The following is a 115,343-nucleotide window of genomic DNA, read 5'->3' as shown; positions in this document are numbered from 1 at the left end:
TGCACCCGCGAGCCCGCGATCGAAGTCACGTTCACGATCGATCCTGACGCGGCTCTTAGCTCGTCAAACAAACCCTGCGCCAGCAGGATCGGGGCCACCAAATTGAGATGGAACACCCTCATCCAAGTCTCGGTTGACGTCGTCAACGACGTCATCCGATCGCCAGCGGGCGTTTTCGGCGAGACACCGGCATTGTTCACTAGCGCGTGCAAAGGTGCACCGGCCAAGCGCTTCTTGACCTCAGTGATCGCGCGCGGCAGCATTCGATGATTGCTGAGGTCGATCTGGACATGATCCTCGTCCCCTGCGTGCCAGGGACATCGCTCGCCGTCGAACGGTTGACGCGCGCAAGAAATGATGCGCCAGCCCGCCTCCGAGAACAGCTTGGCCGTGGCATGACCAATTCCGCGCGATGCTCCGGTGAGCAACATCGCCTTCTGTTCTCCGCCATGAACGCGGGCTTTATCGGCGTGAAAGGGGCAACCCAAATGTGTTTCCGGCAACGAGCCTGTGATCAGATCGTCATTTGGCAGATCGAGACCCACGCCCGCCTCCTCTCCTGTTGCGCGCCGCACGCGTAGCAGGATTTGGGCCACCGCGATGCAGGTAAATCCGCTTCCGTTTTGCGTCCTAATGTCGCGCACGCGGAATGCTTGGCGGGTTCAAGACACGGTGCGTTTGCTTTGTGACAGTGATGGTGCATCAGCTACGTAATGTCACGAGCACACTCGCCTGCGTCAAGACAAGGTTGCAAGCCGCACGTTATCTCCTGATTGCACAGGCGGAAGAGCCAGCGGAGGCCAGCGCCTCTTGTCGAAGCAACGATCGATCAGGATAGCGGCCACGGCCAGTAGCCGCGTCAACTCGAAAACTGACGTTACAAGCTTCGTACGTTAGATTTGCCGGCAACTGATGCTGACTTCATCGCGCCCTGCTCTGCTGTGTCCAAACACTGGCACATCGCCGGGCGGATTGATTCCGGACCACGACCTGGCGTGCTGAATGTTTCCCCAAAATAGTGGATCTCGAGAGCGCCCGTCGCACCTGCGAGCGCCCGACCGCCAAGACGGAATTCGCCGGCTGAACGGCGAATCTTTCGATATGTTCATCCGCGATCGACCACCGATCAGCTTCGACTTGTGGGTCCGCCCGAGGCGAAGACGAGATGTGTTCCACTTGTTTAACGCGGCTGCAGCGCGTTGGCGCCATTGTTGTCGACGTCGAGCTTCTGCGGAAGGCATTCGGCCGCCGCATCGTTCTGTTCTCCGCTGGAAGTTTGCGGCAACGCATCCTTTTGGACTGACAATTGCCGCTCCGAAAAGAACTGCCAGTACTGCTGGATGCAAAGAGCGGCTATCAGATCGATCAATCGAGCTACGACTTTCATGAAGCTACGAGATCTTTCGATTCTTCTTCAATCAAGATCAATCGGCTCGGATCATTCAAATCGAATTCTATAACGCGTGGGGCAAAGAGACGCGCATAGCGCGTGAAGGCGCTCGTCGGGGGAAAGCGGATCACGGTGTCGCAGCGCGCAAGGAGATACATTTCGATGAGGGCAGAAAAGCCGCCCTCGGCTCCGAGCGCCGCGTTGTGCAATGGGCCGGCCTGAGGCGCCTGGAATCGTTTGGGGATCGTGAAAACATCAGGGAATATAGTCGAAACCTTCTCAAGGACGAGCGCGCTGTCCGTGCACAGGAAAGCCCTCACGGGTTTTGCGTGGGGTAACCCCATGGCCTTATCAATGGCGTTACAGACCTGTCGCAAGGCGCGCTCCGGGTCAGCCCAGTAGGGAGCATGCCCCATGATATCCTCGCCGTTGCCATGCCGGACATGGATGCCGATTACGCTGTACGATTCAAAGTTCTCGCGGTAGATAGCATCAATCCGAGCCTGAATTTCAGGTCGTGGCTTGATGCTTCGAAAGATTTCTCGTTCGGCCTCCTGATCACAGCGCCACATCAGGCAGGCGTCACACACAACCGTGTTAGCCTCACTATCTTTCTGACTTTGGAACAGTTGATCGAGTTCGTCGCGTTCCCGGAAAATCTGCTCGTCCGGGCGATAGACGCAATCGATGGATGGCTTGTTCCACCATGCCGGGAAGAATGGTCCCGGAAATGAACACTGGTTAATCTCGTCACCGCAAATCACCCGCACGCCAGCAATGTCTTGAACCGGTTCGAAGAAGACTGGAAAGGCATTGGTGAATGGCTCATCGAGATAACAAGACCCCCGCCAATCAATGGCTAGCGTCCGTCCCGTCTTCTTTGCAAAGCGCCAGGCTGCCGCCAGTGACCACAAGCAATCGCCGAACCCCGTACGTCGCCGGGAAACTACGAACCGGTCATTCCTCGAACCGCTAAGCATCTGCATTTCCTCTTCCCGGGCTCCTGGTTGGACAATAGACGTCATCGCAGACATCTCACGTATCATCTCGTCCGAGGCCATGGCCTGAAATCGCGGTGCCGGCGAGCTGCGTCGGTAGAACTTCATAGCAGCGCTATCCCTGGTGAGCCGCGTTCTTTCAACAGTTTGCGTATTTTCTTCAGCGGTGTTGCGTCGACGTACCCGATTTCAGGCGGATGCCCGATGCCACCCTCTGCGCTGGATAGCCTGGCCCCCTCACATGCAAGTATAGCCATGGCCATTGCTCATGAGTTCGGGCTGTGTTTCGTTTTGCACTTTATTGTGCCCTCGAGCGCGCGGAGGATGCAGGCGAACGCCCCGCACCTCCCACACGAGCCGCAATTCCTTCACGAGATCTTCACGCTTGGCCTGGTCCAGCATGGTTGCATCGAAAAGACAGCTGAGCGACGCCTCGCCCTCGATCCGCATCAAGATCTCGAACAGCTCATGTGAGATACGCATACTATTGTCGGCGGAATGTCCCGTGCGGATCTCGCACACCGTTTCCTGGCGATCTGGCGCTGTGTAGGATCGAACACGATGAAGGGATGCATACGGCGGCAATGACACGCCCAGTGCACACCAATCCTGCAGTGATGCTGGCCGCTTCCTGACGAGGAAAGGGCCAACAACAAGTCCGTCCAGGTCAGTCGTCAAGAACGTGGTGATCGCATCTGACACGGACTGCACGATCGGCTCGGCATTGTTGTTAAACGAGGTATTTAGAAGTATCGGAATGCCCGTTCGCTTCTTGAACGCACTAATTACATCCCAGTAGGTGGGGTTTGTCCTTCGCGATACTGTCTGCAGCCGAGCGGTCCCATCAACGTGGGTAATCGCACCGAGCACGTTACGCTTGGCTTCACGCACACGAACCACGAAATTCATGAAGGGGAGCTGCCGCGTGCCGTCCGGCAGCTCAAAGAACTCGCTCGCATCCTCCTCCAGTACAGATGGCGCAAAGGGGCGATAGCCCTCGCGCTTCTTGACCATGGCGTTGATGCGGTCCTTGTTTTCCGCAGGCCTCGGATCCGCAAGAATGCTGCGGTTGCCAAGCGCACGTGGGCCGAACTCAGAGCGGCCCTGAACCCAGCCGATTACAGCACCATTTGCCATCCAGTCTGCCGCACTGGATGCTATGTCATCACTTCGTTGAATGTCGAGGTGGCCTGACCATGCGTTGAGCTCATGTTCTACGGCTTGCTCGCTCCCGAGATCAGGCCCCCAATAAACGTCCGGCAGTCGCTCGCGCGGCGCTGGCCTCCCCAGTTCGTTTGAGACCATCAATGCAGCGCCGAGTGCGCAACCGGCGTCGTGCGCGGCGGGCTGAACAAAGATGTCATCAAATAGCCCGGAATAAAGCAGCTTACCGTTCAGCGTGCAATTATGGGCTACCCCGCCAGCCAGGCACAAGCGTGTCATGCCCGTCGCTTCACGATGGTGCCGCAGGATGTGAAACACGATCCGCTCAAGCGCTTCCTGCAGCGAAGCGCTGACATCTCGATGTTGTTGGGTGAATGGCATTCCTTTTCGCCGAACCTGGATGTTACGGACCAGGGCGGGGCCGATACGATCCAGGTGAACGCGATAGCCACCGCTGTCCAACAACTCGTAGAACTGCGCGAAGAGCTCGCGATAGCGAGCGGGATCACCATACGGTGCAAGCCCCATCACTTTGTACTCGTCGAACAACCCGTAGCCGAGATGTCGGATCGTCTCAAGATAGAACAGTCCCAGGGAGTTATGTTCCGGGAAGCTAACAAGTCGCGCAATTTCAGTGCCAGACCCCGCCGCCAATAAGCCCGAGAGAAAATCGCCACCGCCGTCGATCGTAAAAACGAGACTTTGCTCGAACCCGGACATGGCAAACGCGCTCACGGCATGTGCCTCGTGGTGATTCACGAAGGAAAGCCGAGACGGATCGATCTCGGCGCCGAACTCCCGTGCCAGCAGCTGCCGCAGCAACAGTTTGGGGTCCAAGGGAACGGGCTGAGAAACAGAAAGACGCTCGAGCATGGTTTTGCAGTAGGCTTCAGTCGCGTAGAACGCGATACGGTCGATCTCGCCGAGCGAGACTCCTGCGGTAGAAAGGCAGTATCGGATCGAATTGCTCGGGAACTTGTTGGAGTGCTTGACGCGGTTGAGGCGCTCCTCTTCGACAGCAGCAATTACGCGGCCATCCTGCACAAGAACCGCAGCGCCATCGTGAAGAAATGTAGTCGGCAGCTCCGGAGAGCTCTCATAGACTTTATCAAGACCGCCACTCACTCCCAGGCACAACATCCCGTTCTCCATTTGAACATGACGGGAAGGCTAACTGCCGCCCCACCGATCTAATCTGTACAGTCGCGCCCCGCCGGGCGCGCGTGCCAGACAGCACAACACAACTTTGCTAGGTCCGTCTCGGCGCCTAGCGACAGGCGCTCAGAAGCAAGGCTGCTAGCCCCCGACACCGATCGATCGAACAGGCGGCCGTAGAACTGGCTCGATTGCGGCCTCTTAAGGCCATTGCAGAAGCTGCTCTAATAGACGAGGTGACCCCCGAGCTACGGCAGAAGCATCGTGACACTGCATCGATTTGACTTTGTCCGTTTCGCCCAACTCACGTCAACGCAGCAGGCGGCGCCGAAATAGTGCTGTCGACGCGAAAAAGGGCAAAACCGCGTAAACGCAGAGCGCACCTACGTGCAGGGCAGCACTGTCGGCACCGCGCTCAAGCATCGCTGGGCGAATAAGGTCGACCGAATGTGCGAGAGGCAATAAGCCGACGAAGTGCCGAAATGAGTCGGGCAGTTGGCTTGACGGAAAGACCACGCCGCACAGAAACACCATAGGAGTGAGGACAAGTGTCTGGTAAAACACGAAGTAATCGTAACTTGGCGCAAGGGATATGACGACCATCGCCAAGCTGGCGAAGACAAGGCCAGTAAGGGCGATTGTTGGCATCGCATAGAGAATGGATAGCCATGATGCGTAACCGAGAGCGGCGGCGACGATCGCGATCGCTGTTCCGGCCAGAACGGACTTACTGGCCGCCCACACCAGTTCACCTAGGACGATATCGCCAAGCGTTAGCTGAGTAGAGAGAATTGCTTCCCAGGTGCGCTTGGCGTCCATGCGTGCAAAGGCTGCATACATGGTTTCAAAGGTCGCCGACGTCATGGCGCTGGTCGCGACCATGCCTGCCGCCAGGAAGGCGATGTACGAAGTCCCCTCAACGCGCCCCAGGATCAGTCCAAGGCCAAAGCCGAGGCCAAACAGATTGGTTAGAGGATCTGCGAGGTTGCCGAGAATCGATGCAAGTGCGACTTTCTTCCATGCGAGGAAGTTCCGACGCCATACCGCGATCCAGTTGTACGCGTTAGCGGGCATCACCGCCGCATAACTTTCACCCATCGCTCACTTCTCCATCTCGCGCCCGGTCAGCCGCAAAAACACGTCTTCGAGATTCGGGGGGCGCTGCAGAATACGAAGGCTCGCATGCCCACGCAGTTGCTCGCGCACCTGCTCCGGATATGGCGCATAACAAAAGAGCGTTTCTCCACTCACTTCGACGCGCCGCGCATACGGCCTGATCAGCTCGCGGAGGTGATGTGGATCACCCCCATAGATTTCGATCACTTTGCAGCCAATATGCTCATCGATCAGGTCGTCTGGCTTGCCTTCGGCGATCTTGCGTCCACCCTCGAGGACACACAGCCGATCGCACAAGCGTTCGGCCTCTTCCATGAAGTGAGTGGTCAAGAGAATCGTCTTGCCCCGCGCAAGCAGAACTCGGAGACGTTCCCAAATCAGGTGGCGGGCGTGCGGATCCAAACCAGTCGTCGGCTCATCCATCACGAGCAAATGCGGGTCATTGATTAGCGCACGCGCCAGCGTCAGCCGCCGTTTCATGCCACCGGACAGCGCGGCAACGCGCGTGTCCGCTTTGCTCTCGAGGCGTGCGAACTCGAGCAGCGAGGGGGTGACCGCCTCGATCTTGCAAGCGCTCATGCCGAAGTAGCGGCCAAACACCAGCAAATTCTCTCGTACGGTGAACTCGAGTTCAAGATTATCGAATTGCGGCACCACGCCGATACGCACACGTGCGACACGAGCGCGTGCAGGCACAGGCTCATTGAGCACCGTAATCTTTCCTCCGTCCGGCGAGATCATGCCAAGCAGCATGCGCGCGATCGTGCTCTTGCCGGCTCCATTCGGCCCGAGAAGGCCAAAGCACTCTCCGCGCGCGACCGAGAACGACAGCTCATTGACGATGACCTTGTCGCCAAATGATTTTCTCACGCCGGCAAGGTCGATTGCTACGGTGGACATGATCACTCTTAGGCTGAGAGAAGTCGTTCGTCCGACAATGGCTTCCCTACCACCGTTTTGGTCCAGAGCAGGCCGTCGCACCACACATGCTCAACGCGTCCCCAGTGGCAGGCCGCGGCAGCATCCGGGAAGAATCCACGCCCGTGGAGGTTAGCACTGGTATTGCAGAGCAGCGGAATGCCGGTAAGCTTCTCAAATTCGACGAGAAGCTCGGCGATTTTGTGCGGAGAGTTGCGGGAGATTGTCTGCAGCCGCGCCGAACCGTCGAGATGGACGACAGCGGGGACCTTGTCGCGCCATTCCGCGCGGGTCTGGTGATCGAACAGCATGTAGGGATCTGGCGTACCTGGGCTGAAAATCTCCGGCGCCCGATCCTCCAGACAGATCGGCGCAACCGGTCGGAAGTGCTCGCGACGCTTGATGTCGTTGAGATGATCCTTCATTGCCAGGCAGGTCGGGGCTGCAAGAATGCTTCTGCCGCCCAACGCCCGCGGGCCAAGTTCGGCGCGCCCGGAAAGGAAGATGACCGGCTTGTCGTCCGCGAGAATCGCCGCAAGTTCACGCAGACTGCACGGCGCCGCCTCCCAATCCGGCGGAAGCTCGCTGTCGTGCAGGGCCGGACCACTGTAGACTGACCATTCCAATGGCCCGAAGCCATTTTGCGCCGCCATCGCACCGCAAGCAGCGCCGATCGCCGAGCCGCTGTCATTCGGAAACGGCGGCACCCAAACATCATCGAACAATCCAGTCGCACGAAGCGCGCTGTTCCACTTGATATTGAGACCGCAGCCGCCGGCAATACATAGATTTCGCGCTCCCGGAAGCGACGAGTGTTGCAGCAGAACCATCGCCATTTCCTTGACAAGAAGACGTTCCACGAACACATGAAACGACGCAAGGACGTCCTCCGCTCGCTTGGCCGTCAGGCGCAAAGCGCTTGCCTCGAAGAAGTCGTGCAGAGCTGCAAGAGACGCTTCCGGATTGTTGATCTCAGCGCGGTAGCGACGTGCCTGCTCCGTGTCAGCGGCGAAGCGCTTTTCATAGAGCTCCTGAAACACTGCGACGATGCTTTCGTCGACAGAGCCAAGCGCGATGTAAGCCATCAGCTTGCCGGCGATGCCCAAATCCCAACTGGAGCGGTTCGGCTGCCTGTATGGGCCGAAGTGAAGGCCCGCGGCAGCATAGGCATGTCCGATCATCGGAAACAGGCATGCAATGAGCCGTGCCCCCCGAGGTTCCACATAGTAAAGACGTGGAAAGATGCAGCCGTCCCATACCAGACAGAACGCGGGTTTTCCCGCACCTGCAAAGGGACTGGTGCTATATGCTGACGCGACGTGGCCTGTGACGTGCGGGTAGCTCTTATATGGAAACACCTTGTCTCCGAGGATCAGGCCAAAGCCGTCGACGGAATCAAGAAGGCCCTCAGCATGGCGCTCGACATATGGCGCCCCCTTCAGCGCGATCGGCACAGCTCCACTTAGGACCTGGAACTGCGACTCAATCTCCCCATCCCAGCCGTCGATGACGAACTGATCGATATCCCGCGGATCCAGGCCATGCTCCGCCAAGGCGAGCACGACTGCATCGAGATTCTCGACGGATTGGTAGCGTGGACCGTTGCCGCACTTCTCTTGCTCGGTGCAAAAGACAAGCCGCCCGTCCTCGATGACAGCAATTGCCCCGTCATGGGTTAACTTGATGCCGCAGATGCGCATACGATCCCCTAGTCTAGTGGCCGACGTTTGATTGTTCTGACGAGTGACCCGGCTTCCGGAACCGGACTATCAAGGAGTCTTCGTTGATTGACTCGGTGTGGCAGTGCAGACGTTCGACCTCCGATAGGCTCTCGTTGAAGACGGCGATCGCCGTTTCGGCACCAGCAGCATGCCCCCACCGTTGACATGTGGCATCAGGTGCGGACCCGAATATCAGAGCCCCATTTGGTGCTAGGATCCTCACCAGGTTGCGGATAGCCGCTTGCATCTCGACAATGTCCTTGAGGTAGTAAAGAACCTCGGCCACGACGATCAAATCGAACTGTTCAGTGGTCGAGAACCGCTGAATGTCGCAGGTCACCCACGTGATATGTGACCACTTCCTGGTCCGTAGTCGCGCTCGCTCGATCGCCTGCGGCATGACATCGACCACGGTGAGTCGTTCGCATAGCGGAGCCAGCATGTCCGTGAATGCACCGGCTGCACATCCTACTTCGAGGCCACACGAAACATCTCCGTTGCAACCCGACATCCGGAGCATTTGAGCGTATCGCTCCTGCTCGAAGGCACTACTGTCGAGACGCCATGGATCGTCGGCAGCCAACTCTCGCTCTAATTGCTGATGGTTTGCGTCCACGGTCATGAGCCAATTACCTACTTGCAGGCAGTCGAACGATCGCTACCGCAAACACTCTTTGTTGCCGTCAGGCTCGATGGGCTCTGGGAAACCCTCGCCTTACGACTTATACTAGACATTTCCCATTTACTTGCAGCACTTCGTCCAGCGTTCGGGTGCAGAATGACAGATTGCTTTTCCCCATCGGCCGGCACGTTGGCGACCTTGCGCGAGAGCCAATCGCTGTTGCTCAATGTACAAAGCGCATAAGCCTTCAAAGGAAGTAAGAGAAAGATATTGATCGGTGTGTGGAGCGAGAAGCCGAGAAACCGCAGTTCGCGAGCACGAATGGCTGCCACACTGCACCGCACCATTGTCATTGCTGCAATCGTCAATACCGTCCACCAGGGTACAGAGCCTGCCATTAGGAGCTGCGCGAGCGCAGCGAGTGATGAAAGGGCGAGAAGCAACGGGCCGAGATTTTGCCCGATAACGTCTAGCGTCAGATAGCCATCGAGCTCTGGCAGCAGGCGCAATGCGAGGAACGTGTCCCGGAAGGTACTGCGGGCCCAGCGGAGTTGCTGACGTAGATATGGCCCAAGGCGGTCCGGGACGACTGTTGCTGCGATCGCGTCCGAGACGTATTCGGTTCGAAAGCCCGCCTTGAGCATGAGGATCGTTAGATGGCGATCCTCGCCGAAATCGCTCGGCTTCCCTCGAAAGAATTGCGCTTCATATTGATCAAGAAGCAAGGCGAGCGCGGAGCGACGATACATGGCACATGGGCCGCAGCAGCACATGACCGCACCGAAACGCGCCTGCGCCGCGCGCTCTTCGTTGCATGCTAACCAGTATTCCATATCGATCAGCCTGGTCAGCCAGGTTTGGCTGCGATTGCTCGCTATCAATTGACCCATGGCCGCACCGGTTTGCGGGTCATGCATCTTCAATACCAGCTTCGTGACAACGTCAGCGGCAAGTATCGTATCCGAGTCGACGTTGAGGACCAGGTCACCGGATGAGCTGCGTATCGCAGCGATCTGCGCCTTGCGTTTTCCAACGTTGTTTGCCAGCAAGATGATGCTGAACCTCGGATCGTTCGCATAGATTTTGTGCACAGGCGCGACAAGGTCGCGATTTGCAGATCCGTCGTCGACCACATAGACCTGTAGCTTTCCAGTGTAGTCTTGACTCGCAAGCGACTCCAGACATTCGGCGAGCGTGATTGGATCTTCGTTGAAGCACGGCACGATGACGTCTACACTGGGAAGGACCACCTCCGATCGTCCCAGGTTGTGCTGCAGCGATGAGTTAATCGCCGGTTGAGCATAAAGCGCTTGCGCGCTCTTGTAGATCGTCGAGAGCAGCGCATAAGACGAAACAGCGACGGCACTGGTTGTAGCGAGCAGGTCCATAGGGTGTCAGTTTTTGCTCAGTGAAGTTGAGGGAGTGGATGGATTACAAACCCGCGCCGTTGTAGTGCCGGGATCAGATGTGACAGGGCCAACGTGGTCTGATCGCGCAGCGTGGCATCAGTGCACGGTCGCTCCTCATCAGGAGGATATCCGTCGTGCAGGAGCACAATTGCACCCGGGCGAACGCTCGCGAGTACTGAATTCACAATTCTATCGACCCCGGGGCGGGACCAATCTCTCGGATCGACCGACCAGTGCACAGCTGTGAGACCGGCGCTCGCTGACACAGCGAGCACCTCTTGCGTCCACATGCCGTAAGGTGCTCGCATGTGCCTAGGTGAGGCCTGCGGGCACGCCGAACGGATCGCCTCGCTCGCCGTGAGAACTTCATCGCGTACCTCCGCTGGTCCGCATCTGGAAAGATCCGGATGGGTCATCGTGTGGTTCGCAACCTCGTGACCTTCCGCGATCATTCGTCGAATGAGTTCAGGTTGTTTGGCCGCGTACGTGCCGATCACAAAGAACGTCGCCGGAATCCCATGTTGCGCCAGCACCTCGAGCACCTCTGGCGTGCAAAATGGATTTGGCCCGTCATCGAACGTCAAATAGACGGGGCGACTTCCGGCCACGTCAGCATAGTCGCAACGGACAGCAGATAGTGGGAGATGCTCTTTCACAACTCAGGCCCATTCCGATCGATGACCGTCCCGGCCGGCCACTCGCCTATCGAGCGTCCAACCGGGAAAACCACCACGATCACGTCTTCGATGCGGGTCGGCGACAAATTGGGATAGACATCCGGATGCGTGGAGCGGACGCGAATGCCGGACATGAGGGTGGCGAGCCCCTGCCTTCCGACCAGTCGGGTCATGTGTTTCTCAAGCGCAGGCCGAACCGTGCCAAAGCCGAATGGAATCCCGAGCTCCTGCAGTGTGGGATACATCACGCGCATTGCGTGGCTGATTCCCAGCCCTTCGAGATCCGGACGCACCGCATACAATCCCAGTTCGGCCACGAGGAGATCGACCCTACCAATCTTGATGAAGCGGCGTAGTAGCCCGAGGTGAGCAGCTATCCCGCGCGCGTCGTAACCAATTACGCGGAGCTCAGGTCTTGCCCCGGCCCAACTTCGGTTGCCCTCAAATGGCTGCGCATTGAACGCACCGGTCGGCCCGTAGCTCTTGCGGAAGAACTCGGCGAGTTCGGCATGATCGGTGAGCCGCAGTTCGTTTTCCCAGCGACGGCTCCACTGCACTTGAGTGCGTGTAGAAGGAGCTTCCGCAGTCCGGGATACGGCAATGTTCATGGCGAGCTTCCTTGTGCCCCAGTGGAATGAAGAGCGGAGATGGTCACTTGAACTCGCTAGTCGCCGAAGCGCTGGTCAACAGTGAAATGCGCTGCTATGACCCGTCGGAGCGCGGCACTCCTCGCCTGCACCGCGCCGTGCGCCTTCGCTCGCGATGAAGATATCGCATGGTTCGCGCTCTTGATCCGGCCAAAGCCCTGCGCGAGATATGCCGAAAGATGCCGACGAGGCGATTGGACTGGCGAGAGCCTGTCTGCACCACGAAGCTTTGCCGCCTCGTCTAGCATCGCTGTCGACGCTTTGACGTCTGAGGGCAGGTCTTCGATGCGCGGGGCCTCATCGATGGCGCATCGGAACGCCATCAAATCACACTGGTTCTTATCCATCTTCGACACGCCCTGAATGCGGTGGATAGGCGAGCCATTTGCAGAGTCGCCTGAATTACTTGGCATCCGCAATCTGCGCCTGCCGTTATGTCGCGACACTAGAATGCGGCTGAACGCGCTCTCAAGTGTACGCGGGTAAACCTGCAATATGGAAAGGGATGGAACACGCATACCAAGGTTTATCGAGGACCGCCTGACGTCTCGATCGAGCGAGCTTCGCACAGAGAAGAAGCGACGCGGCTCGCGCGGCGCGCCCATAGCCGCTCTCGAAACACATGCGGCGCCAGCTCGCACGTCCAGGAGTTGTTCTCTGAGTCCGCGTGAACGAGCAGCAGCCATGGTGATATACTCGATTATTTTTTCCAAACTGATGTTTGCTATCCAACATCCCGCTATTTGGTAAAATCGATAGTTCCGATGGAACACATCCACACGATGGATAGACTTACAAGATGCGGTTCAAGGGACTTGATCTAAACCTTCTCGTTGCGCTCGATGCTCTGATGACGGAGCGCAACCTCACAGCGGCGGCGCGCAAAATTAACCTGAGCCAGCCCGCTATGAGCGCTGCCATCGCTCGGCTGCGTACCTATTTCCGCGATGAACTATTTACCATGAGAGGTCGAGAGCTCGTCCCGACACCTGGCGCGGAGGCGCTTGCAGGCCCGGTTCGCGAGGCGCTGCTGCACATCCAACTCTCGATCATATCACGGGACGCGTTCGACCCGACTCAATCGAGCCGACGCTTCAGGATCATTCTCTCCGATTTCATGACGATCGTCTTTTTGCGCAAGATTGTGGACCGTCTTGCACAGGAAGCTCCCGCGGTGCGCTTCGAATTGCTGCCATTTTCCGATGAACCCGATGAGCTGCTCCGCCGGGGCGAGGTCGACTTTCTCATTCTGCCGGAACTGTTCATGTCGAGCGCGCATCCTAAGGCGACGCTGTTCGACGAGACCCTCGTATGCGTGGGATGCCGCACGAACAAGCAGCTATCGCGGCAACTTACGTTCGAGAAATACATTTCGATGGGCCACGTTACGGCGAAATTCGGACGGGCGCTCAGACCAAACCTCGAAGAATGGTTCTTGCTCGAGCACGGCGTCAAGAGACGCATTGAGATCGTTGTGCAGGGCTTTAGCCTGATTCCGCCCATATTGTTAGATACGCGCCGTATCGGCACAATGCCCTTACGACTCGCCAAACACTTCGAACAGCGGATGCCACTGCGGATCGTCGAACCACCGCTCCCTCTGCCCACATTCACCGAGGCTGTGCAGTGGCCTGCGTTCCACAATACCGACCCGGCAAGCATTTGGATGCGGCGGATATTGCTGGAGGAAGCATCCAACATGGCATCTGGGCCTCAGGAGACTCCAACTCGCAGGCGTTGCTAGAATCATAAGCCGCTCTCGGCAAGTTCCAAATACGCTCCGAACCCTTGGACATGCTCGGCCGCTTTCGTCACTTCAACGTTTCTGGCGCGAAGCGGCCAGAGATGGCGATCGGTTGCGAAGAATTGCCGAGTGGCGAGCGGTGATCTCGCTGGTGAGATTTGGTGCGCTTGCACCTCAAACCGGCGACGCCCGGCACTATCGCGTCAGAACTCGCCTCCACCAGTGCGACAATGTTTGGCTTGCCCGATAAAATCGCTTGAATCGCACCCCGCGTCAGGTTGTAGGTTGGCCGCCGTGCTAACGCTGCGCTACGCGACCGTCGACTGGGCGGTTTGGTGAACTGACGGCGCTGGCCGGACACTGGGTTGAACTGCCATTAACCAACTGATCGGGTCCTGTTGCGTGGCTCGCTGGAAACGGCGAGACCGATCAGCTTCGGGACTCCTGACGGTTTCTGGCCGCCGCTGGGTGGCCTGGCGCCTTGCTCTCCATTGTTGCGGTCATTTTACGAGCGTCTTCTCGCGATCGCAGGATGGAAACGATGTCCATTCGGGCGAGCCAATAGGACCTCTCCAGACGCAGCCGTCACCGCTGGTTGTATGCGCCGCAGTTACGTTCCTGCCGGATAAGAAGACATGCGTTTCAAAGGTCTAGATCTAAATCTTCTCGTCGCGCTGGATGCTCTCATGACTGAGCGCAACCTCAGCGCGGCGGCACGCAAGATTAACCTTAGTCAGCCGGCCATGAGCGCAGCCGTTGCCCGCCTGCGCTCCTATTTCGATGACGAGCTGTTTGGGATGAGGGGGCGGGAACTTGTCCCCACCTCACGCGCGGAAGGACTCGCAGCTCCTGTGCGCGAAGCTCTAACGCGCATTGAGCTCTCAATAATCGCGCGGGACGCGTTCGACCCAGCTCGATCGAACCGGCGATTCAGGATCGGCATTTCTGATTTTATAACAGTCGTATTCTTTCGAAATATCGTGGAGCGCGTCGCGCGAGAAGCGCCTGCCGTCAGCTTCGAACTCGTGACGCTCACCGATGAGCACGATGAGCTTCTCCGCCGCGGCGAAGTCGATTTTGTTATCTTGCCGGAATTATTCATGTCCAGCGTGCACCCCAGGGCGGCCCTATTCGAGGAGAGGCTCGTCTGTGTAGGTTGCTGCACGAACAGCCAACTACTACGGCGGCTTACATTTGATCGGTATATGTCGATGGGCCATGTTGCGGTTAAGCTCGGAGGTGCGCGCAAGACGCTGGTCGAGGAATCCTTTCTACTCGATCTCTGTCTCAATCGGCGGATCGACATTCTCGTGCAGAGCTTCAGCATGATCCCGCCCCTGCTGGTAGGCACGAACCGCATAGGGACGATGCCATTAGGGCTTGTAAAGCATTTCCAAAGAACGATCCCCCTTCGGATTGCCGAGCTTCCCCAGCCATTCCCCGCCTTCACTGAGGCGGTCCAATGGCCCGTGCTTCACAATAGCGATCCGGAAAGCCAGTGGATGCGAGAGATATTGTTGCAGGAGGCTACCCGCATGGCAACTGGACAAGAGACCTCCATCATCTGCACTTCGGAACGACCGGATACTGCCGGAGATTTCGCACGACCCGTCTCGCCGTTGTCGTAAGGACGATCTCAAGATCGTGCGAACCCCACATCCCACGAATGTCTCAACGCACAATTTAGGCTCGCCTCTCTCGAATTCGTGGTCGCTCTATAAAGATCGTCGCAGCGGACGGCTATGATGACGACGTTGTGTAGGTCTTTCGCACGTTGGCATTGGGCTCGACGTGCGAGCGGCGGCTGGACCGTTGGCCTGCTTTTGGAGACAGGGACGCACGTTGCACCTGGCCGTCGGGCGCACCTGCCTCGATACAGCAGAATCGGCGCCGGGCTGTCGTCGTCAACTCTCCGAATCGGTAGTGCTCCCGACGAGCGGAGACGGTTCTTTGCGGTTACCGGGTCGTACCACCACGCACAGTGAGCGTGGTGGTCATCGATCATGCACATGACCACGATCTCTTGCGCTGTCGAAGCAAGCATCGCGCACGCGTGTTGCCCTATCGCATCAGCCTGGAGTACATCGCATCTTCGTCGCTCCGTGCCGCGGGTCTGACTTCTTTTGGCCCTATCGCCGCCAAACGTCTTGACGACGTGCGCTGCCATTACGCAATGACAAACAAGGAGCTGACGTTGGAGCAATGCAGCGGCGTGTTCGATCCGGAAGAGCTTTCCGTCCTGGGAAGCCTTTATGATAGTGCGGTCATCGCGCTACCCCCATCGATGCGAAATCCGGAAAATTGCACTGCAATCGCCAAACTCATCTTGGAGCGTACAGCGGCTGGCGATGCTCAACTGGCATGCCTGACGAACTTGTTGAACACCATTTCCCCTCAGGGTTGATCCCCCGCCATTCTGAGGATAGTCACCACTCTCGCGCTGGAATGGAAGACGATCCAGCTAGAGCTTTGAAATAGCTTGAATCACACGTGACGTCAGGTTGTAGGCTTTGAAATTGAACAACATGAGCAAAGCTACACCACGAAGGCGTCGATGGCGCATTGGCGAACTTGCAGAGGCGACCGGAGTAACGGTACGCACGCTGCATCATTATGAACATACGGGGCTACTAGCAGCCTCAGAGCGTACTGACGGCGGCCACCGGATGTACGACCGCGAAACCGTGCAACGGGTTAACCAGATTCGGGCGCTACGTGAGCTTGGCTTCTCGCTTGTCGAGATCCGCAAAGCTATGGAGGGCACGGCCTCACTCACGGACCTTCTGCGCAAGCATCTAGAGCGGATAGAACTTCAGGTAGCTCGGGCAACTCTGTTGCGAGATCGCCTGCGCAACATGACCATCGACAGTGAGATCCAGGTAAGTGTGGATGACCTGCCTGCTACCTTGAATGCCATGTCGCGGGTCGAGACGCGTAGTCAGAAATCCCGATGCACCTGCAAGCTAGCTGCAGATCGCGAGGAGCGGTGGCGGCAGATTCGCGACGACCTGCGTGATTGTATGGATCGGGGCGAGCCCCCTTGCGGCGATCGGGCAAAAGCTGTCGCAGTTGCAGCCCGCCTGCTGATCAGCGAAATCGCCGGCGCCGATTCACGCGTTTCGATGATCCTGAAGGTACTTGCACGTTTAAGCGCCCCCCGCAGTCTGGCTGGTTGGGATCCCTGCCTCATGCAATATCTCGATCTCGCGCTTGGCGGGTTGGAGGATCAGCCGTACTTTGGCTGATCGGCGGCTCTGATGCTCGCCGACAGTTTTACGGGTTCGAGCGGACAGATCGTCATGGCCTCACCGATCCGGGGCTCCCTGGCGCCTTGATCGAGACTCCCTTCAAACGGGGCTTGAACCGCACGTAAGGTCAAATTGTAGGCTCTTACGTGGTCGCAATCTGGCCGACCTGACGCACGCTTCGCTTGGCTGGCGGCCGCGAGCTGCAGCCACGTCTGATCACAGCTGTTGGCGGTTGGTGAGCATTGGGAGCTCTACAATGTTAAATGGGCATTACGCTTCTGCTGCGAGTGCAGCGCTTCTCTTCTGCGCCCTCGCCTCGGCTGCGTGCGGCTCCGAAGTCAAGATTGCCGTGGCTGGCCCAATGAGCGGAAGCAGCGCTGCGTTCGGCTTGCAAATGCGCGATGGTGCGGCTGCGGCGGTCGAGGCGTTGAACGCTTCGGGCCTACTTCCCGATACCAGGGTGGTTATGAGTGTCGCCGACGACGCCTGCGACCCGAAGCAAGCCGTCGCAGTCGCGAATAAGCTCACAACAGAGCGGGTACGGTTGGTCATTGGTCACTTTTGTTCCTCTTCGTCGATCCCGGCCTCCGACATCTATGCCGAAGCAGGCATCGTTCAGGTCTCCCCTGGCTCGACAAATCCTCAGCTAACAGAACGAGGCCTTCAGACCGTCTTTCGGATCTGCGGCCGCGACGACCAACAGGGCACCGCTGCCGCTGAGTACATTCACAGGAACTACCCTAACGCCAAGATCGCAGTGCTCGACGACAAGAGCACCGCAGGCAAGGGTATTGCCGACGTGGTTGAGGCACAGCTTCAGATGTTCGGTGAACAAGTCATTCGGCAAAGCTACGTAGCCGGCGAAAAGGATTACAGGGCCCTGGTCTCAAGAATGAAGAAGGATGGGGTGCGCGTCGTCTATATCGGCGGCTATCATACCGAAATCGGCTTGTTTGTACGCCAGGCATCAGAGGCAGGAGCGGGCCTCGTCGTCATGGCGAACGATCCGTTGATGACCTCTGAATTCTGGGCCATTACCAGCACCGCTGGAAATGGCACGTTGTTTACCTTCATGCCGGATCCCGCCAGGAATGCCAATGCGGCCGGCGTGGTAGCCGGACTCAAAGCTTCCAACCTGTCCGCTGAAGGCTACACGCTTTACGCCTATGCTGCCGTGCAAGCATGGGCAGAGGCGGTGAACCGGACCGGCTCGCTCAATGCTGCGCGCGTCGCCAGCGCACTTCGTTCACGGGCGATCGATACCGTGATTGGGCCAGTGCGGTTCGATACAAAGGGAGATAATGCGGTTCCTGGTTTTCTGGTTTACCGCTGGCGCGACGGCCGTGTTGAAACTGTCGAGCAGAACTGATTGGCGTCAACGCCGCCTCCCCAAACCCAAAGTGACACGGATGATGAGACGCCCTCAGGACGTTGGAGCAGCGATACTCGCAAGCTCTCTTATTCTTGCAGCTTTCGTAGCGTTCGTCGCGTTCGCTGCAGCCCTCGCAGAGCTACCTGATGTCGACCTGAACGAGACGCTGCGTCCGACCATAGACAAATAGTAGCCTGTCGCGCTGATCCGGCTCGCGGGCACATGACCTCTGAAGCGGCCATCTACAATGGTGCTAGGTTAGGTGGCATGGACATTTCTGCGGCCAAGCGTTGGGGCAGGCGAAGAAGAGGAGAACGCGAAGCTAACGGTGCTTCTGGTCGAGCACATGCTCGGTGAGGAGGCGCTTCGCCACCTCTTTTCAAAGTAACTGCCGGACCGCCATCTACGCATTCTCGTGACCCAATCACACGTGCAACCTCAGATCCACGCACCCAAAGAGAAACGCACTAAGCCGTCAAATGAGGAACAACACCTCTTTGAGCGCGACGGCATGAAGCAACCAGGGCTCGCCGCCCCATATAATCGGAGATTGATCGAGTGAAGAGTGGCCTTCCTTCAAGACTAAGGTGCGGCATTTTCGACCATTTGGATGACGACGGTCGAGATGCCGCACGACAATATGAAGATCGTCTCAAGCTGGCGGAGGCCTGTGATTCTCTGGGCTTCTACGCTTATCACCTGGCCGAACACCATTGCACACCTCATGGCAGAGGGCCCTCGCCGAACCTGTTTCTATCAAGCCTGGCGCAGCGCACCCGGCAATTGCGCTTTGGTCCGCTCGTCCTGTTGCTCAATCTTTATCACCCATTGCGCGCATTCGAAGAGATCTGCATGCTTGACCAGTTGAGCGGCGGCAGGCTCGAGCTCGGGATCGGCCGCGGCTCCCAGCCGATTGAATGGGGCTATTTCGGCATCAGTGCAGAAACCGCACCAGGCCGTTATACTGAAGCCAGCGAAATCCTGAATATTGCACTGAAGGGACATACGCTATCCTATCAGGGACACCACTTTGAGCTGAGCGAAATACCCTTAACCTTGAGGCCTCATCAACGTCCATATCCGCCGACCTGGATCGCTAGCAATCGGGCCGAGTCGGCGCAGTGGGCCGCTGCAAATGGCGCCAATCTGGCGTGCATAGGCCCCGCCTCTGTTGTCCGGAAAGTTACGGAGGCCTACCGCTCCCAACGCGGCCACAATACAACCGCACATGGTCGCGAGCCATTTCTCGGCCTCGCCCGCATGGTCGTAATTGCTAAGTCTGACCAGGACGCTCATGCGGCGGCCAAAACTGCGTATGGACGATGGCTGGAGAGCTTCAAGTTTCTTTACGACCTGAACGCCATTCCGACGCCGCCCGCCCTTCCGCTGACCTTCGATGCAGCACTTGAGAGCGAATTGTGTGTCGTTGGAACGCCAGCTTCCGTCCGGCAGCTTCTTCTTCAGCAGATGGAAGAGGCAGGTGCCAACTACTTGCTTTGCCAGCTTGCATTTGGAAACCTTCCGCTGGAGGTCTCCCTGTACACGGCAACCGCAATCAAAGCTGAAATTCTCGATAGCTTTGGTGGTTAATGTCTACATTGGGGAATCATATGCTTGGCAAAGGAGACCGGCGCACTGAGGTTGTCCGAATCTGGTTGCGATTTTGGTTGTCGTTTGCCCTGGGCGCGAAGGCGATCGTCAGCCTCAATGGGAGCGATCAAGCATTCACTTTTTCTGACTGCGCTTCTTCTTACTTCGGCACATGAAAATCTGCTTTCGAAGAGAATTCTTCGTTGTGAGCGCGCTTTACGCAATGGACTGTCTGCATGGGCGAACTGGCGGCGGTGCCGTCTACGTCAGCAACGGCAAGATTGTCGGGGTCGATGTTGGAAACCTTCGCTATAGTGGCACCTACATCGAGCAGGCGGCCGCATAAAGGGGACTGTCACTTATATGCGCCAACCGGCGGCACGCTTGCAATTGGCGCTCAAGCACCGGCAGACAACAGATGGAGCCTGACGCTCGATTGGCCTGCCAACTTCTCAGATGGGAAGCCACAGGCGCTCATGGTTGAGGTAGTCCGGTACACGTTATACTGGAGAAAATCGGCGATATCTGACCCGCCTGTCGCTTCTATTTGGGAGCGAGCTTTGGCTTAGGGAGTGTTTGCGAGCCTTTATCAACTCATCCGCAGGCGGACGCTCTTCGTCCGCTTCGATCTCGCGGGCCTTTTCAATGAAGGCCAGCGATTGCTCAGGGTCATCCTGCATCTGCGGGAGGCCGGAGCTGGTGGATAGTCGCCGTCGAGATTCCACGGCCTTCTCTTCTTACGCACATCGGTGGAGTTTTTGTGGGACCCTCGTGACATCTGGAGTCCAATCTAGACGTATTCGCTGCGATTTTTTGTCTTCTCTATCATGGCCGGTCATCAACGAATCAGCAGGCTCGCCTAAAGGCCCTCAAACTCACTGAACCAAGACTGCGGGAAAACACTAAATAACCCATTTTCGATGTACGCGATGAGATTACTCGTGTACGCGATCCACGAACTGGATGCGTCCCATCAACACTTTCGATTTTACCAATTTCAGCCAAATACCCCATAAGTCGATCGCCGGTTTCCGGAAAGCACATTTCACGAATGTCGTGTGACCATGGATCCTTCTTGCTATCAGCATAGTCGCAGGCCGATTCAAGCTTCTCGTGGCTGCATCCCTAACGACACCCATCAATCTTTGGAATCGAGACGCGTGCGGCGCAAATCCAGTCGGATGGCCAATCGCAACGTCTCGCGCGCAACGTATCGCGCTGTCGCCTCCCCCTTTGCAATCTTACTAAGGCGCTTCAAGAAGATCGGCTCTCGCGCACACTGCTTGGCCAAAGTAAATGCGTGCGCTGCATAGAATTCGGGCAGTCGAACTGCCCTCTACACCGGTGCGGGCGGGACTTTCCGCCCTGACCAGGCGGGCAGCGTCGACAATCCGCCGCTGTCGCGGCCTTCAGGCAAAGCAGTGCGATCAGCTATCTGACCAGGCTAAGTGCAAGCGACATATCCTCCGGCCAGGACGATGCACTGATGTCGATCGGCGTGATGAGACCAGTCTGGCGATCTTGCTGCCCACGCCCATACGTCGTGTGATCGCGGATTCTCACTCCGCTCGCATGCACAGTACTCGTCGGCGGGCCGCCCCCACATCCACTGCTTACAGACTGACGCCACCCTATCTCATTCTATGCGCCGGCGCTCTTCGACCATATCCCGACGCGGTTATCCCTCGTCTGGCGAGGCCTCCGGTTACGTCTAGATCGCTATGTCAGGCGGCAAGCAATCCCGCAGCAGTTCGGGCCTCGCTTCTCGACTTGCCGTCATCAGCGGTGTCCCCGCTAGCTGGAGTCACTGCCACGGCCCAACGCGCTGGACCGGCTCGACGATCCAATCAAATGACGGGCCATCTACAAGCAGTTCGCAGCGCTCTATACCGTCGATTCCGCCTTTGCGGTCGTTTCGCGGCACATGCCTGCCATCCCCTCCCTTCGGCGACCGTGCGTGCGCACCTTGCCTTGTGCAGCAGCCATTCGTTCTATCGCCGTCTGCCACAACCGTTATTCAGCCTGCTGCCTGCATTTAACCACTTTGGAGCGACACCGTGGAACTTGACCCTTCCAATTCACGCGCAGAGGACCTTGAGGAACGCATCGACCTGCAACTCGACATCGTGGCCGCCCTCATAGGCGAAGAAGGCAACGAGCTCGAAGCGATCCGACTGCTGAACGCACTCACAAACCAAATGATTACGGCGGAAGTGGAGCTCGGCCAGCTAGGCGATACCAGTACCGGGGGCCGCGCCAGCGACCAGCGCACGACGCGACTGTCGCGAGACCGTGGCGTTTTCTACCCAGAAGACCTTCAGGTTTTGGGACGCCTTCTCGATCAGGCCGTGGCAGCATTACCGGCAGTGCTTCGAACTCCCGCCAATCAACTGAAGATCGCGAAACTAATACTGTCACGTTCAGCAGCAGCCGACTGAGATTTCATTTGCCTTTTTCTGCGGTTGATGGCGCGCTTATCGAACGTCCCTGGGCTGACTGCTGCGGCCGTACGTACCGGGGATCGACGACTTGGCGTCTATGCGCACACCGTCCCGTAAGCGCGCCGGTTCCGCTGGCTTTTCCATATCGCAACTGTTCGCCACCATGCTCGAAAGCTGGAGCCTGCACCGAGAGCAGGAGACCACGCGCAGGGCGGAGCAAAGGACGACCGGCCCCGGACACGTATCAGAAAGCAAACAAGCAGTGTTCGGAAAACGCCACACGCTTCCAGAAACGCTTCTTAGCTTGAGACTGCGAATCGAGCGGAACGATCCATTTTCATTGTGGCTTTAGTCGTGATTGGCATGGCGCCGATTTTCCGATTGCAGGAAGAGCCGCAGTTATTGACCGATGCCGAGCAACAAGAGCACTGCGGTAACGAAGTCGCGCGACGCGTGCTCGTTTCAGCCGCTTCAGAATTATTCGAATTGCGCCTGGCAATACGACTGCGGGGTCATCGGAACTTCAACAAACATCTATAGATTCATTGAAGCACCGAGAGCAGCTCGATGTCCGAGCGTCCTGCTGCTCTGATGTCTTACTTGCTGGGACAAGCCACAGGCTCTCGGTTAGCTTTGCCAAAGTACCTCCTTGTATCAGGACGTCGTGGAGTGTTGAGATGGATCAGTTCTTACCGGAGCAAGTGCAGATGACAGATGCTATCGTGAGCGTCGCATTTGATAAGGCCTGGCGCTTTGTTGAGAAGGATCCGTTGCTGGCGCATAATCTCAAGACGGTCCTCCACAGCCGGTTGCGCACTTTCCTTGAGTCTTCGATAAGGAAAGGCGAACGGAATACTTTAAATCTGGCAAACGAGGCGATACGCAGCTTGCGGGCTGAACTGGCGCCGTCGACGGAGCAATAAGGCGCTTGAACCTCTACTGCCATATAAGTTCGCCTTCGTTAAGGCTCTTGGGGACCTTATGCGGCGGGAAAACAACCGGGGCAGAGCGTGCTCGAGCTGACCTTCCTCCACTCACGTTCAGCCCCGCTGAAGACGAGCACGTTCGCGACGACTGTTGCCTATGCAGCTCTTCTAGTGACCCCAGACCAGTAACCTGGAACCCAGAGCAAGTCGGCGACGGGACGGAACAGCCGCGCTAATATTCGCTCGCGCCAGGAAACGCCCTAGCGTTTTCTCTCCTGACCTTGGCTCGGCACGAGCTTGCTCAACTTCAAGCGAGAGCCTCGTCAGGCACAGCCGCATCGGCTTCTTGGCATCGTCGATCGAGGTCTTAGCAGAGGAAAATCGTGCTGCACTTATGATAGGTCGGGAGCCAAAGCGATCCAGGCCTGTGATCGATCATCGCCGCATCGCCCATGACTGCAAGCGGCAGCACGGCCCTCCTGCCGGAAGAATGAGCTTTTGCGCGCCCGAGACGTCTTCGATCAGCGGTCTTCATTTGCCGAACTCTCTGAACAGCGAGCATGCACGGGACGTGTTGGCGCAGACTGGCCTTGTCGCTAGTTAGCGAGAGGGAACGAAACACCTCGCAGCATTGCGTCCCATCACAAGCCATCACGAACGGCTCGTATTCAAAGAAGCATCTGCGCGAAGCGACCACTGTCAGGCCGCAGCATTTCGGCCGAGGCAGTGCATGGCAAGTTGCGCGCGCCACAATCTGACGCGGCGTGCGATTTGACCCTTTTCTTTCGAAGACATGTTGTGCGGCAGTTACAGCAATTCGCGATCATGTTGTTAAACGCACGGCGCTGGGGGCACCGAAAGGAACGACACTCGAATGAAGAATTTTCTGATTCTGACCGCAAGCATCGGCGCACTCAGTGCGGCCGCTCCCGCATTCGGCACGGACCTCGCCGGGCAGCCCGTCCAGGTCAAGGCGCCACCGCTCCGGGTCGCAGCCCCGATTATCGATTGGTCCGGCTACTATATCGGTGTCAATGGCGGCTGGGGAACGAGCCGCAACTGCTGGGATTTCAATGGTGTCACTCCCGAGGGTTGCCATAATTCGACTGGCGGTACCGTTGGCGGCCAGATTGGTTATCGTTGGCACATCTTCAACATGGTCTACGGGATCGAAGGCCAGGGCAATTGGGCCGACTTCAGCGGCTCCAATGTCAGCGCCGCCTTCGCAGCAAACACCATTGGCACCAAGACAGATGCGTTCGGTCTGCTCACCGGCCATATTGGCTACACGTTCAATGCCGTGCTGCTGTACGCCAAGGGCGGTGCTGCGGTGACCAGCAACACCTATCACTTGAACTCGGTGGCTACTGGCACCGAGATTGTAGACAATGATGTGCGTTGGGGTGGCGCGCTGGGCGCCGGTGCCGAGGTCAGCCTCGCGCCCAGCTGGTCAGCTGGCGTCGAGTATACCCACTTGTTCATGCAGCGCAGCAACGTAAGCTTCCCAGCGGCCGTTGCGGCCGATCGCGTCCACCAGGACATCGATCTCATCACGGCACGGCTCAATTACAAGTTCGGCCCTGGGTTTGCCAAATAGTGATCTCGACGCGGTTGCGTGAATCGGGAGCCCCGACCGCGGTCGGGGTTCTTTCTTCACACGCTCCTTCCCCTTCCGAAGCACCAGGTCCGAGTTCGTCTAAGCAGGGATCACCGGCTGGATGGAACGACGCCGCCTGACCTCAACACTGGCGGACGAGGTCCGTCGATTCAACATCTGATGGCACTTTCGGCGAAGCCGCAAATACAACACTCCTTGAGGCAAGTCCGAAACCTCTCGCCGCGTGAGGTTGCGGAGCTCCATAAGCATCGATTAACCTGCCAGAAGCTGAAGCAAGATTTAGCACTTGGTGCTCGTTCCATTCGACTGATGAATTCGAAGAAGATTGAGGCGAATTGCTATAGTGACCGCCTGAATCCGGCTGGTCGCACCGAGCTTTCGCATCGCATTTTTGATATGAAAATTGACTGTATTCTCGCTGATGTTCATGATTTTCCCCATTTCCCAAGACAATTTCCCCCTTGCGAGCCACCTCAAGCAACTGATTTCCCGCTGCGATAGTGCAACGTTTCTTTCGCAATCATTATCGCGGGGCATCGATTAACCTGCCAGAAGCTGAAGCAAGATTGGCGCTTGGTGCTCGTTCCATTCGACTGATGAATTCAAAGAAGATTGAGGCGAACCGCCATAAGGACCGCTTGAATCCGGCTGGTCGCGCCCAGCTTTCGCATCGCATTTTTGATATGAAAATTGACTGTATTCTCGCTGATATTCAGGATCTTCCCAATTTCCCATGACGATTTCCCCTCTCCCACCCACCGCAAGCAATTGATCTCCCGCTGCGATAGTGCAATTTTTCTTTCGCAATCATTATCGCAGGGACGAGCGATGTCGCCATAGGCGGTGTGAAACTGCGACGCCAGCGCGTTGAGATGACCGATGTGATCCTGAGGATCAGCATCGTCGGACGCAGATGCAAACGACACCACGGATACCCGACCCAACGGGCCAAACAATGGCACGCTCATGCCATGCTTCAGGCCCGCCTCTCTCGCCTCGTCCAATACGCGTCTCTCGTCCGGTTGAAGTTGATAGCGGTCGGCGAGTTGGTCCCACAAAAACGGCCGCGATTGCATCGGCGTCCTCCGGATCACCGGATCGATAGTATGGTACTTGTGTTTGAAGTATCGGTCGCACCAGTCCGGCGGCCACTTCACAGCCACAGCCGGAGGTGGATACTCCGCCAGCCGAAGTGGCTCGACGAAGTTGAGAGCGCCGAAAGCGACTTCACTGAACCCTTCCTTGGTGGAACAGCTTACAAGAAGCTCGAACAACGCTCTGAGCGAATGCGTCTGTTTCGCGCATTCGGTGAAGCTAAAGAGATCCGTGATGGGCGCCTCAGAACCTCGATCAAGCTCCCTGTCATTGTGTTCGATTGCGCTTGTTTCAGGCGGAGCCAAATTCAAATCCATGACCTGAACCCTTTGGTTTGTTCTTCGTGAAGTCTGAGCGCCACACCCTGCGTCAGATGCCATTCCCGGATTCGTGCCCTGCCGCTGGCTGCGCCGGCATGATCGTCCCGTCAAACAGCCGAGATACCGCCATGATCCCTGGTCCGAGGCTGAACGGCACGGCGCAATCGAAGCGCCGTTGCACAGGCAAAGTGATTGGTCGAGCTCGCCGATAGCGTACTGGCGAAATCGGAGATCACCGGGCGGTCGTCCGTGTTGATGGCCTGGCAGTGATAGAAAGCCCGATGGCCCTGACGACTCAGCTGGCGAGACGAACCAAACAGCACGAGCGGTCACAGGCCCAGTTCTGTTTAGATTGGATGGCGAGAAACCATGGTCCTGTCCGAAAGACGGTTCGCTTTGTCTCGAGGCCAAGCACGAGGACATGCTGGGCACTAAACTCCGCGATACAGGTAAGGTAGAGCACGCCCATGCGGTTGGCGGTGCCGGACTCGACTTGCGCGTTGTAGGTATCGATTCTCTGCTTGCCGACGAAGACAACAGGAGCGTCATTTTTCTTCCCAATCTTGCGAATTGCCATCGCTAACCGTTGGCTGATGCTCCGCCCTATGACGGCGTCGGGGACGCGATCGATGAGCAACACGGAACAGCCGAAGCCATACTCCTCGCATCATCTCCCGGCGTCTCAGCGGGTCCGTCCGGCAGGTCCGGCGCAAATGAGTCGAAGGGGCAGAAAATGGCCACGTCAAAGACGCAATGGGAGATACTCGCAGTCGCGAGACCCGCTTGATGCAGAGGACACTTTGCATGCGCATCTCCAGAAGGGAGAGGACCCCGGATCGGATCGCACCAGTCCAGCAAGTGTCATACCAACTGCTGATTTCGCGAAAATCACCGCCGGGACAAGGGCTTGAAAGGCGGCCGGTTGGTCGCAAGGTAAGTGCATTGAAGCAATCATGACATTGGGAGGCAAAGGCGACAGCGCCATTTGCGCGAGCCGCAGCACGAGTAGGGGCCAGGAGATCTTTATCAGTATTCTGAAAAGCTGCGCCAATCTCGTTATCGGCTCGCGCATCGACTAAGTCTGCAAGCCATCTTAGTCCAAGTTCGGAGAAAGTTGGGTTAAGTCCGTCCTTGCAGCGCGCTGCTAATGGAGATTGTCAGGGAAGATGTGCTGAGCGCCAGAAAGTTGCAGTCAATTCGAAATGGGCAAGGATGCGGAGGCGCGGCAATGCGCCCCCTCCGCCACGAAGCTGCCACCATCGCGCCGCCCCTATGAAATCAAGCACGCCGAGAGAGTCATCCTTCACCGGTTCTCCGATGAGTTCGACGCCGTTTTACAACAGGAATGGCGCTTGCTGCCGCAATGGTGAGTCGACGCGGTCGTTCTTCGATCCCATCTCCATCTGAAACACGCCGAGACCCTCTCACGCGGTCTCGCTAAAGGCTGCTGATAGAGTCAGGCGGTTTGGGGGCGTGAAGTATTGACATTTGCCGCAAACGTTTCAACAGCGAACTGAAGGCGATGATTGCCACAGATCATATACTGACGTACGTAGCCGTCGCTGTGCTTGATTGTTGCTGCCAACCGTCTTGCGGGGAGTCGTCATCAGCTCTCATTCGCGGAAGATGAGCTTCAGACCCGATCGGCTTATGAAGCACAAACTTTCTCGATCCAGTGTGAATGGGCTGGAATGCCAGGGTGCGATCCCGCCGTCTAATGATCCCGTGCAAGATCTCCGAGCTGGCTTCTGCCTAGATGGCCTCCAGGCCGCCGCGCGAGAACGATTCCTTGTGACGGGATAATCGACGCTTCACCAGGCGGGCTATGTGAAACAGTGAGAGCTGCTGCTGGTGCACCGGATTGATCGCGAGGCCAATGAGGGGCAACTGCAATTGTGCGCGCTCTGCCGGTTCCGCTAGCCGCAAAGGCGATATCAAAAAACAAAAGACATCAAGCGCTGAAGTAATATTGCAGATAGTGTCACGTGTGAGGTTTCTGGCCGGGCTCGCGTTCGCTATAAGCAGGACCTGCAAGTTGTTGTGAGTTGGCGTGCATTGGAGCCGGAACGAGACGCCGCCGAACCAAGGCGCACCCGACGCACTTTGCCGGGTGTGAAAGTGCGCCGGGCTCGCCCCAACATCATCAGTACATCCGTGATGATGCTCGCGGCAATGAGACAAGTAGCGTGGCGGAATTGAGGCTCATTGCGTTTTGTACTTGAACTTCGACAATGTTTTTCGTGAGCTGATCCAAAGGACTTGAATCGCACGCAGCGTCACATTGTACGATCGCGAACTTGGCGCTCTTCATCCAGCAAGCAACGTATTTTCCGTGACACGCCGGCCTTGGACGGGAGGCACCGGTCGAATGCTGCGAGCATGCACATCGATTTTTCCACGAAAAGCCAGTTTGAACGTCTCGGGACAGCCTGCCCGCTCTTGATGATGCCTTTAGATCCCTGTCTTCGTCACAAAACGGCTGCATGTCAGGGAGTACAGAAGCGACGCGCCCTCGGATGAATGATTGACACTGCACACAGCCTAGTCGGAGGACGTCTAGCCGCTTGGGCCGTACTCGTAAGACACGTTCATTCTACCCACAAGACTCCAGATAATCGCCAAGGAGCGACGCTCACTCCCACTGCCGGCCCTAAGGTGGGTTGGCAGCGACATCGAGAGCGGGATCAATCTCAAGAACAGTTAGGCGCGTTTGACATAACGCAAAGACACAAGAGAGGGCACCGGTCAGTTTCACGCTGTTTGCGCATGGGAAAGTTAAGCCTTGCAGACCTCCCTCATAAACAAGTATTGCGATGCTCGCCTGCCTTGGTACACCATCTACCCAACCGTACCGGATTTCTCCGCGATGGTCGGTCCCAAGATTTGTGAGACATGGTTGAGGCGGCTGCCGCCGAACGAACCCGTATCGCTCTACCTCCACGTTCCGTTCTGTCGCTCGATCTGCTGGTATTGCGGCTTCCCTACAGGCCTCACTCGCAGCGAGCGTCCGATCCGCAATTATTTGGCGGCGGTGCGGGATGAAATACGCTTGGTCGCAGAGCAAGCGCCGCCCGCTCTGCCGGTGAGCGACGTGCATTTCGGCGGCGGGACGCCGACCACCATTGCGCCGACTGATCTCCTGGGCTTGATGGAACTCCTGCGTCGCTGCTTCGCGTTCAGCAAATCAGCTACCATCGCCATAGAAATCGACCCGCGTGCGTTCACGGCCGAGATGGCCGAAACGTTAGAAGCGGCGGGGATCAGTCGCGCGAGCATAGGCGTGCAAAGCTTCGACCCCGTGGTTCAAAGGGCGGTCAACCGCGTCCAGAGTGAGGTGCAGACGGCTTCTGTCGTCGAAAGTCTTCGCCAGCATGGGATAAGGCGCATCAATTTCGACCTTCTCTTCGGACTGCCACATCAGACGGTGCGGTCCTGCGTGGACTCCGCGCGGACGGCCCTGGCCATGCGGCCAGACCGGCTTGCGGTTTTCGGCTATGCTCACGTCCCCTCCTATATGAAACGTCAGCGCCAGATCGATGAGACGGCGCTGCCGGATAATGTCGCCCGCGCCGAGCAAGCCGCGGCTATTGCAGATACGCTGGTCTCGGCCGGCTACCGCCTGATCGGGCTCGACCATTTCGCCCTGCCCAACGACGAGCTGGCGCTGGCGCAGAAAGCCGGTCAGCTGCGCCGCAACTCCCTGGGTTATTCAGCTGATACCTGCAAAACCGTAATCGGCTTAGGTCCGTCAGCCATCGGCCGTCTGCGTGACGGTTACGTCCAGAACGAGAGCGCAACCGCTTCCTATGGCCAACACATTCAGGCTGGTCGTCTGGCAACCTCAAAAGGCTACTGTCTCTCCCCCGAAGATCGGCTCCGCGCCGCAATTATCGAGCGTCTGATGTGCGATTTGCAGGCCGACGTACCAGCGATCTGTGCTGCTCACGGATTTGATCCGATTCCTCTTCTCAATTCGGCCGACCGGCTGGGAATGCTTGCCGAAGACGGGATAGTGGACATTGAAGAGGGATTCATTCGGGTCAAGCAGGAACACCGGTTTGTCATTCGTGCTGTTGCTGCCGCATTCGACACTTATCTCGACCGTACCCCCTATTAACTAAGCCGCGCATGTGAGCAGATCCCAAAGATCTAAGCTTTTCTCGACGTAATGATCTGAAGAGGCACCTCCGGCAGACAGGCCAGATTTCGAGGATGCAGCGGCGGTGTCATGACAACAATCTTTCAGATATGGCCTCAAACCGGGAGGGCTGACTAAAAGGAAGCTGATTTGAAGGAGAAGCGCAGCGGATTCCGCCGTTCAGGGCCACGGCTCGATCATGCCGAAAGGGCTCTGCCCCACCTCTCCTTGAGTGCTCTTGATAATGGTGACTGCCTCAGCGCGACGTGCCGTTGGAGACGCCGGCGTCCGCACCGGCTTCGGGAATTTTACGGCTGGAGGCAGCTTTGCGAAGCTATGGTCCACCTCCTCGAGCACAGTTGGACACTCGACCACGCCCGCAGCGTCTCAGACTCAAGGCTCGGCTGTCTTCGGTCCGGCAATCACTGGCGCGCCTCCGACGGAAACAGGTCCATGTGGTTTGGACCGCCCGAAGCGTTTCCTGGCGACGCTCGAAACAGCCCGGGGTGGCGACAAAGGAGGCTCGGAAGCAGCAGAAGGGACAGGTGTTGAACTCTGCAGCGCATCGATCCGCGAAGTCAGCATGGTGATCTGATCCAGGATCCCTTTGAGGACATCCCGCTGGGCATCGATCTGGCGGTTGAGTTCTGCGATCTCATCGCCAGCTTTCTGCTGTGCCCACTTTATCTCGAATAGGGATGCCCTGTCCTCCAGTGACAGGCTCATTGTTGAAGCGACATCCCTGCTTTCCGGCGTCTCGACAGGCTCTTCAAGGTTAGCCCAAAACCAGGCGCCAGCAGCACACGAGCCGACGAGGACAAGCGGGAGCACCAAGACCGGGAGAATCCGTCTTGACGGCCCGTGCAAGAGCGGGCGCAAGTCCGAAGCGGCCGCATGTTCAAGCAAGTCCATTGTTCCTCGCTCAAGATCCCATTACAGCAGGCTTATTTTGTCGACGCGATCGCCCGCGATGCACCCGCGCTCCAGGAGCTGCCAGCGTCGACAATAATCAATCTTGGCGAGCTTCCCGATCGGCTGCGCCTGCTCCTATGAAACGCTCCTTCTTGAGCAACGCAACGCGACAATTTTCGCGCGTTCTCCATGATAGCGCCACCAGCGAGCAATGGTTCTCGTCTTCGTCGGCGATGGCACAGCATTTTCTCATCATTCAGAAGAACCTTGCAGATCGTCTTTTCTTGCCCCGGCACGAATGCAAACCGTCCACTGATCCGGCAGTGTGTTCGATGGACTCCCGCCTCACGCCTTGCCTGACCAGCAACTTCATCTGGGACGGGCCACGTAAGCGCAACGGCTGATCGGCCGAGCCGCAATGGCCGATTGGACTGGCAACCATTGCACCTGATCAACTACCAGTTCCGGCAGGTTGTTCGAGATGACGGGCACGTGCCAAGCGTGACCAACGAACGCCGCGCACATCAAGGATTCGGATGCAAGACAAGTTTTGCCGCGCTGACGGCAACCAGCAACTGCTCGCCGATATCCGCCAGAGCTGCTCGATGGCTGATTCGTCCGGTCTCCCGGGCCATCACGTTGGATGTTGTGGTGTGGTTGCCGCGCGCGCAAATTCAAAGGCTCTTCGGCCTTCAAGCCCGCCGATTGTCTCGTGTTTCGCTGACAACGATACCAATGAAGCGCTTCGTGAAGCCACGCCTCTTGCACGGCGAGCCTTGCTTTCGAGTAGCTGCCGTTTGGTCCAGAAAGCCGCCTTCGATGCAGATGCGCGCCACCGCCTGACTCACAGTGAGCAAGGTGGACATTCGCAATATTCTGGTAGCCAGGACAGCAACCCCCGCGCGCTCGTCGTGAGCATATGCCGAGCCAGCGCTCTCCGCTGGCTCTCGGCGCACCGACGTCATGCACAAGCAAGGTTTCGGACCAGATCATCATCGCGCCGCGAGCTGAGAGATTCAGGAAGCCTGAGTGGCTCTGTTCGGATAGATCGCGTTCTGGCTCGTCCCCCTCGCCCTCGGACGCGAAAGGACGCCGGCGATGCCGCTTGCTGAGGAGCGCTGGCGACGAAGCGGTCCAGACTGCCGCCGCGGAGGGATTCTGGATTGCTTCGCTGCGCTCGCAATGACGATGTGGAAGCAGGCGCGTGGCACACTCCGCCGGGAGCTCACTCTGGGCCAATCAGGCCGCAGTTCAATCTATTCATGTCCGGCAGACATGGACCCGAACTACGCCATGCGTGATTGCCTTCTTGCGACGACCTCGCCTCGAACATACTCGGCTAGGTCAGCACTTTCTTTCAATTTCAGACTAAGGCGAAAGCAATCTGGGCTTGCTATCGCACTTTCGCTAGCGGCTTGTCTGGTCGGCAATTCCGTACGGGCACAAACCGCCAGCGGACTTGATCCTAGTAACCACCCTGTGGATGAGACCCGCAAAAGAGGAAAGACTTCCGACCGGGCCGCAAAGCTCCCGATCGACCTGGTCCGTCAGGCAATCCGCCCTCCTGCCCCGGCGCCAGCAGCAGGTCCCGGAGTGCCTTTGGAGAAGCGCGGCAATGCGGACAGGGCTGCTCAGACGAGACCGCAAAAAACGATCGATCCCTTCCAAAGGTACGACAATCTGCGTGAAAAAGGGTTGTGGTTCCCCATCCCTGGTCCTGCAGATACGATTGATCAGGACAAGGGGGGCGTTAGATCTGCGCTGGCGGACGTCGGCATCGGCTATATCGGGTGGACACATAACTCCTTTGCAAGCAACCAGCTACCGCATGCAGCCAGAAGCACTATCGCAAACCAGCTCTATATGGGCCAGAATCCGACTTTCGCGTCGGCGAACCTCATGATCGTCACCTACGATCTGAGCCGGTTCGGCATTGCCGACGGACAGATTGTCGTAGGAGCCGAGCAGCAATACTGGACGTGGGATCGCCCAGGGCCAAATCGAGTGGGACTCAATACGCTCGCCTACTACCAGACTTTCTTCGACAGGACACTAGAGCTCAAAATTGGCTACCTCAGAAACCAGAATGAATTCACCGGTACATTGTTCGGAGGGATTACAGGATCGAACATGTCTGCCTTGTTCCAGGCAGGGATGAGCACCAATGCCGCGCCCACGCCGGCGGTCAACTTGAAGTACAATTTCGACGATCGCTTGTATAACAAGATCTCCGTCCAGCGCTCAATCAGTCCCGATGGTCCCTATGCCCACATAACGGAGAATCCCACTGGCTTGAACTGGAGCACGGCCAATGCAGGCATCCTTTTCGTCGAAGAAGCCGGCTACAAGAGCAAGGCTGCTCCCGGCTTACCGGACACGTGGCTGCGGGCGGGCATTGGCTTCAACACTAGCCGCTACACGGATTTGGCGGATCCCAAGCAACAAAGGAAGAGCGGAGATAATTTTCACTACATCGCTGCGGACAGGCAGCTCTGGCAGAGTGACGCCCATGGGTCGCCGTCTCGCGGCATCTACGGCGGCTTTTCCGTCATGGGAGCTCCACCTGAGCGCAACAGGATCAGCCGGTATTACGAGCTTCGTCTTTATGCGAAGGGACCTTTTGATAACCGGCCCAGTGATCTGATTGCCCTCGTTGCGACCAACACGGCCTGGAGTACGCTTGCAGTGGATGCTGCTCTGGCTAAAGGCCAGCTTGCGCACCGCGATAGCACAGCAGTCACGGGAACATACATCGCGCATCTCGCTCCGGGGATATATGCAAGCGTCGGACTGTCATACATTCATTACCCGACAAGCATCACACACACGCCCCAAACGGAACACGCGCTCAATCTGTTGGTATCTACGTTGATATTCTTCTGATCATCGCAAGCGCCGTTCTGCTCCGACGTTATCGTGACGCATGGGACCGGACCTTCGCGATCCCCTTGAATCGGCCGCATCTGCGCTAGACCGTTCGAGGGAAGCAAACTTCGTGGAGCAACGACCCAATTTTCGAGGACATTTTCCAGATTGTCTCGCCTTGCATAGACAGCAGGTTCGCAAGGCACGCAACCTACGATGATTTGCGAGAGCCTCCTGATCAGATCTCGGTTACAGCTACTTATCGAATTGAGCGGGGTGGCACTCCGAGCATGAGCTGGGACAGATAAGGAATGTCGCGCACGGTCCAGCGAACCGCTAGCGCGACGGCAACAATCGTTGTCCCGAGAAATGCAGCCACGGCAGACCTCATTGTGGGGTCCCAAAGTTCTCCATACTGTATGGAATCCATGAGACGGAATACCGTACCCTGAATCAAGTACAGCACGAGCGTGCTCGGCCCCAGTTTTTCGGCGATAAAGCGGACCACCCGATTTGAGCGACCAATATTCCAGCATCGAAGCAGGACCTCAATCATTACCACTGAGGCAGCTGCGGAGCCGAGAAACATCAGAAGCACATTTTTTGCCGACTGCAAATCCTGGACCACAGCGAGATTGTTGTAGACATAAGTGTCGGTGCGCCAGGCCAGAAAGCACATCATAGCCGCTATTGAGGCAGACATAATCAAGAACACCCTGTGAGAGCGCATTATGCTCGTCCACCGTTCTCTCGACTGCGCAAATAAGAATCCCAGGCAAAAAAACGGGTACATATACTTTATAAGAGGGAATATGGAAAAAGTCAGAGGCGCAAGCACGACCAGAATGACGGATACGAACAAGGCCCAGGGCAACCAACGATTGAAGATCGAAATAGTTTTAGTGAGGATGAAACAAATGAACGCGGCCCATACGAACCAGTATGTGCCGACGAACTCATTCAGGAACTGCAAAACGGTGTCTGGTGCGCCCGCCGATCGGGGAAACACGGCAAACTTTAATGACTCCAGAAGAGAGCACCAAAACAGCATCGGCACCAGGAGCTGCGTCGCACGACTGCCGATAGCTTGCGTGAACGACTTTGCCAGTAGCGCTCGGCAAGAAAGATAACCGCTTATCGCCATAAAGAGGGGCATGTGGAACATGTAGATCCATTTGAAGCATGCCGAATCCCAAAATCCTTCATTTTGGTAGAGGATATATTGGATCAGGTGACCGGCGATCACTAAAATGATGAGCACTCCTTTGGTGAAGTCCAAAGCGAGATCGCGATCGTGCGCTATCTCAGGCACAACCTTTCCTGTTACATGATCTATCAACATCTCGGCACACTTTATCCAACCAGCCGAATACATGCTGGGGTTGGCCAGCACCTATTGTTAATGGCACGTCGCTGTTGCGTAGTCTCTTTGCATGGAAATCGAGATATCCGATGACAGCGGAGACAATTGTCACCGAGGGTCTACGCTCCAATAGCTGACTGTGCGATAAAGACCGAAAGGAAGGGGGAAACGAGCTATACGATGGTTTATCGATTTTTGTCGCACCAAGCTCGCTTTCATCGGCTTCCCGGGTCCAGCGGGCACTTGCACTCTGCTCCCGAGCGGACCCGGTGTTTGCGGCGCGAGGAGACTTTGCATAGCGGCGCAATAACTGAACTGCGCATGAAGGCTTAAGCTATGCAGGTTGCGAACTACCGCGCCCGCCGAGGAATTTGGGCACTTGTCCATCGCCAGCACGCGGCGCGGTGCTCCGTCGATCACGAATGCGTTCAATCCGTAGTAGCTGCGGTTTTCAAGACAAGAATTGGCGGACTATGTGAAAGGATCAGGGATGCAGAAAGCAGGTCCGGGCATGCACCAAATTCGTAGAATCCGTTGAGCTTGGCAGATTCTGCAAAGAGAAGGCAGGACGGCGGGACGGTTCAGGCCGTGCCCCTGCAACCGATCCATCGCCTGCCAATAGCCTCGCCAACATAGAACGCCTTACGCGAGCTGCCCCGCCGAAAGTCCGATTGCAGCCCTGCTGCCTCTTCAGCCACGTTCAGGATAAATGCGTACGCGCTGGCGGCCGCCTTCGCTTTCCACCAATTCGCCCTTGTAAGGCACTCCGCGGATCTCGAAATAAGTCGGGCGCCCAACTTCGGGCATGATGCCCTGGCCTTCAAGGACGCGGATAAGGTAATCCGGCAGGAATCGCTCTCGGTGCTCCCATCCCCCGCGGATCAGATACCCAAGATCAACAGGCCCCTCACCGGATTGCGCGGCTGACACGATCGGCCGGGGACGATGGAGCGACTGAGACGGGCCAGGTTCATCCGGCTGGCTCACGCGGGGATGATGGATCAGGCGAACATCCCTGCGGCCTCCCGGTCCAAGCGTCGCCGAATAGCGCTCCCCATTGATCACAAACTGACTTGGCCCGAACTGGTTTGGCAGCAGATGGATATTGCCCAATACATCGATCAACACGTCTGAAGCCGTCTGGGAGCCGTGGCGCCAGCCGGTGCCAACGATCGCGCCAATATCCCGCACCTCCGGAGCCGCCCCCGGCGGTCCCGCGAACGACGAGGCGTCTGCAAATTCAGATGCTGGCGCAGAGCGCGCATCGTCGCGCAAGTTGTGAGGTGTGGGTGGATCCAGATCAACGAAGGAGTCCAGACCGCCGTAAATGTTTGACGATCGAGGCCTCACGGACGACGGCGATGCGGGGTCTTGCATCTGTTGCCCAAGCCAGGCCCAGGCTCCCTGGCCGAGGGTGGCCGGTGTAGCAGGAAGCTCGAGTGGCGGATGCGCATGCGCGGCCCAGTGCGGCGCTGGCTCTGGTGAGCTGGGTCCGTGGATCTGCTCGCCAAGCCAGTTCCAGGCTCCGGCGCTCGGCGTCGCCGGGGTTGCGGGAAGCTGCTGCGACGAACCGGCCTGCCAATGGCTGGGCGGCGGTGGCATCAATATGTTGGGCCCGGGGACCTGCTCGCGACGCCAATCCCAGGTTCCCGCGCTCGGGCTACCTGGCGTTGCGGGAGGATCCTGCACTGCATGCGGCTGTCGAGCAGCTTCCCGAGAAGTCTGGCCCGGATCCTCAGGAGGCCTCAATCCAAGCGCCCTGTTCGCCTCCAGGATCTGCTGGTATCGGCCAAGTTTGACCAGATCAGCGTTGATCTTCTTATCGTTGGTTTCGAGCCTGTACTCCTCGAGATCCCGGACAAACGCGGGGGCGGAAAGTCGGCCGGCCATTGGTGGCCTGTCATGGGTCTGCAGCCACTCACTCAGCTTAGACATGCGGCGAGCTTGCCTGTCGATTGTCGCCGGCTCGATCCTGTGTGTCGCCTTTTCCGCCGCCACCCACATGCCGATGAGGGTTGCGTCCGCTCCGTGAGGAGCCAGTCGGCGGAGATCAGGCGCCAGGGCGTTTCCGGCACCTACCTCACGGAGCTTCTTCAAGGCCGCCTTGATGCGCGTGACGCGGTGCTTTGCATAGGTGTCGACGTCCTCATCGAGCTCAGCTTCCAGCTGGTGGTTTTCCACCTCGGGATTGTCCTGCTGCGCGTTATCCAATTCCCGCCTAATTCGATCCGCAATTGAGGGCCTGCCGGCCGTGCTCAAGCGCGCGCTCAAATGGCGCAAATCGGTTGCTGCATTCTTGATCGTGCCGTCGGTGAGTTTACCCGCCGCCTTGTTTCGGAAATCTCTAATGAGCTCCTCATCGGCCGCAGAGACCCCGCGCGTCCGGCCCGGCTGCCTCGCATAATCAATTCGTAAATTCGTCGAAAAGAGGTCAGATTGCCCCGCCTCGCGCGACGACTTTTCGCTGCCACTCCGGCCAAGCGCCTTGCCGATTCCCGACTTGAAGCGTGACCATAATCCGCGGCTTTTTCCGCTCTTGGCCGACGCGGCAGACTCTGGGTCCGGAAAGCTGTAGCGTGCGCTGCTGAACAGATCATCTCGCAAACCAGACTGCGGCACTTGCGTCGAAGCGGGAAGCTGAAAGCTGAGAATGTCTACGTTCCGGCGCGTGTCGCCGAGCGCACCCTCCCTAAAAGCGGAGTGCGGCGGCGCCCGCATCGAACCGCCGAAATCGTCCCGCCGGACTGCTCGACCACCTCCTGCGGGAGGCCGATCAGGCGAAGGTGACTTGCTTTGATCAGACGGACCGAGATGCAAATCCTCCATCCGCTGCTCAAAGTCGCCTTGCTCGCTTGACTCGCCCGATCGCTGCCCCGCCCGCCCCTGCAGCGCGGCGTACTCCCGCATCCAGGCTCCTGAATCGAAGAATGGGTCAACCGGATCCATCCTGCTCTCCTCATGTTTGTATCGACTCTGCAGCAATCCATACGACCTGGATTACGGCGAGATAGCAGCTCGTTCAGATTCTCGATTGTTGTAGCCGCAACCTTTCAAAAAGCTGACGAGATCAGGATATTGCTGCGCGCGAGACCGGCGTCGCATCGGCGCCCGCCTGACGACGGACGGGGTCGTTCCAATTTTGCCGCACCTCTTGGCCGGTCTCGTATTCGAGCCGACGAAATTGGTCGCCGGTGGATCGCCGAATTCAAGCATCACGGCGGGACTCACATAGCTGCTACCAGTCTCAATGGATCATACGTGACGAGCATCTTGTCGTCTTTGGCATCATGTTTGATAGTGAGCTTGTCCTGTTGTAGGCGTTCATTGATGACGCACAACGTCTTTTCCCCGACGCAGACCGGGAGGCGTTCTCGTGCCTTGGAGTTCCATTTTTGCTTTCACTGCAGTTCTGAGGGACCGAATTGTCATCGATTGTGTTTCGCCAGGTTCGGAGCTGTTGCTCGAATGCCGTATGTGAGATCCACGTCCTCCGGGAACCGGCGAACTGCGCCGTAAGCCTTGGAAAGGGACGTTCCGCCCTTGAAGACGAGATTCTCGCCCAGTGGCCACCAGCGCGTTCAGGCGTCAACGACCCAAACATTGTTTTTCGGGAAGATGTGCAGGCCGTCCTGAGTTCGCAGCAGTAACGGTGAGCGCCTCTCGGGATCGGATAGGTTTAAAGTTTATCAGCACGCAGTTTGCTTACGGGCCTCGCAAGCCGAGTTGGCAATGAAGATCCGGCAGACTTCGATTCGCTCACTTCAATCGGGCTTCGTCTTTGACTGAGGGACCAAAAGGTTTCTCGTGCAGTCTCGGGATCGCCGCGCTCGAGCGCGCGCACGACCTCACCGGCACGACGGCTTGCCATCGTAAGCTGCCAACGCGGTGCATGCTTGAACTAGAAAAACTTGCTTGCCACGATGGAGCTCGCGGGAAGCCCCCGAAGTCAAATAAACCTGCCGAACAGTCAGCTACCTCGTCAAACCGAGTTCGTTGGCTGAGCCAGCGCCTGCGCAACCAATAATTTCACCGCTGCGCGCCTTGATCTCCTGAACAACTTTTCGACCGACAGAGCTCTCGTCCCGAAGCGGCTTTCGACGCGACGCAAATGCGCGTCGCCTCGCGCGCGGGAACTTTCGTCGCTCGGCAAGACCGAAAGGCCCTGATCGACGGCAGCGCACTTGCCAAGGTGCAAAAGCACCTTGGCAGCGATGGGTGAGGCTTCACGATCGATCTTTACGTATCGCCCGCAGAGCAATGATAAATTTCTCTGCGGCGGTTTGGGAGCCTCATAGTTTCAGGCCGCGCTCTGCGAGCACACGGTGCATGACCTCGCCTTTGATCTCGCCAGCGATCTCCTTTCGGACTTGGGCGCCGAGAACCCGCTCGGCATCCGGATCGCCTAGAAGACCACGCTCGGCCAGTCGCTGATCCAAGCGGGTTTGAAACTCCCCGCCCATGGCTTCGACGAGCCGGTCTTGCATCGCTTCATATTCGTCCGGAGCGATGCGCCTCAGCACCGTCTCCCAGGGTTGCCAGCGGCTTGCCATGTAGTCGGTGAACTGGCTTGCTTCCCGCCCCCGGACCAGGTTGAGCGCCTCCGTCGCATCATCCTCGCTTACGTGAGAGACCGCCAGGAAGCGCATGTCAGGGGCGACATGACTGAGCTCCAGTGGCTCGCGCAGCCGATGTTGATAGGCCAGGTAGACTTCGATGTCGTCTACGTTCGGGTTGCCGTTGGCGAGCGAGTTGACCCTGTCGCGCGCGATCTCGTCCAACGCCTCCAAGCGGAAGGCGACACGGCCGCGCTGGATCAGATCGCCAAGCCGATCGTCATATACTCCGTCCTCGACGTCAGCGTTGAGGCGCGCGGTCTGCATACCATTCCAGTGCAAGGTGACACGATCCTCGCAGCTCGCGTTGGCCTCGGAAGCCTGCGCAAAGAACTGCTCGCGCAATGTCGGATTGGCGGCCGCCTGCCGCAGATCATCAGCCACTGCCTGCCGAAACCCGTCATTGCCGTAGTTCACAGTGGCTCGCAGCCTCTCCAGGAACTGTGCGTAGTCTTGGGCGCCGGGCTCATCCGCAAAGTGCTGCCATTCGCCCAGCGCGGCCGGGTCGTCTGCGAGCCAGTGTGCGGCAGCCTCATGCAGGGATTGCTGCGCAAGCTGCGGTGGCGCTTCAGCCGCCAGAGCGAGAACATCGTCCGGCAGCGGGTTATCCCAGAAGTCGAGGCTCTCCAGATGCGGGTAGTAGAGGCTATTATGCGGTACACGAGCTTCTAGAACACCTTCAGGCAGGTTGGTCAGCCGGTTACCGCTGACATTGAGTGATTGGAGCGTGCTCGGAAGAGGGTCGGGAAGGTTGGTCAATTGATTGCCGCTGACATTGAGTTCAATGAGCCACGAGGGGAGGGACTCGGGGATGTCGGTCAGCTGATTGCCACTGACCGCAAGCGCGGTGAGCCCGCTCGGGAGAGCGTCCGGTAAGCTGGTTAGCCGGTTGTCGTTTGCGTTCAGGATCTGCAGCCCGGCCGGAAGGTTTGCCGGCAGACTGGTCAACCTGTTATCAGCGACCTCCAGCTCAGAGAGGGTTGCCGGAAGATCGTCCGGCAAACTGGTCAAGCGATTATGGCTAATGAGAAGATGCTGGAGACCGCGTGGGAATATAGCGGGCAGGCTGCTTAGCTCGTTGTGCCTGGCGCGCAGTTCCAGCAACCTTGGCGGCAGCGCGGCAGGCAGAGCGGTCAGCGAGAGGGAGGACAAATCGAGCGAGTGCGAACCTGTGTTATCCGAATTCCTGATTCGTCGGCGCCCCTGTCGCCTATTCTCGGCTTCGCCCTGCCCCTCTTCGGCAACCCAATTGTCCAGGATCTGCGCGCGCGCGGAGGCTGGGGTCCGATACCCTGTCAAGGTTTCGACCAAATTCGCCACGGCACGATTGAAGCCGCCGAGGTAGCTTTCCCGCTCCCCTTCTTCAAAAGTATCCGGGGCGGAACCTGCGCTCCGCTGTGCCTGTCCTATGTCCATCAACTTTCTCCCTCGCCAGAAACTTGAAGAATACGCCTGCCGCTGCGCAAGGCTACGAAGCAGGAGGTTGCCCGCTGCCACAATAATCATTCGAGCGAGCGCACGTGGGTCGGGGCGCCCCCCTCCTGGTCGAAGCGGTACAGCTTCACACGAGTTGGAGGCGGCGAATGGATTAATGCTGCTGCAACGTTTGCTGCCATTTCGTTGGGCGGACAGATCCGGAGGACCGCCAACGCGAAAGCGTTCTGCCCCTAGCACGGTCACCTGTCGATTAGCTGACGAGCCTCGCTGCAGAACATCCAAGTCGCTCGGTTTATCACCAGTGGCAAAGACCAGCGTGGCACCGATTGGGTTGGCAGGTGAAAGGACCGCCGCGGAGTTGAGCGTTCGAGCGACTGCCGCTCTTCGTCTTTCACGCACTCGGCCGAAAAGGCTTCATTTGCCTGCCATTGAGATATCGCACCATCGGCGCGCTGGGCGCGGCGTTTAAGTGCTGCTGCGCACGGGAGATAACTACCCGCGACCGCGATCAATTTCTTGCTCCAAATCGTTTTACCGACTTCTGCCGGCTTTGGTGCCATCGTTGCCCTTACGGCGATAGGGCTGTCAGCTTGTCGAAAGATAAGTGTCCTAGGTCCTAGAGCGTGTTGTCATGGGCTGGGTTGGCTCAGTGTCGTAAGGGGAGTGGAATGGATCCTTTTGAGGCAGGACAGATTCGGCGCGGCGGAGGCACTCCTTCTGCATCTTCCCAACAAGATGGGGCGGAAGGCCGGGGGGCGGCACAATGGGATGCTTTCGTGACGGGCTTCGCAGCAAACTCCGGGCATTCAACCCATGCGGCGGCCGAACAAGACGAGGCGCTCGAGAATTGGGCTGCTGAACCGCACGTGGGTCCTCTCGAGGACCGGGACGAAGCGGCAAGGCGGGTCAATGCTCTGGGTGAAGACGCCATGCTGGATCTCCAGTCGCTGTCCCTTACCAGTCTGCCCAGACTTCCAAGCGAAATTGTCGTGCTCGATGTGCCCTTCAACCGGCTTACCAATCTGCCTGACGAACTCCCCGCTTCGCTCCAGCGTCTTGATGTCAGTGGCAATCAGCTGAGCAGCCTGCCCCCGCTTCCGGGCGGGCTCAGAGGCCTCGACGTGAACTCGAACCGGCTGGAGAGCCTACCTGCCGTCCTGCCTGCCGGGCTCCAATTTCTTTGCGCCAACCACAATCGGCTGCTGAACCTACCTGAAGCCTTCCCGGCTTCGCTCCAATTTCTCCACATCAGCCACAATCAGCTGACGAGTCTACCGGTGGCGCTCCCTGCTATGCTCGAGTTTCTCGACGTAAGCCAAAATCAACTGACGGATCTGCCGCCGGCTCTCCCAGCTTCGCTCCGGTTTCTCGACGTAAGCCAAAACCATTTGACGAGTCTGCCCGAGGACCTGCTGACGGCCTTGGGCGATGGTGGCACCCTAGTTCTGACTGAAAATCCGCTATCTGAGCAGGTGCTGGCGAACCTGAGTACAATCCTAGGCGCGGAGGGTTATGTCGGCCCGACTGTCCACCTTTCGCACGACGACGAAAGTGAATCGTCCGGGACAGACGATGAGCAGGCGGACGCTCTCGCTGAAACAGTTGCAGAATGGCTGAAGGGCAATCCACAGGAGGTCGATCGGGAGGTGCTTGCCGCTTGGCAGAACTTTGCAGAAGAGCCGGGCGCTCGGGAATACGGGCTTTTCCTCGCCAAGCTGTTCGAGTCCGTCAGCTCTGGCAATGAAGGGTTCCGGCAATCGGTGGCCAATGATCTGCGTCAGGCGGCAAAAAACCCCCAATTGCGTGCCCAGTACTTTCAACTGGCATGGGATGCCAACCAGAGCTGCGAGGACCGCAGAACATTAACCTGGAACGGAATGCAGACCGCGCGCCTCATCGCGGAAGTCGAGAACGGCCTCTATGACAACAAGGCACGGCTTGCCGATCTCGTCGAATTGGGGCGCGTCATGTTCCGCATGGACGCGCTCGAGGCGATCGCGCGCGATAAGGCTCACTCGCTCGCCTCGGTCGACAACGTAGAAGACATCGACGCCGTTGAAGTCTTTCTTGCCTATCAGAACAAACTGCGCGAGCGGCTGGGACTACAACACGTCGCGCCGGACATGCGCTTCTTTGAAGTCTCCGGCGTTACCGACTCTGACGTTGACAGAGCAGAGACATCCGTGCGGAACAGGGAGGCGGCGGAATTTGCCGACTATTTGGCAATGGATTGGCAGCCTTGGGACGATGTGATTCGCCGCATCGCACCTGAAGAGCATGCCAAGACGCAGGACCAGCTCATTGGTGCAATGGGAAAGGAGTTCGACAGCCGAATGGAGCAACAGCTCGCCGATCAAGGCCTGACCGGGGCTGAAGCTGGCCTCGTCGAAGATGCCAAGCGAGTGTTGGGTGCCGCAGTTCGCAAAGAGATCGCCCGTGAGATCAAGGGCGCTCTAAGAGACAAGGTGCTCAATGATCTCGGCCTCACCCTGTGAAGCCAGCTTTGCTGCAGGAGGCTGTTAATTCCTGCTACAGTTTCCCTCTGGTGCGCCGGTTTGTGCCCGAGAGCCTTCACGTGATGCGCAGCAAGCGGAGCGGCGCCGATCTAGAAACCGGCGCTGCTCGACTCGTTCCAGCGGGTGTTTCCCGAAAGCGACGATGGCCGATCTCGCGATGAGGCGGATGATCGTCGGCTGCTATCGAGGGCCGCATGGATACGGGCAAATTGTCGAAATCGGAGAGCCGATACGCGCGTTTGTACGGCTTCGGAGCCGGCATGGAAGAATGCCGGACTGCACCGTACTTGCACCGCGCGTATCGGCTGATCGAGGCGCCGGCTGCTGGCTGAGCTACGAGGGGCCTGACCATCACTGACCGAACGAAGATAGCCGCGAAGCATCAGCGCACTTCGTTCTCCGGAGATCTGCGCAGGCGCTGAGCAAGAAAATCAGCCGTTCCCGAGCGATGACGACGATGTCGACGTGACGGTCCGTAGAGCTTGCCGACACTGATCCGCCGAAAACGGACAAGATGATCTGCGAGCTGGAGCGGGCGCTGTGGGCGGACCGCGAACCGATGAGATCGTCGCGCCTGCCCCTTCTGTCGGTGTGACTCCGGCGGCAGTTGGGTTGCTGTACAAGACTCTCCATCACAATCAGGCTCTCCTCCCGTCATTCACCCGAGGATCGCCGTCGAACCCCTTCCCCGTGAACGTTGCTCTTTGTTTCATCCTGAGTCGTTGGCAGCCAATCTGTGACACCCCCGAAGAACACGCTCAGCGACCATCTCGCAGCTTCGCCCTCTGTCAGCTGATGGGAATGAGGCTCGCGGCCTGAGGGGTTAGCCCCGACGCCGAAGGATCTGTATTCAGCATAATAGCTTGTCCTCAACGTATTCGTCTTGCCGGGCGTCCATTCGCGCCACCCTTCCGCGGTGACGGGGGCATCTATCTTCGCCGACAGGAAGACCACGGTGGCGTAGGGGCGCCAGGGGCGGCCAAGTGCGATAGAGCGCGCAGCAGGGTCGGCACTCAGCCTGCAATGATCAAACACATAGCCACTGTCCTCATCCGGCACTGCCTTGCTCTGAGCGGTGTAGATGACCGCTTGATTGGCGATGCCGTGCAACTCACATTGCCGGAACCAGGCCTTGGCGTTGCCAAATATGAAATCGACATGCCCTTCGATGTAGCAGTTCGAGAAGTATTGTCGTGACATTCTGCCGTTTGGTCCCTTGCCCGCAAACAGCGTGTCCTGGGCGCCGAGCAGACGGACGCGCGTAATGACGTCCCTATCTCCGGTAACGGACAGCGCTACCGCCTGCGAGGGTGGATTGGCCGGATCGAGGGCGTAGTCGTTCTGGATGGTCAGATTCTCGAGCCGGAAGTCATCGCCGGCGGCATCCAGCGTCGCCGAACGGGCGGTTCCTCCTACATTGATCGCGCCGTCGCCATACACAATGACCGTATCCTCCGGCTTCCTGCCAGTCCCTTCGATATGAATACCGGATTTGGAGATTTTGACCTTCTCGCGATAGACGCCCGGCGCGATCCGGATATTTCCGCCTTCCGCCGGCAACGCGTCGATGGCTTGCTGCAAGGAGTGATAGTCTGCAGTTCCGGCATGCGACACCGATAGAGCCTGAGCGTACGCTGCCGAGATGCAGAAACATCCCGCCAGAAGTGCAGCGGCGGAAATGAAAATTCGCATGTGATCTCACACTTCGTTTCTCAGCGGGATAGTCGCCGCGCATCGACACGAGATTTTCAACGCCAAATCAGAACCTGCTCGTCACCTTGGCATTTTCGGCCTTGCAAAACCCTCGCCAAATTGCAACCAACTCGGGACATGAGGCCGACCGCGTACAGTAATCTTGGCCCCAGATGCGGAACTCACCATCTGAGTTCGGTGCCGGGTGTAGTGCTTACTGATTGCCGTCGCGGAATGCCCTGGAACATACCTCCGATCCGCGCAGCAGCGGTTGTGTAGCTCGTCCGGGCAGCGGGGGCCATACGTCAGAGTGATTTGCGGTGACCTTCGCATGTTCAAGTTGCCAAGTCGCGGAATTGGCGAATCGGACATCTTCGAGTGTCACGTCCAGGGCATGCCGCTCGTCTACGCCGCGCATCAGCAGCACACCAGCGTCGCCATGCACATGACGGAGAACGATTTGCCGATAGACCGGAATCCTCGTGCCTTGAGCGCGCGGATCATATTTTGTATCGAAGGCCAGCGGCCACCGGTTGCCCCGCAGGCACACGTACTCATAAGTCACGCCCTCGACTAGACCGCCTCGACTAACATCGCTCTTGATGCGCAGGCCCGACGTCGTACCATCCAGCGTCAGATTACGCACCAATATGTCTCTGGCCCCGGAATTCACCTCGCTGCCGATCGACATGCCATGCCCCCAGCCGAAATAATTATCAATGATCGAGATATGGCTGCTTGAGCCATTGTCGCCGGCCTTGATTGCGACGTTGTCGTCACCGGTACGGATCACGCTGTGGGTGATGGTCACATCCTGACTGGCGCCAAGATCGATGCCATCGGTGTTGCGGGCATCCGCCGGCGAATCGATCGTGAGGCCCCAAAACGTGGCACCTTCAACCCGGTTCATCGCGACATGAAAATTGGCAGCGTTGCGCAAGGTGACACCAGAGAACGTGATGTCCAGCGCATGATCGACCTGGATCAAGCGTGGGGCGTTCTGATTGCCGCCCTGGGCTTGGGCGCGGCGGGCTAGCTGCCACCAGGTTTCCGCGCCGCCGCCGATCATTGCGCCGCCCTGACCATCGATGATGCCCTCTCCGTAGATGCCGCCGCCGCGCGTTTTAGAAAAGCTGATGAATGGCCGGCAACCGTCGCCCTTTTCTGCAATGCGACCACATTGTCCGAGGCCCTTGTCGTAAGCAGCAGGTTCGGGGATGGCGATCAGTGTCGCACCGCGTCCGACCCATAAGGTCACGCCCGATTTCATCTCGAGTGGACCTGAGTGAAACTCGCCGCGCCCGAGATAGACTGCAGCGCCATCGGGGCAATGTTGAATGGCGTCCTGTAGGCTAACTGTATCGTTCTTGCCGGAAGGCACAGGGCGATCGCAGACCGTCTGAGGTGCAACAGGTACGGCGATAGTCCGGCGGTCTTGCGCTTTTGCGGCGGGGCAGACAACCATGGAGGCGAGTATGGATAATAGGGCCCAGCTGCGAAAACGCTTTGTCATTGACCTGCTCGTGCTTTGTCACGCCCACGTTTGGCGCGTGCCTTTTCTGGTATTGAGCGCTGGCTCGATCGAGCCGTCGCGCGCGTCACTGGCCCGCGCAAGATGACATTTATAAGACGCAGCAGAGGCCTGAACCTTACGATTGCGCAGCAGCACCTTGCCTATGCGCGAACAAGACGAAGCGTTGTGCGATAGTCCAAAATCCAAACAGCTTCTCAGCGTTCTCACACTGAGAGAGTGCCCAACCGGCCCCGATTTTCGGCATCAACAACTGCGCGTGAATCCGGACGCTGCGTCGGATCGACGTTTGATCGAAGAGCCGCACTACAAGAAGTGACAGGAGCGCCCACGGTCACCTGACCACCGAAGCTGCCGTTCAGCCAGGAGGGCGCACCGCAACATTTGTAGCGACACGTCGTTGGACGAACGCGGGGCGATCGGCTTTCACGGCGGCAAGATCGAGGTCGAGCGCTCGCGGGGTTAAGGAAATCGACTGTTCACCGCCGCTGACGCTAGGAGCTGTCGAAGGCGATCCGCGGCGCTCCGATTGGGCCTCGTCACTTAGCCGCTGCCAGATCGCCTCAGTGGGAGCCACGGGTGTGCACCCGACACCTCGCCGAAGCCGCAGCCCGCACGCGCCTGACCTTGACTGCTGATGAACCTCCTCGCTGTTCTTGAAGCGCCCGCAAAGCCATACCTACGTGTTTGTTCTCCTTGAACACGGTGTTAGAGAGCCGATTTTGTGCATTGTCATCACTGGCTTCGAGTGACTGGTCGCGCTCGCCGGGAAACGCGCCACCTTGTAAAGCATTTGAAGATACTTCTCAGCAGTCGCCGTGACAGTTTTTGTCGAGCACTGACGCCGCTCATCATCTCGTGAATGTAATCAAAATCCGCGCGACACATTCGGCGGCGGTTTGCGGCCGAGGCGTCGGGCAAGGCCAGCGGAACCGTTCCCGCGCGCCGCATCCAATCGCTGCTCAAAGGCGTGTTCTACCGGCTGGTTCGGCTGCTGATCGTCTGACGGCGTGCTGTACCGATGGCGGAGGTCCTGTGTTGGATATCTCGCAAGGCTTTCCGGATCTTGTTCGTAGAAGGCGGTCCACCAGGGCCGATCAGTTGGGCCTACGCCGGCACTCTGAGGTGGAAGCGCGAAGCGAACGAGAATCTGGAGGAATTCGCCAAGCGGGCCGCTGATGCGGCCTATGTCGCCGGAGAGACGGCCTTGACCGTGGGCGGACTACCGAGAGGTGACGAGCGGACTTCGGAAGCTTCGATGATTGGTGGCAGACGATTGCTCCGCACTACAGCGACGTGCCACCGCAAGAGGCGCCGCGGTTAGCGCCGCGGCAATCGCAATTTGGAGTCGGCCGGTGAACGAACGCCGGCTCGCGAAGGCGGGTTATGCCTACAGTCGCACCTTCAAGGATCCGGCCCCCCAATCGTCGAGGCCGATTACCAGCCGGTAACCCTTCAGAAGGATCCGGAGCAGATCCTCGCTCTGATCTTCGCCCGGCTCGGGCGAGATTACGGCGGCTCGGTGGTTGGCGGGCCGACGGGCGTCCGGATTAGCGGCACCAGCGGGCTGACGCTTACAGTCATTCGGCGCCCTACTTTCCCGGCCGGGTTCATCCTGCGACGCCTCCGGACGCGCTGGCCCAAGAACGCGCGTGGTGGTCGAAGCGATAGGTGGTTGCCAGTTAGGTTACCCCGGAAAGGTCAAAAGGCACCGAGTACAACAAAGCCCCACCATCAGCCGTACTGAATGTTGCGCTCAATCGCCTTCGCGAGGTTCGCCTTGGTCCTCTCTCACCAAGATCGGCATGACGTTCACAATATACGGTCCTCCCATTTTGTCTGACGATCCCGTAATGGTGAGCGAGCCAGAATCTTCGTCGAATGTGTACTGTTGCCAACGCGCTTCGAAGCGAAGGTGGAAGTCGTCAACATGTACCCTATGTGCTTCCTCAATATCGACTCTCCCATCGTCCGGGCCGCTGTGAGATATGATTGTTACGTCAGAGCGAAATAGCCGTGTGTTACCCCTCCATCGGTACTCTATCGACGCGGGAAATGAGGCGAACCCGGCCGCTTGGTTCGATTGCCAACCATCGCAGTCTCGCCAAAAACGCCTGAAATTCGCCAGAGCATTGAAATTCGCACGCTGGGTTCCTGGGGTCGGCCGTTTCATCTGGCAGCTCCTTCTCTATTGCAACAAACGCGTGCCACGACTTACCAGCGCACCCGTCCCATCATGCGTTTATTCGCATCGATGATCGGAATTGTCCGAGCCTTCCGATGTTCGATCAACTGCTGCGGCCGTCGCCAAGTGTACCGCGCGCAGCCCAGAACATCGAGTATCGCCGGGGTTCGGCGCGCGAAGAAACGCCGCACGAAGGGCATGATCCCATTCTCCAGACCAACCGCACAGGTGTCGTATTGCGCCGGGTAGCCGCTCAGCTCGGATTCCGTGTTTAAGATTCGGGCGTCGTTATAGTCTCCGTCGAGCGTGATTTCCCATCCGGTCGGAATGTCGGCGGCACGGGAGAGGCCGGCCCCCAACAGGAGCGCAAACACGCCCTTGCTCTCGTAGATGGAGAACGCGAGTTGCGTAAGGGGATCGTTCGTCAAAAGCGGCATTCAGGACCTCAGCAGGATCTGTCGCGCGGTATTCCGGCTTGCGAGTGTTTCATATTTTGAGATTGTGACCGTCGTCCGTGACGCCAAAGAACCGAAACGAGACCGTCGCACTGGTTGAGGTGCATCGTCCGATCCTTGGCGGGCAGACTCCCTGCGAGATGCCTTGCGTATTCATGCACCATCTCAATTTTTTGCGGATTTAAGTGTCAACGTCAGACCCTGTGTTTTCGCGCATACTCAGCCAAGCGCTGATATCGATTGTCTTTTCGCAACCCCGGTATCGCTTGCACGATAGCCTCCAGGCACTTCACAAGTTCTCTGGGAGCCCAAGGCTGATCACTGATGATAGCGTCGAGCAAACGCAATGCGGCTTTGGGAAATCGGGCGCACAGTCCTGACTCATCCAGCTCGTGCACAACATGGTGGGGATGCTCCAGGGGCTGCAGCCAGTCCAGAACCGCGCCTAAGGTTGAAGCAAACCCGCGATGCTCAGGACAGCCAGCGAGTCCGCGATGCTATTTGAAGCAAGGTTTCGGGACTTGGGCCAGACCTCTTGCCAGAACGGGCGAACGCGATTCTTCCAATAATCCTGGCGCTGCTTCCTACGAAAAACGGGCTCGGATACGAACAAGTCCGGAGCAGCACATGCTGTGGCAGATCAATAGAATTTAAGCCGTCTTGTTGTTTTTAGCATGCTCATCCTTTTCAACCTTCTCAGCCATAGCTTTGGCCCGTCGATACGCGTCGAAACCATAGCAAGCCCAAGCCACGATCCGGGGGATAGGGCCGGTTGTTGCGTAGGTCGCAATCTGGCGTCGACTGCGTCCAAGATGGGCCGCAGCCGCCTCTTGAGTCAGGTTGTTGCGCGCGAGAAAAGTTGCAAACTCCTTGGGCGTAATGATCTGCTCAGCTAGCGCATAGATCATATCCGCCGACATCGTGAGATCATCGCCACCATCCCAAATGACCGCGTCCCCATCGTTGTCGACAAGGCGCGCCGTCAAAAACCGGCCTTCCTCACGAAGCGGTTTGTAGATTTTGTAACTGAAGATTATTGGACTGATATCAATAGCATCCTCCCGCCCGGCGCGTGGACCATCCGCCGACTTCACGGCGATGGTGTAGGGAGCGAAGGGCTTAATCGATGCCATGCGAGGAAGCGGAATTCCGCTATCGATAGTCTCATTCTCGCTCATTTAGCCTTCTCCACTCTGCTGCCAGAAACGCTCGATTTTCCGCCTTCTTTGCGCAGGCGATTACTTCGTCTAGATCCTTCTTCGATGCCTTCCCTAATGACACTTAGCGTCACCAAATCGATAAGTGCGTTCGAATTCGGCCCTTTGATGTGGAAATGAGGCGGGTTATGGTCTCCCGGATAAATGTATATCTTACCGCTGAACTTCGTCGAGCTTTGGCCGACCTGCCTGGCAACGCCCTCTTTCGTGGTCAAGTGGCTCACTATGAGAAGAACGGAATTCCATCTGTTGTCACATCGTTCGACAGAAAGGGCTGATTCCCAGTGAAATGGTCAAATGGTGCCAATATGCGAGCAACGTGCTCGAGGCTTTCATTGGGAACTCCGTTTCCTCATTAGACTTCACTCAAGCATTGCCGCAGACGTCCACGCTCAAACCGTCCCGACAGTAAAGCCTGTCGCGGGCCCGTGGGAAGCCGGACAATTCATCTTCCCGTCGCATGCCAACAAAGCACGGAAGTCGCTCAGCGGAATAGCCTGCAATACAGGGGCCGGCAGCCCCTGCCTAGTCGTTTTCGACGAGGGTACGCTGGCGCACTACGTGGTCGTCTCGTCCTCGGGCTATGTGATCGACAATGCGGCTGTACCGCTCCGATCCTCGGACGAGGAACTGGACGCAGAAGGGGCGACCACCGACGGCAAATATTTCTACGTTACGGGCTCCCATTCGGCAAAACGCAAGACCTGCGAGAGCAATCCGGGGAGCCGGCATGTTATCCGGTTCGCTATCGACCCCACGAGCGGAAGGGCAAAACTGGATACCTCGCAGCACTTCGCCGACTACAAGGATACCGACGCCCTCTGGCGTTTAATGAGCTCCCTACCCGCATTGTCGGACAGCATCGGCGAGCAGAAATGCCTGAGAACCGAGCCGCCCGAGAAGGCTCCCAACCTCAAAGGGCAACGAGGCGTCAACATCGAAGGCGTCGCAATACGGAACGGGACTTTGCACTTCGGCTTTCGCGGACCGGCGAAAGATGCAAGAGCGCCGATCCTCTCGGTAGATGCCGTCGCACTATTCGAATCCGACACACCGAAGGCGGACGCCACGTTGGTCGAAGTCGGCGAAGGCCGCGGTATAAGGGATCTGGTTCAAGTGAATGACGGCGTACTGGTCCTCGCTGGCCCCGACGACGATGTCGCCAATGAGAAGGCCGGTTGGATCCTGGGCCTGTGGGATGGCGTTCACGCCGACGTGGCGAAACTGAAAAACGTTACCGGCCTTGGACTCGATGATGTCAAGCTCCGCAAGTGCGACGATGAGCTCAAGCCGGAGGCGTTGGCGGTGTTGCGAGACGTCAGCGACGAATATGAGCTGGTAATCTTGGCGGATGGTATGTGCGACGGCGGACCTTTGAAATTCGTGATCCCACGAAAGCCGCACTAAACTCCGTTCTCGACTGTAAGGGAAATGCCAAGAGCTGGGATCGACGCCAAGATTCCGACGCTTTGATCACGTTGTCCTATCGAGAGGACGCCGCGGGGTCGCGGCATCAGATTTGGCAATCCGTCCAAGGCCGACGCGACGAAAATGCCAGTTAGCATCACCTGGAGGACGCGGCTGTGACTGGCGTGGCACAATTTATTCCAGTCACCCGCGTTTCAGTGCAGAAAGTGCCTATCGCATGTTTGCCGAACGGCAAGCTGAAATAGTTAGCCATTCAGGCGCTGTCGCGAGCCGTTAAGCTTGGCATGTTCAAGAGCCCTCAACCCATTATAGGCTCATCCTAACCGACCGACTCTATGCGGTCCGAAATCTTTTCCAGATACTGAAATGCGCGGCCAGCGTGTTCACGGGCCCGCTTCATCCATTCTGCGGATTGTTCAATGCGCCGGGCCTCGGGCGGCACTCCTCCGTTCGAGACAGTCAAAAGCTGTTGGCAGACCACCTCAAAGTCCTGCGCGAGATCGTAGATCAGATAGGCGACGTTATCCAGGGTAAGCACATTGGCGAAATACGGCTCTTGCTCGCCCTCCAGCTTCATCTCGACGAACGGCACGAGTACTGTCCGACCCGGCGCAGTTTCCTCACCGGAAGCGACTTTGCTCTCGTCTCCTGCGGCCTCGATATCACCGACCGAAAGGAGCAAGGACATAAGCGAATTTTTCACGACGCTCACATTGTCGAGGAAATCCCCGTACATGCGGATTGCGTCAGGAGTCCGCTCTTCGCTTTCCGAAGCGGCGTCTACGGCCCGGCTACTCGCCATCTGAAATTCTCCGATCCGAACTTACATCCCCTCAAACAGCCACGGCCTTGCTGAATGCAGCGGGTTCGTATTGGTTTGCGCTTCTGGTTGGATGAAGCAGCTCCTTGGCGTTTTGGACCTGCTTCGCTCCCCCGTGTTTGATTGGATGCGAGGTCACTGTCGTCGGCACTCCGACTCGCTTGTGATTGTGTGCTGGTGTTTCTCTTTCGGCGATTAGCTTGGCGGCTCGCAAGCCGACCGAGGTTAGACTGAAAGCCGCGTGCTTACCGAAACTGGTACGCCGGATAAGACCGGCAACCGTCATCATATTCAGCACTCGTGAGAGATTTGCCTGTCCAAGACCAAAATGGCGCAGCAGTGCTGCCCTGTAGATTCGACGATGCGGCTCACGGAAAATCTCCATGAGGATGTCGCGGACATGCTCACGCTGTAACACATCCGCGGATGACAGACGCTCGCCCGCAGTAATGGATTCAGAGACCAACTCCTTCAGCACACTGATCTTGTCTGCAAAGGTCTTGTGATCGACCTCCAGATAAGCCCCAGTTCGCGCCATAATCTCGTGCCAGCGCCGCAATTCTTCGTCTCGCCGGCCGTCGGACAAGCACTTCCAAGTCCAGGCGCGGAGGGCTCGGTAGATGCTTTCAGCCGCACGGGCGCCGCCGTCGGTTAGGGCAGCACGAATGATGTGCCGCGCTTCCTCGGGAGAGGCATCGCCTAAAGCGATATCGTCGAAAGCCAACATGGAACCGTTATCCCATCTAAGGTTTAAGAGATCGTTTTACAACGTTTTACACCCGATTTGGTCCCGAAGTAACCCCATGTTTCATTCTGAAACAAACTGCCATTTCGTAAGTGATTTCAAGGAATTGACGGAAATGGAGGCGGGAGACGGCGGCAGGGGCAGGACGTAGCCAAGCTCCTTCTGTGACGCCAAGCGGGCGTCCGTTTGCTGCACCACGAGAGCGCGGGCACCCGTTTTTGCCTGCACCTCCGCCGCGACGTTGAGGTGAGCGACCATAGTGGACTCCTCCCCCATAGATGGCACAGCGAAAAAATCTACGGGCAAGGTAAGGTAAGGCGATGTCATCGAGGCCCGATCGCAGAAATCTCGGCAGATGGCCAAGCCGATCAGTTGGCTGTCGGTAATAAGGACGGGGATACATTCCCCCGATCTGATATCCTCCAGACGGCCCTTTTCATCCCGAGCCGGAACAATTTTATCGAATGAGCGGATCACACGTCCGTATCCGTCCAAGACCGTCGCTCGGTTGAAATAGCCTACATCAGTCTCTTCATGCCAGCTTCCGGCGAGCAGCCAGTGAAGAGGGAATTCATCATCACTGGCAATGGTGCGCTTCCGTAAGAGGTCGCAGATCTTAAGTCGCGTGGATTGATCGATTGTCAATTCCGGCCAGACGATGCCTGCACACCCATTCGACATCGATTGGTCGATCTGATTGTCCAGGGTTTCATCGATATCGTCGAACGTGACGTTTTCGGCGATGAAGTTGCCTTCGCGAGTTTCGCGAGTGAAAAGCTGAAGGTTGGAGAACAGCGAGGCCGCAACTCCCGACTTCTCGCCAGCTTCCCGTAGGTCTATGCGGATGGGGACGACTTCGAGACCACCTACCTCGGAGGGAAGTAGGCGATGCCTCAGTATTCCGCGTTTGAGATAAGGTCGCCCAGCGAGCCGAGAGTCCTGCAAGTTTCGCGGGCGAGGCACGACGAGCATGTTGGTCGAAGGACAACGCCACTCATCTAGCTCCGAATCAGGGTCCCCAAAATCCGTCCCGGAGGTCGTGTACAGGTATTCATCGACTGCTCTAATCTGGCTCCCCAGAGAAAGCATCCAGTCCTCTGGGGATAGCGAGCGCGGCGTCCAGCGATGAGTGCCGCGCGTCATCGTCTCGATCCGCCGGCCAGTCAAATGTTTTAGGGTCGCTTCTGAAAGTCGCTCGTAGGCCGCGAGAACAGGGATTGGCGCCTCACACGCAAGCAAATGCAGTCGGCACAATACCGTGGTAAGCGGCTTCTTTTCTATCGAAGGTGCAGCAGCAATTTCCGCCTCGAGATTGCGTGCCTTATCAATCCATTCCTGAAAATTCATGCGCCGACTGGTCACCCCCCCTTGCGACAATGCTAGGGCTTTTCGCTTCGCGCAAGCTCCGCCGCCCTAGTAATTTCCCTAGGCGGTGGACAACCTGAACGTGACGGGGGCTCGCTTCGGAGGCTAAGTTCGAGTCGAGCGTTAGGCCGAAGACGGTCAACGCTGCCCCGATATGACTGCAAGCCGTTATCGGAGCCAGAGCTTAGCCAATCGCGACCGCGCCCAATCGGTCGTCGACTTCGCGAATCCGCACTCCTAGCCTCCCTGCCAGGGGCTCAAGCACACCCAAAACCACCTCCCTGAGGTCCCGATGCGCGGCATTTTCATAGATGAGCAGTAGCGAATCTAGGGCCGGTTGAGACCCGTGAGCCGCGATCATGCGCAACCGAACCGGACGCCCCATTATAGGAGCAGCGAGAGACGACCAATTGCAGGAGCGAAAGGTCGAGCAAATGTTGCCGGTCCTGCAAGGTGTAGCGCTTAATTCCTGGACCTCCATTTCATCGGCCGTGTCGATCAAGCTGGACATTGCATCACGATCGCCGTATCGCGCAGCAAATATCAATAAGCGCCTGCGGAGAAGCTCCTCTACATCTCGATCGTCAGACAGCGAGCGGAGAATCTCCACCTTTCGCGCGCCTGGAAGCGTTTGGGGATCGTTGACCGCGACTTGGAGTTCTTCGGCATGAAAAGGGTACCCGATTCATTGCAGGCTGTGCAGCACTTGGAAGCCCGATCACCCGCCCGAGCGAGGCCTGGGCCACGTCGGCCCTAGGGAAATCCCGAGGTACGGGGACGGGTGCCCTACCGGTCAGCAAAAACGCTGTCGAGGAGCCGACTAAGTCTGAATCCCGCCTTCTGAAGCTGTTGCTTTACAATAGGAACATTGACGGCAAGGTAATCCTCACTGACGGCGACCGTACCCTCCGGAAGGTCGCAAGACGAGCTATGCATAACGCAATAACCAGTCTTGACTGACTCAGAGATGGCAAATGACTCGTTCGCCCAGTCGCGAGGTTCGGACGAGCTCCACTTCAGTTTCATCTCCGGAGTGATTTCGTCGATGAGCTCCGATGCAGCGTCGAACACATCGGATCCAACTGCCTGCACGACTAGACAATTATCCCACGCGCTGTGCAAATTACCCGAACATTCTCCTCGCACACGAATGTTGTTTCCGCCGCGATCGTCCTCGAATGACACATGCAATGGCTGATGAATGTCTCCCACCCAGTGACCGAGTGACTTCAGCGCAATGAGCCTATCCACCGTTTTCTCGTGTCTCGAGTTGACTAATTTCGAATCGTTCAGGATGGCTTTCAGTACGCAGCTTGGCGCCAACGGGCAGTCATCCGACGTGAGCCCACGCGAGTCTCGTGGAAGGTTGACGAAGTGGTCTTGAGTACGAATGCGCGGATGGTCGGGAAATACACAAGACTCGGAAAAGGTGTCGAACTCCGTGTCTGCTCGGATGAGCTTGCGAACCGCGGCACGCGTATCGGGCAGCGCCAGTCGATAGGCGATCTCGCAGACGATTTTGTGTCCCTCGTCGCCCCACGCCGAAGCGCTGGTGCAAAACGCAAGAAGAGCGATAATTGCTAAAGGTATGCGGCGCATCACTAAATCTCCCAACGCTCACGGTAAGGAACTTCAACAGGAGTTGGCGAGCCTTCCTTCTCGCTGTCGAAGAGGACGAGGGCTCTCAATTTGGACTTCGTTACATCTAGGGGAAGCACGGCTTCCGGTTTGCGCTTACCTTTGAACGGCAATTCGGCGAGGAGGCGAACCTTTTCGCTTCTTCCGTTCCAGAGATAGAGCGCATAAGACCCAGGCTCGTCCGCGGCCGGGCCTGCCAAGATCAGCAAGCTGCCAGCGAAGCTCGTCAGGTCGCGAACACCGCGGCCGGGCCCCAATCGAAGCCGAAACGTTTCATGCCGATCGTCTCCCCCTTCAAATAAAGCTTTCGCCCCCACCGACAGCACGACCGCCCGATTCCCGCTTAGGACGGGCCCTCGAAAGCCGACGAACAACTTGCCACCTGGCCCAAACGCTAGGCCCTCGATGGTGAGGCCGTTCTTCTCCAGACGCTTATCCATGAATGGCCGAAGTGTCCGATCGGCCGCGATAATATCCCGCAACCTTGCGGACCTATCGACGCCCGCGCCATCCTCCCGAAATCTGACGATTTGGCTGCTCGCAGCGATCCTCGCTCGGATCTCCGCAGCATTTGCCTTGGATTTCAGCTTTCCCTTCTTATCGCGCGGATGGCCGTGCGAACCGATCACATAGTAGAAACCATCTGCGAATGCGACGGCCTCGCCGTCTAGCTCGAGCGCTTTCCCCTCAAAACTGTTAGCAATTAAGTCGACCGGTTTGCCAACAATGATCTCTCCATCGTGAACCTCCACGAACTGCGCATGCTGTACGTTGTCGTCGATGACGACGCATAAACGAGGAAAGCCCTGGTCAGTGGCGCAGGCCATCCCACTTACATCCTCGGCTTTCTCACCGTCCTTCCCGAGCAATCTGCCGTCAACGTGCCAAGCGTCGCGCTTCTCCGCCAGCGCAGGCCCGGTAGAAGCGGCAAGAAGTAGCGCGAGCAATCCCGCTCTTCCAATGAAACTCATTGGACTTCTCCGACGTACGGCGTTCATACCCTCCGAGAATCCCTCAATCTAACACGATCGAGTAGGACGTCCCAAATCCGTCAAAGAGCTTCCATGGCTCTCCGTCCTTGAAGATTAGGGTCTGGTGTCCAGTGGCATTGGCGATGGCTTCCGCCTCATCATGGATCACAACGCCGAAATGCTTGAAGGCGCTGTCCCTGTCATCCTGAACGTAGAGAACATAGCTCGCCACGACCCTAATCCTTGTCCGGGGCTTCTGTTTGCGTGTCTTAGCTCGCTTCGATTTCGACGCTTTGGTCTTCTTCACGCGCCCCGTCTTGCTGCTTTCTTCTTTTTACCCGCTTTTGCCTTAGCCGTTTTAGTGGGCTTCTTTTTTGCAGCCGCCGCAGACTTTTGTCCGGCAGCCGCTTTCGCTTCCCTTGCTTCTTTTGCCTTAGTTCGTTTGGCTTTGGCCCGCTCGACTTCGTCAGCAAATATGTCTTTCGTATCCTCCGCCGCTTCCGTCGACCAATTCGCCCGCGGGTCAGCGAAAAACATAATTCGACGACTGCACTTGTAGTCGCCATCCTCAAAATACGGCGTCATCCAAGTCGGCGTTGTATCCAGCAACACCGCCTTTTTGGCAGCTTCGTCCTCTTCTTCATCAGCCATGGCCGCACGGTTGGCGCTCATTCGAAAGAAGAAGTGACGGAAAATACGATCGAACTCTGTGAGGTAGATGTCAGCGACACGGGTGTTGCCCCGGATGAAAAGCATGTTCTCGTCATTGGCCGTAAGGGAATTACCCGAGAAGTTCGCTGAACCGGTGCAAACGAATGGGTCGTCCGAAAGCGGGTCAATTAAGAGAAATTTTGTGTGCACGAAAAAGACGAAGCCTTTTCCGTCCTTTCGAGCCAATTCTTCGTCAACGAACCACTTCTCGAGCGGGAAATTGGGGATTGGCACCAGCTTTGTACCGCCCTCCCCTTCCTGCTTTTCGAAGGACTGCTTCGTCACCTTTCCGAGCACTGAGCCATTCGACATGACCAAGCGGCCGCGGCTACTGCGTTCCGCCTTGCGGGCATCCGCAGTAGCGGGCTTCTCGAGGAGAACGAAGCGCATTGAGTTCTGTTGTTTGCCCAAGGACCTCAGCAGTATTGGGTCGACGGTGAAGGCGGCCGTAAACATGCAAGACGTTTGCGCGTTCTCGATCCTCTTTCCGTACCAGTCGAGCAGGTTATCCGCGATCCTGGGCGAAAAGAATGCTGTGATTGGTTGCTCCGGGATGAGATTCGGCGGGTTCGGCGAGAGTTCGATGGCCGCTTCGCGCGCCGGCTTTCCGGTAGGGTTCTTGGAAAGAACCTTCCAATATTCGTGGTACTTCCGTGGGATCGCGGTTGGTTTGTTGCTCGCGTCAGTCACCACATGACCAACATTGGTCTGCCCCAGGAAACCAGACGGAGTGAAGTTGACTGATCCGGTCCAAACTGCCTTCGGACTTGCTTGGTCATCGAGCCAAATGATGAATTTGTTGTGCGGCGTTTGCGGGCGGGTTCGCTCGATCAGCCTCCCCGCAGGAAGTTTCACCTCATCGATGGCATCTTCGTTCGCCTTCGTCTTGTGGTAGATGATCTTGACGTCGACACCCCGAGCGATCGCCGCCTTGAGGGCCTTCAGCAGCGGAAGGTACGTAAATTCGTAGGCACAAACACGGAGCTTGTCGCCTTCTGGGACTTCGTTGATGAAGGTCACACAGGCTTCTTCAAGCCCCCGCGAAAGCCAGACTGAGGTTTCCTCAGAGACGCGATTCTTATCATCAACGGCGTTGTACATCTCCTCCGTCAGCGTGCGGTTTTGGAAAGTCACAGAGTACGCCCGGCTAGCGACTACCCCTCGATTGAACCAAACGCCGTGTTCTCCGTCGTTCTCCTTCTCTGTCCTGATTCTGACGGCTGCGCTATACCTCCGCTCAAGCCCGTCGATTTCACCGTACATCGCAACGATCGTGTACTCATATTCTGTGTCAGGGCGAGCTTCGTAGTCTGACCAAAGGAAGCTCTGGATCGGGTGCTGCAAAGTCGAATACTTCGCACTCTTTTCTGGTTTGGGCACCAGCTTTTCGAAATATTTGGTTCCTTGCAACCACCGGGTCTCCTGACCGTGCCTAGCCTGGAATGCGAAGCCCCTGAGGCCCTCCAGTCGCTCGGGATCGATATCGATTGCCATCAGTACGACGTGTGTACCGGCTATAGCCCGTACCCGCAGCGGACCATCGGTAGCTCGCTCTCTGCTCATGCCGTCCTGCCCCGTTTGTCCAATGTGCAACCTTATCGCGACTGGCTGACTTGTCGAGAGTGGAGCGCTGTTGAATATCGAAGCATCGCAATGCGAACGTCGTTTGTTGTTCGGACGTTGGAAACTGCGCCGTTTACGCACACTACTCTTGTGCGTCGGCGGGATACTGGGCAGGCAGCGCCCCGGGCGGGACAAACGAACTGGCGCCTCCAATACCAGCGAACCAACCTCTAGTTGCCAGTGGCATCCTAGGGATTTCCCTAGGTCGCAGCGAGGCATACGCCGCTGAGCAAATTTCCGGGCTACATTTCAGATTGTCTATTGCTACGCTAGCCATTTAAGATGGACCAGCTATACGAGGGCCCGACAATGCCGCTTGTTTTCGTGCATGGCGTGAATACGCGCAGAGGCAACACCCCACAAGAGCAGCGGGTCTTCGATGACCGAAGCACATTGCTCCAGCAACAGCTGGCGCATGTTGCTTTTATCGATCGGGTAAAGACCGCCGACGGACTGAAAACATTTGCGCCCTACTGGGGAGACCTCGGAGTCAAGTTTGCCCGCAACTTCGCCAGCTTGCCCACGTCCGGCGCACAAACATTAGCGGTTGGCCAGCCGGCGCGTGTGGACTTGGTGACCTCTACCGCAGCAAAGTTGGACGGCGAACTCGTCAACAAACCCACCTTGAACAGCGATCCACTGTTAACCGTTGCGAGGGCCCGATCGTTGCCCGCGGCGGTGGACTTGCTATTCGCTGGCTCCTCGAACGCTCCAAAGGCTGGTCCATTAGCACAGGCACTGACAAATGCGTTGCCGGACGTGGCGCGGTTCTCTCTGGTAGCCGAGGCATACGCGGCTGCCAACCGCAATCCGTCCTGGCTGCAGACCGTCAAGAACGACAGCGAGTTTGTGGAAGAGCTATTTCGTTCGGTAACGGCACTTTCTGCAACTTCGAGCGAAGCGGCCACAGGAGCCAATGGAACAATCCAAACGTTGGCGATTGGAAACTCTGTTCTGAATTGGCTTAAGACCGGCGCCACCGCGATCAAGGATGCAGTGAGTGAAGTGACTAAGAACGTAAAAGACGCCGTGGGAGGTGCTGCAGTCGATGCAACTCGTGCAGCGTTCCTCGGCCTCTCCGAATACGTCCGTCCTTCCGCTTCCACATTCGCCGGACGTTTCGTGGGCGACGTGTTCACCTACATGGACAACCGACAACCAATTGTCGAACGAGTCATTGCCGCGATCAAGGAAGCAAACGCGGCCCGTCGCCCTGGCGACGAAGAACTCTATCTTGTCGGCCATAGCTTCGGTGGCATCATTCTCTACGACATTCTAACCCACTTTGCGAAGGACCTGCGGTGCGACCTTTTTGTGACCGTAGGTTCTCAGGTCGCACTGTTCGCGGAGATGGGGCGCCTAGCAGCGGCTAGCGAGTTGGCGGAGCCTTTCGCAAAGGGCGAGCCTGCTGATCTTCCTGCCGCAGTATCGCGCTGGATTAACGTCTATGATTTGACCGACTACGTTGGTTTCGCGACCAAGGGCGTCTTCAAAGACGTACTCGATTTTGAGTTCGAGACGGATGCTTTGCCAATCATTTCCCATGCCGCATATTTTGACACTCCCCGCTTCTTTGCCCGCCTGCGTGAAAGAGTAAAGGAGTTGTTTGAAGAAAAGGGAGCGCAAGTTTGATTTGGAGGCGCTTATGGCCCTGATCTGGGCCGAAGGGTTTACAGGCGAAAACGCCCTCGCTCCGGCTTGGCTGAAAATGAGCGAGGCCATAGTTAGACGCCGTAAACTAAAGGCCGCAGACGGCATTCCATTTCTCGACGCGAGCAAGGCCGAAGAGGATGCCGTCGAAAGATATACGACGCTTGTCAAACAAGCAGAAGAAGCTCTGAAGAAGGCTGCGAGTGACGGCAAGCCTAGAACTCACGTAATGATCGTTGGCGTCGGCGAATACGATTCAAAGGACATCATTCCGACGGTCACTACATCGGTGAACGGAGCCAGGAAATTCGCCGAGTGGGCACTGACGAAATTCTCCAAGGTTGACCGCCCGTTAGGCTCGGTCGAATTCCTATGTTCGGCAACACCAGAGCAGGGCGAGTGGAAACTGGAAGGTGACGCGGCCACGAAGCTCGGGTTTGCAACTACCTGTCCTGCGATGCCAGCCGAACCAGCTACATTCGAAAATATCCGCAAGCGGTTCGGTGAATGGTTGGACCGTTCCGGTACAATGCTGGAAAATGCCGCGATCTGGTACTTTGCCGGCCACGGCATATTCAAGTCCGAGCCGACGTTGTTCGCCCAAGACGCGCGGCTTCCTACCAACGACAAAGAGGGAGGCAACCTGATCGCGACGATCGCGAGCGCGACCTACCTACAAAACCGGAAGCCCAGCGTGCAATGCTTCTTCATCGACGCTTGCTCCGAGTATAACTTCGAGGCGATCGCAAACCAGCTCGAAGTGATAGGTCGCCCGCTCTGCACGCCTGTAAGCGGTGCCGCCATCTCGGAAAGAGATGCCTCAATCTACTTTGGCTCATACGCAGGCGGTAAGGCCTACGGAGACGCGAAAGACGCGCCCTTTTTCACGCAGGAACTCATACATTGCTTGACGCAGCGTGCTGGTGACCCAACGGTCGATGGATGCCCGGTGACTATGTCATCACTGGCAATTGCTCTAAAGTCGGCGGCGTTGCATCGCGCTGAGACGGAAGATAACAGCGGGATCATCTTCTCCGAAAGCAAGCCGGGTGTCGTCAACACGACAGGCGTTCTCTGCGATCTTGTCGGCCCCCCTGAAGTCCTGGTCAAGGTAAGGTGTAGCCTTGGCACAGCGATGTCAGCCGCAGATCTGTTCGTCGCCGAAGAGGCGCCAGGTGAAAGACGCCTAAGCCGAGCAAAACGGAGGGACGGGCCGTGGTGCACGCCCGTCCCCATCGGAAAGTGGACGGCGAATGCGGCTTTTGACACCGATAAATATGAAACCGGCCTTAAACCGTTCGAGCCGAAGCTTCCGGCTTCTGAAGTCATCATAGACATCAAGCGGCGCGACACAGGCAAACCGGATGGGGCGAAGCCGTGACCAGCTACATCGTCCGGATCACAGCTGAAAATGTGCCACCGGACCTGGCCGGCGCGCCCATAGCCGTGGAAGTGTTTTCCGAGGCCGGAAAGGCCGAGCGCGCGGCGTTGCGTCTTGCCGGCCGTCCTACAGACGTCGGCGTGCCGGGTCCAGGCTCCTACCTGGTGAGAACCGCTCTTCCTTCCGGGCGCATTATTTCGATCACCGTCGCAACCCCAGAAACAGGTACCAACGGACTAGCTATCGGCGAAGCTGTGCTGGACATGAAGGAAACTGACGCGATTGCAGACTTCTGGCGCGAAGCCGAGTCCTTGATGAAAATCGCAACCGCAATACAAGCGAGCCGTAAGCCCGGCGAGACCATGCCGCCTTGGCTGGGTGAGCGCCTCCGCGAGCTCGGAAACCGCGCACTTGAGAACATCGCAGAACTTGGCAGGAATGCGCTTACCCGCCTCTTGGACAGATTCCGCGGACAGGTCGTCATTACTGACGTCAGTTCGGCAGATCCGGGATCGCCGCGCATTCAAAACTCTGAACACCGCCGCACTGCACACGACGCGCATGCTGGCTCTCCGATTGAGTTGTCCTACCGCTGGGGAACGTTCGTTGAGTGGACCCCCGGCCGGACGCACTCAACATTGGTCTTGAGGAAAGGTGGAGACGGTAAAGTAGATGCTCAAGGAGAAATATCCGTTCCTTCTGGGATCGCGCCGACCAACTGCTTCTATGTTGAGATTTCCGAACCATCTAGCCACAACGCTGCTCTAGTCGTTTGGCTGCCCGGGCCCAAAGGAGAGGCGGTTAAGCTCGCGGCAAGTTCCGAGCTCGCCGCCTATCGGAGTGGATCCGTTTTATCCGCATATCCGGCCTCTCCTGAAGATGCCCTTGCAACGACGTTGTACGAATACGTACGTCAAGGCGCCATGGAGCGTGCCCGCCTGTTCCTTGATGATCTCATTGAGCGATTGCGAAATCCTCAAGACATGCCGAGTTCGAACACCAGCATTTTGGCGGCTTACGTTCTCTACAAGCTAAGGCACCCCTACGCTGATGAACTTATCCCGCGGCTGAGGGAAATGAATCCTGACCTGCCCGACGTGCATGTCCTGCAATGTGCGCAATGGATAGCTACCGGTAAGCAAGATAGTGTGCCAGACGAGCTCGTAACTGCAATCAAGTGCGGTATTCCGATCTACACTGAAGGGGTCAGGCTGCTTCGCGACAGCTCCAACTTATGCCGTGACCTCTTCCCTGATGATAAAAGGTTCGGCGATCATGTGCGGAAAGCTCATAGTGCGGCCTCGGCGGCCAATTTCGAATCCATGTTGACCTGCTTGCGGCTTGGCACGGACGTTATGGCGGAGTTTGTCTAGAAATGTGGTTTGGCCTGACAAGCTCGCGCAATGCCGCGAGAACCACGTTCGGTGACAAACCAAAGCCCAACCAGACAATGTGGAGAGAGGCGCCAGCGCCACCTTCAGCCGCGATAGCAATGCAGCCATGAACGGCAACACGCACCGGTCTATTCGGAGCTGGAATAGGCGAGTGCAGTCTGCCTCCCCCATCCCCCTCGCGGGCAGTGTCTCAGTTTGCCGACACTACCTCTCGCGGACCCACAGAGCAGCCCAACTGCCGTTGGGGGACGGAAGTTTTTAGAGCGAGATGAGCCCATACCGAAGGCCGATAACGACCGCGCTGATCCTGTTCGTCGCCCCAAGCTTTCTCTTTACGTTGCCGAGATGAAACTCGACGGTTTTCTCGGAGATCCGGAGAATCCCACCGATCTCCCAGTTCGTTTTCCCCTCTTTGCACCATTCGAGGCAGGCGACTTCCTGCGGCGTCAGGAGTGGATTGTCGGCGCCGGGCACTTCACAAGTGAACGACTGCGTCGGGACTGGGTCTGCACCGTCGTCGCAGGGCAGCGACTCTCCACCGAGCTGCGCGGCAAACGCATCGGCATGTATACGATGTTTCTCGAAGCTGGATTGGTGCGACGCAACGCAGCGCTGACCTTGGTACTCGATAGCGTCGGAGGTCGATATGTGAGATCGATTGGAGGGCATTCGGCAAGACACACGTTCTTTCGGCGATACCGCCGATAGGTCAAAAGAACTTCGGAATCCATGTAAACATCAAATATGCGCACAAGCTTAGATTGAGTTCGCCTTCAGACGCAATGAATTTCTGCTGCCGTGACTGAAAAGCACGCCTCGGTTCACGGCCGGTTCCCGCTTAAGGCGACCTCCAATCCTAACGATCACCCGCGCTGGTCGGTGGCCGATTGCGAAGCTGCCGCCCCGAATGGCGTGCGCCGGGGACCGAGGTCGAGGGAGTCAAGCTAACCGGATTGAGCTAGCTAAAGAAATTCGAATATCCCTCCCTAGGTCAGGACCCGGGGGCCGATCGCGGGAGCGCGCTAAATCAGCGAGCTTATACATTTTTCCCCTCCGCTACGCCTCGTTGTGGATCAGATACTCCGAGCTATGCCCGGTATCGCACCAATTTCGCAGGTATTCTGTCGGCCCCACAGCGTTCTTGCAAGTTCGACAGGGACCTGATCTTTGAACTTCCCAGCCGTGATATTCTGGACCGCCGAAGAAACCCGAACTACGTCTGCAGCAGTGAAGTCCGCCAGACTTGCGAGTTTAGATCTTGCCATCGCGACGGTCGTTTCGGATAGGGTCAATCCCAGATCATGCACGTGGCCGGGAAGACCCACCATAGCGGCGGCAGCTCCAAAAACCGCCGTCACCTGCGATCCACGCCACAGAAAGACGTGAACGTCCTTCTCCTCCTGAAGCACGTTCGTGGTGTCAAGACCTAAACCGCTGAAAGCCTCCCGGCCCTCCGCCAGCAAATCGCGCGCTCTTTGGTCCAGATAAGTGGGTTCGTCCGACGCGAGATAGACAGCCTTCATTTCTGCGGCTAAGCGATCGTGTAATCGCTCGCCATCCGCTCGCTCGAACCGTGGCACGACGCCGCCGGGGTGAGGCGCCACGAAAAGTGTGTTGGTCTTTTCGTCGAGATCTTGCACAATCCATCGTTGCCCGGCAAAAACGACAAGGCTATCCTTATGGACCGGGAACGATATCGGCAATGTCCCCAGTGTCCTCCCGGACACAGTAAGCCGCCACTCCTCCGCTGACTCGAATACGGCAAAGAAGTTGCGCGATTGAACGACTGCCTCTCCTTCGTTGGCCAGCATGATCGTGCCGTCGGGTGATTGCTCTATAAACCGGATCTCGTCAGATCCCAAGTGCTTCAACAGAAGCGCGAACTCTGCAGCAGAAATCATCGCGAAGGGACCAGAACCGCACAGCAACTCGTACAGTGGGCGGGCCCGTATTCCGCCGCGCTCGGCGATCACCGAAAGTATCTGGTGGACTAGCGTGGAGGCAACCTCGGGTACCTGCCCCGCCGGCTCGACGAATTTCTCGAGCAGGAGTCGGATGACGGCCACCGATCGTATTGTGTTCGAGCGTAGTCGGTCGATGACACCCGTATCCTGATCGGTGTTTGGTTCACGAATGTAGATTCTTAGGACCGACGGAGTACCCCTCCTGCGTCCCGTTCGCCCAAGGCGTTGACGTAGAGAGGAGAGTGATCTCGGCGCACCTATTTGGGCAACCGACTTCACCGATCCGATGTCGACCCCCAGTTCGAGGGTAGACGTACAGATACCGGTCGTCGGTAACTTTCCGTCTTTGAGGCGGTTCTCCAGCTCCTCGCGGATGGTTTTTGAAAGACTCCCGTGATGGGGGTAAAATTCGTTGGGCACTTTCGCCTTTTCAGAGCGCCTCCTGAGCCGATCCGCGGTCGATTCCACTGTCCGACGCGAACCGCCGAAAACAAGATTGTTGGTTCCTCTGAGTGTCGAATAGAGATGGTCCGCAATATCGTCCAGAGCTACGCGCCGGACTACCGCCTCTTCGGGAATGCCGCTCGCGCCTTCAGCGTGATCTGGGTCGTCCAGCTGCGGAGGCTCAACATAGCCGCGAACCTGAAGTCTGAGTTCGGGTGAATCCGACTTGGCTTCCAGGATTTCGACAAGCTGAGGCATCGTGGGTCGAAGCCAAGCGGCGGCCTGACCGAGGTCGCCTATCGTCGCGGAAAGCCCGATACGTCGCGCCGGCCGCGACGACACGGCATCGATGCGCCGCAACAGACTAGCGACATGGAGACCGCGAGGCCCCTGAAGAAAGGAATGCAGCTCGTCCACGACGATGAAGTCCGCCGAGCACAATAACCGCTTCGCGTCGCCCGGACGGCGGACGAACATCGCCTCGATGGATTCGGGAGTGATCAGCGAGATCCCTCGCGGGTCGGCCATTGCCCGTTTCTTCGCGGTCTGTGGGGCATCTCCATGCCACTTCACGACCGGAATGGCCATGTTTTCGCAGAGTTCATCCAGCCGCTTGAACTGATCGTTGATTAATGCCTTCAACGGGCTGATATAGAGGACCGAGAACCCAGCGAGCGCCCGATCGGCAACGCTCGTGAGAACTGGCAGAAACGCGGCTTCAGTCTTCCCTGCTGCCGTGGAGGCGGCGATCAAGATGTCGCGGTCGCCGTCCAGGACTGAGATGATGGTACGGGCCTGTATTTCCCTGAGCTCGTCCCATCCCTGATCCCAGATCCACCGGCGGATCGTCGGATGCAGCTTGTCGTAGGCCCCCTCAAGATTTGAGGCGGAGGCTGGTGAGCTCATCGTCGTCCCCGTTGTTAGGCGTCGCTTCCGCTACGTCGTCGGGTGCGTCTGGAGCGATCGGCACTCGTTCAAGAAGATCCTGCCACCGGCTGTCCGGGTTCTGCTCCAGTACCGACAGCATTTGAACGAACGATCTTATCGTCGAGCGCGGCGTACGGAAGTATGCGGCCCCGATCTTTCGGTCACAGTGCTCCATGAAGGCGGTAAGCGCATCGTCGGGAACCAGATACTTCGTAGGATCCCCGCCCGCAAAGACCATCCTGATGTTTCCGAGGAGCACAAGCAGATCCTCAGGCGTCAGGCTCTGCAGCCTGATCACGGGGCCCGACATGTCAACGAGACCGCCCGCAGCGAAGGAATTCTCGGCTAGCCGCGACTGAAGAGCTTCGTAACTGAACATGCCCCTGCGCGTGTCCAGAAGAAACTCTGGCGTACCACACATGACGAAACCGATGCCTGACGTATTTCCCTGAAGCGCATCGTTTACAATGTTGAGTACTTGCTCGTAGTTCTGCTTTCGCGCTTGAGCGCTCTGGAGCTTGTAGATGTTGGCCATCTCGTCGATCATAACGATCAGTCCCGCGTAGCCCGCGACTCTTACCAGGCATGCGAGCGATTTAAAGCTGTCGTAGAGGTTCTCGTCATCGATGATGGTCCGCACACCGAGATCTCTCTTCGCATCGGTACGGGTCGAATACTCACCACGAAGCCATCGGATAGCGTTTTGCTTGAGAAGCTCGTTCGATTCCTCGCTGCCCCGCCAGAATGCCTTCAGCACGGTCGCAAAATCGTACCCACCGGCTAATTGCGCAATCGCTCCGAGCTTTTCGTCGATCACCTTCTCGACAGATACGCTCTTCTCCGCCGCCTCCTTTGCGGCGTCAGTCACCAGGCGCTCGACGACACTTTGGAGAGCTCCCCCTTCAGGCTTGTTGCGCGTTGCCATATTGTTGACGGCCTCGGAATAGAGTGCCCGGGCCTGCCCCCCACTTGCCTGAATACGCCGATTGGGCGAGAGGTCGGCATGCATAGTCACGCATTTTCGCTCGAGCGCGATTAGCCTGACTACACTGGCAAAGAAGGTCTTCCCTGCCCCGTATTCGCCGATAACGAACCTGATCGCGGCGCCCGCGTCGGCAATGCGATCGATGTCCCGAAGCATCGCGGCGATCTCCTTGGCCCGCCCGACCTGGATGTGAGGCAATCCGATGCGTGGGACAACGCCGGCGGAAAGAGCCTGGATAATAGTATCGCGTTCGCGTGGACGGATCGTCTTGACTTGCTTGCTCATGCGGCCTTGGCCTTCATCTCGGCGATGCGTTCTCTCAAGTGCGCCGCTATCACGATTTCGTCTCCCTCTTCGATCAGCGGCTCGTCGAAGTGGTCGAACGACCAGTCATTGATGCGCTCAATTGCGCCGTCCGGCAACAGGCGGACCTCCTTGGCATGTCGCTCAAATTCCGTACGCGACATTGATCCACGAAGCTCAAGTAACTCGACCAATTCGCCGTGAGGACCGTCCAATCCTTCCAAGGATTGATCGGCTGGGAGTGGAGAGGCTTGGACAGGAGGCGGGCCTTCGTCGGTAAAGATGTTGGCGAGCAAGGCGGACACAGCTTCCGTATCCTTTCGGGTCTTCTCCAAGCGGACCGCATCGATTCTGATGCCCGCCGAGGGAGGAGCCGGGGGCGCCTGCTTTGGAATGGGGATGCCTGCCGCCCGAGCCTCCTCCGTCAATGCTACCGGCTCATCCTTCTCGGCGGCAGCGCGGTGCAGACCGGCATACACACGCTCCGTCGGCAGACCTAGCGACTTGTGCAGTCGCTCAAGGAACTTGACCTCTCCGGCATCGATATTCTGATTTGCGCCGATCACCGCGACCGCAGCCTCGGCTATTGCTTGCCGCTCGCTTTGACTGGTTTCTGCAAGTTTGCGCATGACCCTGTCGCGCTTGGGCGGATTGTTGAATGTGATGACGGCGAACGCGATCAGTCGGGCTTGTTCTACCCCCGATAGATCGCCTTCCGCCCTAATCCTTGCGATGGTGCGCTGTAATTCCTCGTACGATGCATCCCCGTCGGCCGCAGCGGCCAGGACAGCGACTTCGATCTGCGCTCGCATCGCTCGAAACGGCGCCCTGGCTGGATCCACCGGGCCGCCGTCAGCCGCCCGGAACACGAACACTTGGTCGTCCGCCCGAGGCGCGCCGCTCCCGTATCGGCGATCGGGCTCTATTGCGATCCCAACGACATCCAAGGCGCCGCTCAGCGTATCCAGAGCGGCACTTGGTATTTTGCCTCCTTCCGGTATTTCGATCCCAGCCATCTCTAGGAGCACCTGTGCGGTCGTACTGCCGCGGCCTTGGCTTCCTACCAGGGAATCGATCTGGCGCCTGAAGTCTTCCACGGGACCGACTTTGGCCGCCCGTTGAAGATCGATAGGAAGAAGCGCCGCCGCGGCCATCGAATGCCTTGCTGCCGGTTTCCGACCGACCAGACGGCTGAAGCTGTCGAGCTCGTTTGTGCAATCGTCTAGCAAAGTCCTCAAAATCTCTAAGTCTCGCACGAGGAGGCTCGCATCAGGCTGGCGCTGATGTTGTCCTGGAACGTCGATTTCGAACGCACCGCTCGCAGCACGATACCGCAGCCAGACGTTGCCCTTGGAATTCACGGCAAAACCCTTGGGAAAGCGTGTGCCGAAACGCAGCTTCCACAATGCGACAAATTCTTCGAAGCACCTCACGGCCGGGGTTCTAAGATAGGTGTCCGGCATCGCCATAACCCAATAGAGCGCGTCGTCAGCCGAAACGCTCGGGGACGCTGCGAGCCGCTCGGCCAGATACAGACGCGTGGCGAGCTCCATCTCCGAACCGACGCTGCGTTCGGCAGAAAGGGGTGGCAACGCCAAGCGGATGCCGCGCGATATCCGAACAACGTTGAGGAATTTCGTGGCGTAGTTCTGGAAGGAATTGTTCGCACCGTAGATCGAAAGCAATCTTTCGACTTCTTGAATAACCGCGGGAACATCTGACCCTTGATCTATGAACACGCGGTGCTCAAGGCCATAGAAGAAGAGAAACACATATCCAATGCCGTAGCTGGGATCTCGCCGTCCAGTACGCATCCAGTCCAAAAAAGAACGTCGGGCGGCCGGCGAGATTTGCTCGTACGATGGCCAATAAGGCATCGACTGACCATCGACATCGGGCTGCCGCGAGTACGCCGGCAGAGCGGGATTTATGGCATACTGCCTGGTCTCACCGTTCGGCCCAGCTATCAAGGCGCCGTAGTAGAACATGCCCCCAGAAATTTCTGCCTTGCCGAAGACTGCCCTTTCGCCCGCCGCCAACCACACTGCCGGCGACTCACTCGAACGAAGCTTGCTTATCGCTGGTGGCGGGCTTTGACCAGAACTCGGAAGCTCGGAATGCCCGTCGGAAGGAGAAACGCTCTGCGACCTGCCCCTCAGAGCGAGATAGAGGAGCCAAACGACCCCGGCCCCCAAAACAAACGCTCCTATTGCGGCTGCGTGTTCCACAACGAACCGGTAGATGGCCATAACGGCCGCCACCAATCCGCCGATCAGGATCAGGAAGATGGTTCCGGCGTCAGATGATTTACCCCTTCGTCGCCCCATGGAATTGTAGTCTCTAGCCCGCGCCCTGTAGCCTTCCTTCGCGCGACTCTTGCACGATGCACCACTCGCGGCAACAGCGTGGCGATAGTCAGTCACAAGGAGGGAAAGTGCCGTTCAACGAGGCTCTGTGCCACCCTTATTCGACCACAGAGCTGGTTCCGTGCCGTCATACGAAATCGGCGTAGCCGCATCAGCGCCCGTACACCCTAGGGATTTCCCTAGGTGCGAGCAGCACACTATGGATCGCAAAAGCCCTGTCGGGCACCTAAGGCGATATCGCATAAACGCTTAGTCCCCGTTGAAACGGTGAATTGCGGTAGGCCTCACCTATGAGCTTAATCTCCAACGTACACTCCGCTGATCGCGCCGTCATGAGCGGATCCTCTCCTGGCACTGCCACCGCGCCGACCATCGAAACGATCCCGTATGCGTTGAGAAAACCGAGAGGAATGCGTACAAAGCTTCCTATCTGACCCGATAAACGCGGCCGTGAACAATGGGGCTCGTTGACGGCAGATCTGGCGAGAGCGTAGCGTAGACCGTCGCACCGACTACTCGTCTGAACGTGCGGCGCCGTATTCGCTATGCGAAAGGATCCTGTTGTGAGGGCCTTCAAAATTGCTGCGACGGTGTTCGATTTTCCTGCGCCGGTCGATCCAACGATTGCAGCATGTCGAGTAACAAGTTTATCCAGATCTAGCGTGGCTTCCAAGCTCTCTGAAGCGGAATGGCTACCGATGGCTACTGGAGCTGACCCGCTGGGAGCATAGATCTGCTAAGCGCGATCTCTTCGATGAAACGCGAAGGAAACGAATACTTGAAGAAATTGAATATTCTGACGGCTACCTTCACCAAGTGGTGCACGAATTTGAGACAAGGAAGGTGACTTGGTGTGATGCGTATTGTTGCATTTCATCGTCGTGCAAGACATTAATGGATTTTCGGCGAAAGTCAGAGATCTGAAGAGATTGAGGCTGATATTCAGATCATGCGTGACGCGAACGGCACCGTGGATCGCTTCGGTGCGTTCAAAACGATCCTCGGGAAAACTGGCAACCAACGGCACAAACGGGTTTCCGATATACGAGAGATGCGGGACATAGTTTTAGAGCTCTAGGGCCGATTATGCGCAGGTCGCGTAGTGCGCGAGTCCATCGACTGCCGCATCATCACCGAACGATGAAATGTCTAATAAGATCCAAGAAGATCGCGGTGTGCTTGAAGGGGTCGGCTAATGTTCGAACCACCGTCCGCGCGATGCGAGTTCCCGAAAGCCAATGCCCGGTGCCAAACGGCCCTGCCGCGAGACAAGATGCCATCAGCATCGAACCTTCTAGATTCGAAGCCGCGAGAGTCTCATGAGTGCGCCGGCGGTTGCGCGACAAGTTGTCCCAGAGACAAAAACTACCTGACGGTTGAGATTTGGACTAAACTACGGAATCTGTCGTCGGGCAGCATACATGACCTTCGACCGGAGCAGGCAACGCGACAACTGTGGCCGCGGCAAGCGTCGACTGCGCGAGTTACTTTACCTTTAGCAATACTCTTCGCGGGCACATTGGCGGACCCGCCATTCTTGGCAAGAATTGAACTAAGTTAGACCGCTAAATGCCGGGTGGCTTTTTCAAGCTTGTAGAGTGAACCAGCTCACACACCGGCGGCCAAGGACGTTGCAATATCTGCGTGCCGCTTTTGACGTGGGATGTCGATAAACTTGGATCGCCATGTACAAAAAGTGTTTCGGTGACCCGGGTGAAATCTACGCCAAAAGGATCGCGCTCTGCTGGCTGAATTGTGCTGGGGAGTCGTTTTATGGATATTCAGGCGCACCCGCCCCTTCCTTACGTGAAGCCTGAAAGGGCATCGAGTGTACCTTTCCCGAGGATCGGCAAGGTACAGCGTGAGCTGACTGCATCGGCCAACTATTTTGTAGTGGACCCGGTCTTTCTAGCTACCGCCTCTTTGCAACCGTATCAACGAACGCATCAGGACCCGATCCATCGGCCGCTCAGGATCTACACGCTTGATCCAGCGGCGAGTCGGCAGGATGGCGCTGTGGCCGTGTTAAATGTCCCATTCGAGCGATTGCGCTCGGGGCCCGCGGGCAGCATCCTGGAGGTGGTCGATTGGGACGAGACGACGGGGCGGCTCAACAAGCCGGTCGAGTTGGATGATCCTCGCATCCTGATAGAAAATGGACGGCCCCCCTCGCCGTCCGACCCTATGTTCCGGCAGCAGATGGTCTACGCGGTCTGCGCGGCCACGTACGATGTCTTCAGACGCGCGCTCGGACGCGATCCGTGCTGGGGCTTTCACTCTCGTCCTGGTCAAGCTTATGCAAAGCTCAGAATTCGGCCACAGGCCTTCTGCGGCCGCAATGCCTATTACGATTCATCAGCAGGGGAACTCAAGTTCGGCTACTACACTGCCGATGGTAGCGTTCAGGGACGAAATCGACCCGGCGGTCGGGTGTTCACGAGTCTCTCACACGACATCATCGTGCATGAGATGACCCATGCGTTGCTGGACGGTCTTCGGCCGCGCTTTCGGCTGCCGACCCACCCGGATGTCGCGGCCTTTCACGAGGGTTTTGCCGACCTCGTGGCGATGCTCATGCACTTCTCGTATTCGGATGTCGTTCGCGCCGCAATTGAGAGGTCAGGCGGCAAACTCGAGACCGATGCGCTGCTTCTGTCACTCGCTAACCAATTCGGACATACCACGGGTTCGGGCGGGCCGTTGCGATCGGCCATCGATGCAGCGGGGCTTGGACAAGACGAGGAGCGCAGCGTCCGACGATATGATCAAGCTGGCAACGAACCGCACGAGCGTGGCTCGCTTCTAGTAACGGCCATTTTCGAAGCATTCGCGACGATACTTCGCCGGAAGACAAAGCGATTCATTCGCCTGGCACGTCTAACTCCCGGTGAGGCTCCAGGTTCGGAGCTTTGCGAAATTCTCGCGGACCAAGCAAGCACACTGGCATCACAGTTCCTTTCGGTTTGCATACGTGCCATCGACTACTGCCCGCCGTTCGACCTGTGTTTTGGCGAGTATCTGCGAGCAGTTATCACTGCGGATTTCGATCTCGTTCAGGACGACCCCTTCGGCTATCGCGAGGCCATCATCGATTCCTTCGCCCGTCGGCGTATCTACCCGGATGACGTGCCCGATCTCGCGGAGGACACTCTGCTATGGCGACCACCTGACAAGGAAATGGAGCCGATCGAAGACCTGCACTTCAAGAGGTTACGTTTCGCAGGCGACCCGGGACGAGCAGCCGACGAGACCGAACTGCGCCGGCAAGCCGAAGCACTCGGATCCTACGTCATGCGGCCAGGGTACGCACGCGCGTTCGGCTGCGCTTTACCGGGCGACGTGCAACTGAACGGAGATCACGTCGATCCTGCAGTTGTTGGTTCTATTCGCTCCCTTCGCCGCATCGGCCCGGACCGGCAGGTCACCTTCGATACGGTCGCCGAGATCACCCAGCGGCGTTGGTGCAAGCAGATATCGGGAACGTTCACTGAAGTCATCGGCGGCTCAACCGTCATCCTCGGCCCGGACGGCCGAGTTCGCTATGCAATCCGAAAGTCCGTGACGGATCAACGCCGAATACGAGCGCAAGCAGACCATCTTGACGGTAAAGGCGGTTCGAAGAGATGGACGAAGCGCGGCAGCCGCCACCAACTGTCGCGATCCGGTATATGCCATCTCTTTGGTGGAACAGTCGGTGTCCAGCAACCAGCAAGAGGAGAACGACATGAGCGATAGCGAACAGAAACTCCGCCAAGCATTAATGAGAATCGCAGAGGTGGCTCAGGCAGCGTCGGATACCGGACGGTATGTGGACGAGGACGATAAGCCGAATGGCGGCGAAGCTGCGCGGCGCCCCCATAACCACGCGGGTGGAAAAAACGCGCATTGTTCAATTAAGCAACTGCCCGGCCGTCTAGCCGAAAAAGCGGCAAAGACTGCAACGACCATCAATCCCATGAACCGAGTTAACTTCGGTGCCATTGGCTCCGTGGCACGCGGCCTGGTACTCTCGCCAGCAGCGATTGCAGTTTTGGTTGGTAAGTATTGGGGCCCGCAACAGCGCCGGCTCACGGTCAGCTTCCTGGATGGCGGGCCAAGTGATCTGCGCCGCCGGATCATTCAGCACATGAATGCCTGGAACCAAACCGCAGGGATCTCATTCGTGGAGACCCGTGGTGTGGGTAAGGTGCGCATCTCGCGAAATCAAGCAGGATACTGGTCTTATCTCGGGACCGACATCCTGCACATTCCCAGTAATCGGCCGACGTTGAACCTCCAGGGTTTCACCATGAACACAGCGGACAGCGAATTCCATCGCGTCGTGCGTCATGAAGCTGGGCACACACTCGGCTTACCGCATGAACACATGCGTGAGGAGCTGGTTGACCTCATAGACCCACAAAAGGCCTATGACTTCTTCCTGCGCACACAGGGGTGGTCTCGTGAGATGGTGGACCAACAGGTGCTGACACCGCTCAGCCAGGATTCGATAATGGCCACCCCACCGGACCAAGATTCGATCATGTGCTATCAACTTCCGGGATCGATTACCAAAGACGGTCAGCCGATCCGGGGAGGTTCGGACATCAACGCCACCGACTATGCCTTCGCGGGACAGATCTACCCGAAGGTTTCGTCAGAGGGTGCACCGTCGATCCAAGCTCAAATGGGCCTCGCCGACGAATGGTCGCCATCGGAAGATGTGGAGGTGGACGAGGAACTGGTACCGTAACGCTTTGCCGCGCCTCATCGAGATTCAGGCCTCCCAGGACCTCCCACCCGTGCTGCACGTGCGGGTGGGAGACGTACTGATGTTTGGAGCAAGCGGCGGTCGTCTTCTGGAAGGCGAGACGGCGATCGAGCTGTTAGGTGTCTTCTCGACCGGCGTACTCTCGGACGATGGCCGGGTGCTAAGCCCACTCGGACCGCCAACCAACATCTTGTTTCGTGCGCTTCGATCGGGGCAGGCCCGCATCGAGGTGATAAGGGGAGATCCATGGCAAGCTATCCCGCAACGGCACGAGATCGCGATTGTTGTCGTCGTCTGACGGCGCACCGAAGACCGCCCCCCCTAGAAAGTCTGAGCGGAACGTCTCGTCGACCGTTAGCACGACTAAAAAACGGCCTGGGCAATCGGCGGCTTGGAGAACTTAGAAAAGGACCGGGGACGTCATTGTCCCTCTCTACTCCCCACACTCGCCCCGTCCCGTCGACCCGCGCGCATTGCATGCCTCCAACGCCATCACAGAAGTGTGGCATGCTCAATTGAGCCTCGAGGAGAATTTCACATGCCAATCGGAGACAATCTGCCGACCCAATCTGAGCGATCCTTTCTCAATCTGTTTGAGCCGCCGCCACAGTTAATTGAACCCGCCGTCCGCGCCTGCCGCCTATTCAACACGGCGCTGGATATCGTCTTTTACGATGTAGCGACGTTAGCCGCGCAGCTGGCCGAAAAAGACGCGTCCGTGCGAGCTCGGGAGGAGAAACCTCCCTCCCGGATCGTCCAGCTCGATGCACTCAGTGACCCTGAAGGCTCGCTTCTGCTCATCGACGCTAATACCGCACCCTATGTGCACAGATACACCAATGTGGAGGTCTTCTTGACTTCGCCTCACCCGGAAACGCGGGCTGTCGAGATCGTAACAATCACGGGGGTCGGTAGTTCGGCCCTTGGCAGCGCCGCGCTGGCGTGGGACATCTCGATAGCACTCGGAAAACCTGTGCTTGCCATCGTCCCGGGATACGGCATGGCTGACGTCATTCTGCAGGCGCTAGGGGGCTGGTTCGGCTTCGGCCTTTACGACTATCTGCATGCAAAGAGCTTGATCCAGAACGCTCTTGCCAATGCCGCGCCCCGGACAGCGAGCATAGGCCGCCAACTGCCCGCGTCTACGCCGGATGCGAAGACCCTGCACGGCGCGCCAGTCTTTCGCCACGGCTCCGGCTCCTCAGACGTTCTTCACGCACTCCTCCTTCATCGTGACGCGGCATTCAAGCTTCTGGTGGGACACAGCAAGGGCGCCCTGCAGATCGGCAATGCAATCAGATCCCTTCCACCGGACCGAACACACGAACTCCGGGTCGTAACGCTCGGCTGCCCGATTTCTACGGATGTCGCGGGCGTCAGCTACTATCAATACCTTGGGCTTTTCGACGCCCTGGGACAGCTCAACATGTGGGGACACAGGCCGAACCAATGGCCACCGACGTGGCACAGTACGAACCCCAAGTTGCCACCTGCGATGACGGCGGGGAAATACGCGGCGGATGCTTTTCCGGCCTAACGCCTGCTCCGCCCACGCCTGCCCGGTCGTTTCTACGTTTAGATCCGGGCACGTCGCTGATTTGTGAACAGCGATCGCGGCGTCTCTAAGAAAGGGAGCCAGACGTTATGTTCGGAAAGCTTATCCCCTCAATCTGCATCATCGCCCCATTTGTTGTTTCGCCGACTCCGGCTCAAACACCACCAACCTCTTCTAAACCAACTAGTTTCTCAGTTTGCGAAGGAGAGTATGAGCGGAGTTGTCCTGATCATGATGCCTTTACCTATTGTGGCACCATAAATGGCTGGGCAGAAGCATCGCTTGATCGAGCGCACGTAGACGAGCTTATTTGCTTCTATCGAAAATGGATCGCTATCGGCCAAGACATGCCGTGATGCCATTGGCACAGAGTTATCTCTGTTCACTGACTTCACCGATAAGATCAAGATCGCGGCAAGTGCTCCGCAGGGAAACGGCGATTACCGAGCGGGCTCGAGTCGGCCGATCATAAATCTACACGTCCCAGTTGGCGCGCTCTTGTTCCTCAAAGCTACCAAAGGTAAGGTTTGGAATTGAGTTATTTCGCGCGTTTTATTGCTCGTCCAGAACGATCTGGACAGTACTTGCCATACTGCATCCATAGGAGGCTCACATGGGTCGCTGGAAAACGATCTTTGCAGTAGTCCTAACTTTACTCGTCATGGATCTTCCGGCCGAGGCGCAAGTCCCAGTAATTCGTATCGGTGTAGTGGCGACCTTCACCGGTTTCGGGGCAAATGAAGGCCAGCAGTTTCGGGCGGGAGTATCCGCCGCTCAGAATGATCTGAGGCAAATAGCCAACCGGCCGGTGGAGGTCATTTTCTATGATCATCAGAACAAGCCGGACATCGCGGTCAACAAGGCCCGCCAGCTTATTGAAGCCGATCGCGTCAACTTCCTGATTGCAAAAGGCGGCGCATCTGTAATGCTGGCCGTCTCAGGGGTGAGCGAACAGCAACAGACGCCAACCGTCTTGGTCGGGCTATCTAAGGGGCCGTTTTCGGACCAGCGACTAAAGTACTCGTTCCATATCGGCGATAGCGCCGAGCAGCTTGCAAAGCTCGCCGTTCGGTATGCGAAAGACAATCAAAATCGTCGTACGAGCTACATTTTTGAAAGCCAGTTTTACGCCGAAGCGCTCAGCCGTGAAGCCCAAGTCAGTCAGCTTCCGTTGCAAAATTGGAATGGGACGGCTGGCGCGCCGGCGATTGTGTTCATGTTTGGCGGGGATACTCGTAACATTCGTTTGGACGAACTCCCATCAAACAGCCTTCTCATCGGCGGCATCAGCCTCCTGGAGATCGGCCGCCTCGGAAACCAGATCAAAGTGGCGGCCATCGCGCCGCACGATCCCAGCCTTCGAGAGCCACGTAGCTTGCCCAACTCCTTGAGGGACATGAAGGGAGCGGATGCCTACTATGGCTACGCAGCCCTTCAAATCCTGGCACGCGCCGCGCGGAATGATCCTGCTCCTGAACGAGTTGCTGCGAGCATGCGTGCCGACTCGTTCGATACCGTCCTTGGACAAATCAACTTTATGGCCGGCGGCGAATGTCGTCAGCCTAAGCTCGCCGTGTACGTCATGAACGACAATGGCTCATTCCAGCTGTGTCCCGATTGTGGCGGCGTTCACGATGGCTGTAATGGCTCCGCGTGCAAGTGCAAGGACGGCTCTTGCAACAACGACTGCTGTAACAAATAGTGGCAATGATTTCCGATGATCCCAAGAAGGCTATCAAGTTTGTAGCCGCGTTCCTGCCAGGCTTCATTGGTCTGGGCCTCGCAAGTTATTTGGTCGATCTGCGGTTCGGTGAACTTGCATACGCCTTTATTTCGATTGCAATCAGCGTCGCATCCTTTGGGATTGCCTCGCTCGCGATGCGGCAATGGCGCGCAAAGAAGCGGAAACCAGCGCAAGCAGTCGCAACGGCGGAGATAGTGCTAGCATATGTAGTTGCGCTGGTTCTCGGAATTTTCGTGTCGGTCGCCTACGATGATGATTGGGTGATCACGGCGGTGAACAAAATACCTTTCGTGTCGCTTACCAAAACAACTCAAGATCACCCGCTTTTATACGTACTAAAGAAGAGCTTCACCTGTGTGGCTGTGCGTCCTATCGATGCCCGTGAGAACAACACGCTGGTCTATACGAAGGCGATGGTACGAGCGATCGTAAAGGATTATGCGACCGTCGAGGGATTTATCCGCGTTTACCCAACCGAACTTGATCCCGCTCAGGTCTTTCTATCTCCTGCGTGCAAGATAGACGGAAAAAAGACGACAGCAATTCCTGGCCCTGGCGTTCTCGTGCAGACAGAAAATGTCATTGCTTGGGAGCTCATTGATGCGACCGCAAGCGAGTGTTGGAAGATCCACTACGGCAGCAAGCCGCCGTGTCTTTGTCCTTCGGAGGAGGTCAAAGACAAATACATGGCGCGAATGAACGTGGAAAGGCATGAACAACAAGACAAGTACCAGCTCTGCACGGCGGATAAATAGCCTGACTTCGGCAGCCGGCTGGCAGCATTTTCGCATGAGCCGTCAAGAAGCTAGTCTCTCAAGACGACCAGGCGGCCTATGTTCTTACGTATATTTGTACGGTTTCATCCTTATATGAAACTGAAACGTGCTCGACTGAGCATGGACGATGAAAATTGATTGCGTCGCCAGCGTTCACGACTAGGGCGTCGAGATCAATCCACGAGCCGTTGCAACTATCCAGCGGTTGCCCCAGCGCACGATAGAGTCGATTCGCCCGACGCCGGGGACCACATCACCCCGTGCTGCCATTCGAATCCCATCGGGCCCTTCGAGCACCGCTGTTCCGCCGCGAACGTCCAGCACTGCCCAACCTGTCATGGTCGTTGGTCTTGTCTCGGGAACCGCCAGGAGCGGCCCCGCAGACTGGAGCGAGCCCGTCACAGACATGTCCACTTCGAGAGCATCCGCCGATTGCGCCGCATTTGGCGCTTTGGTCCCAGGCTTCGGAGCAACGCTCGCGATGAATGTGGAGGGCTGCCCCAAAGCAGGCGCTGTTCGCGAACCCGATGCAATCTTTCGGACGCCTTCGGCTTTACCGCGTGCCCTTGTGTCCGGCATGCGGCGCAAAGCCGTTTCTACCTGAGCAGTCGGGTCGAGAGCCGAGATAGCTGCAGGACCGTACCAAGCGCCAGCCCAACCCAACGCAAAGCCCGCACCCAATGCGGCCGCCGCGACCAGACAAATAGTGAGTTTTGGAGGCCGGCCCGGCGCCAATAGCGCCAAGATCTCAGCTCGATTGGAGGTCGAGAAATCCGATTGATCGCGAGTGGCGGGCCACGTGAGCTCGCCACTGCCGTGATCTGGGGCGATCGTGATCTTTTCCAAGGTATTCGCATGGTGCAATTGCATGCTTGGCTCCCTTGCGGTCGCCAATGATCGTGCCGGGAGCTAAACCAACCCTTAACTGCCGGTGCGCTCGGCACGACTAAAGAGAAGCCGTAGAGCGCGAAGGGGCTGCCTTCGCGGGAAGGAGCGCGCCCGTCTAGGCAGCCGTTGCGCGAGTAAAGGGCAGAATGGGACTACCAGCTCTCGAGAGAACCGGGCGCAGGTGAATGCCGCGATACCAGACCTAGCTTTGCCGAGCTGGGCGAACTTTCAGAACGAGACTGACCCGAAAGACAAGCGAAAGGAGTGCGCTGCGACATTGGTATCGGGACCATTGCAGGGCCCCTTTTGATACCGCCGCAGTTTAATCGGTTGTACTTTCCTACCTTGGATTGCATATTTTTCCCGTTGTCGACCGCCTGTTGCTTTTAACAATTATGGTTTCCAGTAATGAGTAATCGAGCTCGTGGTTTTAGGTGGCTTTGGCATGGAAGAGCTTGGCGCACCTTGTCGAAGAATCGGTTCCTGTGCCTACAATCTCATCTTGATGCTGCGCCAGAGCGCTCGACATCCGCGGGCATTGGGATCACAGCTTCCGATAGGTAATGTGTGCCGTCGCAAACGGGATGCCCGCACGTCCGGCGCTCCCACGCACGATGCAGGCGCGATCATCTATTGCGTAGAACCAATCATCGAAATTCAATTTGATCGATTTACCGCCTGGTTGCGGCGTGTCGCGAGTGTACTTCCAATGAAAGGCGCAGCCGGCTTGCTCTCCAAGAGCCTCACCTTCCAGCCGGTTTTCCAATCCGGTGTACTTGCCTTCGTTACCTTTTCGTATGGTCCAGTGCATCGTGTCGCAATGGCCATCATCGAATATGTACGTCTCGGTGAAGATCACGGTTTGGGTATCTGTCTCGAATTCGCCGTGCGCCGCAATCGTCGCGCGCTTCAGCAATCCGCCGACGAGGCTTTCCAGCACCGCCCAGCCTTCGATCTGCCCCACAAAGAATTGCTCCGGAAGAAAGATCGGCCTTGTTTCTCTGAAATCCTCGATCGCCATCGGTAGCACCCAATCAAGGGATTCTCCATACTAAGTCCCTTGTTACCCATTGGGTTCCGATTAGCCGCGCCTTGCAGCGCGGTACTTCAAATTATTGCGGCCCGCGGATCGTACCGAGGAATAAGGAAAGGGCCGCTCGGAGATTCCGAGCGGCCACCGGGGCTAAAAACCAGGCCGGCTGACCTCAGCTCCGGTGGCATCTGCGATAATTTAAGCTCTGCGGGTGAACAGCCCGGTATGCAAAGTTCCGAGCCGAAGGTGGAGACCCGTTGCATCTCGGCGAAAGGATGCCCTGGAAGCTTTTGGTTAGTGGCATTCGGCAACTAGATTTCCGTTTATTTCAAATCTGAGATCGAATTTGTAGCCAACTGATCCGCTCAGGCGCTATCTTCTGCATCCAGACCTTTTGATCGCGAAATTGTTTGGCTCACGTGATGAGCCGCTTTGAGTGTCTTCTTACAGGCATGGCCGCATGCGCGTTGTGTAGGGGATAGACATGTTGGATCACGAATTCAATGAACAGCGCGCTAAGTTACTGCGTGAACTCGCAGAGCAGGCTGACCCATTTGTTAAAAGGCGCCTCCTGAAACTGGTAGAGCGGTATGAACCTAAGGGGCGAGCAGCGCCGGTTCACGAGCTCACTTTGAGCCTCGGCGATGCCGCCGATCGCAAGCAAGCGCCACCTCCCGATCCGGGCGTACCGCCGTCGAGTACCAGCAGAACACGGGAAAGTTCTGATTGAAGTTCGTCTTCTGAAGATCCGTGCGTTCAGCCCGATAAAACCCGCAACTCGAGGAGAGCAATTATGGCAATCCAGATCGTCATGGACCGCACCGGCGACAGCCGTCACCTCTTCAATCTTCACGACGCGCAGGAATTGGCCAGGGCCGAACAGCGCTTCAATGAGCTGACGAAGGTTGGCTTCACCGCGGCGGTCCGTACCGGAACGGACCAGCTATCACAACTCAAATCATTCGACCCGAATGCGGAAGAGACGATCTTTTTTCCGAGGCTCGTTGGAGGTTAGTGGGAGCCCAGCCATGTTGGCCTTCCGATCGTTGGCCATGGGCAGCCGTTCCCGCATGAGAGCGACACGAGCCCTTTCCATCAAGCACGGCGCCGAGAGCACGCCGGAAGGCCGCTCGCTTCGGCTCTTGCGGGAGTGGCTTTCGCAGGCGCAACGCGAGCAGCTAGCTCGCAAAGGTTACTTCGAGGTGATCGGAAACGAGAGTGGGAGCCAATACAGGGTCTACGCCGGAACTTCGGGTAACGTTTGCGTGGTGGACGAGCGCGATCATCAGCAAGAGGGATTGTGTTTCATGCCGGTGGGCTCTCTGCCGATAGGAGACGTGATGCTCGCCCAGAAGATTGCGTTGGAGACATGCGAAGCCCGCGTGCGCGCCGTGGCGAAGAGGTTCACTCCGAGTCGTTTTCATTTTAGGCAAGCCCGACTGCTCGGCTGACTCGCGGTCGCATCATTGCGCTTGCGAGTGGCGGCGCAGCCGTCCTGCTAAGTTGGTTCGCTGCTGAAGTTGGCCGGCGGAGTTTAGTGCTGGGGTTCATCCAATGCTTTGAGTCGCGCGTGGAGAAACGCGCTCGGATGGTCATAATTTGCATCACCGTCCACGACCGCGCGAGCGAGCGGGTCGAGAACGCGACCGACCATTTCCGGAACCGACTGCGTCAACACGGTCTGACCACTGGCTCAGAAGTTCATCAAGGTTTTGGCTCGACGTAAATAATTTCAGCCACCGAGATGCGCCGTCATGCTTGTTGTGTTGCCGGGCAACAAATGCATAGAAGGCGAATAAGCTTTGGACATCCTCACGGGATACTGCTCGCTGGGCCATGAACATGCTCTTGTGAAAATAATCATCAGCGAATCGAACACGGATAATACATTTCTCCGGGTGCCGAATACCAAGACAATTAGATGCCGCTCGGAGGTGAGCTTCGGCTTCTGCAGCGCACCGAACCTCCATTTACCTGCTTTAATGCAAGCCGCGCGCTTGGGCACACTGCCCGTCCGCGCTTTAGCGGAACGCGGCCCCGGCTCTTAACCTGCTCCCTTCAAGTGCACCGCCGGGCCGGGGCCGCTGGGAGTTCGGAAGCTAGGCCACACGACGCTTAGCCCGCTCACTCTGCGGGCGCCCCCTGGGCAGTCTGGTCAGCGATATTACGGCGCGTTCGTCTCGGTGCAGCTTGGCATCAGCTTCGGCCCACGAATGCAGGAAAGAGGCGAACGAGTACGAGTAGCCGAACAGAAACGACAGCTGATGGCTTCCACGGCCACATGAAGCCGTGCAGGTGCCTGCTAGCGCCACATGGACGGTCTCTTCATCGTAAATTCTGTCTGCGGAAATGGCTGTGTCTCTAGAGCTTCAGTGCTTACGAGAGCGCACTCGTTACACCTGAACAGCCGGCACCTGGCGTGCTCTCCCAAAAATTTCATTGAGTGTAGACAGAGTTCGCACGAACGAAATGGTATCGCCGCCGCAGAAGCTAACTTCATCCTAGTCTCCGATCCCCCATGCGAGACATCCGAAGCGACACTCATGCCGCGGATTTGGCTCTTCTCGAATTAGCTGCAGCAGGCGCCGCCTCGCGAGCGGATCAGCGGTTGCTGCAATACCCCGTGCGCAGTGTTGGTACCCGCATCGTCCTCGGTCACTGTGGTTGTTCCGTCTTGACAGAGCGTAGAACTTCCGGGAGCAAGAGCCTGTACCCGGTTGGACACGCTGCTAAGCTAATTATCCGTTTTCCCCAGAGAGGACTAAATTTCCACAGCGATCGCTTAGCGAATCCGGTACCCGGCTTCCAAGTTGCACCTCATACTGGCTGGCGATTGCCTACAGCCCACACGCTTGAAGCTGCCGATCAATCTCAAGGTCGCAAGAGCGCTTGGTCTCACCTCTACATTCAACATTGCTCGCCAGCGCCGACGAGGTTGTTGAATAAGGCTCACCTTCACACCGCGAGTCCGATGATTTCTGTCTGAGACCCTCCGAGAAGGTCCGCACTCGCCCGGAGACCGGCATTGACTGGACGTCGGTCGGTCAGGGGCTTAATGAGTGCATGCTTAGCTAGTCACCAGCTTTTTCAGATCAGCTTCAAGCTTCTGTAACGCTGCCCGCTTCTCAGGTAGGTAGTCGCACCTGTGGTAGTAATCAGTTGATGCTCCGCAACGGGGGCGAGCCGTAGAATTCGACAGGCGCCAGCCCAGCCTGCGCTGTCAATGTCGTTCGGGCGCTGTGCGTCATGTGGTGCCGTATATGCGTGAGCGTACGAACCGACGAGTGGGGCTCACTGTACTTCGCGGGGGCGTTAAACTGCATCGCCCCCCGAAATTTGTATGTAATATTCAACCCGCGGCTAAAACTCGCCAAAGTAGAAATGGCCGCTCCATCTTGGCTGACTATATAGCCAATTCGAGCATCTGGAACAGCAACCGATGGCTACTACCTCGTGCGGGCCAGCATCACCTGTGATACAATGAGTCCATGGCACCCAAGAAATCATCCCCCAACAAAGGCAAGGCCTCGGGCTTTGTAGTCGGCAGCGCCCGCTTCAGAAAGATCAGTTCCGTCGAGGGCATAGTCTACTCGCCGAAGATGAAGGGCAGCAGCGCGGTCGCGAAGAGTAAGGCGCGCACCCCCGAAGAGCGGCCGAAGGTGATCATTAAGGCCTACCGCAAGGCGTAATCCGGCATGTATGATGCAGTCGATGATGACTTTCGAGGCGGAAGCAAGCGACGTCAGAGCCGACCAGGAACTCCCCGCTGGCAATCTGGATTTCACGCACTTCAAAGCAGTGCACGGACACCTCTTCCAGGATGTTTTGCGACTGGGCCAGGAAGATTCGGACGGTCCGCATGTCGAAGGGTGGCAACATGTTCTGCTTTCCCGAAAACATCGAACCAGGGGAATAGTCCGTTCGCGCAGTTAAAGACGGACAAGTTTCTGACCGGCCTGGACGTCGAACTCGTGGCCCTACCCGCCAATGGGCTACAACATCTCGCTCAAGGCGGCCCTGCCGCTTAATGGGCGCCTGGTGGTGCGCAGCGCCAAGGCCGATGCCAAAGAACGAGGCGGCGCGATGAACGCCGCTACCTTCCGCCGGTTCGTCGTCAAGGAGTCTGACTACGAAGAATGGACGGTCATCGTCGAGGCCGACAGCTCCGCCAATGCGACCCGCAAGGCCGAGGCGATCTACCGGGTCGACAATTTCGGTGTAGCGAACGGCTTTGATCTCGGCTGGAAAGCCCAGCCGCTGGTTCAGGAGGTGCGCCAATGCGCGCCGCCGCAAGCTCCCTTCGCAACCGCGTTATCCAGAAAGGAGCTACAACGAAAGCCCATCGACCATTTCACGACTGGTCGCCGGTCGCCCGCGAGCTAGCCCAAAAGTCCCCATCTTGGGCATTGACGTTAGCATCGATACGACCCTAGGTTTTCTCCATTCATTTTACTGCTCGATCCGGTGGGTGCCTTCGAGGCCCATTAAGGAGACAAGCATGATTACTTATTCGATAGCCGCAAGCGGCGTGTTCGGGTTTCTCCTGACAAGGTACGTTGCCGCGAAGACCAGGGAAGGCTCACTCTGGCGCGCAGTATTGCGCAACCTAAATCGTTTCTTCCTGCCGTTCGCTATCGCCGGCATTATCTTTTCCGGCCTTCAGATATGGCTCTCCCTCACCGACGACCTCGAAGGAGCCAGCCGGACCATCCGGGAATTGGAGACGGAACTGGCCCGTTTGCGGACTGTGGCCACCTTTCTGAAACCCTCTCCGGCGCTGGAATTCTCTATTTATCTGGCCTTGATTTTTCTGTTTGTGGCGCCCTTCTGGGCCAGCCATCGGATCGTAATTCGAGTCTTCAGCGGCTATCTTCGGTCGGTAAGCTTCGCCTACGTCTGGCTGACGCTGCTGACCTCTCTTACCTTCTTCGGCGGCATAGTTGCAGGTCCTGATGGCTTGCTCGCCCAACGAATAGCGACAATCGAGCACCACATCGAACGGATTGATGAACGATATGCAAAGGCCCTTCTGGAAACGAAAGCCGTCCTTCTCGCCGAGCTGATGCCTCGTCTCGTGAAGACCTACGAGACGAAAAAGAAGGATGATGATGACCAGCAATGGCCACATATCGTTCTCCTGGCCGACAAGCTCCGAAAGGCGCTTGGCAATCTGCCAGGACAATATCCCTCTCTGCTGGACGGGCCCCACGGACCAACACCATCACCTGTACGTCCGCCAGGACCTCCGCCGGCGAGCGCTTCGGTCGCTTTGTCACCGTTGAATGTCGACGAACCGCCGATCGTCAGGCCTCTTCCGCCTCTGGAGAAGCTGCAAGAGAAACCGGCATCCCAGCCGCTGAGCGAGCGCCGTGTTGCGCCCGCGAAATCGGATGCTCCCACCGCTACACCGCTCGCTCTCCAGTCGGTCGCGTACGCTTATCGTGGGCGGATCCAGCCATTTGACCAGGCTCTTCCCCTCAAACCGACCTCGGTCGCCGTAACATTCCCGGATGTGCAGGCAACGCGTCCGCAATGGTCACTCGAAACGGCCGGAGCGATTGAAAAGGAGCTGAAGGCGTCCTCGGCAGAAAAGCGAACTGTTCCAGAAGAACTTCTCGCCTCCACGGGATCACGCGCAATTGGCGCCGCCTACGAGGGAAGCGTCGACGCCGTGATGGATGTTCTGAAGAACAACGAGGACCTCGGCCTGCCGCTAGGTTTCCTGGCCGGCTTTGTGGAAGCCTTCCTCAATGAATCAGTAAAGACCGCTATCGAACGAGCCATCGAGAAGCAGAGCGCACGGCTTGCGACCGGCGCGAGCAAGCTCGCAGCAGCGGTATCAGGATTCACGGACGACGTGGCCGCCGCTGTAGCCAAGGGGTTTGGGAGCAAGCTCCGCGCGCGCACTGAAGCGGTCGTCGCCAAGATCGATGCCATGGAGAAAAGCATAGCTGACGCTCAATCCAAGATTCCGAACGACATGCAGGCGTTATCGATCCAGCAGTTCGAGCCTCGGTGGGCCGGTCTCGCAGCCGTCTGGGGGCAGGCGACCGGTCGTCTTCCCGACGAGTTGCGCAAGCCAGCGGCAGAGGTGCTTGGCGAAATTCGTGAAGCAATCGAGAAGCTCGGACCTGTCGATCGAATGACCCTGCTTTACAATTGCGAGCAGGTCTGGCTCGACTCGGCGGAGAGAACCCGCCTCAGCTACATCTCGGCGATGCTCCGGTGCGAGGAGCTCGCCGGGCGCACCACCGCTTCCTTTCAGCAGTCTCTCCGCAAGGCGCTTCCCGGACTACTCGCTGGCGAGATTGCTGATAAAGGTCTTCGTGACATGGTTCCGTCAATGGTCGGCGATACCAAGATCAAGGGCAAAGATCTGAATGAGCTAGTGGCAGCCTTGCAAAACGCCCGGTCCGACGCGCTCGGCACTCCCGGTGCAGCCGCTCGCTTCATTGCTGAAAGTCGCAAGGCTTCTCCAGCGCGGGCTCGAAGCGGATTCATGGCGGCCATGGGAGCGACTTCTTGCAGCATTCGCGCAGAGCTTGTGACAGAGCATTACGTGAACAATGTGCTCGTCTCGGTCACGCGAACTCCGATAACGCTGCCCTGTTTCCGGTAGCTGTTTCAGCGTTCTTCTCACCTCAAGAGCGGCCTCGATCGGGCTCGCGAGTATTGAGGATAGACCGCGATCGCATTCGTCGAGTGGCGGCGCCCTGACAAGAATGTACGGCTCCCGGCGTATACTGAAGCACTTGCGCGCAACACTCCTGCCACTTTGTTGAACAGACGAGGGACGAAGCGCCCGCCCCTTCCGTAAGCTGCAGGCATGCGCGTTGTCGTGTCCGCCTCGCTGCTCCGGGTGCCAACGCCGTGGCCCGGGACTGGGGCAACATGGCCGCGATCTCATCGACGCTGGGCAACAATACCAATCGGCTTTACATCGGCGACCACGCGGAGCTCGTTATCGATGAGTGCCGTAACGGTTGCCAGTTCGCGAATTGAGATAAGTCCCGCCACGGTGTGATGAGCCGGATCCGCCCAAATAGCTGCCGCCATGACTGGTCGTGTGATGTCCGCCGCCGTAGCTGACGCGCCCCCCATGTCCTCCGCGTGCGTTTGCTTGTCCGATCACGCCGAGCACCAACAGACCGGCAACTATTGCAATCAACTTCATATTTCGCCCGCCCCTTTCGAATGTGGAAGCGTATCCAAGCGTAGCTGATGCATGATAACAACCTTTGATACGCGCAAAATATGCAGCTTTACGCCGGGAACAACTGGAGCCGAGCCGCTTTTCGGCGCGAGTAAGGCGCGCGCTTGTCCCCGAAACGTCTCGATCTCCAAATGGAGCCGGTGACCTCGTCTGAATGCCGAATCCGATCGAGCAGAAATACCGCAGATGAAGGCCCCTCTACGCTGATTATCATCATGGCCGCAATGCTAACATAGGCCTGCTACTTGCTCGGGGCCAACATTGTCATCGCAAATTTCCACCCAGTCGGCGGCTGCAGCCGATCGGGATCTAACCTTCGTAGTGATTGAGCGTCATCGCGAGCTGTCGGCGCATTACGATGCGGCCTTGTCTGTATCGGCGAAGCTCGATGGGCCCGAGTTTCATGCCGCCGAAGAAATCAGCAGTCAAAGGAATCATGCTCTCGCGGAGCATGCGAATGTGCTCATCCGTTCAACGCCAACGACGATCGCGGGCGTTATTGCTCTGACACGTTACGTCGGCAGCCTACGAGAGTGGGAACTTCCCGATGATGATGCATGGTATCGGGTTTTCTTAGGAGGACTGGCAGACGCGATCGATGGAATCGCCATGGCACAGCGGCTTGCGGGAGACGGCGATTAACATGGCGCTCGCTTTCATCTTCCGCGGCATACTTTTCTGGGGGGCCATTGCTGCGCTTCTCTATTTCGTGTGGAATTTGCCCTTCTGAAGCCCGACGACTAGGGGCTCTCCCGAAGCTGATCCGTCCTGAAATCGTCGACCACGAATGCCTTGGCAGCGGCGCGGCAGGCGCGGCCTGATGGACTGCTGCAGAGGGAGGCATCGCTTGAGCTAGATCAAGAGAACGGCTCCCACCTGAGGCGGCCTTGAGCAACGCGGGCCCAGTGTGCCTAGGAGGCCGCGCCAGCTATCAGCCCCTTAAGTGCCAGAAAAATTCGTTTCCCTGGAGATTGGGATACTTCTGGACATTACAAAACAAACGGCCGCACGAGCCGCTTTGGACCAGCCCTTGCGGCCGGTGCCACGACGTTCCTGCACGATCGCGACGGCGCCTGCGGGTTAATACGTCCATCTGTCAGCGTGAACCGGCGCCCCCCGTTACGGCCTCAGCTGGAACTGCCCAAGCGATCCTCGATCACTCGGAGGTCCTCAAGTAGAGCATCTCGAGGATAATATCGCGGACTTCCTCAAGGCGGCCTACAAGTACATTGCCGAAGTCCGAGCCTTGCAGGACGACACCGTGAAGCACTCAAAGGACGAATACGTTCGCGGCGAGGGCGACAAGGCGATCTTCACCAATACGGTTGGGGGCTACCACAGCATCTTCAAACGCGACGTGAAGGGCGTCTATCAGCACTGCAGCGAGAAGCATCTGCATCGCTATCTCGCAGAATTCGATTTCGGGTATAGCAACCGCGCCGGGCTTGGCGTGAACGATCATGAGCGCGCCGAACTCATGGCGAAGGGCATCACTGGTAAGCGTCTAACGACGGCTAACCGCAAGGCAGACGCCGCGACGAATTAAGAAGATGCTCGCGGCTAATGCCAAATGGCGATCCAAACGAGAGAAGTGCAAGGACTAGCCGCCAACAACTGGATAGGTGGCCGCTGGCCGCCGAAACCAGTTTTTAAATAGATTCCCGGTCATGGAGACTTGAAAGCGCAAAGCCTTCTCTCCATAGACGCTTTGTTGCGCAGAATTCCAGCACGTCAGGAACAAAATCCTGTAAGGCGGCTCCTCATCAGCTGAGAATTCATCCAAGCAAACACGCGCTTCGTCCGCTGTTTTGCGTCCCTCGCGCATACTGGCAAGCAGTTCATAGTACCGACGCTTCATCATCGCGTGGGAGCGCGCTCGATTAGACAGATCGAAGGTCAAGTCGAGCGCCGCCAAAATCGCGGCACCAGCGGCAAATACCTCTTTAAGGAGTGCCGCATCGATAGTTACGCTGGCAACGTGCAGCATCTTCGGCAACACATCAGTAAGGGCGGCCGTCCCGAGCGCTATAACAGCAAACATGAACCAGCGATGCACAGTATCAAGAAAAGCCTCACGGCAGGAGTGATACTGAGCATTCGTAAGACAGCTTATCGTAGCTTGCTCTAGCGGCGAGGCGGCCATGGGTCCGGATGCGGCTCCTGATGACGGGGGTCCTCCCGCTTCTCGATGTGTCTGTCGGGCTCCCACCTCGGAGCCGGTCTTGGCTGCTCCCGTTGCGGCTGAGGTTGCGGCGTCGGCTCCGGGCGTCTCGGCTCGTTCGCTGCTCTCCATGGGCTTCCCATTGTGCGCCGCCCCCTACCGCTTGGATTTCCGAGGCGGCCATGGGTCAGGATGCTTAACCGCAGACTTGTGTCTTGCTGCTTTTTTTGCAGCTTTCTTCGCTTTCTTCGCCTTTTTCGCTTTTTTTGCCATGCGCCCCCTCTCGCGCAGCATATACAACTAACGGCTGTCTCGGCTATGATCTTTTGGACGGCTTCGGTTTTTTCTTTTTACGACGCCTTTCCCGGACCGATGTTGCGGCGGGCTTTTCGCCACGTCAACGGCGCGCTCAAAGCGCTGCCAGGCGTCGGGCTCTATTAGTTCCGGCCTCTAGGTAGCTTTCTTGGAGTTGAAGTCGAGTTGGTGAGCGGCTTAAATGGCACTAGTAGCTTCCGCTTGCTCAACGCCGGGCTGATGCTGGGATCGCGCTAGCTCGCACCCGAGCCGCATCAGGTTACATTGCAGCCAGAGCCTCTGCTGTAAATCATGCTTGCTGCGCCGAAATAGGTTCCCGACATACGAGCCCATACGGAGACGGTACAAATGCTTAGCCATGTTCTGCTCCTGTGCAGCAATAGCCAAACTAGATGTGGCCAATACCGTTGCCTTCTAGACCGCCGAAATGGTGAGGCATCTCGTTCAGCGCCGACATTGTCGCCCTCAATGAAAATCGATTAATGCAACAAATCCAGGATCAGCGCCTAAATTCTGCAGTTTGTCGACTTCTTTCGTGGTTTTTGTTACACGGATTATCGGTTTGCGGCGGCAGAGCGCGATGCTCGACCACCACGCCTGCTGTGATCATGAAAAGCCCGCGACGTAGCGGATTGGGAAGAAAGGCGGCGACTGGGGCCTTAATAACAACTGAAAACCCCTGCCAGGGCCAAGAACTGGCCTTGGGCGAAGCCCGTCCTATGACCTCATTTTCTTGCTTTGCGTTACGACTAGGGTTTACCCGCTGAGCTTTGATGCCGGCTCTACCGCCGACGTAAGCAATAGCAGGACGAGGCGCGGCTTACCGGTCGGGGCCTACGTCATCAGAAGCGCAAAATTGCGGAGATCAGATTGCTGATGCTCGAAATGACGGCGCCGCAAAGCCCGAGCGATCTCATTGCTTGACCAAACTGCTCGTTAATTCCGTCCTGCTCGGCGATGCCGCATTCGGCTGGGTCTTCCTCACGTTCAGGGGCTTCGCCCTACACCGGGAAGGCGCTGTTCGTAAATCGGCCGCAAACTGCGAACGCGACGTCCACGCCAACCTGTATTTCGAGCAGGTATGCTTCCCGGGCGTGCACGCCGATATCGGCGGCGGCTATTTGGAAAAACGCGTGTCGGTGTGGCCCTGAACTGCATAGTTGCCGGCGCATCGCTTATCCCGGATTGGCTCAAACATGACAAAGCGTCCTGCAGCTTTCGCCGGACCCGGCCGGCTCCCAGCCCAACAACCAGGCCGGTGGATTGCTCAAGGCCGGCATGCGTCGCCTCCCCGTGGATCCGAACACGGGCGAGTCCACCGCCAATGCACACCCGTCAATGCACGCTTGGCGGCAGGGCCGGTCCTGCTGTACGACTGGACGGGAAACTATCGCCCGACAACATGAGCGTACACGTCGACTTCAAGCATTACTTCGATCAGATCAGGCCGCACCGCCGAGACTTGGTCGCTGACGATATCGAGCTCAAATGGGAGAAGGCCAACTATGGCGGTCGTCTATAGCTTTTTGGAGCTGTGTTCAGCGCCGCAGCCTCGAGCGCGCCGCAAGGTTGAATTCGCTCCGTCGCGCCAAATTCGTGCTGCGATCAGCTTCCTACCGGTGCTTTCGCTGCGGTCACGGAATTCAGCGCATTGACGCGTCCGCGCCCCCAAATGTTCGGCAATGGCGCGGGCGGGGCGTCGGCGTGGTCACCGAGTAGCTTGGCGACCTGATCTTGCTTGAGCGTGGGCTTCACCTGCAGCATCGCCGCAACCACGCCGGCAACATGCGGAGCCGCCATACTGGTACCCTGCTTGGCCGTAAATGGCTTGCCAGCAACATCGAACTCCGGGTGCGGCTCGGCGTTGATGGCCTTCGCCGAAATGATCAACTGACCGGGCGCGCACAGGGTGGGAAATTGACGGTCGTCCAACGTCGGTCCCTGGCTCGAGAACGCCGCGGGCTTGTGCAGATCTGCGGACGGTCTCGTAACGTATGCTCCAACCGAGATGGCCTTGAGCGCGGTCGCCGGAATCGTACCGGTACTCGCGGCACTCGTTTGCGACGAGGTGAACGCGGTTGCGGGAATCCCCTTGCGTCCTTTCGGGGCACGCAGATAACCATGATAAACGCCAGCGTCGGCACCGGTCCCCAGGGTGACACCCGACAAGGTAATCGACCATGTCCCAGGAGCAATCCGCAGACCGTCGCGACGAATGGCGATGCTGATCCGGTTCTTGTTGTGGGCAGGAACGGCAATGGCGGATGCGAGACTAACGGTCGAGCGGCCGAGCGTGCGCCGCACCGAGCCCCCGCTTGCCGCGAGCGACATTGAAACGCCCGAAGGATCGGTGACAACGACATCGAACCTTTCCGCAGTCGACTTCAGACCGTACCAGATTTCGATGTCCAGCTCCTTGGCCATCTGCCTGTCATCGATGCGGAAAGTGATCCGATCCGTGGCGCCGCGCGCGATCCTGCCCCGAACGTGCTTGTTCTTGTTTCCATCGTTGCCGGCCGAGACGACGATGGCGCGCCCCTCGGCCCCGAGCGCAGCATCAATCGCCCTTTCATCCAGGCTACGACCGTCGCGCGCCCCCAGCGGTTGGCCCAAACTGAGATTGATAACGCAGGGACAATTGCGCGCTCTCGCTCGTTCTTGGATGTATTCGATCCCCTGCCGTATCAGCGCAAAGTTGAACTTGGTGGCGACAACGATCAGATCCGCGGCCGGAGCCATTCCGACGAAAGCTGTCGCCGGGCTGCCGGGCGAAACGGCGCCGTTGCCAGCGGCAATTCCCATGACATGGCTTCCGTGTGGATCGTCGGGCACGTCCTTGGTGCGCAGCCGCCGTCCACCCGTTCTCAACGCGTCATTTATGGCGGTTTCGGTGAATTCCACGCCACTGCGAGCCGTACCGTCAACGTTGTTTCCGGGGGAACCTTCCGAGGGAAAGCGGGGCGGACGACCCGGTCGTGCCGGCACGGGTTCGAGGCGCTGGTCCCAGATCGAAAGGATTCGGGTCTTGCCATCGGGTTTGCGAAAGCTCGCATGCGTGTAATCGATGCCAGTGTCGACGATGCCGATGATCACCCCCTTCCCCACTTCGCTTCCGATCACGGGCTGCAGCACGTCGGCCTTGATGTCGGATCGGCTAACGTCGAATGGCGAGTATAGCGTGCGCGCGAGCTCTATGTATTCGATGCCCAGGCGGTGGACCTCGGGCAGGCTCGACAGGGGCATCTCGGCAGAGATGATGCCGCCGGCCGTCGCGTGCAGCCGCATTCCCAAGGCCACAAGTTCATCAAGATCGCCATGCCATTCGAACGTGACCGGCACCCGTGTCGTCGCCCGCTCGTGTGCGGGCGTGTCGTCGTACATCCATTGCAGATGCGGATCGATGATCGTCATGTCGTTTCTCGCAATCGGTGGAGGGTAAGACACGTTCGATATTGACCGATCAAGCGTTCTACGGCAAGTTGCAAGAGGGTCTCGGACCATTTCGTCCGACCGCATTTCTAGACTTCCTATTTTCGGGCACGACGTTTTTCCTTAGGGGATTGGACCATGGCGGGCGTCGCTGGGCCGGCTAGAATTTCCTTTATCGCCATTCGCGCGATGGAAGACAGGTCCGATGGCCCGCTTGAGGCCGTCGTCATCGGCACCAACGATCTGGACGGAACCGACTGGCGCTACGTTTGCTACGATCTTGCGGTCTTCAAAAACCTTCTCAGGGATCGTGACAACCCGTTCGCCCCGAAGAACCCGCTCTACGCGGCGAATGCCCGTTATCACGACGGCAGCGACGCGAACGACCCGCATCTGGGTCACGTCGCCGTCGATGACGATCAAGACCCAACCCCGCCAGCATCTGCCATCGAGCTTCGCGGCATCGCTCTGTTCACGGCATATCGCGCGCCGACCAACTATGCGGCGGAGAAGGATCCGGTCAAGCGGCAGCAGCAGGCCTGGGACGTCTTCGACGAAGGTCCGCTCGCCCGCTTCGACACGATCGCCCTGGCCCGCACGCTGGCCGACAAGCCGGCGCCGCGATGGCAGGTTTCGAAGCTCGTCATTACGCCGGCGACCGGAAAACCCGGCAACTTCAAAGCGCTCGCGATCAGGCTTCAAGTTCGCCTCGCATTGAACGGCCACTGGATCAGGCCGAAAGTCGCCACCTCAGGCGACCGCTATGACACCCGCTTTCACGTGGGACTCGATGTGGTCCAGGCGACAACGACACAATCCTTGTGGAAAATCGCTGCCGCGCCGAGAGGCGCGCTTTGCCGGCTTATCCAGATCGCGCTCACGATCGGTCCATGGGATCGTGGAGAACCCGCGCTCAGCATCGTTCCACTACGCTATGCAGATAGCGATTTCATCGACGCGATCGTCAAACCCGATGACGGCAATCTCTCCACCGATCAGGTCGACGTAATACCCCTGTTGGTCGATCAGGGCATTCCCAGTCAACCGCCCAACCGTCCGCGCCGCGAATTCGGGCTTCGTGCGGTCGAGCACCAATTCAACAAGGACACGGGCTCCCACGACATCATCCGTGTCGCTCTGCGCTTCGAGCTAACCCTTTGGAACTATAGCGGCAAGATCGGCAGTATCCTCAAGCGGTTCTTTTCCAAACCCGAGCTCCTGCCGGTCAAAGGCCGGGTCCGCTTCTCCCAAGAGCAACGCGTCGGTGACATCGGCGCCCGCGGCCTCAAGCCGTTCTTACCGGTGCAATGGATCGTCGCCGCCCGCCTCGATCCGCTCAACGTCGACCCTAAATCGGACCCAAAGCTTCGGCGACCCGATCAGATAACCGACTTCGTCATCGACGCGTTCGATGTCGTCATCGAGGATGAGCATGACAGTCTGCGTAAGGTCCGTGACGGGACGCCACTAAGCGTCATGCCCGCGCTGGCCAAACGCAAGTCGGAACGCGGAATGCCGTGGCACGCAGTCGGGTTGCTGCGCGAGAATTACGCCTGGCGCCGTGTCATCGTGCCGACCACCGGCACCGTCAAGGATGCGGCCGATAAGCGGCGTCAAACGGCTTTCCTGTCCTTCGAGCCGCGCTTCATCCCCGATATGTGGCAGGGGGTCACCGCATTCGAGCTCGTCGAGAAAGGCAAGTCGGACGAGGATCCGCGCTTCGCCTCGCCCTGTACGGCGACGTTCGCTCGTATGATCGCAACGGAGGGCACGGCGCCGGTCTGCAAGGCGCGCATCTCCGCGCCGTTCGTCGCCGCGAGCACCGATGTCCAACCCGGCGCGTGCACGGACGGGCCGGCATGGCAGCCCGCTATCACGCAGACCGACGATCTCGGCACGGTGCCGACGATCAAGTTTGGCTTCTCGCTCGAAAGCACCGATGGCTCCGAGATAGCGCTCGGCGCGCTGGGCTTCTCGCTTCTGAAGGCCCCGGACCTCACGATGGTCACCAAGGCCGATCTGACCGGGCTTCTTGCCCGATCCGGTGGTGACGAGCTGCCAGATGCGCAATTGCAGGCGGTCGTTAAATTCCCGATCGAGCGCGTTAAGCCAATCGGCCAGGACGACCTGCCTCCTCAGATCCGCAGGCAGTTGCTCGGTCGCCCGACGCCCATTTCGGATGACCCTGACGAGCCGCTCCTGCTCGAACTGGACTACCGCAGCGGCTCCGAGCAACCCGATGACGAAAAGCTCATTCAGGCCTTGGTCGCCACGGAATCACTCGCGCCCGGTGAAAATCAGTCGGTCTCCCTTTCGCTGCGCGCGATCAGATCGATGACGACGACCAGCGCAGCTCCAAAGCGGCTCGCCTTGGTGATCGACCCGACCCCGTTCCGGGTCGCCGCCGTGGAGTATGTCGAGCCTGCTCGGGCCGCCACCGATCAGAGCAACGAAGTCGCGATATGGAGCGACGAAGGTGACGTGTCCTGGCGCGTGCTTGATCCTTCCGAGGCGGTACGGATGGTACTGCCGCCTCAGGTCATCGGCGAGGCGATGGAGAAGAACGCAACCGCAATCGCCGGCGCACCGAAAGATGTCGAACCAGGCCGCCCGGCGGCCGCGCGGTTTGGTGCGCACGCACGCCTCGAGGTCGACCCCACCTTTGCGGACACCAACTTCCGCGAGCCAGGCTGGAACCTCCGTCGTAACATCGGCTATCCGACCATGCGGACGCCGGGCTCCCGCTTGAAGGAGCTTCGGCTCGAGCTGCTCTACGGTTTGACGACCCGGATCAGCACCACCGACAAGAGCACCGACGCCTTCGTCACCGAGATCGGCGCAACGATCGGAGCGCCCGTATCTCCCGTGTCCGATACGGCGAGCGCGTCTCGCGCGACACTGAAGAGCCATCTTCAACTCGCGAGCCTCGTGTTGCGGGCCCAGCGCAGGCGACTTGCCGTCGACAAGCTATGGAGCGGTCGCCCCGATGCCGAGCTGAAGATCGAGGACGGCGTAAGTTTCAGGCTACGCACCGGAGGATCGGACCCGGCGCATGGACCCGCGACCCCTCTTCGCTGGCCTGTACAAGGCGAAATCCCGGCAGATACCGGTGGTCTGATCGAATCCAAGAAGCTCGCGCAGACGTTTTCGACCAGCCAGGACGACCGGGAGAGTTTTCCCGGCGGGGTCGCCTGGGCTTTCGAGAGCGCCAATATCCTGATGAAGGTCTACAGCCGACCGGACGCGGACGGGGGTTCGACGAAAGGCGTCCACCTCTCCGCGCACGGCGGCTATGGCGGCCAGCGGGCGCTGTTCGACGAGAAGAAGACCGTTGTCGAGACCGAGACCGGCCAGGGCCGCGTCCACCGTTACAAGCTCGAGCGCATCGGACGCATCGGCGGCCTCTGGAATCGAGCCAAACACGTCATCATCTATGAGCGGTCCGTCGTACCTTCCGCGCAATTCTTCAATTTCGACCCGATCGGCCTGTTGCAGGACGAACACGCCGGACGCCCGATCCTTCGCAAGGTCGAGGAGTACGTCGAGCTGCTGCAGCCGGTGCGCCGCTATCCCGAGGACGGCAAATCGATCGCGGCCGCCGGATTTCTCGTCGGCGTGGAGTTCAAGTCGGGCAAAATCCGTGTCGATAGCCGCTGGGGCGGCGATGTGCGCCGCGAAGGCTGGCAAGTGCCTCTGTGGAACAAGGCCTTCGCGAGCCTCCCGCCGGTGTTGGCCCCAACCAGGCTAGGCGATCCCCCGATCAATCCAGACGATCCCTCGCTGATCTATCCGAAGCCGCAGATTCGTTTCCTGCTGGCGGGAGAAGGCGGCGGCGAAATTTCCGTCGAGGTCGACGAGCCGGAAAAGCTCGTCTTCTACACTTCCGTGGTCGACGGCGAAAGCGGCGACGACACCGATGCATGGCGATCGGTGCGCGATATCGATTTCATCGATCTACCGCCACCGGCCGCGGGCCGCATGAAGCCCAACAGCGCCAATCTCACCGACGCCATGATGCCGTCAGAGCCGGCGCACGCACCTGGTTTCGAGCGGATGACCATCGGCCTGGTCCGTGCGAAGGAGCCGGCTGTCCTCACCCACGGCCGGGCTCCGAGCGGCCCCGGCACGATACTCAAGAACATAACAATCGCCCGCGCCGCACCACTGACCGCTGTCGGCGCCCCAAGCCCACTGACGACTTTCGGGCAGTCACTGACGCAACACAGTTCCGACCTGCGGGCGGCCATCGATGCCAAAGTCGGCCAAGCGCTCGGCGTCCTCGAGAAACTGGACCCCGAGAAGCCTCTCACCGATGTCAAAAACGACGCCGTCGCAGCCATCGGCGCCGCACTCAGCCATCCGAGTTTCGTCGGCGATCTCAGGGCCGCGACTTCCGATGTCAAGAACTCGCTCAAGTCAATCGATCTGAGCAAGATCGACCCAAAATCGCCCTGCGCCTCGCTCGCAGACCGCCTGAACGATGCTGCCCAAGGACAGGTCGAACGTCTGCGTAAGATCGCCGGCGAGGCGATCGATTCCACACTTGATGGGGGCCTGAGGCCGATCCGCAACATCGCTGGCATCGTTCGCGACGTGAGCGTGTTCCTCGACAGCGAGGATGCATGGCTATCGCCGGATGAACGCGCCGACCTGATCGATAAGCTGTCAGGACTGCAGAACCGGATCGCCACCATCGCGGACGAAAGGAGAGCGGACATCGAGCTGCTGTCAAAGCGGGTGACGGCGGATCTCGAGGCCATTAAGGCAGTAGCCGGCGCCTCACTCGGTGAAGCGCAAGACGTGGCAATTCCGGCCGCACTCGGCAAGATCCACGATACGTTCAAGACGCTGAAGGACGACGTCGGCGCGGCAACGGTGGTCAACGATTTGATCGCGGCGTCCGCACGCGCGACGCTTGACGAGCTTCGCAAGCAAGCGCAGCAAATCGACACTGAACTTTCGCATATCGACGATACGGCAGCGCTCATGGCAGCGCGCCGCATCCTGCCGGCCATCCACGACACGTTGGGACAGGCAATCACGCTCGCCGATGGTCTTACTCACGTCGGTGCTGCGATCAGTGACGACGTGAGGACGGCTCTCGCCTCCTACGAGGCGTCGCTCAAGCAGTTTGAGGACGCATTGAAAGCCCGTCTCGGCACCGCCGGCGGATCACTCCAAGCGCTCGCCACCAAACTCGATCAAATCATCGCCGAGGCGCAGAATGCCGCGCGCGGCCTCGTCGTGTTTCTCGAAGACACGATCGACGCGGGCCTTGCCGAGGCAACCAGCATCTTCGATCGGATAGCCGATGCGATCATTGCCCTCTCGGCTCCCGAAGATCCCGACGACGATGCCGATTCCACCGGCGCTATCCATCGGGCGGTGACGGCGATAGCTGACACCAGCGGGTTGATCGAGAAGGCCGTGGTTGCGCAGGGCGAAATTGTCGCAACCGTTCTACGGAAGACACTCGACGCGCTCGCTGCCGGCATCACCGCCGCGATCGTTGACGTGGGGAAGGAACTCAAGGATGCCTGCGCGGTATTCGACAATTTTATAGGAGAGATACGGAAGGACGCGCAGAAGGTCGCCGATTGGCTGCAGAACGCCCTCGACGTCGACGGGTACAAGAAACGGTTGGACGATGCGGTAAAGCAAGCCATCAACGATGCCCAGGGGTCCATCGAAGACCTGAAGCGGCGTGCCGCGGAAGAAGCCGAACGCGTCACGCGCGAGGTCGAAAATCGTGCACGACAGATCTCCGGCGCGGTCCAGGAGACTTTGCGCGATGCGCTGGGAACGGATCCAGTAAAATTAGCCGATCAGGCCAATCGGCTCTATCAGGAAGGCAGCGATACCTTACGGCTCCTTCGTGCCGTCGGCGACCCTCCAAAAACGGATCGGCTCGGCTTCAATCGACCAGAAGTCGCCTACGTGCTCGCCGAGGCCAACAAGGTCGTCGACATGACCCCGGCGATTGCGCTGGTCAACCGGGTTTCGGATACGCTTGCGGCGGCCGATAAGGCCGGCAAGGCGGTCGGTGACATGCTTCAGTCGTTCGGCGTGCGGCTGCCCTCGAGCGGCGTTGCCGAGCAGTTCATTCCCGACAAACTGAAGCAATTGTCCGTCGCGGATCTCATACCGAATATGGGCGGTATCGATTTCCGCGGCCTGCTTCAAAGATTTGCCTTCCCGGATCTTGACGACTCCAAGGCCATCAAGGTTCAGCACGGTTTCGACAACGTCCAGATGCGCGCCTGGCTTCAGACCGACATCGACGTCCCCTTCACCGAGCCCGCGCCCCTCCTGTCGTTCGGCCCCGTTGAGATCGTCGTCGACGAAGCCAAGTTCAATGCCAAGGCGCGGATGTCAGTGGGCCGCGACGGGACCCAAAAGACATTCAATGGCCGCATCTTCGGCGACTGGAGAGTCGTGACCGGCGGACAGGACATCCTCACCTTCCGTCAGACTGGCTTGTATTTCGACGACTCCGGCAAGATCGATTTCAAGATCGACCCGGAACGGGTAGAACTCGCCGACGCGCTCGCGTTCCTGACTGATTTTCTCGCCGCTTCCGGCGAGGGGGACGGGCTGGTCATTGAACCGCTGATGCGCGGCGGAGTGCCCGCCGGCATCGCCGCCACGCTCGACATCGACCTGCCGGACCTGCAGCTCGGCGTGTTCGGAATCTCGAACCTTTCGTTGCACATTCTGTTCGGCATCGCCGCGGTTCCTCAGTTCGAGTTGATGTGCGAACTGTCGGTCGCCACCAAGACAATGCCATTCACGCTGAGCGTCTGGATCCTGAACGGCGGCGGATTCCTGACGCAGCGGCTATCGTTCCTCCCGGTCGCCAAACCTCACCCGATCCTGACCTATTCGCTCGAGGTAGGTATCGTCGCCGGCGTTGGACTAGGCTTCAACTTTGGCGTCGTCTCGGGTGGCGTCTGGCTTCAGGTCGGCTGCTCAATAACGATGACGTGGTCGACCGGCGCCGGTGGCAACACCACTGCAATTTCAGTCTTCATACTCGCGCGCGGCAACGTCGACGTCGCAGGCCTGATCACGGCGGCCATTTCGTTGTTGCTGGAGGTCACCTACGACGGCGCGCTGATGATCGGGTCCGGAACGCTCCGGCTCAGTTTCAAGATCAGCGTCTTCTACACGCTGCGTGTCTCCCAGCACGTCGAATATCAATTCGCCGGCGAGAAGAAGCAGTCTGAAGGCTATTCCGATTCTTACGCTTGATTTTGTCGTACCAAGGACCGTTCGTCGATGGCTTCCGATCCGCGCAATCTCAGAATAAAGGTCCAGGCGGATCGTCTGCCAGACGTGAGCAACAAGGCTCAGATCTCGCTACGGGTAAGCGCCGTCATCGATGGATCCGACGGAGCGCTTCTGACGGACGCGATCGGTGAGATCCTGCCCTGGAAGTGGCGCCTGGCGGATGGCAGCGGGACCTGGAATCCGCACGACGTCACCGCCTGGCGATTCTGGCGCATCGTCGACGTGACCGGAGTTCCTACCATCCAGGATCTGGATGCCGGAACCATCGTCACGGCGGCCGCCAACGCGCCGGCGGATTTCGATCTTCCCGGCGCCGACGGAAGCAGGCGCTTTCACCGCCGGCTCGAGGAGGAAATCACCTCGATCGTCAACACGAGTGGCCTCGAAGCTGCCCTGTGCATGCCGGCGGGTACGGCAGAGGTGACTGGGCGCACGGTGTTTGGGCTTGTCGAAAGCTTGACGGGATTGCCGAACCCGGTTCCGGTTGCCAACAAGGTGTTCACCGTATTCACGATCGACCCCGCGCCTGACAAGAGCACCACTTTCATCGCGGCACCGTTGTTCGGTCCGACCGGCGGCGGTACCTACACGCTCGATCCGGCCGGTCCCACCGTGATGTCGGATCAAAACGGCGACTTCTGTCGCGTCGACCTTGTACCTACGCCTGGTCCTGGTTCCGCGCCCATGTTCGCGGACGGGTCCGTCGACATGCGACCGAGCTTGTCATGGGATGATCTCAGTCCGTCCGGCGATCCCCAGCGGCTCATCGACATGGAGACCATGCTGATCAAGAGGCCAGCCGTCGGGCACGGCTTGACCGATGAGGACTGGGCCGCCTCCCTCTCACGACGGATCGCCGAAGTCGTTGATCCGTGGGCCCGTGTGTTCGGCGTGCTGGATGCCACCGTGACGAGCGAAATCACGAAGGTGGCGGGCGGCGACGAGCTGCGACGCGCGCTTGCCCGGGATCTCGCCTCACAACCGACGCCAAAGTTTCTCGTGGCGCTTGATTCGATTTCATGGTGGGTCGTGGGCAGGCGCAGCGCCGCTTCCGCGATTGCGCTGCCACCCGGCTTCTCGATACTGGAAGGCCTCTCCCTCCGCCAAGCCGACTTCTGGAATCTCACAGCGGCCCTGATCCTGGGCGCCGCCGAACGTGACCCCGGAAGCGTCAGCAACAATCCGCGCCGCGCCCGCTTTGCTTCCATCAATTCACGCAGGTTGAAGGGGCTGCTCGGCTTGCCGCTCGATCCGCCGGGCTCGGCCATCGCCCCCGAAATCGAGAGCATCGAGTCAGACGATGGCCTGCGGAAGTTCGTGGCACGCAATTGGCTCGGCGGACCGGATCTTTCGTCCGACGGTCCTCATCCGCTGCTGATCGCTGCGCCTCGCGTGATCGGCGCACGGACATTGACTTTTCCCCCCGACGCTCAAGCGTTCGGCCCTGGAGCCACCCAACCAGTTTCGGGCGCCGTGCTGGATCTCGGGCCAGCCGCTTCCGCGGCCCCCATCGCGCCGGCGGCACCGACGAAAGTGGCGTTCGATCTCGCTCTCACGCCACCTGCAGGCGATTTCAAGCTAGTCGTCGCGTTCCTGACGGCACCAGGTCGCCCGATCCCACCCGAAATTCGTATCGCCGGGACGGCGGCGTCTGCCACGTTGGACGTTGCCATTTTTCAGGATGGCGCCTCCGTCATCGCAACGACGCTCGCGCGTGGAGCGACGATCCGCGTCGAGATCGCGATCATCCGACCTGACGCAAATGCGGCGGTCACCGTCACGCTATCGGCCGGCGGTTCCACGCCTGTGCCGGCCGACCGTCTGCTCGGGGCAGCCTTCTATCTGTCGATGAAGGCAGAGGTTTCAGACATTCCGGACGTTGCCATCGTCATGCCCGACGCGACTGCAACGCCGCTACGTACCGCGTTGGACCGCATCACGACCGGACCCGGCCTTCGCGCCGATCTCGCATTGGCCGTGATCGGGCCGTACATTCCTGGACTGACGGCCGGACGATTGACATGGGACGCGCCCCAGCCCCAGAACGAGCAAGATGCGGCTGCGGAGCTTCCACTCGACGAGCGGCTGATAGCCAGCGTTGCCGCCCTCGTCGGCGCCGAGCGTGCCGACGGCAGCCGTCCCGCCGCGTCATTGTATGATCTGATCATCGGTGCAGCACTCACCGACGCGGGACTCGCGGCTGCCAATCCCGGGAGTGATGAGGAGAAACTTGCCAATTTGCTGAAAGCCGTCGTCGAGGCCGCTCGCCGCGATGCCGTTCGTCTCGCCGGCCGCCTCGTGCCATCAGCCACAGACGAGTCAGGAGGCGGCGATGATTCCAGCCGCCGCCTCACCGTCGATTCGCCTCCACTGGTTTTCCGCTTCGACCAGCTCCAGAGCATTGCCGGTGCCGCCGACCTTTGGACCCGGCTGTCTGGTGTGGGAGCCCTGATGGCCCGTACCGACACCTTGAGCGATCCGATCCAAGCGTGGCGTAGCCTCAACGTTGCCACGCTGCATGCCCCCGACACTTCGTCGCAAGGTTCGGCGCGAGCTGCGCTCAGTGAAGCCAATGCGGTGATGGTCCGTAATCTTGCCTGGGCCGGCGGAGCTATCGTCGATCCGGTCCCGCTGCAGGTCGGAGAGATCGGCGGCATACGCGCTGCCTTGCTTTCATACGACAATCGCTCGCCGGTGGCCGAGATGGCCACCGATGCCGCGCTAGACAACGTTCCATCCTCGTACGCGCGCCGCATCGAAGCCTATCGCTTTCCGCCGACCACGGGCGATGGCGCCACCGACTATCGCCTGTTCGCGCTATCATTCGGCTATGCCTTCCACGTCGTCCCATACGTCATCGGTCACGGCGGGACCCTACCTCCGATCTTGCGGAATGATCCCAATGATCCATTGACGATCCGGCCGATTGAAACGATCGGGCCGCTCAAGGGACAGGTCAAGATCGCAACAAACACGGATGCGGTGCGTCGGTCAGCGCTCTACCGACGAACACGTCCAATCGGCGCGCCAAGGCTTGCGGGCGACCGATCCAAAGCGATTCCCGACGGCGTCGTGCCGCTCGCCGGTGAACTACCGATACGGCCAGCCCCCGTGACCATCGGAGGCGATGTGCAAGGACGTTTCTTCCTCGATCGGCAAGGACGTGCCGGCGTCCTCGAAGTCCGCGCCGGTCCCGACCCGGGTTTGCGGATCGACATCGGCCGCATGGAGTGGCCTGAAACAAACGAAGCGCGTAAGCTGTCCATCACGTTCCGGGGCCGCTCGGGGCCGAGCGAAGCCATCACCGACCTGCTGACATTGACGCACGACGTTGGCAGAAGCGGAGCGATCCGGGTCGAAGCGTTCACGACCGTAACGACGATCGCCGCGGGAGTTGACGAGCCCGAATGGGCCGAGGATGAGTTTGATTTTGCGGCGGCAACGCAAGACTTGCAGCTGCCCGCCAGCGACATCGCGCAATGGCGAGACGTCCTGATCATTATCGCGACGGACAAGGACGTCGACATCGAACCCCCGATCGTCACACCGATCGTCAGTCAGCTCGACAGTACGGGAAACTTCGCAAGCGTCGCTGTCGGTAAGCCGCGAATTGCGCCGGAATCGGGCCATCAGATGCGCGCGACCTACGTGCTCGACGGCATCCAGGTCGGCGCCGCGACGGGCGCTCGCCAGATGACGATCCGATTGCAACGACCGACGGTGGAATTTGGTACTTACGGGCGATGGGTCAACCCTCCCCTGTTCGACGATCGAGTTGTGGCCAACCGACCGGTCGTTGCCAAGGCGCTCGACGCCGCGCTCGGCGTAGCAACGAGCCCAAACAAGACCAAGGACGATCGGTCCCTCGATGATCCGGCCGTGACACAGTTGTACGGTGAACTGGTATGCATCTTTCCAACTTTTCGGAAGTTCAAGATGGCAGCAGTCGGAGCTGCCTGGACCTCCCTCGAGGACGTGCTCGGCTTCGATGGCTCTGGCCGTCGCCATGTCGCGCCGATGCCGTCCATGACCATCAAGGTCGATCCAAACGGGCGGGAAGGTCTGACCGGCGATACTGCCACACTCTTGCCGGGTCGTATCTACGAGTTGCGCGTCTATGCAGGATTGCCGGACAAGCAAGACAAGCTTTGCCCTTTCACGCGCGACCAGCGGCTTTCGGCCGCCGTTAAGGCCACGCTCAGACACTGTCCGATCGACGCGAAGATGCGGCTGGCGGGCCCCCTGGTGCTGACGCTCGAAGTTGCGACCGAAGCCGTGCCCGAGATCTTGGGAACACAGCCGCTGAACATCGACCTGCGCCGCGCCCCCGAATATGCCGAGCAGGCATGGATTTCATTGACGGCGGCGTTCACAGGAAGAACGTCGACGTATCCGGCTTTGCGCTATTGCCATCTCGCTGCGCTCGAATCGCAACGCTGGAGCTGGCGCGGCAGGCCGCAGGACGACCAATGGTACCGGTTGGCCACGACCGGAGCTGAGGCAATCGACCAACCCCGGTATCGGGAGCTGTTCGACACATCGTTCTCGGACCGTCGCAACGATGACGTTGGCGAAATCTTCGAACGTCGCATCGAGCGTGCCCATGTCTATGGCGGATTGAGGCGGCGCAGCGATCCTGCCCCAAGCAACCCCATTCCGCGCCTGTTCGACAAGAGCCTCGACTGGCGTGGCGGCATGAATTTGTGGCGCTTCGGTCTTCGCATCGTAAGCCGCTACAAGGCTATGCGGCCTGGACGGCCGGAATTCATGCGCTCCAGTCATCGGGGGCCCAACGGCAGCGCGATCTGGCAGAACAAGGTGCTGGCCGATCGTTCCAACGACCGTCGTCCCAAACGTCCGGGTCTGGCGATCGTTCTGCCACTGACCGAACGCGCCATGGCGTGGGGAACCGTTCCTCCGCTCCTGGCCTTGTTTAACGAACCGCTCTATCCGAATTTCCATGTCGGAGATGGCATCGACGCCATGGTCGAAATGGCCCGGCATCCGATGACACGAGCCGAACGAAAAACGCGTGTCGCGACGATCGATAAGCTTTTGAATCCATCGGACGGCACCGCTCCGCCGACCGGAGAAGCGCTCGACAGATTGGTTGCGGAACGAGCCGCCCTCCAACGCAATATCGACGCCGGCACCGACGGGCCGACAGATGCCCTCAAATACTGGCAGGAGCACGGCCCGGACTCGATCCGGAGCGCAACCGGCTCCGGCGGCGCGATCATACCGCTGCGTATCGACGGCCCCATCGGCTACACTTTCGACCTCGCAACAGAGGCCGGGCGTTTCGATCACGCCGGTTTAATGATTACACCCGTCAAACCCGACATTGTTCCCTGGTCGTTCGTGAAACTGAAGTTTCGTCGTTTCGAGGCTCCGGAGAGCATCGACCCTGCGACCGCCCTCACCGGCCAGGGCCTGGCTCCAGCATCGTACAATAAATTCTATTGCGAACCGCGCCTTCTGGCGATGAACGATGGGTCCAACCGCTTCCGGCTGTCCAACAGCCGCAAGATTATGCGGGACTTTGCGCCGGAAGACTTCAAAGACCTCAAGGACGTCGTCGGCAAGGGCATCTTCCCCGCCGAGCACGAAGGGCTCGCGATCGACATTGCCAGCACGGAAGACCTGGACGGCTCGGCGATCCGGTTTCAATTCACTGACGACAGCGACAGCGAGTTCGTTCGTATCACATTCAGCGTGAAGGACGACGGCGCAAAACGGAGCATTGCTTTCCAATTCTTCACGCAGTTAGGCGATGCCGGCACCTGGACGCTGGACGTCCCGGCCGGCGGCGACGTGCGGTTACGTCTGATCGTGTCGGCCCGGGACAAACCGGAGAAAGGCGAAACGTACAAGCCGGCCGGTGACATCGCGGTGCGCGCCCGAATCGCACGCGATACGACGGATGAGATTCTGTCACCGAGCGAAAATCGCTGGCTATCGGTGGCGTGCCTGCCGCTGACCAGTGCAATCGAGGTTCCCATCAATCAGCCCCTCACGATGGTCATGAAGGCGACGGGAGCTCAGGCGGCCGTTTCGCCGGCAAGGCTTTCTACGTTTACACCATCGCTGTGGTGGCAGTTTGCCGAGCCCATGTCTCTGTTCGACGCCGTCATCGACGGAGTTGCGTCGACGGTGTCGACGGATGATCTCATCGCCTCGGTGACGGGGACCATAGTCTCAATCGAGCGCAAGCCCACGGCGCAAGGACCGTTGCAGAAACTGCAATCGCTCGCGCCAGCGGCGGATCAGCAGGCGGGAGAGCTCGAGGAAGTCCTCGTGCTGGTGCTGACACGCAACATCCACGATGCGCTCGATCGCGTTCGGGAGCGCCCGGTCGCGGTCAAGCTCTGGGACGGGACGTCCACATCGCTGAACCTCGTCAAACCAGACTGGCCAACATTCGAGGATCCGAACGAGGGGCCAAAGCTCGGCGATGGCGGGCAGATCCGCTTCCTGCGCATTCTGCGTCCAAAGACGCGCGCGATGGGCGGCTATCTCGAGACCGCGCCGTCGTTTCCGTTGGATTTCTTTCAGTACGAAACGATCGAAGGAGACCTCGACATGAATCCTCCGGACGCCAAAGGAATGGTGCTCGGAATGTCGATGCCGATTCCGTGGAAGCACGTGTGACGCGTCCAGGCATTCGTCAATCGTGACTTACGAGACTAGTGGCAGAATGCTCATCATCGGGGGACCAAATGGTTGAGGGGGACGTGGAAAGGCTCGCCAAAATTATTTTGGGAGAAACGAGCGGATTGACCGCAAAGGGAACGGACTCAGCAAAATCGTTGGAACGCCTCTGGTCGGTCGTCGCCGGCATTGCAGTAACTGCGCGCTGGAACGGGCTTCAGGATCAAATGAAAATCGCCGGCAACATGCTGTCTGCCGACGAAGCGGCGAACTACACGATCATGAAGGCCGTTGCCGAAAAGATCTCGCAGAACCGCTACGACGGTGCCGTCGCATTGCCCAAGCAAGCAACGCTCTGGCAGATCGACCGAAATGGCGCGCCATCGAAGGACGTCGGCACGCCGCCCGACTGGATCTACAAGACCGGCACAACCGAGGGCCTCGAATTCGAGGACAAATCAGGCCTGACGTACCGCCTCTATGGAACGAGCGAAGAGGCTCCCGGCAAACTTGGCCTCACCTCGTCGTATAGCCTAACTGGCCTGGCGCCGCGATCATGGAGCGTTCCCAAGCCGGTGAGGATAGCCGCATGGTGGCTCGGTTCGATCGCGGCCTTGATCTTCGTTTTCGGTGGCATCTCGGCCATATGGTCGGGACAGAGCGACGGCAATGCAGGGAGCCAACTCCGAAATCTCGACATCCAGTACCGTGTGCTCGACAAGCTGGCCGACAATTGCATCTCGGATGCAGCTCTGCTTCCCAACTGGAAGCGGAGCGTTTGCAGCTTCCTTGATGCCGGCGGCAAGTACGTGAAGCCAGCCGCAGTTGCCCCTGCCGCGCCTCCGCCGGCCGCCCCACCGGCCGCTCAAGTGCCGCCGGCCGCCCCATCGCCTGCGCCGGCCGCTCCCGCCCAGCCGATCGTTCCGTACGGACCGAAGGTCGGAATGGCTCTCGCTACGATCCGGAGCTGCCTCGACCATGGGCCTTCCGCGCCGGACACAAATGCTGCTTCACCGTCGAAGAAGCCGCCAGAAACAGATGGCGCGGCCGCAACGGACGCGACGTTGTCGTGCGAACTTGTGGTGCGTAGCGCAGTCGATGCCGGCATTATCGCGGTCACGCCGAATACGTCCATTTGGTCCGGCATCGCGAATGCGCTTCTCGGACTGCGAGACACTCCCGGCACGCGGTCGATCATCGTGCAATTTCTGGCGATGACCCTCGGTATTGCCGGACTCGCCATCGCGCTCGGCCTGGGGACCAAGGGGCGCATGGTCGGCATCTGGGTCGACGAGCGTAACCGCGTATCCCTGGCGCGGGCGCAGGTGACGCTCTGGACCATCGTTGCACTTGGCGGCTTCGCCACCGCGGCGCTTTTCAATGTTGGCCTTGGCGGACCAGGTACGTTCCCACAGGTCCCGGCATCCATCGCCGCCGCACTCGGGATCGCCTTTGCCTCACCGATGATCTCCGCGTTAATCCTGAATACGAAGGCATTCGGAATGGCCGGCTCGCCGTCGGATCAGATCACGACGATCGGTGGGAGGCCAAAGAACAGTAACGACCAGTCCGATCGTGGCCTGCTGACGGGGTCGAGTGACTCTTCGGCCGTCGAAGTCCGTTCGGACCCGACGATGGCGTCTCTTGCCGACGTCTTCGTGGGTGAACACGTGGCCGACTCGGGCGACGTCGATATTTCCCGGCTGCAGAATGTCGTGCTCACCGTCACCCTGGTCCTGGGCTATTTCGCGATGCTCGTCGAGCAACTCCGCGGAATCGCACCAGACGTGCTGCTGACTGGAATCCAGAGCCTGCCCGACCCCGGAGGTGCCTTCACGTCGGTGCTGCTGATCAGTCACGCGACTTACCTAGGGACGAAAGCCTACAAGGGGAGCGGGAAAGGCGACACAGCTCACTAGCGTTCACCATTGAGGACCCTGCTATGCCCGACTCGAATGCAGCAGCACTGATAGGTCTGGCTTTGACCGCAGCCGGTTTTGCCTTCGGCCTCTATCAGTATCGGATGAATAGTGAGCAGGCGAACTTGACCCGGCAGCGCGATCGCGCGCTGGCGGCATCCGACCAAACAAAGGAATTCTTCGAAGATGGGGACGTGCGTTTCGTCATGCGCCTTTTGGACTACGGCAACGCCCAGTTTTGGAAGGAAGACACGCTGAAGGGCCAGACCTTCGACGTCCGTGACCTGCCCACCGCGCTCGCCGTCCACTGGAAGCCAACTGAAGAAATCGAAAAGAAAACATTCACGGACCAAAATCTGGCCGTCCGCTCCGCTTTCGATAACTTTTTACTCTGGCTGGAGCGGATCGAACATCTCATTCGCTACGACGTTATCGGGACCATCGGCTTCGGCGAGCTCTTCTCGTATTGGCTGGTCCTGCTCGGCGAAATCCCGCAACCCGGTGACAGGATCAATCATCTCTCCAATGAGGGGCGTGCCGCGCTTTGGGAGTACATTCGAGCCTATGAGTTCAATTCTGTCGTTCGCCTTTTCGCGCGCTACGGTCGCGCCGGCCCCGTCGGAAGAGATGGATTCCTTCCCCGCAAAACGACCTCGAAAGAGAACGTCTGAACACGGCACGCCGTACACGCCCTCCACTCCCGTCATTGCCTAGAACGATTTACCTAGAGGAGAAGCAGCAACAATGCCAAACATAAGCCTGAGCGGGAAAGCCATTGATGGCGATCCAGATAGGTACTGGATTAATTTATTCGCCGCAGATAGCACCTGGCAGTCCGGCGAACCTGGGAATGCGACCAACGTATCGACGACGAAACAGGGCAAGTGGCTATCCAAGCCAATCCCCGACAAGGGCGTGTATGCAAACGACACAGCCGGCAAGGTCGTGTTCTTCTTTCGCAACCTCGACCCGTCGACGGTGAAGATGGGAGATCGGGGTCAGGGGCACGCCTATGAAACAGCCCGTGCGATCGATTGGCACGTGGATAGCCTGTAGCTCCGGCGCGCCGGCGTCTCGACGGCCTAGGCTGACCTCCCGCTCAGGCGCTTGCCTCGAAAGGTTATCGTCCGAATGTCGAAAAACGGCGGATCGCACCGTAAGCCTTTGATAGCGAAGTTTCGCCTTTGAAGACAAGATGTTCGCCCAAAGGCGAGAAAAGAGTGCGTTCAGGCACCAGACAACCCAGACATCCTTTTCGAGTAAGATGTGCCGGACGACCTGAGTTGGACGCGGCAACGCCGAGCGCCTCTTGGCGCTCGGCGCCAGCCAGGTTTAGAACTCTATCCGACACGGAGTTCGCTTACCGGCTTGGCAAGCCAAGTCGGAAAGGAAGAAGCAGCGGACTTCAGCTCCTTCAGTTCGGTCAGGGTCAATTTCTGACTGACGGATCTCAACGCTCGTTCTGCCGTCTGTGGTCCCACCCAGGCAAGCGCACGCACTACATCACCTGCACGTCGGTTCGCCAGGGCAAGCTGCCAACGCGGTGCATGCCTGAGCTCCACGACTTGCTTACCAAGGCGGAGCCTGCGGGAAGGACCAGAGGTCAGATAAACCTGACGGACAGGTACTTGCGTCGTCAAACCAAGATGATTGGCCGCCACCGCGCCGCTGGAAACGATGATTTCGCCGCTGCGAACCTTGATTTCCTCGACGACTTTCTCGACTGACGGGGCTCTAATTCCGAAACGGCTTTCAACTGGACGCAAATATATCCCTCGTCTCGCGCGCAGAAGTCTTCCTCGCTCGAAGACGCGACAGAGCTTGATCGACGGCGGCACGCTTTCCAAGATGCAAAAGCGCCTTGGCAGCGATCGGCGCGCCTTCGGGCAATTCTTTGGTGGCTTCCAAAATCCGGGTGCTCAGGTGGGTCATGGCTCACGCTCCGGTGTCAGAAATATAAGAGAACTTCTGACACAAATTTATTAGATCTCTCTTTTTCCAGCAGGACGATTTCCTGCCTCTTCCCTTCCGGCGCATCGAGCGCGATCGCATTTTCGCGAGAATTACCCAGAAGAAGAGCGCGCCGCAAAGATGAACCGCAAGCGGGTCAACACCTGACATCCCATAACTGGTCGTCGTGCGCGCAGCGCATCGCCGCAGCGAAATGGCACCCGGGCCGCGTGAGCATAGCGACCCTCGGCGAAAGCGGAGGGACACGCGGGCCGAGTGCAGCGACAAGACCGGACTCTTGTGGCACCCGTCTGACGCGGCAGTGATAGCGGCGGCGGCTTGCCGCCGGGCCGCTTCAGCGAGTGCCCGGCGAGGAGCTCCTCAGCCCTTGCGCGAGGATCGTTAGACGCAGCCGAGAGGTTTGCCGCAACATGTAGGATCGCAGCCACGGCCGCTAGGATCCCGGCGAATTGCTTGCTGCAGCGTCTGCTTTGGGCTCGTCCGGAAGGCCGCGTACGAAGCTTATGGCTCGTTCCTGAAGTTCGGCCTCCAGCTTTGTCGCCTTGATACGCTCAACGACGAGATCGCGATTGAATGGCCGCGCCTTATGGTAACCCTCCACGAACTCCTTGTCCTTTTCCGACAAGCGAGCGAGCTTGGATACAATAATGTCTTCAGGACATGGTGCGACGGCAAGAACCTTCCTGTCGTCAACATCGACAGTTTTGGTAATCGCGCGTTTATTCCAATCCCCAGGAAGCCGTGCGGTATTCTCGTCGACACCGTCGATATAGAAGCCGTGCTCCCGATGGAATGTAGAGCCCTCGCCGTAGAGAGCATTGATCTCTTCTGAGGCCTCGGGATCATCTTCGGGATCCAGCTCCTTCTGCTGGATTTCCCATATTTTCGCGTTTTCCGGATAGGCGTCGATCTCACCAGAAGTGCGCAGGACGACGGGCGCATCAGGCCATGAAAGCAAGATGCTCTGGCTGCCAATGATGAAGACCTTGTCGGTTTTAAACAGCCGGGCGATCACCCTGACTGTCTCGACAAGATCTTCAATAGTTCGAACAAACGAGTTTTGTGTCACGCCGCCATCCGCGGAAGTGCCGCGGTCTGATGGATCGCAGATCTCTCTGCAATCCGCTTCGCCGCCTTCCAGATACGACGGCGCAGAGTGTCGTCCTCAAAATTGATACCTTCCGCCAAAACGAAAGGTGAGGACAGACGCAAACGCGTCATCTCTTCGTCGCGGCTCGTCAGACGGCGGCGTACCGTAGATGGAGGAAAGCCGAGCATGTCCGACCACTCGCGAACGAAAGTGTAGCCTTCGAAACGTTGCGAGTTATGGGCCAAAGAATCCTTGGCCCTTTCGACCAGCGACGGGTCGCGACCGATCTGCCGCGCGATAAGCCGATGCATGATCAGCTTCGCGGTGTCGTTCACGTATTCCCGGTTGATCCGGACGCTCATGGCTCTCGACCAGTACCTACTTCTCAGGACGGAAAATAGGGCATCTACCCTTAAAAATCCAGCTACTCACCAATCCCCTTGGACGGGGTATGTTCCCTATCCGTTCAAGTTAGCAGTTCCCATAAGCCCGGGCAACGGGGCGGACAGCTCGAACGAGAGCCAAGATTAACGGACCGACCCGCAAGCACCCCTCCAAGGTTTTGTAGAAAATAGCAAGCGAAATCAATATGTTATTCATTATGCAGCCTGTTCCACAACGGCTAATGGCCGATACCTCGGCGGCGCCCCCAGCATTTCTTGGCATTCCCATCCTGCTCATCCAGGCCTGCAACCAGCCCCGCCAAACGCCACGGCGTGGCTGTGCTGCCGCCCCTGGAACCACCCCC

Annotated in this window: 82 protein-coding genes and 3 pseudogenes (1 of these 85 running past the window's edge); 39 read left to right on the top strand and 46 right to left on the bottom strand. The window is 58.3% G+C overall.

Annotation, left to right across the window (positions count from 1 at the left end; all coding sequences use genetic code 11):
- The 12 genes from I6F28_RS26905 to I6F28_RS26855 form a co-directional block, all read right to left on the bottom strand.
- Nucleotides 1–545, bottom strand: the 5' portion of a protein-coding gene (locus I6F28_RS26905; protein ID WP_225142036.1) for an SDR family NAD(P)-dependent oxidoreductase. The gene continues 292 nt to the left of window position 1, outside the view; only the first 545 of its 837 coding nucleotides appear in the window; the start codon lies at nt 543–545; its stop codon lies off the left edge, out of view.
- Between the two features lie 635 nt (nt 546–1,180).
- The gene (locus I6F28_RS37535; protein ID WP_276573441.1) at nt 1,181–1,306 is read right to left on the bottom strand and encodes a hypothetical protein; all 126 of its coding nucleotides are present in this window, start codon (nt 1,304–1,306) and stop codon (nt 1,181–1,183) included.
- A gap of 77 nt (nt 1,307–1,383) precedes the next feature.
- Nucleotides 1,384–2,496, bottom strand: a complete 1,113-nt coding sequence (locus tag I6F28_RS26900) for a nodulation protein NodZ (protein ID WP_276573440.1) — start codon at nt 2,494–2,496, stop codon at nt 1,384–1,386.
- 129 nt (nt 2,497–2,625) lie between these two features.
- Nucleotides 2,626–4,692 carry a carbamoyltransferase family protein gene (locus I6F28_RS26895; protein ID WP_225142034.1) on the bottom strand — a complete coding sequence of 689 codons (2,067 nt, stop codon included), beginning with the start codon at nt 4,690–4,692 and terminating at the stop codon, nt 2,626–2,628.
- A gap of 324 nt (nt 4,693–5,016) precedes the next feature.
- The gene (gene nodJ / locus I6F28_RS26890; RefSeq protein WP_225142032.1) at nt 5,017–5,805 is read right to left on the bottom strand and encodes a nodulation factor ABC transporter permease subunit NodJ; all 789 of its coding nucleotides are present in this window, start codon (nt 5,803–5,805) and stop codon (nt 5,017–5,019) included.
- A 3-nt stretch (nt 5,806–5,808) separates the two neighbouring features.
- Nucleotides 5,809–6,723 (bottom strand): nodulation factor ABC transporter ATP-binding protein NodI, encoded by a 915-nt coding sequence (gene nodI / locus I6F28_RS26885; protein WP_225142030.1) that lies wholly within the window; start codon nt 6,721–6,723, stop codon nt 5,809–5,811.
- A gap of 8 nt (nt 6,724–6,731) precedes the next feature.
- Nucleotides 6,732–8,441, bottom strand: a complete 1,710-nt coding sequence (nodU, locus tag I6F28_RS26880; protein WP_225142028.1) for a nodulation protein NodU — start codon at nt 8,439–8,441, stop codon at nt 6,732–6,734.
- A gap of 13 nt (nt 8,442–8,454) precedes the next feature.
- The gene (nodS, locus tag I6F28_RS26875; RefSeq protein ID WP_225142026.1) at nt 8,455–9,084 is read right to left on the bottom strand and encodes a nodulation methyltransferase NodS; all 630 of its coding nucleotides are present in this window, start codon (nt 9,082–9,084) and stop codon (nt 8,455–8,457) included.
- A gap of 11 nt (nt 9,085–9,095) precedes the next feature.
- On the bottom strand, nt 9,096–10,472 hold the full coding sequence (gene nodC / locus I6F28_RS26870) for a chitooligosaccharide synthase NodC (protein WP_225142024.1): 1,377 nt from the start codon (nt 10,470–10,472) through the stop codon (nt 9,096–9,098).
- 17 nt (nt 10,473–10,489) lie between these two features.
- On the bottom strand, nt 10,490–11,149 hold the full coding sequence (gene nodB / locus I6F28_RS26865) for a chitooligosaccharide deacetylase NodB (RefSeq protein ID WP_524536120.1): 660 nt from the start codon (nt 11,147–11,149) through the stop codon (nt 10,490–10,492).
- Nucleotides 11,146–11,778: a NodA family N-acyltransferase gene (locus tag I6F28_RS26860; RefSeq protein WP_225142022.1), complete on the bottom strand. Its 633-nt coding sequence runs from the start codon at nt 11,776–11,778 to the stop codon at nt 11,146–11,148. Before I6F28_RS26860 ends, nodB begins: the two co-directional genes overlap by 4 nt.
- Nucleotides 11,779–11,834: 56 nt before the next feature.
- Complete coding sequence (locus tag I6F28_RS26855) at nt 11,835–12,164, bottom strand: hypothetical protein (protein ID WP_225142020.1); 330 nt, start codon at nt 12,162–12,164, stop codon at nt 11,835–11,837.
- A 452-nt stretch (nt 12,165–12,616) separates the two neighbouring features.
- Here I6F28_RS26855 and nodD1 point away from each other — a divergent pair, with 452 nt between their 5' ends.
- The 9 genes from nodD1 (at nt 12,617) to I6F28_RS26810 (ending at nt 24,735) form a co-directional block, all read left to right on the top strand.
- Nucleotides 12,617–13,561, top strand: a complete 945-nt coding sequence (gene nodD1 / locus I6F28_RS26850) for a transcriptional regulator NodD1 (protein ID WP_225129694.1) — start codon at nt 12,617–12,619, stop codon at nt 13,559–13,561.
- Between the two features lie 635 nt (nt 13,562–14,196).
- The gene (locus I6F28_RS26845) at nt 14,197–15,189 is read left to right on the top strand and encodes a LysR family transcriptional regulator (RefSeq protein ID WP_225142018.1); all 993 of its coding nucleotides are present in this window, start codon (nt 14,197–14,199) and stop codon (nt 15,187–15,189) included.
- Between the two features lie 359 nt (nt 15,190–15,548).
- A complete protein-coding gene (locus I6F28_RS26840) occupies nt 15,549–15,965 on the top strand; it encodes a hypothetical protein (protein WP_225142016.1) in 417 nt (138 codons plus the stop codon).
- Nucleotides 15,966–16,086: 121 nt separating this feature from the next.
- The gene (locus tag I6F28_RS26835; protein WP_346656753.1) at nt 16,087–16,806 is read left to right on the top strand and encodes a MerR family transcriptional regulator; all 720 of its coding nucleotides are present in this window, start codon (nt 16,087–16,089) and stop codon (nt 16,804–16,806) included.
- A gap of 259 nt (nt 16,807–17,065) precedes the next feature.
- The gene (locus I6F28_RS26830) at nt 17,066–18,178 is read left to right on the top strand and encodes a branched-chain amino acid ABC transporter substrate-binding protein (protein WP_225142012.1); all 1,113 of its coding nucleotides are present in this window, start codon (nt 17,066–17,068) and stop codon (nt 18,176–18,178) included.
- Between the two features lie 561 nt (nt 18,179–18,739).
- Nucleotides 18,740–19,771: an LLM class flavin-dependent oxidoreductase gene (locus I6F28_RS26825; protein WP_225142010.1), complete on the top strand. Its 1,032-nt coding sequence runs from the start codon at nt 18,740–18,742 to the stop codon at nt 19,769–19,771.
- A 2,057-nt stretch (nt 19,772–21,828) separates the two neighbouring features.
- Complete coding sequence (locus tag I6F28_RS26820) at nt 21,829–22,209, top strand: NolY (protein WP_225142008.1); 381 nt, start codon at nt 21,829–21,831, stop codon at nt 22,207–22,209.
- 680 nt (nt 22,210–22,889) lie between these two features.
- Nucleotides 22,890–23,135, top strand: coding sequence for a hypothetical protein (locus tag I6F28_RS26815; protein ID WP_225129708.1), 246 nt, complete (start codon nt 22,890–22,892; stop codon nt 23,133–23,135).
- Between the two features lie 877 nt (nt 23,136–24,012).
- Nucleotides 24,013–24,735, top strand: a complete 723-nt coding sequence (locus tag I6F28_RS26810; protein WP_225142006.1) for an outer membrane protein — start codon at nt 24,013–24,015, stop codon at nt 24,733–24,735.
- Between the two features lie 300 nt (nt 24,736–25,035).
- On the opposite strand, the gene I6F28_RS26805 is transcribed toward I6F28_RS26810, so the two are convergent.
- From I6F28_RS26805 to I6F28_RS26795, 3 genes are all read right to left on the bottom strand, one after another.
- Nucleotides 25,036–25,293 carry a response regulator transcription factor gene (locus I6F28_RS26805; RefSeq protein ID WP_225129711.1) on the bottom strand — a complete coding sequence of 86 codons (258 nt, stop codon included), beginning with the start codon at nt 25,291–25,293 and terminating at the stop codon, nt 25,036–25,038.
- Between the two features lie 65 nt (nt 25,294–25,358).
- Nucleotides 25,359–26,168 carry a LuxR family transcriptional regulator gene (locus I6F28_RS26800; RefSeq protein ID WP_225129713.1) on the bottom strand — a complete coding sequence of 270 codons (810 nt, stop codon included), beginning with the start codon at nt 26,166–26,168 and terminating at the stop codon, nt 25,359–25,361.
- 298 nt (nt 26,169–26,466) lie between these two features.
- The gene (locus I6F28_RS26795; protein ID WP_225142004.1) at nt 26,467–26,811 is read right to left on the bottom strand and encodes an adenine nucleotide alpha hydrolase family protein; all 345 of its coding nucleotides are present in this window, start codon (nt 26,809–26,811) and stop codon (nt 26,467–26,469) included.
- Between the two features lie 562 nt (nt 26,812–27,373).
- Between I6F28_RS26795 and I6F28_RS26790 the strand changes: the two genes are divergently transcribed.
- Complete coding sequence (locus I6F28_RS26790; protein ID WP_225129716.1) at nt 27,374–27,541, top strand: hypothetical protein; 168 nt, start codon at nt 27,374–27,376, stop codon at nt 27,539–27,541.
- Nucleotides 27,542–28,953: 1,412 nt separating this feature from the next.
- Nucleotides 28,954–30,288 (top strand): oxygen-independent coproporphyrinogen III oxidase, encoded by a 1,335-nt coding sequence (hemN, locus tag I6F28_RS26785; protein ID WP_225129718.1) that lies wholly within the window; start codon nt 28,954–28,956, stop codon nt 30,286–30,288.
- A gap of 414 nt (nt 30,289–30,702) precedes the next feature.
- Here the strand turns inward: hemN and I6F28_RS26780 are convergent, their stop codons facing one another.
- Nucleotides 30,703–31,035: a hypothetical protein gene (locus I6F28_RS26780; protein ID WP_225142002.1), complete on the bottom strand. Its 333-nt coding sequence runs from the start codon at nt 31,033–31,035 to the stop codon at nt 30,703–30,705.
- Between the two features lie 168 nt (nt 31,036–31,203).
- On the opposite strand from I6F28_RS26780, the gene I6F28_RS26775 reads away from it, so the two are divergent.
- The 3 genes from I6F28_RS26775 to I6F28_RS26765 all read left to right on the top strand — a co-directional run bounded on the left by I6F28_RS26775 (nt 31,204) and on the right by I6F28_RS26765 (nt 34,104).
- Nucleotides 31,204–31,362, top strand: coding sequence for a hypothetical protein (locus I6F28_RS26775; RefSeq protein ID WP_225142000.1), 159 nt, complete (start codon nt 31,204–31,206; stop codon nt 31,360–31,362).
- Nucleotides 31,363–31,662: 300 nt separating this feature from the next.
- Complete coding sequence (locus I6F28_RS26770; protein ID WP_225141998.1) at nt 31,663–32,064, top strand: hypothetical protein; 402 nt, start codon at nt 31,663–31,665, stop codon at nt 32,062–32,064.
- Nucleotides 32,065–32,814: 750 nt separating this feature from the next.
- Nucleotides 32,815–34,104: a carbohydrate porin gene (locus I6F28_RS26765; protein WP_225141996.1), complete on the top strand. Its 1,290-nt coding sequence runs from the start codon at nt 32,815–32,817 to the stop codon at nt 34,102–34,104.
- A 241-nt stretch (nt 34,105–34,345) separates the two neighbouring features.
- Here I6F28_RS26765 and nolL read toward each other — a convergent pair whose 3' ends face one another.
- From nolL to nopM, 4 genes are all read right to left on the bottom strand, one after another.
- Nucleotides 34,346–35,428: a nodulation factor fucose acetyltransferase NolL gene (gene nolL / locus I6F28_RS26760; RefSeq protein ID WP_225141994.1), complete on the bottom strand. Its 1,083-nt coding sequence runs from the start codon at nt 35,426–35,428 to the stop codon at nt 34,346–34,348.
- 711 nt (nt 35,429–36,139) lie between these two features.
- The gene (locus I6F28_RS26755; protein WP_225141992.1) at nt 36,140–38,395 is read right to left on the bottom strand and encodes a hypothetical protein; all 2,256 of its coding nucleotides are present in this window, start codon (nt 38,393–38,395) and stop codon (nt 36,140–36,142) included.
- Between the two features lie 479 nt (nt 38,396–38,874).
- Nucleotides 38,875–39,012: a nucleotidyl transferase AbiEii/AbiGii toxin family protein gene (locus I6F28_RS37875; protein WP_225142076.1), complete on the bottom strand. Its 138-nt coding sequence runs from the start codon at nt 39,010–39,012 to the stop codon at nt 38,875–38,877.
- A gap of 726 nt (nt 39,013–39,738) precedes the next feature.
- Entirely contained in the window at nt 39,739–41,478 is a 1,740-nt protein-coding gene (gene nopM / locus I6F28_RS26745; protein ID WP_225141991.1) for a T3SS effector NEL-type E3 ubiquitin ligase NopM, read from the bottom strand.
- 689 nt (nt 41,479–42,167) lie between these two features.
- Between nopM and I6F28_RS26740 the strand changes: the two genes are divergently transcribed.
- A complete protein-coding gene (locus I6F28_RS26740) occupies nt 42,168–43,994 on the top strand; it encodes an NEL-type E3 ubiquitin ligase domain-containing protein (protein WP_225141989.1) in 1,827 nt (608 codons plus the stop codon).
- Nucleotides 43,995–44,669: 675 nt separating this feature from the next.
- Here the strand turns inward: I6F28_RS26740 and I6F28_RS26735 are convergent.
- The 5 genes from I6F28_RS26735 to I6F28_RS37870 all read right to left on the bottom strand — a co-directional run bounded on the left by I6F28_RS26735 (nt 44,670) and on the right by I6F28_RS37870 (nt 51,319).
- A complete protein-coding gene (locus I6F28_RS26735; protein ID WP_225129734.1) occupies nt 44,670–45,707 on the bottom strand; it encodes a pectinesterase family protein in 1,038 nt (345 codons plus the stop codon).
- Between the two features lie 214 nt (nt 45,708–45,921).
- Nucleotides 45,922–47,220 carry a glycoside hydrolase family 28 protein gene (locus tag I6F28_RS26730; RefSeq protein WP_225141987.1) on the bottom strand — a complete coding sequence of 433 codons (1,299 nt, stop codon included), beginning with the start codon at nt 47,218–47,220 and terminating at the stop codon, nt 45,922–45,924.
- Nucleotides 47,221–49,452: 2,232 nt separating this feature from the next.
- Nucleotides 49,453–49,860: a hypothetical protein gene (locus I6F28_RS26725; protein ID WP_225129996.1), complete on the bottom strand. Its 408-nt coding sequence runs from the start codon at nt 49,858–49,860 to the stop codon at nt 49,453–49,455.
- Nucleotides 49,861–50,528: 668 nt separating this feature from the next.
- Nucleotides 50,529–51,056, bottom strand: a complete 528-nt coding sequence (locus I6F28_RS26720; protein WP_225129998.1) for a hypothetical protein — start codon at nt 51,054–51,056, stop codon at nt 50,529–50,531.
- Nucleotides 51,053–51,319 (bottom strand): DUF4160 domain-containing protein, encoded by a 267-nt coding sequence (locus I6F28_RS37870; protein WP_225130000.1) that lies wholly within the window; start codon nt 51,317–51,319, stop codon nt 51,053–51,055. Before I6F28_RS37870 ends, I6F28_RS26720 begins: the two co-directional genes overlap by 4 nt.
- A gap of 337 nt (nt 51,320–51,656) precedes the next feature.
- Here I6F28_RS37870 and I6F28_RS26710 point away from each other — a divergent pair, with 337 nt between their 5' ends.
- Nucleotides 51,657–52,502 (top strand): DUF3616 domain-containing protein, encoded by an 846-nt coding sequence (locus tag I6F28_RS26710; protein WP_225130002.1) that lies wholly within the window; start codon nt 51,657–51,659, stop codon nt 52,500–52,502.
- A 340-nt stretch (nt 52,503–52,842) separates the two neighbouring features.
- On the opposite strand, the gene I6F28_RS26705 is transcribed toward I6F28_RS26710, so the two are convergent.
- From I6F28_RS26705 to I6F28_RS26675, 7 genes are all read right to left on the bottom strand, one after another.
- Nucleotides 52,843–53,325 carry a hypothetical protein gene (locus tag I6F28_RS26705; protein ID WP_225130004.1) on the bottom strand — a complete coding sequence of 161 codons (483 nt, stop codon included), beginning with the start codon at nt 53,323–53,325 and terminating at the stop codon, nt 52,843–52,845.
- Between the two features lie 31 nt (nt 53,326–53,356).
- Entirely contained in the window at nt 53,357–54,070 is a 714-nt protein-coding gene (locus I6F28_RS26700; protein ID WP_225130006.1) for a hypothetical protein, read from the bottom strand.
- Between the two features lie 81 nt (nt 54,071–54,151).
- Entirely contained in the window at nt 54,152–55,435 is a 1,284-nt protein-coding gene (locus I6F28_RS26695) for a carbon-nitrogen hydrolase family protein (RefSeq protein ID WP_225130008.1), read from the bottom strand.
- Nucleotides 55,436–56,239: 804 nt separating this feature from the next.
- The gene (locus I6F28_RS26690; protein ID WP_225130010.1) at nt 56,240–57,052 is read right to left on the bottom strand and encodes a S1/P1 nuclease; all 813 of its coding nucleotides are present in this window, start codon (nt 57,050–57,052) and stop codon (nt 56,240–56,242) included.
- Between the two features lie 2 nt (nt 57,053–57,054).
- Nucleotides 57,055–58,062 carry a DUF3616 domain-containing protein gene (locus I6F28_RS26685; RefSeq protein ID WP_225141986.1) on the bottom strand — a complete coding sequence of 336 codons (1,008 nt, stop codon included), beginning with the start codon at nt 58,060–58,062 and terminating at the stop codon, nt 57,055–57,057.
- A 43-nt stretch (nt 58,063–58,105) separates the two neighbouring features.
- Nucleotides 58,106–58,294, bottom strand: a complete 189-nt coding sequence (locus I6F28_RS26680; protein WP_225130013.1) for a hypothetical protein — start codon at nt 58,292–58,294, stop codon at nt 58,106–58,108.
- Nucleotides 58,295–58,365: 71 nt separating this feature from the next.
- Complete coding sequence (locus I6F28_RS26675) at nt 58,366–60,183, bottom strand: phospholipase D-like domain-containing protein (RefSeq protein WP_225141984.1); 1,818 nt, start codon at nt 60,181–60,183, stop codon at nt 58,366–58,368.
- A gap of 522 nt (nt 60,184–60,705) precedes the next feature.
- Here I6F28_RS26675 and I6F28_RS26670 point away from each other — a divergent pair.
- The 3 genes from I6F28_RS26670 to I6F28_RS26660 are packed head-to-tail and all read left to right on the top strand — an operon-like array spanning nt 60,706 to nt 64,800.
- Nucleotides 60,706–62,028, top strand: coding sequence for a hypothetical protein (locus tag I6F28_RS26670; RefSeq protein WP_225130017.1), 1,323 nt, complete (start codon nt 60,706–60,708; stop codon nt 62,026–62,028).
- Nucleotides 62,003–63,427: a caspase family protein gene (locus tag I6F28_RS26665; RefSeq protein ID WP_225141982.1), complete on the top strand. Its 1,425-nt coding sequence runs from the start codon at nt 62,003–62,005 to the stop codon at nt 63,425–63,427. Before I6F28_RS26670 ends, I6F28_RS26665 begins: the two co-directional genes overlap by 26 nt.
- Complete coding sequence (locus I6F28_RS26660; protein ID WP_225141980.1) at nt 63,424–64,800, top strand: hypothetical protein; 1,377 nt, start codon at nt 63,424–63,426, stop codon at nt 64,798–64,800. Before I6F28_RS26665 ends, I6F28_RS26660 begins: the two co-directional genes overlap by 4 nt.
- Before the next feature lie 279 nt (nt 64,801–65,079).
- Here the strand turns inward: I6F28_RS26660 and I6F28_RS37865 are convergent, their stop codons facing one another.
- On the bottom strand, nt 65,080–65,211 hold the full coding sequence (locus I6F28_RS37865) for a LuxR C-terminal-related transcriptional regulator (protein WP_463671683.1): 132 nt from the start codon (nt 65,209–65,211) through the stop codon (nt 65,080–65,082).
- On the opposite strand from I6F28_RS37865, the gene I6F28_RS26650 reads away from it, so the two are divergent.
- Nucleotides 65,167–65,529: a hypothetical protein gene (locus I6F28_RS26650; RefSeq protein WP_225142084.1), complete on the top strand. Its 363-nt coding sequence runs from the start codon at nt 65,167–65,169 to the stop codon at nt 65,527–65,529. The genes I6F28_RS37865 and I6F28_RS26650 overlap by 45 nt on opposite strands.
- Nucleotides 65,530–65,894: 365 nt before the next feature.
- On the opposite strand, the gene I6F28_RS26645 is transcribed toward I6F28_RS26650, so the two are convergent.
- From I6F28_RS26645 to I6F28_RS37860, 4 genes are all read right to left on the bottom strand, one after another.
- Complete coding sequence (locus tag I6F28_RS26645) at nt 65,895–68,135, bottom strand: DEAD/DEAH box helicase (RefSeq protein ID WP_225130023.1); 2,241 nt, start codon at nt 68,133–68,135, stop codon at nt 65,895–65,897.
- Nucleotides 68,104–69,426 (bottom strand): ATP-binding protein, encoded by a 1,323-nt coding sequence (locus I6F28_RS26640; RefSeq protein WP_225130025.1) that lies wholly within the window; start codon nt 69,424–69,426, stop codon nt 68,104–68,106. The genes I6F28_RS26645 and I6F28_RS26640 overlap by 32 nt, the downstream gene beginning before the upstream one ends.
- The gene (locus I6F28_RS26635) at nt 69,423–71,489 is read right to left on the bottom strand and encodes a tellurite resistance TerB family protein (RefSeq protein WP_225130027.1); all 2,067 of its coding nucleotides are present in this window, start codon (nt 71,487–71,489) and stop codon (nt 69,423–69,425) included. The genes I6F28_RS26640 and I6F28_RS26635 overlap by 4 nt, the downstream gene beginning before the upstream one ends.
- A gap of 547 nt (nt 71,490–72,036) precedes the next feature.
- Nucleotides 72,037–72,510 carry a helicase HerA domain-containing protein gene (locus tag I6F28_RS37860; protein WP_225142075.1) on the bottom strand — a complete coding sequence of 158 codons (474 nt, stop codon included), beginning with the start codon at nt 72,508–72,510 and terminating at the stop codon, nt 72,037–72,039.
- A gap of 1,073 nt (nt 72,511–73,583) precedes the next feature.
- On the opposite strand from I6F28_RS37860, the gene I6F28_RS26625 reads away from it, so the two are divergent.
- The 6 genes from I6F28_RS26625 (at nt 73,584) to I6F28_RS26600 (ending at nt 80,614) form a co-directional block, all read left to right on the top strand.
- Entirely contained in the window at nt 73,584–75,545 is a 1,962-nt protein-coding gene (locus I6F28_RS26625) for a gluzincin family metallopeptidase (RefSeq protein WP_225141977.1), read from the top strand.
- The gene (locus I6F28_RS26620; protein WP_225141975.1) at nt 75,535–76,542 is read left to right on the top strand and encodes a M12 family metallopeptidase; all 1,008 of its coding nucleotides are present in this window, start codon (nt 75,535–75,537) and stop codon (nt 76,540–76,542) included. Before I6F28_RS26625 ends, I6F28_RS26620 begins: the two co-directional genes overlap by 11 nt.
- Before the next feature lie 79 nt (nt 76,543–76,621).
- Nucleotides 76,622–76,858: a hypothetical protein gene (locus tag I6F28_RS26615; protein WP_225130035.1), complete on the top strand. Its 237-nt coding sequence runs from the start codon at nt 76,622–76,624 to the stop codon at nt 76,856–76,858.
- Between the two features lie 240 nt (nt 76,859–77,098).
- Complete coding sequence (locus I6F28_RS26610) at nt 77,099–78,097, top strand: hypothetical protein (protein ID WP_225141974.1); 999 nt, start codon at nt 77,099–77,101, stop codon at nt 78,095–78,097.
- A 631-nt stretch (nt 78,098–78,728) separates the two neighbouring features.
- Nucleotides 78,729–79,817 (top strand): ABC transporter substrate-binding protein, encoded by a 1,089-nt coding sequence (locus I6F28_RS26605; RefSeq protein ID WP_225141971.1) that lies wholly within the window; start codon nt 78,729–78,731, stop codon nt 79,815–79,817.
- Nucleotides 79,818–79,822: 5 nt separating this feature from the next.
- Nucleotides 79,823–80,614 (top strand): hypothetical protein, encoded by a 792-nt coding sequence (locus I6F28_RS26600; RefSeq protein ID WP_225141968.1) that lies wholly within the window; start codon nt 79,823–79,825, stop codon nt 80,612–80,614.
- 180 nt (nt 80,615–80,794) lie between these two features.
- Here the strand turns inward: I6F28_RS26600 and I6F28_RS26595 are convergent, their stop codons facing one another.
- Nucleotides 80,795–81,505: a hypothetical protein gene (locus tag I6F28_RS26595; RefSeq protein ID WP_225141966.1), complete on the bottom strand. Its 711-nt coding sequence runs from the start codon at nt 81,503–81,505 to the stop codon at nt 80,795–80,797.
- A 562-nt stretch (nt 81,506–82,067) separates the two neighbouring features.
- Entirely contained in the window at nt 82,068–82,544 is a 477-nt protein-coding gene (locus I6F28_RS26590; RefSeq protein WP_225141964.1) for a DUF3833 family protein, read from the bottom strand.
- An 805-nt stretch (nt 82,545–83,349) separates the two neighbouring features.
- Between I6F28_RS26590 and I6F28_RS26585 the strand changes: the two genes are divergently transcribed.
- The 5 genes from I6F28_RS26585 (at nt 83,350) to I6F28_RS26565 (ending at nt 89,175) form a co-directional block, all read left to right on the top strand.
- On the top strand, nt 83,350–83,571 hold the full coding sequence (locus tag I6F28_RS26585) for a hypothetical protein (protein WP_225141962.1): 222 nt from the start codon (nt 83,350–83,352) through the stop codon (nt 83,569–83,571).
- Between the two features lie 13 nt (nt 83,572–83,584).
- Nucleotides 83,585–84,007: a hypothetical protein gene (locus tag I6F28_RS26580; protein ID WP_225141960.1), complete on the top strand. Its 423-nt coding sequence runs from the start codon at nt 83,585–83,587 to the stop codon at nt 84,005–84,007.
- Between the two features lie 2,037 nt (nt 84,008–86,044).
- The gene (locus tag I6F28_RS26575; RefSeq protein ID WP_225141958.1) at nt 86,045–86,245 is read left to right on the top strand and encodes a hypothetical protein; all 201 of its coding nucleotides are present in this window, start codon (nt 86,045–86,047) and stop codon (nt 86,243–86,245) included.
- A gap of 298 nt (nt 86,246–86,543) precedes the next feature.
- Nucleotides 86,544–86,939: a hypothetical protein gene (locus I6F28_RS26570; RefSeq protein WP_225141956.1), complete on the top strand. Its 396-nt coding sequence runs from the start codon at nt 86,544–86,546 to the stop codon at nt 86,937–86,939.
- A 115-nt stretch (nt 86,940–87,054) separates the two neighbouring features.
- On the top strand, nt 87,055–89,175 hold the full coding sequence (locus I6F28_RS26565) for a hypothetical protein (RefSeq protein ID WP_225141954.1): 2,121 nt from the start codon (nt 87,055–87,057) through the stop codon (nt 89,173–89,175).
- Between the two features lie 284 nt (nt 89,176–89,459).
- On the opposite strand, the gene I6F28_RS26560 is transcribed toward I6F28_RS26565, so the two are convergent.
- Nucleotides 89,460–89,612 carry a hypothetical protein gene (locus I6F28_RS26560; protein ID WP_225141952.1) on the bottom strand — a complete coding sequence of 51 codons (153 nt, stop codon included), beginning with the start codon at nt 89,610–89,612 and terminating at the stop codon, nt 89,460–89,462.
- 418 nt (nt 89,613–90,030) lie between these two features.
- Here I6F28_RS26560 and I6F28_RS26555 point away from each other — a divergent pair, with 418 nt between their 5' ends.
- A complete protein-coding gene (locus I6F28_RS26555) occupies nt 90,031–90,411 on the top strand; it encodes a hypothetical protein (protein WP_225141950.1) in 381 nt (126 codons plus the stop codon).
- Nucleotides 90,412–91,024: 613 nt separating this feature from the next.
- Nucleotides 91,025–91,315, top strand: a pseudogene (locus tag I6F28_RS26550) (transposase); the annotation flags it as partial.
- Nucleotides 91,316–91,369: 54 nt separating this feature from the next.
- Here the strand turns inward: I6F28_RS26550 and I6F28_RS26545 are convergent.
- A complete protein-coding gene (locus tag I6F28_RS26545) occupies nt 91,370–91,912 on the bottom strand; it encodes a hypothetical protein (RefSeq protein ID WP_225141948.1) in 543 nt (180 codons plus the stop codon).
- A gap of 1,253 nt (nt 91,913–93,165) precedes the next feature.
- On the opposite strand from I6F28_RS26545, the gene I6F28_RS26540 reads away from it, so the two are divergent.
- Nucleotides 93,166–93,396 carry a DUF2235 domain-containing protein gene (locus tag I6F28_RS26540; RefSeq protein WP_225141947.1) on the top strand — a complete coding sequence of 77 codons (231 nt, stop codon included), beginning with the start codon at nt 93,166–93,168 and terminating at the stop codon, nt 93,394–93,396.
- A 454-nt stretch (nt 93,397–93,850) separates the two neighbouring features.
- Here the strand turns inward: I6F28_RS26540 and I6F28_RS26535 are convergent, their stop codons facing one another.
- A complete protein-coding gene (locus I6F28_RS26535; protein ID WP_225141945.1) occupies nt 93,851–95,656 on the bottom strand; it encodes a S8 family serine peptidase in 1,806 nt (601 codons plus the stop codon).
- Between the two features lie 156 nt (nt 95,657–95,812).
- Here I6F28_RS26535 and I6F28_RS26530 point away from each other — a divergent pair, with 156 nt between their 5' ends.
- The 5 genes from I6F28_RS26530 to I6F28_RS26510 all read left to right on the top strand — a co-directional run bounded on the left by I6F28_RS26530 (nt 95,813) and on the right by I6F28_RS26510 (nt 112,590).
- The gene (locus tag I6F28_RS26530) at nt 95,813–102,925 is read left to right on the top strand and encodes a methyl-accepting chemotaxis protein (RefSeq protein WP_225141943.1); all 7,113 of its coding nucleotides are present in this window, start codon (nt 95,813–95,815) and stop codon (nt 102,923–102,925) included.
- A gap of 27 nt (nt 102,926–102,952) precedes the next feature.
- Nucleotides 102,953–109,615, top strand: coding sequence for a hypothetical protein (locus I6F28_RS26525; RefSeq protein ID WP_225141941.1), 6,663 nt, complete (start codon nt 102,953–102,955; stop codon nt 109,613–109,615).
- 83 nt (nt 109,616–109,698) lie between these two features.
- Entirely contained in the window at nt 109,699–111,534 is a 1,836-nt protein-coding gene (locus I6F28_RS26520; protein ID WP_225130083.1) for a hypothetical protein, read from the top strand.
- Nucleotides 111,535–111,557: 23 nt separating this feature from the next.
- The gene (locus I6F28_RS26515; RefSeq protein WP_225130085.1) at nt 111,558–112,205 is read left to right on the top strand and encodes a hypothetical protein; all 648 of its coding nucleotides are present in this window, start codon (nt 111,558–111,560) and stop codon (nt 112,203–112,205) included.
- Between the two features lie 73 nt (nt 112,206–112,278).
- Nucleotides 112,279–112,590: a hypothetical protein gene (locus I6F28_RS26510; protein ID WP_225130087.1), complete on the top strand. Its 312-nt coding sequence runs from the start codon at nt 112,279–112,281 to the stop codon at nt 112,588–112,590.
- 79 nt (nt 112,591–112,669) lie between these two features.
- Here I6F28_RS26510 and I6F28_RS26505 read toward each other — a convergent pair.
- The 4 genes and pseudogenes from I6F28_RS26505 to I6F28_RS26490 all read right to left on the bottom strand — a co-directional run.
- Nucleotides 112,670–112,885: pseudogene (locus I6F28_RS26505) on the bottom strand (nucleotidyl transferase AbiEii/AbiGii toxin family protein); the annotation flags it as partial.
- Nucleotides 112,875–113,466, bottom strand: a pseudogene (locus tag I6F28_RS26500) (DUF6088 family protein). The pseudogenes I6F28_RS26500 and I6F28_RS26505, both read right to left, overlap by 11 nt.
- A 472-nt stretch (nt 113,467–113,938) precedes the next feature.
- On the bottom strand, nt 113,939–114,574 hold the full coding sequence (locus I6F28_RS26495) for a DUF6036 family nucleotidyltransferase (protein WP_225130089.1): 636 nt from the start codon (nt 114,572–114,574) through the stop codon (nt 113,939–113,941).
- Entirely contained in the window at nt 114,571–114,957 is a 387-nt protein-coding gene (locus I6F28_RS26490) for a hypothetical protein (RefSeq protein ID WP_225130090.1), read from the bottom strand. The genes I6F28_RS26495 and I6F28_RS26490 overlap by 4 nt, the downstream gene beginning before the upstream one ends.
- Between the last annotated feature and the right edge of the window lie 386 nt (nt 114,958–115,343).

The organism is Bradyrhizobium sp. NBAIM14, from assembly GCF_020193895.1.
GTDB classification, from domain to species: Bacteria; Pseudomonadota; Alphaproteobacteria; order Rhizobiales; family Xanthobacteraceae; genus Bradyrhizobium; species Bradyrhizobium yuanmingense.
Note: the sequence above shows the minus strand (reverse complement) of the source record. Positions and strands in the feature narration are given on the sequence as shown.

Coding starts and splice junctions, on each gene's coding strand:
- I6F28_RS26605 (WP_225141971.1), top strand. CDS start 78,729: ATGGGTCGCTGGAAAACGATCTTTGCAGTAGTCCTAACTTTACTCGTC.
- I6F28_RS26515 (WP_225130085.1), top strand. CDS start 111,558: ATGCCCGACTCGAATGCAGCAGCACTGATAGGTCTGGCTTTGACCGCA.
- I6F28_RS26685 (WP_225141986.1), bottom strand. CDS start 58,062: ATGAGTTTCATTGGAAGAGCGGGATTGCTCGCGCTACTTCTTGCCGCT.
- I6F28_RS26560 (WP_225141952.1), bottom strand. CDS start 89,612: ATGGCGGCAGCTATTTGGGCGGATCCGGCTCATCACACCGTGGCGGGA.
- I6F28_RS26705 (WP_225130004.1), bottom strand. CDS start 53,325: ATGGCGAGTAGCCGGGCCGTAGACGCCGCTTCGGAAAGCGAAGAGCGG.
- I6F28_RS26610 (WP_225141974.1), top strand. CDS start 77,099: ATGCCAATCGGAGACAATCTGCCGACCCAATCTGAGCGATCCTTTCTC.
- I6F28_RS26645 (WP_225130023.1), bottom strand. CDS start 68,135: ATGAGCTCACCAGCCTCCGCCTCAAATCTTGAGGGGGCCTACGACAAG.
- I6F28_RS26530 (WP_225141943.1), top strand. CDS start 95,813: ATGGCGGGCGTCGCTGGGCCGGCTAGAATTTCCTTTATCGCCATTCGC.
- I6F28_RS26575 (WP_225141958.1), top strand. CDS start 86,045: ATGGCACCCAAGAAATCATCCCCCAACAAAGGCAAGGCCTCGGGCTTT.
- I6F28_RS26815 (WP_225129708.1), top strand. CDS start 22,890: ATGGATCAGTTCTTACCGGAGCAAGTGCAGATGACAGATGCTATCGTG.
- nodS (WP_225142026.1), bottom strand. CDS start 9,084: ATGACCGTGGACGCAAACCATCAGCAATTAGAGCGAGAGTTGGCTGCC.
- I6F28_RS26725 (WP_225129996.1), bottom strand. CDS start 49,860: ATGCCGCTTTTGACGAACGATCCCCTTACGCAACTCGCGTTCTCCATC.
- nodU (WP_225142028.1), bottom strand. CDS start 8,441: ATGCGCATCTGCGGCATCAAGTTAACCCATGACGGGGCAATTGCTGTC.
- nodD1 (WP_225129694.1), top strand. CDS start 12,617: ATGCGGTTCAAGGGACTTGATCTAAACCTTCTCGTTGCGCTCGATGCT.
- I6F28_RS26790 (WP_225129716.1), top strand. CDS start 27,374: ATGGGCAAGGATGCGGAGGCGCGGCAATGCGCCCCCTCCGCCACGAAG.
- I6F28_RS26590 (WP_225141964.1), bottom strand. CDS start 82,544: ATGGCGATCGAGGATTTCAGAGAAACAAGGCCGATCTTTCTTCCGGAG.
- I6F28_RS26855 (WP_225142020.1), bottom strand. CDS start 12,164: ATGGATAAGAACCAGTGTGATTTGATGGCGTTCCGATGCGCCATCGAT.
- nolL (WP_225141994.1), bottom strand. CDS start 35,428: ATGTTGATAGATCATGTAACAGGAAAGGTTGTGCCTGAGATAGCGCAC.
- I6F28_RS26620 (WP_225141975.1), top strand. CDS start 75,535: ATGAGCGATAGCGAACAGAAACTCCGCCAAGCATTAATGAGAATCGCA.
- I6F28_RS26835 (WP_346656753.1), top strand. CDS start 16,087: ATGAGCAAAGCTACACCACGAAGGCGTCGATGGCGCATTGGCGAACTT.
- I6F28_RS26805 (WP_225129711.1), bottom strand. CDS start 25,293: ATGCCCCGCGATAATGATTGCGAAAGAAACGTTGCACTATCGCAGCGG.
- nodC (WP_225142024.1), bottom strand. CDS start 10,472: ATGGACCTGCTCGCTACAACCAGTGCCGTCGCTGTTTCGTCTTATGCG.
- I6F28_RS26775 (WP_225142000.1), top strand. CDS start 31,204: ATGTTCAAGCAAGTCCATTGTTCCTCGCTCAAGATCCCATTACAGCAG.
- I6F28_RS26695 (WP_225130008.1), bottom strand. CDS start 55,435: ATGAATTTTCAGGAATGGATTGATAAGGCACGCAATCTCGAGGCGGAA.
- I6F28_RS26650 (WP_225142084.1), top strand. CDS start 65,167: ATGAAACTCGACGGTTTTCTCGGAGATCCGGAGAATCCCACCGATCTC.
- nopM (WP_225141991.1), bottom strand. CDS start 41,478: ATGGACATAGGACAGGCACAGCGGAGCGCAGGTTCCGCCCCGGATACT.
- I6F28_RS26525 (WP_225141941.1), top strand. CDS start 102,953: ATGGCTTCCGATCCGCGCAATCTCAGAATAAAGGTCCAGGCGGATCGT.
- I6F28_RS26535 (WP_225141945.1), bottom strand. CDS start 95,656: ATGACGATCATCGATCCGCATCTGCAATGGATGTACGACGACACGCCC.
- I6F28_RS26570 (WP_225141956.1), top strand. CDS start 86,544: ATGGGCTACAACATCTCGCTCAAGGCGGCCCTGCCGCTTAATGGGCGC.
- I6F28_RS26720 (WP_225129998.1), bottom strand. CDS start 51,056: ATGAGCGAGAATGAGACTATCGATAGCGGAATTCCGCTTCCTCGCATG.
- I6F28_RS26895 (WP_225142034.1), bottom strand. CDS start 4,692: ATGTTGTGCCTGGGAGTGAGTGGCGGTCTTGATAAAGTCTATGAGAGC.
- I6F28_RS26780 (WP_225142002.1), bottom strand. CDS start 31,035: ATGAGCCTGTCACTGGAGGACAGGGCATCCCTATTCGAGATAAAGTGG.
- I6F28_RS26585 (WP_225141962.1), top strand. CDS start 83,350: ATGGCAATCCAGATCGTCATGGACCGCACCGGCGACAGCCGTCACCTC.
- I6F28_RS26900 (WP_276573440.1), bottom strand. CDS start 2,496: ATGAAGTTCTACCGACGCAGCTCGCCGGCACCGCGATTTCAGGCCATG.
- I6F28_RS26755 (WP_225141992.1), bottom strand. CDS start 38,395: ATGGATCCGGTTGACCCATTCTTCGATTCAGGAGCCTGGATGCGGGAG.
- I6F28_RS26510 (WP_225130087.1), top strand. CDS start 112,279: ATGCCAAACATAAGCCTGAGCGGGAAAGCCATTGATGGCGATCCAGAT.
- I6F28_RS26490 (WP_225130090.1), bottom strand. CDS start 114,957: ATGAGCGTCCGGATCAACCGGGAATACGTGAACGACACCGCGAAGCTG.
- nodJ (WP_225142032.1), bottom strand. CDS start 5,805: ATGGGTGAAAGTTATGCGGCGGTGATGCCCGCTAACGCGTACAACTGG.
- I6F28_RS26625 (WP_225141977.1), top strand. CDS start 73,584: ATGGATATTCAGGCGCACCCGCCCCTTCCTTACGTGAAGCCTGAAAGG.
- I6F28_RS26580 (WP_225141960.1), top strand. CDS start 83,585: ATGTTGGCCTTCCGATCGTTGGCCATGGGCAGCCGTTCCCGCATGAGA.
- I6F28_RS26860 (WP_225142022.1), bottom strand. CDS start 11,778: ATGAACATTGCCGTATCCCGGACTGCGGAAGCTCCTTCTACACGCACT.
- I6F28_RS26600 (WP_225141968.1), top strand. CDS start 79,823: ATGATTTCCGATGATCCCAAGAAGGCTATCAAGTTTGTAGCCGCGTTC.
- I6F28_RS26565 (WP_225141954.1), top strand. CDS start 87,055: ATGATTACTTATTCGATAGCCGCAAGCGGCGTGTTCGGGTTTCTCCTG.
- I6F28_RS26830 (WP_225142012.1), top strand. CDS start 17,066: ATGTTAAATGGGCATTACGCTTCTGCTGCGAGTGCAGCGCTTCTCTTC.
- I6F28_RS26615 (WP_225130035.1), top strand. CDS start 76,622: ATGTTTGGAGCAAGCGGCGGTCGTCTTCTGGAAGGCGAGACGGCGATC.
- I6F28_RS26800 (WP_225129713.1), bottom strand. CDS start 26,168: ATGGATTTGAATTTGGCTCCGCCTGAAACAAGCGCAATCGAACACAAT.
- nodI (WP_225142030.1), bottom strand. CDS start 6,723: ATGTCCACCGTAGCAATCGACCTTGCCGGCGTGAGAAAATCATTTGGC.
- I6F28_RS26740 (WP_225141989.1), top strand. CDS start 42,168: ATGGATCCTTTTGAGGCAGGACAGATTCGGCGCGGCGGAGGCACTCCT.
- I6F28_RS26690 (WP_225130010.1), bottom strand. CDS start 57,052: ATGCGCCGCATACCTTTAGCAATTATCGCTCTTCTTGCGTTTTGCACC.
- I6F28_RS26640 (WP_225130025.1), bottom strand. CDS start 69,426: ATGAGCAAGCAAGTCAAGACGATCCGTCCACGCGAACGCGATACTATT.
- I6F28_RS26730 (WP_225141987.1), bottom strand. CDS start 47,220: ATGACAAAGCGTTTTCGCAGCTGGGCCCTATTATCCATACTCGCCTCC.
- I6F28_RS26845 (WP_225142018.1), top strand. CDS start 14,197: ATGCGTTTCAAAGGTCTAGATCTAAATCTTCTCGTCGCGCTGGATGCT.
- I6F28_RS26700 (WP_225130006.1), bottom strand. CDS start 54,070: ATGTTGGCTTTCGACGATATCGCTTTAGGCGATGCCTCTCCCGAGGAA.
- I6F28_RS26670 (WP_225130017.1), top strand. CDS start 60,706: ATGCCGCTTGTTTTCGTGCATGGCGTGAATACGCGCAGAGGCAACACC.
- I6F28_RS26735 (WP_225129734.1), bottom strand. CDS start 45,707: ATGCGAATTTTCATTTCCGCCGCTGCACTTCTGGCGGGATGTTTCTGC.
- I6F28_RS26595 (WP_225141966.1), bottom strand. CDS start 81,505: ATGCAATTGCACCATGCGAATACCTTGGAAAAGATCACGATCGCCCCA.
- I6F28_RS26545 (WP_225141948.1), bottom strand. CDS start 91,912: ATGGCCGCCTCGCCGCTAGAGCAAGCTACGATAAGCTGTCTTACGAAT.
- I6F28_RS26810 (WP_225142006.1), top strand. CDS start 24,013: ATGAAGAATTTTCTGATTCTGACCGCAAGCATCGGCGCACTCAGTGCG.